We start from the raw sequence: 115343 nt of genomic DNA, 5'->3' as shown, positions 1-115343 counted from the left end.
GGAAAAAGCCGGGGAGTGTGCGGCGCCGGAGCAGCGCGACACCATTCCCCGCATTTACATAGGCATGGCTACCTGTGGCCTGGCTGCAGGAGCCGCTGAAACCAAGGCCGCCTTTGAAGAGGTTCTGGCCGAACAGCACATCGAGGCGGATATCATCCCGGTAGGATGCCTCGGCCATTGCTATGCCGAACCGCTTGTGGTCATCGAGAACCCGGGCTTTCCCGCCATCGCTTACCACCAGGTGACGCCTGGTAAAGCCAAGGTTCTGGTTAAATCGTTCCTGGTCGAAGGGGACCCGCTGTTTGAATATGTTCTGGCGGCCATGGAAGAAAACGATCTGATTCCGACAGTTGCCGACTTCCCCCGATTCAACCTGGAACAGAGAATTGTTATGCGGCACTGCGGGGTTATTGATCCAACCGATATCAATCAGTACCTGGTCAAGGGAGGTTATGCAAGCCTGGCACGGGCTCTCAGCCTGCCGCCCGAGGAAATCATCCGCATGGTTGCCGAAGCGGGCCTCAGAGGACGGGGAGGAGCCGGGTTCCCCACCGGCCGCAAATGGGAACTGGCAAAGGCCGATCCAGGCACTGAGAAGACGGTGATCTGCAATGCCGACGAGGGCGATCCCGGAGCCTACATGGACCGGACTCTTTTGGAGAGTGACCCGCACCAGTTGCTTGAGGGCCTGGCGATCTGCGCTTACTGCGTGGGCGCTGCAAAAGCAGTTGTTTACGTCAGGGCGGAATACCCGCTCGCAGTCGAAACCATCACAACCGCCATTGACCAGGCGCGAGACGCCAATCTTTTGGGGCGGAGCATCCTGGGGACATCGTTTGACCTGGAGGTGACCGTTTTCCAGGGATCCGGGGCTTTTGTGTGCGGCGAAGAAACCGCACTTATCCAATCCGTTGAAGGGAAACGGGGAATGCCCCAACACCGTCCTCCCTACCCGGTACAGCACGGTCTCTGGGACCAGCCCACCGTGATCAATAACGTCAAGACCCTCTCCACAATTCCCACCATCATTGAACACGGATCCCAATGGTTCCGTTCCGTCGGCGCCCAAACCAGCCCGGGCACAGCAATCTTCTCGGTAGTGGGAAAGGTGATTCATCCGGGGCTGGTGGAAATCCCCATGGGGACGACACTCGGTACGCTCATTTTTAACATCTGCGGAGGGGTACCCAAACAAAAACAGTTCAAGGCCGTGCAGATCGGCGGCCCCTCTGGAGGATGCCTGCCCGAAAGTTTTCTTGACACCCCGGTTGATTTTGACTCCCTCACCCAGGCCGGCGCCATGATGGGCTCAGGCGGTATGGTGGTGATGGATGAAGAGAGCTGCATGGTCAATGTGGCCAGATATTTTCTCGAGTTTACCCAGAACGAATCGTGCGGCAAGTGCACCTTCTGCCGCTTAGGCACACGTCATCTCCTGAACATTCTGGATCGAATCACTAAGGGCCAGGGCAAGGAATCGGATCTCGATGTGCTCGACAGTCTGGCACGCGACATCCAACGGGGATCGCTGTGCGGACTCGGCAAGACAGCTCCAAATCCGGTTCTCACTTCACTGAATTACTTTAGATCAGAGTACCAGGCCCATATTAGCGAAAAACGTTGTCCCGCCATGATGTGTCGGACGCTGACCGCCTTCTATATCGACCCGGACAAGTGTGCACGCGGCTGCGAAGTCTGTGTCGGCTGCTGTCCGGTAGAGGCCATCTTCACTGCAAAGGGGCGCAAGAAGGCGATTGATCAGAGCTTATGCGTCAAATGTGGAGAGTGCATGGTGAGCTGCCCGCCCGAATATGATGCGGTCAAAAAGGTGTCCCCCGCTGAGTTGGCGCCAATCGTGGAACGTCCGGAAAGCTGAGTGGACTGGTTCCCCCAATGAGATCTGGCTGTTTGATTTTGTCTGTCCATAGGAATGAGGGCATGATTCAATTGACCATAGATGGAACTAAAATAGTGGCTCAACCGGGAAAAAACCTGCTCCAGGTTTGCCTCGAAAACGACGTCTACGTTCCGCACCTTTGCCACATGGAGGGTATGGAAGATCCTCCGGCATCCTGCAGACTCTGCCTGGTGGAAATTGAAGGGGTCAACGGAACCGTTGCCTCATGCCGCATAGCACCTCGCGACGGCATGGTTGTCACCACGCAGAGCCAAGCCGTCAGACAGCTGCAACGATCCGCCCTGCAACTGCTGCTTTCCGCCCATCGGGTGGACTGCCGCAACTGTGCCTCCAACAAGCGCTGCGCATTGCAGCAGATGGCAAAGTTTCTCAAGGTGCCTTTGAAGGTGAAACATCTGGACCATCTGCTTGATGAAACAGACTACCAGTTGAACCACCCCGTGCTCGAATATGATCCCGGCAAATGCGTTTTATGCGGCAAGTGCATCTATGTTTGCACCCGGCAACAGGCGCATCCCGTTCTCACCTTTGCCCGCAGGGGCTTCGAGACGGTGATCGGCTTCATGGGAAGCACGCCGCCCTCTGAGCTTCCCTGCCTTGACTGCCTCGCCTGCAGCGCCATTTGCCCGGTAAGCGCAATCTATCCTAAAAAGCCAGAGGCAGCGTCATCTCATTCACCCGGACCGGCCGATCAGCGCCTGAATGGCGTCGGCAAACAGTGACAGTGCCATGCCGATCATGAGCAGGCCCGAGAGGAATTCCGAGTAGATTCTGTAACGCCGGGTCATTTTGGAGGCAACCGTTCCTACCAGGGCCAACCCGGGGACGGTACCAAGGCCGAATGCGAGGCACAAAAAGCCCGCGCCGGCCGGATCCGCCAACGGCAACACACGGGCAAACGCCGCATAGGACAACCCGCACGGCAGCAGTCCCAGCATCAGCCCAACGACATACAGCGCAAAGCGACTGTTCGCTCTTTGGGCTGCTCTCAGGGCGGCGGTAAAACCCGGTATCCTTACGGGCGTGGCCAGGGACAGCCAGGCCGGTTCATGCAGGACATCTATCTGCATGAGCCCGAAGGTCAGCAGGAAGACGGCAGCCACCACCGAAAAGCCGACCTGAAGTGCAGCCATCCAGGCCAGGTAGCCGGACCCTGCCGCTATCATCCTGAACCCGGCTCCCAGTGCTCCGAGGATCCCACCCATCACAACATAGGTTGTCAGGCGGCCCAGATGATAGAGAAAATGCGCGGCAAACCCGCCGCAGCGTGCCGGGAACGCGATCACAAGAGGCCCGCACATACCGATGCAGTGACCGGTACCGAGCAGCCCGAGAGCCAGCATGGAAAACATATCGGCAGTGCTCATCATGGGTTCTTACTCAACCATCGCGCCAGCATCGTTTCCTCCAGGGAGACTATCCTTTTGACCGTTGCCATGAGTAATCGTTCCTATATATTATAAGTTTTAAAGATAATGTTTTTGGTATAGAAAGTTGGGCTGAACCACGCGTTGCGCGTGACGAAACCCAACGCCTATTTTGCTGGGTTTCGTAGCTCAGCAAATCAGCTCCATGCCGAGGTAGGCGCAAATGATCGATCATTCTTCCGCAAAGGTTTTAGTCCTTATCTGGCTCATCCTGTGGTCGGCAGCCCTTTTCCTGAGCGGGATTGCAAAAGTGCCGCCGGTTTTGGCCGGGCAACCCGATGCCTCCCGGGAACGCTCCAGCGGTCCTCAGCCTGGCGTGCAAGGCCTGGACGCGACCGGCTGCATGCAGATCAACGATGCCGACAGGTGCCCCGTATGCGCCATGAAGGTAGCCAATTATCCCAACTTTTCAAGCGCCCTGCAGCTTACTGATGGGCGCACTTACTACTTCTGCGGCAGCGGGTGCATGATTCGCGCCTGGCTCCATCCGGATACATTTCTCGCGGCTCCTCGTGAGGATATCAAACGTGCTGTGGTCAGAGATTATTTCAGCGGGGAACAATTCGATGCCCTCGCCGCCACCTGGGTTGCCGGTTCAGATGTGATCGGCCCCATGGGACCGGCAATGGTGCCGCTCAAAGACGCAAAGCTGGTCGAAGTCTTCAAGAGACGTCATGGCGGCAGGGCCACCTTTCTCCTGCAGCAAATGACCGATGAGAAGTGGCAGCAACTCACCGGAAAGCGAGCAACTCCCTGAGTGGTAACGCCTGGCAAGAGGGAACCGTGATGCAACCTGACAAACTGACAGCCGCCAGCCGAATCGTGCGTGCCATTGTGATCTTATTCGTGCTTGCAGCGGCAGGGATTCTATTGGCCTCTTTTGCCGGCTCTCCTCAGCAGCGCATCAGGCTGTTTGCCCGCAGCTTGAACCTCACCAGCCCTGCCTTCATAGCGGCCGGACACGCATTGCGCCATCCGGAATTTTTGCATCCCGCGGTTGATCTGTGCTTCTCCCCACTGCTCGGCAACCCGCCGCCAGATCCTCACGCACTTCTTTTTGAACCACGAGCACCCCTTGTGAGTGAAGGGCTGCGATGAAGCATCCGATCATCAGCCCACTCTGGATATGGGCCGCCAGGGACCTGATGCGCCACCCATACGAAGCGCTTCTGCTTGTGCTGTCGCTCACCTCCCTCATTGCCATCATGGGGGCTGCATTGCTCCTGGTTGAAGCTGTGTCCCATGAGGCAACCGACTTGCTGAAAGCGGGACCGTCGCTGGTGGTGAGGCGAATCAGCGGGGGCGGATGGGTTCCCCTGCCGAAACGGGAATCCCTGCAGTTGGCCAAATCAGTACCCGGCGTGGTCCATGCCCGAACCAGATTGTGGGGAACTGTGCTCGGTCCCGAAGGCCCGGTCACCCTCTTCGGGGTGGACCAGCTTGAAGGCGACCTGCTGCTCGCCCACCAGCTCTCGCGCCGGCCTGCTGCCGGGGAGGCGGTGATAGGCCATGGGGTACTCTCACAGCTGAACCAGACAGTTATTACCCTCACCGGTCAGGAAACATTGAATTTTAAAATAATCCAGATACTCGAACCGCATACGAGCGTGGCAACCCACGACATTGTTCTGCTCGATGCGACCGATGCCGGGAAATTGCTTGGTGTTCCAGATGGATTTGCCAGCGATCTCGCCATCGAGGTCTTCCATGAAGAAGAGGAGCAGGCGATTGTGCCTGATCTGGCCGCTGCATTTCCATGGCCGGTGCGAATAACCACTCGTAGGGAGGCGATCGGCAGCTATTCGGCGGGGTGGGCACGGCTCGGCGGAATGACGGGTTTTATTCTGTTACCGGCATTGACCGCACTGGCGTTGATCGTTGCAGGAACCATCAGGGACCGCCTCGGCCGCAGGTATGAAGTCGGATTGCTGAAGGCATTGGGCTGGACCTCCACCGACCTGATCAGACTGCAAATGTATCGAGCCATACTACTGGCGATGGCTGCGGCGGCCTGCGGTATGCTCTCTGCCTGCCTCCTGGTTTTCTGGCCGGGATCCCCCTGGGCCGGCTTTTTTTTGAGCGGCTGGCAGACTCACCCCGCCGCCTTGCATATCAACGCTTCCGGGGCTTTTTGGGTGTTGGTCCAGATCAGCGCTATCATCATTCTGCCGTTCCTAACAGCGACCCTGTGGCCGGCTCTCAAAGGCGTAGCGGCTGATCCGCAGGATTTGCTTCAAGGTCATGAAAGATAACGTCATCGACCGTGGACTCGAGTGCCGCGGCGTCACCCTGATCCATGAGGGTGCGGGCAGCCATGCGCAGACTGTACTGCAGAATGTTTCCGCCCGTTTTCACGCCGGATGCATAGCCCTCATAACCGGGGTTACGGGAGCCGGTAAGAGCAGCCTGCTACACATTTTGGCGGGCCTTCTCAGACCATCCTCCGGCACCGTATACGCCGCCGGGCAGCCGGTTTCCAGGTGGATCAGCGCATACCGGGACCTGTGGCGTCGCAAAGTGGGCATGCTTTTTCAGAACCCCCACTTTCTCTATGACCTCACCGCCCTCGAAAACATCATGCTGCCATTGGCTCCCCGTGGCTTTGACGGCGCCACTGTACGGAAACGCGCTCTGACACTGCTCGATCAACTGGAACTCTCCCAACTTGCCGGACGAAACGTTGCCACCCTATCGGGTGGACAGAAGCAGCGACTTTCAATGGCCCGGGCGCTCATGGGGGAACCGCTGTTTCTCCTGGCCGACGAGCCGACCGCCCACCAGGACGAGCGTGGCTGCCGCGTCATGCTGCAACTGCTGCAGGCAGCCGGAGAGAACGAGGCAACCGTTGTGATTGCCGCCCACGATGCTCGCTGCATCCAGGCCAACATCGCCGATGACCGCTGGCTGCTGGCAAACGGGCAATTGAAGAGAATAGAATGATCTGGCATCCCCTCCTGCTGGCCGTCCTTATCCTGGATTCCCTCAGTTTTTTCATGGTCTCCGCTGCCGCTGTGACTGCCTTGCGCATAGTCATAAGCTGGTCGCCCCAAAGTGCAGAGCAGCATCAAATCCGCCTGGAGGTCAAAGCCGAAGTCGCTTCTGTTCAGGTGCGCGGCGCAGGGCTCCTGTTTGTGGCGTCAAGCGTGCTGTTCATTGTTGCCGTCAGCAACGTACTGCCGGCCCTGGTGCCTGGAGCCATGTGCGGCACCGGTGTTCTGCAGGCCTGCAGAGGACTCGGTCAGCGCGCGCTGGCGTTTCGCCTGCTGACCATTGTCATCGTGTACGTGTGGTGCAGCGTGGATCGGCTGAATCGAGCGCACCCGGACGCCCCCCTGACAACGGTGAGCGGCCGGGGATGCCTGCTGCTTGTCCCTGTTCTCTTCCTGGCCTATCTGGACAGCGTGCGCGCCGTCATGGCCCTTGACACTCATCAGCCGGTGGATTGCTGTGCGGTCGTCTACGACCAGGTCCGTTCCCTTGCCCCGGCAACGGGTAACCTCCTCAGTCTACCCGATGCATGGATGGTGGCAGTATTCCTGGCAGCCGGCATACTGCTCATTGTCCTCGGCCTGAGAGTCTGGCGGGCAAAATCCCCGCCGAGTTCACCGCTGAGTTTTGCACTCACCGGGCTTTCACTCCTCTGGGTTCCGCTGGCTTACCTGGCATTGATTCGGGTTTTGGCGGCGTATCATTATCAAGTGTTGTATCACCACTGCCCATGGTGCCTGTTCTTAGCCGACCATCATCTGGTCGGGTATCCCCTGTTCGGAGCGCTGGCAGTGACCTGCCTGGAAGGATGTGTCCTCTGGGTGGGGCTTAAAGTTGCGCGGGACTTCCCGCAGGTTGCAATCCCTGCGTACAACCGCTCGCAACTGGCTGGACTTAGCATTGCCAGCGCCACACTGCTGTTCGTTGTGCTGGCCGCGGGACCGGCCATGTTATGGAGGCTCCGCTTTGGTGTTTGGATGTAACGAGGCTGGCGAGGGGAAGCCGGCGGCGCGCCGACGCCGGCCTCCAAACCTCCTCCAAACAACAATGTTGCAGGCGATGATTTTTTCTAAGTTCAATGGTACTCGTGGGTGCCCAAGATCACCGAAAGGCCGGTTTTATTCTCCAGTATCTTGGCAAAATCTTCGGCACTGGCATAAGGGCAACCGGGTTTGGCGTTCACCATGCAAGAGCTCAAATAGATGGCATCCGGCTTGATTTCCGACAGCTTGGCTGCCATTCCCACATTGGGAGCCAGGCTGCGACCGGGGCATTCGCACTTGACGAAGGAAACCACCTGAGCAGGCTCGTCGAACTTGCCCTCACCCATAGCAGCCGCCTTGAGGCACCTCCACTCTCCAGGGCAACCGTAGCCGCTCTCCATATAAGCGCCGCACCCAACGATAGCCACCTTCTTCATAATCTTCCTCCTTTGTTCTCTTTAATTTACAATGGTCCGGGTCAAATATTTCAGATTGTGCAACATTTGTGCCCCTGAAAATCGCGCGCGGCCAGACGATGGGCTGCGGGTGAGGTCATCTGTTCGGCTGCCTGAGGTCGCCCGGGCGCCGCGATTGGCGGGAAAGTGGCAAGGTGCACTTTGTTCCCTAAATTGCATGCAGCGGTCGCCACACCCTCTCGTTTTCTTAAAGAGCTCTGAATGTTGACTATCTGTGCCACTTGGCACATTCTTTGGTAGAAGACAATCTGGAACTGTTCATTTGGCAACAGAGCAGCCCGCATCTCGGCAGGTCGCAACGCGCGCCTGGATCAAAAGGAAGTGGCACGGGATTCCAGGATCGGTTCAGCCGGTCGCAGGAGCCAAGAGCTATGCGGGGTAATTTTTCGTCCGGTATCTGCAACTACTTTAGGAGTGAAGCGAATGAGTAACTGTTCAGTGAATCAAGATCATCAATCAAGCGGACCAACCGAAGATGATAAGAAATTGCGCGACCACTTGAAACGTATTCAAAACAAACTGCTGATCATGAGTGGCAAGGGCGGAGTGGGAAAGAGCAGCGTGGCTGCGTACCTTTCCCTCGGCCTTGCCGGGCACGGCTACAAAGTGGGACTGCTGGATGTGGACTTGCATGGTCCCAGCATCCCCGGCATTCTTGGGGTGACCGGAATGTTTGCGATGGATGAGGAAAGCAAGTGCATGGTTCCACGGGCTTACAACGATCATCTGGGGGTTGTCTCGATCCAATGTTTGCTCGAGGATCGGGATTCGGCCGTGATATGGCGTGGCCCGGTGAAGCACGGAGTGATCAAACAGTTCATTGCCGATGTGGCCTGGGGGGAATTGGATTTTCTGGTGATCGATTCACCGCCGGGGACCGGCGACGAACCCCTGAGCGTGGCGCAGACCATCCCCGATGCGCACGCAGTCATTGTCACAACACCCCAGGAGGTCGCTCTGGCCGATGTGAGAAAATCGATCAACTTCTGTCGCAAGGTCAACATGCCCATTCTTGGATTGGTCGAAAATATGAGCGGCCTGATCTGCCCCCACTGCAATAAAGAGATCGCTTTGTTCAGCAAGGGAGGAGGCGTCAAAACCGCCACTAAAATGAGCGTTCATTTCCTCGGCAGCCTGCCCTTTGAACCGCGCGTAGTTGAAGCGGGTGACCAGGGAAAATCTGTTCTGGAGCTGGGCGCCGAAGGTCCCTTTGCCAATTCCCTAAATAAGTTTGTCAAAGAAGTAGTGGAGCGGTGCGGGATGAGCCACATCAGGCCGGCAGGTCAGGCGGCCATATCCTGAGGGCATGTCGCTAAACCCGGGGATGTTTTTTCTCGCGGGCCGCAGCGCAGCCTGACCCATGCCCCGTGGATGGTGCAACTGCAACGCGGGCGGGCGTTACAACCCGCCCGCCTGCGTTTGCAGGAAACCCACGGATCTGCTCGATGGCTCGGGAAAGGGACTAAATTCACCTGCCTTGGTTGCAGGAAGGTTCAGATCGCCCCTTATCCCCCCGGCACACCTTCTGGATTACTCCTTTCCGCTGTTTTCAAACTCACTCCCCCTTTGTCTACCTTGTGCAACGTTCCTAAAAATCCCCGAGGCTCGCCCGAGAACGGCTTCACGCACGTTTCAGCCATTCCGGCCGACCGCGGAAGCGGGCAGCGGTGGATATCGCCCGATTGCGACCGGCACCGGCCAAGAGTTGAAGCCAGGATACTCGAACAGCCCTCCAGCGCTCTCAATGAGTACCCAAACAGCGCCGCCCAGTAGCGCCATCTTCACCGCTGTCAGCCTCAATAGCTGTTATAGCTGTTTTGGCATTCAATTTGCCCTATAGTCGAGAGGGACCGAATAGAGGAGCCGAGCTTGTCTCTGCTAAGTTTTCTGACTACTCAAAATTCTGCACAGGGAGGATGAAGATTAATGGCAAGTAAGTTGGATGAATTCGTTAATCAGTGTCAACGGCAAATTTTTGCGGAAACCAAGGAAGTCTATGGCTCAGGCGTGTTTAAAAGATGGCTCCAACCCAGGTTTTTCGGCAAACTGCCCAATGCCACTGGTGCGGCTCGAGTAACCGGTCCATGTGGCGAATCCATGGAAATCTACCTGAGAATCGAAATGCGATCGATAAAGGAATCGAGCTTCTATACCGACGGCTGCGGAGCCAGCATTGCGTGCGGCTCAGTCGCTGCAGAACTGGCGCTCAACAAGACCCTGGATGAGGCCGTGACAATCGGGGCGGATGCCATTTTTGCAGTGTTGGGAGAACTTCCCGAAGAACACGAACATTGTGCTGTGCTGGCTGCGGAAACATTGCAGGCGGCCATCCACAATCATATGCAATCACAAGCCGAACATTAGACAGGATTTTCCATGCTTGCCATCCCCATTTTCAGATCACGGGTGGCTCCGGCTCTCAACTGGTGCTCGAGGGTTCTGCTTTTTCCCAAGGACCACCTGGACGGCACTGTGTGCCAGGAGGAACTCTTCACCGATGTGGCCAACCCTTTCGAACGTCTCAGAATCTTGCGCAACAGGGGAGTCACAACGCTGATCTGTGGGGCGTTGAGCCCGGACCTGCTGAGGTATGCCGGCCATCTCAATCTTCAGATAATCTGTGGAGTAGCGGGAAATATTCCGGAGGTGCTGAAGGCCTATCAGCTGCATCAGCTGGAAGATTCTTACTTCCGTCTGCCAGGCTGCAGACAGAAACATTGTCATCGTAAAATGCTTGATCAAACCCGCCAAAGAAGGAGAGAAATGATGCCAAAAAGTCAAGGAAAAGAATCCGGCAGGGGCCAGGGAAAAGGGCAAGGGAGAGGGGCCGGGCAAGGCCAGGGAAGAGGACCGGGAGGCCGAATGGGCGGACGCGGAGGCGGCCCCGGAGGAAACTGCATCTGCCCTGCGTGTGGCGCGACCGCCCCGCATGCTCAGGGCACTCCCTGCACCCAGATGAAGTGTCCCGAATGCGGACGGGCCATGACACGACAATAAAAAATTCTGCCCCCACGCGAGGAGCGCAATGCTGTCATGCCTTGAATTTGCACACGAGTATTGCTAGAATTTCATGCGAGACAGTTCACGTGCGACCCAAACGGCTGATGAAGATCGGACGGTGAATCCGACTCCGTGGCTCCTCTCACGGCTCGTTCCAACGAGATCTCCTGCTGATTTTGCCATCGGCACAAGGCATCGCAGGTTGCCCTTTGACGTGACGCAAGCGTTGCTGTGCCTCATTCCTCATTGTTCAGGCGACACGCTGCAGTGCTCCGGCGGTCATTATAGGTCGCGGCTGCTTTCCCCAAACAACTGATCGTCCGCTCCAGAACATCCGAAAAGTTCCGTATATTAGTTTTGAACTCCTATTTGAACCGCGCGCCTTACCGGTAGCAGACCGAAGCGCTCCACGGCTGTCACGCTGAAACCCGTTGCCCCGGTGAATGAAAGGCGTTGCAGGGAAGGACGGATCAAAGTCTTTACCGGCATATCGGGAACGATTCAAGGGGTCGTCGATGCCTACCAATCGGGCAGGTACACAACTACGGATATACCGCTCAAGAGCCAAGGATCCAGCATCGCGATCCAACATGGGCACGAGCAACGATAGCCAAAAACAATGAAGGAGGACGACGATGAAGCTCAATGTCATGGAAGTACTGAGGCAACTGCCAAAAACCAATTGCAGAGAGTGCGCAGAGCCCACGTGCCTGGCCTTTGCCACAAAGTTATTGAAAAACGAGCGAAAACTGGAAGAATGTAAACCGTTATTCAGCGGAGAATTTACCGAAAGTCGCCGGAAACTGGAGACCATTTTACAGGCTGCATGAAGCACGTTAAAACCGAGACCTTTTTGGCCGCCGCCCTTCTGTAGGAGACCCCTTGAAAATTGTGCCGCGCCAGGCCCGGCATTCACCTCCCTCCCCCCCCTCACCCCGACCCTCTCCTCCCGCGGGGGGAGAGGGAGCGTGCCCCGCGTGCTGCGGGGCCATGTGCGGGTAACCGGCGGGATTGCGGGGAAGAGGAATTCGAAGGCACACGTCGATATTGTTGAAACCACCATCGATTCCACACTACACAAGATCACAACGACTATGAACCCAGCAAAACCATCACCCGATCAAGTGATTCTCGCATCGGCTCCATGGCCTTTATTCAATTATCCCTCAATCCAGCTGGGAACTCTGAAGGCTTACCTGAAAAAACACTTACCCGACGTGACCGTAGCAGCCCACCATCTCTACTTGAAGGTAGCGGCAGCCGTTGGCTACGAAGTTTACCGGGAGATTTCCAAGAGAAGCTGGCTTGCAGAAAGCATTTACGCAAGTCTCCTCTACCCCCAGCAGATGCAAAGCATCCAACGCGTTTTCAACGCCGAAACCAGATCCAGCCCTCTTTTGCAAACAATTGGTCTGGAAAATCTGAGCCGCAGGGTCGAGCAGGCATCTCACGCTTGCCTTGCCGAAATCGACTGGCAGAAGGCAGTCCTTTTGGGCTTTTCGGTTTGCCTCTGTCAGTTCACCTCCAGCATCTTTTTCCTCCAGCGGATCAAGCAGCGGATCCCCAGTATACCCATCGTCATCGGCGGTTCAAATTTCACCGCACAATCAGCCGGACAAATGCTGACCGTTTTCCCTCAGGTGGACTTTATCATCGTCGGCGAAGGCGAACTCCCCCTGACAGAACTTGTTCAGCATCACAGGGAGAAACCTCGACCCCCTGAAAAGATACCTTCCATCGATGGGGTGGTTTCGCGTCAAACAACGACCGACAGCACCCTCACCGCTTGTCGGCAGGTGCAAGACCTCAGTGCTCTCCCCATCCCCGACTTTGATGACTATTTCAAACTCCTGAAACGCCTGGGTTCCAACGGCACCTTCTTCCCTACGCTTCCGTTTGAGATTTCCCGCGGCTGCTGGTGGAAGCAAAGTCGTGGATCGGACAACCCGTCCGGTTGTGCCTTCTGCAACTTGAATGTGCAATGGCAGGGCTACCGCTCAAAACACCCACAACAAGTGGCGGCGCAGGTCGATCAGCTGAGCAGCCGACACAAGACTTTTTCAGTGGCTTTTACGGACAATGTGCTGCCCACCCAGACAAGCACCAAGATCTTCACCGATTTGAGTAAGATCCCCAAGGACTTGCGTTTGTTCGCCGAAATCCGTGCCGCCACCTCAAGAGAAAGGCTGCAGATCATGAGAGCCGCTGGGATTGAGGAGCTCCAGGTGGGGATAGAGGCGCTCAGCACGCGCCTGTTAGCGAAAATGAACAAAGGAACCACGGCCATCCAGAATTTACAGACCATGAAATATTGCGAGGAACTGGGTATCAGAAGCAATTCCAACCTGATCCTCTGTTTTCCCGGCAGCGACGAAGCCGATGTGCAGGAAACGCTGCGCGTTTTGCAGTTCGCTCTTTGTTTTAGACCACTTAAGGCGGTGCAGTTCTGGCTTGGGCTTGGGAGTCCCGTCTGGCTGTCCCCGGGTGCTTTCGGAATCAGCGCGAGGTTTAATCATCCCAATTACCGAGCGCTGCTCCCAGCCGAAATGGTAGGCGCAGTGGACTTCATGATCCAGGGTTATCGAGGAAACCTGAATCATCAGAAGAAAATCTGGAAACCGGTGCAAAAGCAGCTGAAAACCTGGAAGGCGATCTATGCCGGCCTGCATAAAGACCCTGGTGCCGGACCGGCTCTCAGCTTTCGAACGGCCCCGGAATTCATGATCATAACCCAAAGGCAGCACCAGTCCCCTGCACTTGCCCACAGGCTCGAGGGAAGATCCAGGGAAATCTATCTCTACTGTGCAGCGCATCGATCACTCGGGCAGATCAGGCGACATTTCCCCAGCCTTGGCGAAGAACGGCTGCTGAAGTTTCTGCAAATGATGGTGGACAAAAGGCTCATGTTTGCAGAAAACGGCAGATACCTGAGTCTGGCCTGTGCGGTACATCCCGGGAACCTGTCCGGGAATTGAGTCGGCAGGCTTTCCAGTCATTCCGCCCAAGGCCGCAATCCAACACCCATGGGCTTCCCCGGATTCCTGCAGCGGCGGCGGTAATACGTCCCCATGACGGACTCGACGCGCGCTCGGACAGGCTCCTTCAACCGCCACCTCCCGGCGCTTGGTGTCCGGCCGCTGGAAGCAGCCGCCGGCCGCGCCCGACCCATTATCATTGATTTTCCATTTCCTGAATGCGCTGCTGGATCTTGACCAGCTCGTTGGCAAGCACTTCAGCCTGTACCTTGAGCAATGCTATCTCATCTCTGGAACTGTCGCTCTTTTGCAGGATCTTTCTGAACTTGTCGCCCGCCCGCCAGGACGCTTCACCTTGATTTATACCCAGTCCGCCAAGTTTGGCACGGCCCATACCACCGCCCTGCCCTGCTCCACGGCCCATTCCCATGCCTCCGGTCGGCCCCGAGGAGCTCTTCAGATCGCCGGATTGGTAGGCTTGCATGACATCTCGAAGACCACCGCTCACTCCCGTAAACACCTGAATGCCGGACTCGGAAAGCACCCTGTAGCCATTGGGACCAATGTTGCCGGTTATCAACACTTGTGCGCCTCTGTTGACAACAAACTGAGCGGTGCTGATGCCGGCCCCGCTGGCAGCTCCCTGGTTGGGGTTCTCCTCCACTTCATACCGCAGGGTGTCAGGTTCGATGAAAATGAAATATCGACACCTGCCGAATCGGGGATCTATCTCTCCATCCATGTTGGGACGGTTCGCTGCTAGAGCAATCTTCATTCGCCACCTCTGGTTCCATGCCCCTGTCATCTGAACACCATTCAAACAAATCCGGAGGTCGCCGGCAAGCGGCCTCCGGAGCATCACTGCAGCTAAGTTGCCGCCGGTTACCGGGCTTCTTGCTCCTTTTCCAGATCCGCCATGCGCGCCTTGATGTTGGCGAGTTCTTCTTCAAGCCCCGCCGCATAGTTTTTCAGGCTGTTCAGTTCATCCTCGCCGGCGGCCGCACCCCGAAAGGGAGACGCTCCCCCCCATGGACCGCCCCAGCCTGACCAGGCCCAGCCCGGCATTCCAGTAGCGTAATAGCGGTTCCTCCAGCCCCTTCCCCGGCCCCAGCCAAACGTGTCGAACCTTCCATACCCCCGGTAGGAGCCTGCGCCGACTCGACCACACCATCCCAAACCTCTTCCGGTCATGGGCCCAAATCCCATCGGGCCAGTTCTGTCTCTTCCTGGCATGATTGTACCTCCTTGTCTGTGTAGTGACTGAAGCAAATGCCCATCTAAGATGACCTTCAAGGGCGTTGCCACTTATCAGCTGGATTGGCAAAAGACATGCCATGTATTGCATAATCTGAAGATAACAAAGAACGGCCGGTTGCCGACCGGCAATGGGCGACAATTTGCACCCTTTTGTTCGGGCCCAAGGGAACAAGCTACCCTCGATTTCCCCTTCGTGGCGCGACGCCGTCGGTTTCGAGCGGGAAACCCTCTGCACAAAATTTTCCAGAAATTTTCCAGAAATCATTTGACATCATCAAAACATTTTTCTATAAAAGGCAACAGACCGACCGGTCTGTCTGTTGCGTGCAGAGAAAGGGCACCATGGAACTGAGAGATAAAATCGTCTACGAATCGCTGCGGCTGTTCTCCCTGAAAGGTTTCCTGAGCACCTCCATCCAGGATATCCTCGCCGCCGCAAACACCTCCAAAGGAGGACTGTACAACCACTTTAAGAGCAAAGAGGAGCTCTTTTTCGCCGTACTGGACGAGGCACGTAAAATCTGGCGGGAAAAGAACCTGGCCGGTCTCGACCAGATTTCCAAGCCGGTCGCCAAGGTGAAAAAGTTGCTGGAAAATTATCGGGACCTGTACCTTAAAGACACCACCTGCCTGCCGGGCGGCTGTATTTTTGTAACCTTCTCGGTCGAACTGGATGATCAAAGGCCCAGGTTGGCCCAGGCGGTCAATGAGGGGTTCGTTGGCCTGAAGTCGTTGATTCAGCGGCTGCTTGAACAGGGCAAACAATCGGGCGAACTGCGCGAAGAAACGGACACCAGGGCGGTGACCGAAATGATTTTTGCCGGCATGCTGGGGGCCACCATCATTTACGGCATGGAGAAGTCTCCCGCCAATCTGGACAAAACCATCAATGCTCTGCTTGACTATCTGCGCCGCTTGAGTCCTTGAACCGGCCACAGCCGGTTGGCGCAGGGACCTGCAGAAGCTTCACAGAGGGTAGCAAAGGAAATATTTTTTTTGCCGGGATTGAATCGCGAACTCTACAACAGGAAAGGATCAAAGCAATGGCTCTTATGACTCCGGAACAGTTTGAAGACAGCCTGAAAGCACTCAAGCCCCGAGTGTTCATGAATGGTAAGAAAGTGGAGAGCATACTGGAAAACAGAAATACCCGAACCGTGGTTGAAGCCAATAAGGCCAGCTATGAATGGGCCCTCGATCCCCGTTACAAGGATATCATGTCCTGCTATTCACCGCTCATCGACGACGTGGTGAACCGTTACACCCACGTCAGCACCAATACCGACGACCTGGTCAAGAAAGCGGAAGCCGGAACCTTCACTGCGGAAATGCTCGGAACCTGCATCTATCGCTGTGTCGGATACGATGCGTTTCACTCGCTGGCCAGCACCTGCTGGGAAATGGACAGGGATCTGGGCACCGAGTACCACCCCAGGTTCCTGGAATACCTCAAAATGATACAGCGCAAAGACCTCTCCGTAGCCGGAGCACTGACGGAACCACGCGGCAAGCGCAGCCAGAGGACGTTGGACTGGCCGGATCCCTTTCTGTCCCTGAAGGTTGTAGACAAGAACGCCGACGGCATTGTGGTGCGGGGTGCAAAGATCAATATCAGCGGTGCGTTCGCCAGCCATGAATTGGTCGTACTGCCTCAGTCGGCGCATGGGCCGGGAGAAGAAGACTACGCCATCGCCTTTGCGATTCCGACAGATGCTGAAGGGATCACCTATGTGTGCCAGTACTCCCCGTACTCCGCAGAAAGAGACAATGCCGATGAGTTGGATGAACTCGGCAATCCGAGGTTCGGCCAGAGAGAGACCTCCATGGTGATCTTTGACAACGTGTTTGTGCCATGGGATCGCGTGTTCCATTGCGGGGAAACCAAATACTCCGTCAAGTTTGTCACGCGCTTTGCCAAGACCCACCGAATGACCTGCGGAGGCACTTGCAAGGTCGGTTTCATGAACCAGATCATCGGGGCCTGCAAGCTGATTCAGGAATATAAGGGGCTCGATAAAGTCACCCATATCAACGACCAGCTGACTGAAATGGTGGTTTTGCGGGAGACGGGCCGCGCCTGTGGCCTGGCAGCCGCCAACAAGGGCCAGGAGGAGCCTCCCGGATCGGGCGTCTACCTGCCGGATGAATTGATGGGCAATGTGGCCAAACTGAATATCTGCAATTCCTTTTGGCGGGCCATGGCGCTGGCCGGCGACATCGGCGGGGGCTTGATTGTGACCATGCCGTCCCTCAAGGAGCTCAAGAATCCGGAAACCAAAGATTATGTAACCGAATTCTTCAGCTTCGGCTCGGATGAGCCGACGGAGAACATACTAAAAGTGCACAAGCTCCTGCAACACTGGACAGCTGGCCAGCACGGCGTGGCAACCTGGCACGGCGCGGGTCCGGTGGCGGCACAAAAGATCATGTTGCAGCGGGTGGTCGACTTCGAGCACGACAAGAGCATCGTCAAGCAGACATTGAATCTGAAGGAAAAAGAGAAAAAGAAAAATTAAGCACAGAGTAAAACATAACCAATAAGACCGGATCAACAGGATCTCTTGGATATGCCCGGCTTCCATTGTCCTGTTGATCCTGGCAATGCCAGCCCTCCCTGCACCCTCACATACCCCCCCTCCTCGCCAGCGTCTTCGGCCCCCTTGCGAACAAGTCCTGGAGCTTGCCCGAGTAGTGAATTTGCAGGCTTTTCAGTTATTGCGGTGAACGCCGCAATCCAGTATCCGTGAGCATTTTTGAATTCCTGCGCGGATGGCGGCGGTCCGGCAGCGGAACGACATAGAACCGGGCGCCTCGGACCAACTCCTGAGGCCCTGTGAAAAGAATGATTGCACACATCTTGGATAGCGCTTAAGATTCTAAGAAACTAGAGGCGAGAGCTCCAGTCAACGTAATAAGAAGGGGATAGGGGTCATGCCGAGAGAAAAACTCGTTGTAATCGGTGGAGATGCCGCAGGGATGAGTGCTGCTTCGGTAGCTCGACGTCGCAAACCGGAACTGGAAATCGTCGCTTTCGAACGTACGCGTTACACGTCTTACGCCGCATGAGGCATTCCCTATTATGTCGGCAAGGTTGTCGACGATGTTGCATCGCTTATTGCAAGGACTCCTGAGGAGTTTCAGGAAAAACACGATATCCAGGTCAAGACGCTGCACGAGGTGATCGAGTTGGACATCCGCCGTCAGCAGGTGAGAGTCCGCGACCTTCAATCCACAAGAGAGTGGCTGGAACCTTACGATCAGCTGCTCATTGCGACCGGCGCATCCGCTCTCAAGCCCAACATCCCCGGCATTGACGCCCATGGCGTGCTGTCGATCAATTCGCTGCAGAGCGGAATCGAAGCGCGCCGCCTTGTCGATGATAGAGAGCCCAGGCGGGCAGTAATTGTCGGCGGAGGCTACATAGGACTGGAAATGGCCGAGGCACTCCTGCTGCGGGGCATCGAAGTGGCTCTGGTTGAGCGGTCGCCGCAGGTCATGGGAACTTTGGATCTGGACATGGGTGCACTGGTCTCCGCGGCTCTGCGCAGGCAGGGAGCAACACTTTACCTGGAGGAAGCAGTCGCAGGGTTTGACCAGAAAAACGGCTGGGTCCAGGCGGTAGTGACAAACCAGCGTACGATTCCTGCCGATGTGGTGATCCTTGGTATGGGTGTGGCTCCCAACTCGGCGCTTGCCGACGAGGCGGGGATGACTCTGGGACAGAAAAAGGCCATAAAAGTCAGCAAGAGGATGCAAACGGAAATAGAAAATGTTTGGGCGGCGGGGGATTGTGCCGAGTCCTTTCATCTGGTCACCGGCAAACCCTTCTATGTGGCCCTTGGAACGGTTGCCAACAAACACGGCCGGGTAGCCGGTGAAAACATCGCGGGAGGCAACGCCGAGTTTGCAGGAGTGGTGGGAACGGCGGTGACCAAGGTGTGCAGCGTCGAAGTGGCGCGCACAGGACTTCAGATAAAGGAGATTACCGAGCAACACATCGAGTTTGCCGACGCCGTGATAGAGAGCACCACCCGTGCCGGCTACTACCCGGAAAGCGGACCGATCACCGTCAAGCTCTTGGCTGAAAAGGGCAGTGGCCGTCTGCTGGGTGGGCAAATTGTCGGATGTGAGGGGGCGGCCAAGCGCATCGATATCATTGCAACGGCACTGCACGCCGGCTTCACGGCTGAGCAGGTCAGCGGGCTGGACCTCAGCTATGCGCCGCCCTACTCGCCCCTGTGGGACCCCGTGCTGATAGCCGCCCGGCAGCTGGCGAAGAAATTGTAGACCCTGCAGATCCTTCGGCATCCCACCTGGGTCTCATCGGTCGGCGTGGAATTGCCGAAGAATGCATGATCCATGCCATTCTCCTGTGACGCCCCCGAGGTGGAAGGGCACAGGATTTGCTTAAACATTTTTCTTGACACAGGTATCATCGGCACGGATTTGACGCGTTAAGCCATATCTTCAGCCAATCTCCTTGCTGCAGCGAGCAGGCATCCGCATCGGCACAACCCGCTTTCAAGGAGTGACAGGGCCATGATCCTTCGCAAGTATTACGTCACCTGTCTATCTTTTGGTTTCCTGGCGGCCGTTTCGATCTGTCTGCCGGTTCAATTACCGGCAGCACCTCCTGCACAACCCATAAACTATGTCGGCTCCCAGGCGTGCCAGCAGTGCCACGAAAAGGAATACCGCGCTTTCACCTCCCATGCCAAGAAGAGCTCTTCCTATCAAAGCATCGTCAGGCTTCGGAAAGAGCTCACAGAGGAAGAAATTCGCGGCTGCTATGTTTGCCATACGACCGGTTACGGCAAACCGGGCGGCTTTGTGAGTGAGCAATCGACTCCGCATCTGAAGAATGCCGGCTGTGAAGTGTGCCACGGTCCCGGTGCAGTGCACGTCACATCCCAGGCCAGTGCCGACATTAACGGGCATCCAACTGAACAGGACTGCGAAGCCTGCCACATTTCAGAAAGGGTGAGAGCTTTCAGATACAAACCGCTCATCCGCGGAGGAGCTCATTAATGGGAGTGGAAGTGTAAGGAGGAGCAAGCGATGGTGGGGATCCTCAAAAAGCGTCTTGCCAACAAAATTCTCATTGCCATAATTGCCGCCATCATTCTGATCATGGGAGCAGAAATCGCGGTTCGAATTTATTTCGGCACAAAAGACCGCATTGAATTGATCAACATTGCCGCCTGGGAATTGGCCGCTTCAACCTATGCCGGCATAAAGCACCCGATGGCCGTTGGAGACGCCCAGGCCATTGTGCAACAAATGGCCGACATCAAAGAAACAGCCAAAGATGTGCAGGTACACATCTGCGATTTTGAACAGGAAATCATTTATTCTACCGACCGCGATAAGCTCAACACCAAGCTGGCCAACCACATCAACAACCCGTCCGCCGCCCAGACTCTGAAGCAGATACTGCAATCCGGGGTGAGCCCAAACAAACTCTTTGAAGACACGGTCTCAGGTGAAAGGCGCATTCTTTATTTCTACCCGATTCTGAACCAACCCGATTGCTATCACTGCCACGGCACCTCGAGAAAAGTTCTTGGCAGCATGGCCATCTCCATGAGCGTCGAGAGAGCCTACGAAACGGTGGCGGCTCAAAGAAATCGCACTCTCTGGTTGACCATATTTGGAGTATCATTTGTTATTCTAATGACCTACATTACTGTCAACAGGTTCATCAGGCGCCCCGTAGAGGAACTGGCGGAGAAAGCGAAACGGTTTGCCGAAGGCGATATGTCGGTGAAAGCGGAAGTCAAGACAGAGGACGAGATTGGCGTTTTGAGCCGCACCTTCAACTACATGGTCGACTGCATTTCCTCGGCCAGAGACACCCTGGAGAAGGAAGTGGCGCGCAAAACTGATCTTCTGGAAGAGAGAACCAGACTCATAACGCTGCTTGAAAAGGCAAACCGCGAGCTGAGAAATTTAGACCAGCTGAAATCGACTTTTCTTGCTAACATGTCGCATGAACTCCGCACTCCAATGAACTCGATCATTGGCTACACTGATCTGCTGTTGGACGGGGTCGATGGTCCCATCAATGCGGAACAGGAACGCAGTCTGCATAAAATAGCGTCCAATTCCCGCTACCTGCTGCAGCTGATCAACGACATCCTGGACATCTCCAAAATCGAGTCCGGCAAGACGCAGCTGAACCCGAAGGAATTGGACATCGTCTGGTTGATTCAAACGGTCACCGAGACCATTGAGCCTCTCTTGAAGCAAAAGCAGCTCGATTTCAAGCAGGACTTGGATGAAAGGATTCCCATGGTGTACGGCGATGAGGACGCCGTGAGGCAGATCCTGATGAATCTTTTGTCCAATGCCGTGAAATTCACCGAGTCAGGCGAGATAAGGATCACCGTCAAACCGTCCCAACGGGGAGTTGAACCGGGACAGCCTCCAATTTTTGCCGAAGTTTGTGTGGAGGACACAGGTATAGGCATTAAGGAACAGGACCTGGGCACCATTTTCGACAAATTCGTCCAGGTGGATCTGACGACGGTGCGCCAACCGGAAGGCACCGGTCTCGGTCTCAGTATCGCCCGAGGACTGGTTGCGCTGCACAAGGGGATGATCTGGGCGACGAGCGATTATGGCAAAGGCAGCCGGTTTTGTTTCACCATACCGCTGTCGCGGGAAATTCTGGAGGGCTCGCGCGAACCGATCATCGAACCGAGAATGGCTGGAGCCCTGGCGGATTACTTCGGAACGCCGACGGCTAAGTTTTTGATGGAACCCGAATACGCCGGAAGAAAAATCCGCTGCTGGCATTACGTGCGCTGTGGACAGCCGAGCTGCCCGGCGTACGGAAGTGAAGAAAGCCGCTGCTGGCTGATTCTGGGGACTCATTGCGCCGGATTGAAAATTGCCAGTTATCCGGAAAAAGTGGATTTTTGCAAAGGTTGCGAGCTGATAGAAAGCATCATGTTGAAATTGGATGAGCCGTCGGTTTCTGCAAAGGACAGAGACGAGAGCCTCCAAAAGTCCGCCCAAAAGGTTGTGCTGGCCATCGATGACAATCCCGACGGGATCGATATCATTAGAAAATATCTGGGGCAGGAATATACAGTCATCGGACTGCTCTCTGGTGAGGAGGCCGTGGATAAAGCCATGACCCTCAATCCCATCGCCATCACTCTGGATATCATGATGCCGGAAAAAGACGGGTGGCAGGTACTGCAGGAGCTCAAAAAGACGCCCGAGACCCGGGACATTCCGGTGATCATCGTTTCCATTCTGGACGATAAGCGCCTGGGATTCAGTCTGGGCGCAACGGAATACATGGTGAAGCCCATCGCCAGGGATGTACTGTTGAAAAAGCTGCACAGCCTGGAAGTGGAAACACCCATCACGCGCATCCTGGTGGCGGACAATGACGTTGAAAACGTGAGGCAGGTGGCAAAATTTCTCAAGGATGCAAAATACGAAGTGCTGACCAGCTATAATAGTGAGGATGCCGTCAAACTCATCAAGGATTTCAGACCGCAGCTTGTGGTTTTGAGCCTCATGATGCCTCACGTGAGCGGGTTGGATGTCATAGAATTTCTGCAAACCGATAGGCAAGCCAAGGAACTGCCGTTGATCATTCTCACTTCCGAGGAACTCACGGAACCGCAAAGGGATGCTCTGGACGGCAGAATCAAGGCCATACTTAACAAAGGGGTGCTCAGTGAAGAGGAGCTGGTGGACAGCCTGAGAAAGACCATTACCAAAATGAGAGAAGGCATGAAGGAGCGGGAGAAAATCGATGGACGGGGAGACCAGCAAGAAGATCCTGATAGTGGATGACAACAAGGACAGCCGTGACCTTACGGTAAAGGTCCTCAAACGGTTAGGCTATCAGATCATTGAGGCGGTGGACGGTGAAGAGGCTTTGACCAGAGCTTTTCAGGACAAGCCGGATTTGATCCTGATGGATCGCTCGTTGCCAAAAATAGACGGACTGGAAGTTACACGAAGGCTGAAAACAAATGCGGCTACCCAACACATCATCATTCTTGCTCTGACCGCGCATGCCATGCGCGGGGACAAGGAAAAGGCTATTGCCGCGGGCTGCCAGGGATATATCGTTAAACCAATCGATGTTCGCAAACTGCCGGACGAAGTCAAGGCTCACCTGGAGGGAGAGCGCGGGAGCGTTCACGGTGGAGAAAAAGATTAGGGTCCTGATTGCAGACGACGCTTTGGATACAGTTGAGCTACTCAAGAAAAGGCTGCGCTTTGAGGGCTATGAAACCCTGGAGGCCTATGATGGGGAGCAGTGTCTGGAGCAGGCATCCAAACACAACCCGGACATCATCATCCTGGACATCATGATGCCCAAGCTGGATGGCTATGAAGTATGCCGCCGGCTCAAGGCAAACAGAAGCACTGCTTACATCCCGATTCTTATGCTCACCGCCAAGGGTGATGTCGAAGACAAGATCAAGGGGCTCGATGTCGGAGCCCATGATTATATGCCCAAGCCTTTTGACTACAAAGAACTTTCCGCCAGGGTCAAGTCGCTTCTGACCATCAAATCGGCCCGAGAGAAGCTGGTGCAGGAAGAAAAATCCGAGGCGCTCGACCATATGATGGATGAGCTGGCCCATGAACTGAGAAATCCGCTCACTTCCATCGGCGGCTTCTCCAGGCGGGTGTATGATAACCTGCCGGAAGGTGACCCCAACAGAGCATACGTCGGAATAATACTCAAGGAGGTTTCAAGGCTGGAAAAAATGGTGAAACATCTGGTTGAACTCAAGACCACTGCCATAACCTACAAGGAACCGAACAATATCAATAGACTGATCGCAGAGGTCCTGGATGAGTTCCAGCAGGAGTTTTCCACTCGGGGTATCGAAACCGGCATCGAGTTGGCAGACGGTCTGCCGCTTCTGCCCGTAGACGATGAACATTTCAAACTGGCCATCAAAAATATTATAGAGAATTCCGTAGAGGCGCTGCAGAAAGCACCACAGAAGAGTATCCGCGTTTGTAGTAAGGTCGAACAGGATTGGGTTGAAATTCACATATTGGACAGCGGCAAAGGAATACCCAAAGACAAGATAAAGAACATTTTCGATCCGTTCTTCACCTCCAAGACGTCGGGACCGGGGTTGGGACTGACCATCGCCCTCAAGATCATCCAGGAACATCAGGGAACCATCTCGGTCACCAGCGAACCGGGTGAAGGCTCCTTTTTCGTCATTAAGCTACCCATACGACGACCGCAGGATCCATCGGCCTCCACCTGAAAACTCAGTACAGCGCCACACAATTACCTGGCCGAATTCCCCAGGTCGGACACTTTGATTGCAGGCATTACTTCAAACGGAAATGTCTTTTTTGATCGAGGCTGGCCCGCTTTTTGAAAATCCCTGTGGATATTTCTTGAGCTTTGATACGGGAAACTCGAACCTGGCAAACACGATGGAAAAAGAATGGGTAACTATCTTTCCTGCTGCGTTCAATGCGACTGCGGCTAACCGCAGGGTGGCGCCATGTTTCCCTCGACCCTTTGAATGCGTTGGGAGTTACCATGGATAAGCCTGCATCCAGGTTGGCAATACCGGTATTGCGTTCACGCGTGGCACCGGTGTTCAACTGGTGTTCTAAATTGCAAATCTTTCTGCAAGACCCACACGACCTGAAACCGTGTCATGAAATAATCGTGCATAATATCAACGCGTTCGACCGATTCAAGATACTCAAGCAGGAAGAGGTGCACACTTTGATTTGCGGCGCGCTGAGTCCAGAGCTTTTGACTTATGGCGAACTTTTGGGAATAATCATCATCGACCATGTTTCCGGGGAAGTTTGCGATGTTTTGCAGGCCTATCGCTCGCAGGAACTGAGTGACCCCCGTTTCCGTCTGCCGGGCTGCCCCAGACGTTACCGGAACCGCAAAAGAGAGATCAAGAGAGGTTGAGCTTTATGGGTCAGTCAATGGATGACTTCATGGGTGCAATTTATCGACGCATCGGCAAGACTCATGGGACAAGTACCGCACAGGCTTTTCACTCCCTGCCCGGTCAGGGGCTGATGAAAACCATGGCGGATGCCGACTGCTCTGCAAAAATCCGCGGCAGCTGCGGCGAAAGTATGGAAATATATCTCAAAGTCGATGAGGAGCTCATCACCGATGCAGGCTTTGTTGCCGATGGATGCCTGTTCAGCATCATCTGCGGTTACCTGGCCACTCAACTGGCAAAGGGCATGACCATCGATGAAGCGGCACAGATTGAAGGGGATACCATCCTGGCAGTATTCAAGGAAGTGCCGGAAGGCGAGTCCCACTGCGCCTATCTGGCCGCGGAAACATTGCATGCCGCCATTCACAATTGGATGCTGAAGTGAATGGAATTTCCGGGAAGTAGCGCTGCATCATGCAGAATGCGAGGTCCTTTCAGGCAATGCCTTTTCATGTTACGGGACCATGGTCCCTCTCCGGCAGCCATCACGCCCTCATACAAATGTACAACTCACGTTGACGATATGGGATAGACTTGCTTTAATTAGGTGTTATCTGCATCCAAGCGATTTCGCCCGTATTCCTCGTCATGCCCACGAGATTCCGCCCGGGCGGTAGACGTCCAGCGGGTAGCGCCGGGTTGCTGGAGAGCGGTGTTCACCGACCTGACGAGCGAGGTGCTGTTATAAAATTGCCAAGAAATGAGTGGCTAATCATCTGTTGAGCGCATACGTAACGCATGGGATAGCCCAGGCGAATAGAAAGCTCCGCAAGCGAAGGGTGACAATTTTAGGAACGATGCCAGGAACTCATGAAAATCGAAACGTCCGCTTGAGAGACGATTCTGCCGACCTTGTCGGCAAGCGGCCGGGGCTGTCGCCGCAAACAGAAATCATCCTGAACAGCGTCGCCGACGGGGTTTTCACCGTTGATCTGGAGTGGCGCGTTACCTCGTTCAACACGGCGGCCGAAGAGATCACCGGCGTGCCGGCGGCGGAAGCGCTTGGACGGCAGTGCTGCGAGGTCTTCCGCGCCAACGTATGCGAGACCACCTGTGTGCTGAGGCACACCCTGGAAACCGGAAAGCCGGTCATCAACCGACCCATAGCGATTCTGCGAGCCGACGGCAAGGAAATTCCCATCAGCGTCAGCACGGCGCTGCTGAGAGACGAATCCGGGGAGATCATCGGAGGGGTGGAAACCTTTCGAGATCTCAGCCTGGTGGAGACCCTGCGCAAGGAAATCGACCGGCAGTATCGCTTCGGCGACATTATTTCCAAATCTCCGGCCATGCAGAAGTTGCTTTCCATTCTTCCTGAGGTGGCGCAAAGCGAGAGCACGGTACTCATTCAGGGCGAAAGCGGAACAGGCAAGGAGTTGATCAGCCGCGCTTTACACAATCTCAGCGGGCGTAGCAAAGGCCCCTTTGTGGCGGTGAACTGCGGGGCACTGCCCGACACCTTGCTGGAATCGGAACTTTTTGGGCATGTGGCCGGGGCCTTCACGGATGCCAAGAAAAATCGGAGCGGGCGCTTCGCCCTGGCGGAAGGGGGGACCCTTTTTCTGGATGAGATTGGAGACATCTCGCCCGCCCTGCAGGTTCGATTGCTGCGCGTACTCGAGGAGCGATGTTACGAGCCGCTGGGATCGTCCAAGACGGTCAAGGCGGATGTGCGAATAGTTACGGCCAGCAACAAAGACCTGGCGCAACTGGTGGATGAAGGCAGCTTCAGGAAGGATCTCTATTACCGAATCAATGTCGTCAAACTGGAGCTGCCCAAGCTCCAGGACAGGAAGGAAGACATCCCGCTGCTCGCCGATCATTTCATCGCCAAGCTCAACAAGCTCAAAGACAAGAATGTGCTGGGATTGAGCCATGAAGCCTTGGCAACCTTCATGCGGCACGACTGGCCCGGCAACATCCGCGAGCTGGAAAATGCCATTGAACACGCTTTCATCCTCTGCAGGGGGGGATTGATTGAGCCCAAGTGTCTTCCCGAGCATTTCCAGGGGCATGGCTGCGCAATTCCCGATTTTCAGGGAATGACCCTGCAGGACATTGAACGGCGCGCCATCTGGGAGGCCCTGGAAAGGAATCAGTGGCGGCGCATGGCGACCGCACGAGAACTCGGCATTGACAAGAATACCCTAAGGCGCAAGATAAAACGGTTGAATATTCAGCCCGCTGAATAACGGCGGCGACCCAGCGCCCGCAATTGTTCCATCAGTTCCTTCGCTCTTTGGACAGCGCGCCGTTCCGATTCATCTTCGGGTTCTGCCCAGGGCTGCGTCACCCGCCAGACAATTTTTCCTCCAAGGGCCGGCTGCGGATAGGCTCCCGGATCGTGTAACGCATAGCCCATGAATTCCACAGGGGTTTGCCCCTGGCATGCGGTCACCGCCTGATGGATGAGTGCGACATCCCCCTGGAATTGCAGATCTACGAGGGAAACCTGCCGGAGGAAACGCTCGATGTATTCCCGTGGCAGATTGAGCAGCAGCGGAGTGGGCGCATCTGTGCCGATGATACGCCTGCTTTGGTCGATGCCGTTCAGGATGAAACGGCGCAGCGCATCCCCCACCCGATGCCCTTCGGATTCCGGACCGGCCAGAACAACATAGCGGATGTTCGGGTTGGCCACGATGTTGCATACGATTTTCTCGATGCCGATGTTTTCCGTTTGCACCGTTCCCGCAAGCGCCGCTCCGCCCTCCCTGGCTGCATGCACAAGCCGCTGCAGCTGCACGGGGATGGCTTCGGCACGCGCATTCAAAACAACCGCCACAGCAACGCACGATTCATCGTTCCCTCGAAGATACCTGCCTTCCTCGGGAGGATAGTCCGGATGAGGCTTCACCTTGAGCATGAAATTCTCCCGCTTGTATACTTGTATTCTAGTCGATGGTTCCCGCTTTGCGCCATTGTCGTCTTTCCGAATGACCGTGCCCCACCCATCAAAGTCGGAAGAAAGCACTTGCGTTGTACTCTTCATATCTCATATTCAAGAGGAGAAACCAATCCGCACATAAGCGAATTGTTGGATCTCCCGATTGCATGGGAAACTGCAATTGGAATCAACGAATTTCACAATTCATGAAACACGAAAAACGACTTCACGGCTGCGCATGGACCCTATGGAAACAAATCAAACTGGAAGGTTGCGTTCATCTGTGTTTATCTGCGGTCGGTGTTGAACATGAAAGATGGTCACCTTAACCAACGCACAAAACAGAAGGTGTCTGTTGCGAAGCCAATCCTCCCAGAGCAATCCCAACTGTCAAAACCTGTGCCGTCTGCGCACAACCGCTGGCTGGCATTGACGGGGGTCGGACTGGGGGTTTTGATGTCCACCATCGATTTCAGCATTGTGAACATCGCTCTGCCAACCCTGGTGAAGGAGCTCAACACGGATCTGGCCACCGTGCAGTGGGTGATCCTCAGCTACGCGCTGGTGGTGACCTCACTCATGATGGGCGTGGCTCGCCTGGGCGATCTGTTTGGCAGAAAGCGCATCTACGTTGTCGGGCTTTGGATATTCTCGCTGGGTTCCCTGCTGTGCGGCATGTCTCCGACGGTGGGCTGGCTGATTGGATTCAGATCGTTTCAAGGATTGGGTGCGGTGATGATGCAGGCCCTGGGAGCAGCCATTGTCACAGAAATTTTCCCGTCCTCTGAGCGAGGCAAAGCCCTTGGCATCATCGGCGGAATCGTTTCCTTCGGGTTGGCTGTCGGACCGGCTCTGGGGGGAGTCCTCATCGGCTGGGCCGGCTGGGAATCGATCTTCCTGATCAATATTCCCATCGGATTGATTGCCTTCGTGGTCGTTGCCTTTGCGGTCCCTCCTTCCAAGCGTGTACAGCGGGGCGAACGCTTTGATCTGGGCGGCGCATTCATCCTCCTGGTCACTTTGGCATGCTATTCCCTGGGTATGACACTGGGGCAGCGGAGCGGCTTCGACAACGCCGACGTATTGACACTCTTGAGCTTTTCCGTAGCGGGCTTCCTGGTTTTTCTGCTGGTCGAATGGCGACTCAAACAACCCATGATTGATCCGCGCATGTTCGGCAACATCTTGCTCAGTCTCAATGTGCTGATGGGATTGATGGTGTTTATCACATTGGCCGGAATAGTGGTTCTGCCTTTTTTTCTGGAAAATGTTCAGGGCTATTCCACCCAGACGACCGGGTTTCTGATGATGACCATTCCGTTGAGCATGGGCCTGGTGGCCCCATGGGCGGGAGCACTGTCGGATCGTTACGGGCCGCGCGGTATCAGTCTCATTGGTCTATGCATCATGTTCAGCGGATCTCTGACCATCAGTACGCTCAGCGAAAACGTCGGCATCCTCGGCTACATTCTCCGCATTGCACCGTTTGGAATCGGCCTGGGATTCTTTCAGTCACCCAATAACAGCGCGGTCATGGGAGCTGTTCCCGGGGAGCGCCTGGGAGTTGCATCCGGCCTCCTCTCCTTGTCGCGCAACCTGGGGATGGCCTCTGGAGTGCCCCTTCTGAGCTCGTTGTTTACCACTCAATTGATGGCAGCATCCCCTCTCCCCAAGGCACAGGTGGATGTGGCCACGGCTTTGCCCGGCGCCCTGGTAGCCGGTATCGAACTGACTTATCGGGTGGCCGCCGGCATCATCCTGCTGACGGCCATGGTGGCCGCTGTCGCCTATTTCATTGACCGGCGCAAATCGGAACGGATCAGCGTGGGATACCGCTGAGAGCTTGCCCGGGGAGGGCAGCAGAGAAAAAGTGTGAGGCGCCGCTAGCGCATTCTCACTCTTCGCCCAATGCGGCGCTGCTTTTGATAGGGCTCGCTGCTGCCCAACGGCAACAGTACTGCGGATCGTGACAGGATTGCAACGCCAGGCAGACCCGTGTACCATTGAGGGCCGGGGGACAACAGCATCATGCAACCAGGAGGAGTCAATGGATGCTTACAGGGATGAGATCTGCTGGGAAAGTGATGAGTATCGAGCCCACAGAACTCTACAGGCGTTGTCAAATTTCTGTATCACCGTCAGCCATGCAATCATCTCGGGCAGAATCACACTGGGCAGTTTGTACGAGCTCTACAAGCGCATGGAGCCCTGCATCCATACCTATTGCAATGAGGAGCGCAGAGTCGATGTGAACGTTTTGATGTGCGCCCTGCAGCGACTGCCCTACGAGATTTCCCGGGCCCAATACTTCCATGTGCAGAAATCACCCGAAAATCTGACGGCAGTAGCCGGCGTCAGTCTTCGCGAAAGCGGGGTAAAGGGGGCAAGAGTCAGGACCATTTACGAAATGGGAGAAGGGTATTTCAAGTGCATCGCCCTGGAAGGAAAGACCGATATATTTGATATGATCACATCCTTTATCATGTACGGCATTGAATCGGGCAAGATTAAAGCACTGCTCACAGGAACCCGATTGCTCGAGGATATCGGCAAGCTGGACAGCAAGCACGAATCGCCCGAAAGGAATCAAGTCCTGTGCAAGATTGCCAGCAAGTTCAGTGTGAGCTACGAGGAACTGACGGGCCTGGATGCTTTCCTGCGACACGGCCTGTTCGACCTCCTCAAGAATATCATGCAAAACGATCTGGATCAGCTGGAGATCGAGTTTGCCAGTGAATTTGCCGAAACCAATTACTCCATTAAGGCGCGCCTGTGGCGAGAGAACCTCGAGAAGTGCGGGCAACTGCACGAAGTACGACCGGTCATCATCATATCCAGTGATTTGCACAATGTTGTCGGCTGCCTGACCGACTTTGCCCGCATCAATAAAGATCGAATCAGAACCATGGCGATGGAGCACAGCGAGCTCAGCGATCTGGACCTGGAACAACCGGGCAACCTGCACTACGCTCTTTCCAAATTGTGCGAGACCCGTCCGGACCTGTCTACCGAGAAGCTCGAATATGAAGAGAGTTTCGGTATCCGGTTCATTCCGGATATCCACAATACCGGCATCGATCTGCAGGTGATCGACACCTTCCGGCTTGATCCGGACAAAATTGATGAGCGCATCCGGATAGAAGACTGGTCATCGATCAAGGAGCGGGCTCCCTGCATCATCAACATCCACTACGCGTTCGGACTGCAGGCCACGGAAATCATGCGCGAATTGACGGAGGCTTTTGCCACCAGGATTGAAAGCATTTCGATCATTGGCAAGGCCGGGATCGTTTGCGGAGATCGTTTTGACATAATGCTTCCCACTTATCTCATTCCCCAGGAACTGGAAGGCGGCGTTCACGATTTTCCAAACGGCAACCAACTGACCAAGACAGATTTTGAAGAGCTTGTTGACTGCCGTGTGCACACCGGTGGACCGATGCTGACGGTGCCCGGCATCGCCATTCAGAATGAAATCGTGCTGCGCTACCTGATGCGCAAATACCACATCGAGGGACTGGAAATGGAAGGCGTGCCTTATCTGCGTGCCATTCGCAGGGCGGAAAAGATTGGCCTGTTGCGCCAGGATATCCTGTTTTGCATAGGTTACTGGGGAAGTGACAATCCCCTCCACTCAGATCAGCTCATCGCCAAGAGTCACATGGCAAGCGGAGCCAGTCCAGCCAGCGCCCTGGCAGTGGCGGTGCTGGCCAAGACCTTGAACAGCGGCAAAGCATACTCTGAGGGAGGATACCGTGGTTATCCCCGCAAGAAGGGTGTCAGCGGAGCTGAGGTGGCGATGGACACCGCCCGGTAATAGAAACTCCGAGCAGCGCCCTATGGCGGGTCCGGGGTTGACCGCGGCAGCTTGACGATGACGTGAGTTCCCTCACCTTCGCTGGTGGTGAAAGTGATGTCCCCCTTGTGGGCGCACACCACCAGGCGGGCACTGTGGGTGCCGAGCCCGGTTCCGCTCTCCTTGCCGCAGGTCACGTAGGGATCAAAAAACCTGCTGCGGATTTCCTTGGGAATGACCCCGTGATTGTGAATGTCGATGGTGCAAAAATCGCCGTCGGATTCCAGGCTGACCCTCACCTGTACGTTATCGGGAGAGGCCTCGATGGCGTTCTTAATGAGATTTTCCAAGGCAATTTCGAGCAACGACTCATCGCCTGATACGACATAGTTCCTTTCGGACACGTTGCCGGGATCCATGGCCTGGTTGAAATGGAAAAAGGACAAGTGGACCGACTTCTTGTGGGCATAGGTCTCAAATAGCCTTTGCAGCCGATCAAAGATGGCACAGAGGTTTACCGGTGCGGGCCTGAGTTGATAGGTCCCCTGCTCCATTTTGAATAAATCCATCGAGCGGTTTATGGAGCAATACATGCGTTCGCTCAACTGGCGAATCATCTCCACCCACTTCACCTGTTTTTCGTTCAGGCTGTCTGCCTTGAGCAGCAGTCCCGCAAGTCCTGCTATGCCGACTAAAGGAGATTTGAGGTCGTGCCGCACAATGCGTTGCACATCCTCTCGAATGCGCTCAATTCTCTTACGTTCGGTAATGTCGCGAATGATCGCGCCAAAACGCCGGCCACGCTGGGTGACCCAAGTGGACAGCGACAGCTCGACGGGAAAGATATTACCGTTCTTGTGCAGGCCGTCGAGCTCCACTCTGCCGCCGATGAGGTGACTTTCTCCGGACTTGAGAAACCGGTCGAATCCAGCCTTGTGAGCCTCCCTCAGGGGTTCGGGAATGATCGTGGTGATCGGCTGTCCTATCACTTCCAAGCCACGGCCGAATATTTGAGTTGATCCCCGGTTCCAGCTGACGATTGTACCCGCATCATCTGCAGTGATCACGGCATCAATGGACGTTTCCGTCACCGAGCGGTATTGCTCCTCACTTTCCTCAAGCTTACGCTCGATGAGCAGCGCCGCCTCCGTCAACGCCTCAAACTCCAGCTTGGTTTGGCGGAGTTCGGCCAGTTCCTTTTCCATCTCCTCGAGTGACACACCGATCCCTTTTCCCACTCTTAATCCCCACTCCTGATCCTTAATCCTTGATCCTCACAAAGGGCTCGATGGCAAATTCCAGCGCCTCGGATATCAACTGGATCTCATGGAAAGTCATATCTTCCCGCAAATGTGGCGCTATGTCTATCAGATCTTTGGCATTGTGCTGCGGAATCAACACCTCTCGAATGCCGGCTCGACGGGCCGCCAGGACCTTTTCTTTGATGCCGCCCACGGGCAGGATGTCGCCGCGCAGAGTTATCTCTCCGGTCATGGCCACATCACGTCGAATAGGCCGGTTGCTCATGAGCGACGCCAGCGCCGTTACCAGAGGGACTCCGGCGGAAGGGCCGTCTTTGGGAATGCCGCCGGCGGGCACGTGCACGTGAATGTCGCTCTGTTCGAAGCTTTCCTCGGCTATGCCCAAGTCTGCAGCGTGGGCTCGGATATAGGTGAGTGCGGCGGTCGCCGATTCCTTCATGACGTCGCCCAGATGGCCCGTGAGGATCAACTTGCCGCTACCGTGTGTGCGCAGCGCTTCGATGAAAATAAGATCGCCCCCGCTCGGTGTCCATGCCAGGCCCGTGGCAATGCCCGGACCCCACGAACGGGTCGACAATTCGGGCAGAAACCTGGCGGGCCCCAGAATGGTTGCCACCTCACTGGGTTCGATAACAACCTGTTCGTTCCTGCCTTCTGCGACTTCCCGCGCAATGGCGCGGCAGATTCCGGCCAGGTTGCGCTCCAGGTTGCGCACCCCCGCTTCCCGCGTATGTGATCGAATGATTTCCAGAATCGCCGCATCCGTTATGCTGACTTGCTCGGTGGTCAAACCGTGATTGCTGATCTGCGGCAAAAGCAGATGATCACGTGCGATCTGCAGTTTTTCTTCCTCGGTGTAGCCGGGAATTTCGATCACTTCCATGCGGTCCTTGAGGGCGGGCGGTATCGGATCCAGCACATTGGCGGTAGCGATGAAGATCACTGAGGAAAGATCAAAGGGAACTCCCAGGTAGTGGTCGGAGAACGCGAAGTTCTGTTCGGGATCCAGCACTTCGAGAAGAGCCGATGACGGATCGCCGCGAAAATCCATACCCAGTTTGTCAATCTCATCCAGCATAAAGACGGGATTTTTCACACCGACGCGGCGCAGACCCTGGATGATCCGTCCGGGCAGAGCACCAACATAGGTACGGCGATGTCCTCGGATTTCCGCCTCATCGCGCAAACCACCCAGGGAAATTCGCAGAAACTTGCGCCCCAGGCTGCGGGCAATGGACTGGCCCAGAGAAGTCTTTCCGACTCCGGGGGGACCCACAAAACAGAGAATCGGGCCCTTGATGTCTCTTTTCAACTGCAAAACGGCCAGATACTCGAGGATACGCCGTTTGACCTTTTCCAGGTCAAAGTGGTCCTTATCCAGTATTTCCGATGCCATGCGCACATCCAGACTGTCCTCGGTGAAATTGCTCCACGGCATTTCCAGCAGCCAATCCAGATAATTGCGCGATACGTTGTATTCTGCCGAGGCCGGTGACATACGGGCGAGTCGCTCGATCTCTTTTTCTGCCGCCTGGCGGGCCTCCTGAGGCATATCCAGATCGTCCAGCTTGATCGACAATTCCACGATTTCCGGATTCCTCTCTTCCCCTTCCCCCAGTTCCCGCTGGATGGCGCGCATTTGTTCGCGCAAGAAATATTCGCGCTGGCGTTTGTCCATGCCTGCCTTGATTTTGTTCTGGATCTGCTGGCCCAGCTCCATTCTCTCAAGCTGCCTGGTCAGATAAAACGTGACCCGCTCGAGGACGGTCTGGTTATCTGCAATTTCAAGCAGGGACTGGCGTTCCGCCACATTCAGCGTTAGATTGGCGGCGACCACATACACCAGATGTCGCGGATGCTCGACATTCAAAGCTAAAGTGGAGAGTTCTTCGGGCAGGCTCAACAATTGCACCAACCTCTGAAACTGAGTGCGCAGGTTCATGGCCATGGCCTCGATTTCCGCACTGCTTTCGTAATCTTCCGCCAGCACATCAAAAGCCGCGGTCCAATAATCGCCGCTTTTTTGAAAATCCCGCAAACGCCCCTTATGGGCGGCGCGAACAAGAATTTGGTAGGAACCGTCGGGTTGTTTGTTGACCTGCAACACACTGCCCAGGGCGCCCACATCATACAAATCCTGGGGCTGCGGCTTTTCGATTCTTTTGTCTTTTTGCGCCACCACCAATATCCACTGCTTGGCGGCATGGACGTCATCCACCAGTTTCTTTGAATTTTCCCTCTCCACATTGAGGGGTACGGTCAACTCCGGGTACAATACCGTGTTGCGCAAAGGCATGATGGGAAGCCTTTCCGGAAGTTCCTCGGGCAGCATGGCTGCTTGCGCGCTGACACTGGTCATCATCGGCATCTCCTAATATATTCAAGACTAAGGCGCCTGGTATGGTATTTTCGTACCAGGCGGTGTGTGTCATAAATAATGGGACGTATCATCTGCTTTGCTGTGCGGAAAACATGACAAACCTGCTTGCCCGCAATCTGCAATACACTGTTCGCGCTGTCCTGCGGCAACGCAGTGAACGAGCAACTTTTTCGCTTTAAGCATAATTACCGGCTCCACCCTTGTCTAGGAGGCTGGCCGCAAATGGGCTCATGGAGCTTCGGGATGACCCAAGGCCGTCCTTTTCCAACAAACCTTCAGGAGCGGAACCGGACACAAAAACAATGGCTTTGAATCAGGGATTTGATTACACGGAAAAGATCGGCCCGGCGGCAGCGGGGCTGACGGTTCTGGATTATCTGAGTCGACGCTATCGCCACTCCTCTGAGGACGAATGGCGCCAAAGGTTGAATTGCGGGCTGGTGCTCCTGGACGGATCAGCGACAACAGTCGGGACTGTGCTGCGGTCAGGCCAGCGGTTGATGTGGTGCCGCCCTCCGTGGCATGAACCGGATGTTCCCCTGTGCTATGCCGTTTTGCACCTGGACCGGGCTGTTCTGGCGGTAGCCAAGCCGAAGGGATTGCCGACTCTGCCCGCCGGGGGCTTTCTCGCGCACACCCTATTGACTCGCGTACAAATCGATTTTCCCGAAGCTACCCCTGTACATCGTCTCGGCAGGGGGACTTCCGGGGTAGTGCTGTTTGCCCGCAGCGCAAGAGCCCGCAAGGAACTCCACGCGGCGTTTCGCAACCATGAGGTCGTGAAGATTTATCGGGCGCTGGTCGTGGGTCACCCGAAAATCGACGTTTTCACGGTGGATGTGCCCATTGGACCGGTTCCCCACGATCGCCTGGGCATGGTGCATGCCGCCTGTGCAGCGGGCCGAAAAGCGCGTAGCCACGTAAGGGTGGTGCAACAGCGAATGGGTTCCTCCCTGCTTGACGTCAGCATCACCACGGGCAGGTCGCATCAAATCCGAATTCATCTGGCTGCGGCGGGACATCCCCTGGTCGCAGATCCGCTGTACACATCCGGGGGAGTCTTCAGGGATGGCAGCACCTCGCTACCCGGTGACATCGGCTATCATCTGCACGCACACACACTCCGTTTCACGCACCCGGACACCGGGAAACCAGTGGAGATCTTCTGCCATCTTCCACCGGAACTGCGCACCGTCCCGGGTGCACGCGGGTAAGATACGGGTTTCATTCTAGCTTCTGGGTTGCCCCTGGTGTATTCTTGGATAGACCGTAGCCGACAGAAAATGGAGGACTATATGGAGAAGGGTGTCTTTCAGATCCAGGAAGTCTGCGAAGAAGAGCTCAAATACATTTGCCGGAGACGCAGGAAGGAAGGCGGCGAAACCGAACCGAGTGCCGAGGAGATCAGAAAGCGCACCATCGGCCTGGCCTTGTCGGGCGGCGGCATCCGATCCGCCACAACCAACCTGGGCATCCTGCAGGGACTGTCGAAAATGGGCGTCCTGCCGATGGTCGACTATCTCTCGACCGTTTCCGGCGGCGGCTACATCGGAAGCTGCCTTTCTTCGCTGCTGTCACTGAGCAAGGCGGGCATTGGGCCGAACTGCCAGAGCACCAGCGCCCGCTCAAGAAAAGACAGCGCCTTCACCACCGAGTGGCGCAACTTCCCCTTCTGCGCAGATCAGAACCAGGGTTGTGCACAAGCTCTGGCCCAGATCAAACATTTGCGGACTCACGGGAATTTCCTGATTGCACGACTGGGAATGTTCACCCGCGAGACCATGCGCAGTATCGGCAACGTGCTGACGGGAATCGTCTACCACATCTTTATAGCGCTCCTCTTTCTGTTCACCTGCAGTGCCTTGTACCTGTGGACAGCTGAACGGATGGTCCCGGCAATGGATGCCATCCTCAACACGCAGGCGCCGGAAACAACCGTTGCGACCAGGACCCAAATCGTAACCGAAGAAGCCCAGGCCACGCAGAGCAGAATCGAAACGCGGACTCAATTGGGCCGGCCCGGCCTGCTCGATCACCTGCGGCACAAAGGAGCCCTTCTGGGCAAGGCCGTGCATGACCTTGCAACGAGTTCTGATAAGGCTTCAATTCTGATATTGACGCTTGTTGGCGCGGGGGTGATTACGGTTTTCCCGGTTTTTCTTTTGGTGAGGCACGCCGCCGGCAACGCCTGCCCGTGGCGCGCCAGAGTCACGCCCATCGTCGGCGAATCCGACGAAGAAGCCTTTGAACGCCGGCTGCTTTACGGCTTATATGGCGTTTTTCTCATTGTCGCGTTGGTGTCCGTGCCGGCGGCCTGCTGGCTGTTTCATCGCGTGCAGACCCCACACACGGCAATTGCCGCACTCTTTTTCCCCTTCCTTTTCTTTTTGGGCGCCAGGATCACAACCTTTGTCGCACACCTCTACGCGAGTTGCAGCGGCATGCGCTGGACGCGGCAGTTGCGCTCCCTGTGGGGTGCCCTGCAAGCATTCACCAGCTACGGTCTACTGATTTCTCTGCTGGCGGCTGTTTTTCCGCTTCTTGTCTATGCGCTGGTGGACTATGGTCTGGCGGCAGCCGCCGGTGCCGTCATGTCGCTCCTCTCCATGCGTTTTCTTGTATCGTTCCTGTTTTCGCCGGGAAAGAAAACAAGAAAACTTTCCGGCGGGTTGATCAAGTTTGCTCTGGGTCTCGCGGTTGGACTGTTTCTGCTGCTGATCGTCCTGGTGTTCTGCGTACTGATAGTCAAGTGGAACCTGCCTCCACTGACAAGCTTTGGAGTCGCCGGGCTGAGCTTTTTGTTCCTCGGTTTCTTTGTTAATCTGAACAAGCTCAGTCCGCACTACTTTTATCGAGATCGATTGATCGAAACCTATCTTCGTACCGAACAGGATCGAGGAGACGGAATCATGCAGACAATCCGCGACCATATGGAAATGCGTTTGAGCGATCTCCATGGACCAGGCCTGTTCGGATGTACCGCCCCCTATCAGTTGATCAGTGCGGCCATCAACCTGACCGGCAGCAAGGACCTGACCCGCAAGGACCGCAAGTCCGGATATTTTCTCCTATCCAAGCTGTTTTGCGGATCTGATCAAACCGGCTACCGCAAGACCGAAGTATATCGCAACAATGCAACCAGGCTGGCGCGGGCGCTGACCATTTCCGGGGCGGCGGTTTCTTCGGCAATGGGTTTTCACACCTTTTTCGGCCAGAGCTTTGCCATGTCTCTGTTCAATATCCGTTTGGGCTACTGGCTGGAGAATCCAAGATTGGAGAGGAGTGTCGAGTGCCAGGAAAACCGTGTCTTTTGGCCGTGGTACTTGCTGCGGGAGATGTTTTCCTCGACTACCGCAACGGATTGGCTGGTGAATCTTTCGGACGGCGGGCACACCGGCGACAACGTCGGCATCTACCCGCTGCTGAAGCGCCGCTGCAAGATCATCATCGCGTGCGACGCCGAATGCGACAAAGATCTCACATTCGGCTCCTTCACCGAAGCTCTGCGGCACGCCTACATTGACGATGGAATCGACGTGGACATCGATTTGACAATGATTCGTCCCGACCCGCTAACGGGTCACAGCCGGAATCACTGTGCGGTGGGACGTATTCGCTATCCGGACGAGGATCGTGCGGACCAGAAGAGCTGGCTCATCTACCTGAAGAATTCACTGACCGGCGACGAACCCGAACCGGTGCTCAACTATAAGCTGGATAATCCTTCGTTCCCCCATCAGACCACCGCCGACCAGTTTTTCGATGACGCACAATTTGAAGCATATCGGGCACTCGGAGTACACATTGCGGAACAGACGTTTGGCACGTGGGTCAATTCACCCGGGTTCAGGGCGGTGCAGAGCCAGTACAGTCCGTTTTCGGCACCGACTGCCCGGCAGCCGGCAGTGGTCGAAAATGAAGATGATGTTTGGACCTGCCTGCAGATTTGCCACTCGACCCACTACGCCACCGATGCCGATGCGTTTCAGGCCCTTGACGACAAGCTGATACGACTTCAGCAGATGTTCCTGACAGCGCCTCATCTTGGCAAATATTACCAGGAGTGTTATTTGGACGGGAACACACTGCAGCCCCTGGAGCTGAACGAACACGTGACGCAGGTCTGTATGGTGCAGGCACGATTGATGGAAGAGCTGTTTTACGCCAGAAAACTTCACCGCTACGGTAATGCCCCCGCTAATCATGGATGGATGAACCTGTTTCGCCAATGGGGCCGCTGTGCAACTTTCTGCAGTCAGTTTCGCCTGATCAAGCACCTGTTCAGTCCCAAGTTCGTACAATTTTATGAAAATCACATCCAGGGCAAGCCGCCGATTTTCGAAATGCTCATTCCCCATCCCTGGGACCAGGCGGAAAGGACGGGCATATTCCTGGACCCCGGACGCAGGGAAGCGGAACCCTGAGAGTATTACGGAAGCGAGGTGTTCGGCATTAGATGTCCATGTATATCGATTATTTTGGCCTCAATGAGAATCCCTTTTCGATCGCCCCCGATCCCCGCTACATGTATTTGAGCGACCAGCATCGCGAGGCCCTCGCCCATCTGCTCTACGGCATAGCAAGCGAGGGCGGCTTTGTCATGCTCACGGGTGAAGTGGGAACCGGCAAAACCACCATCTGCCGGTGCCTGCTCGAACAGATCCCGGAAAACTGTGATGTGGCATTCATATTCAATCCTAAACTCACCGTCGAAGAACTGCTGTCCACCATCTGTGATGAATTCCGCGTTGCTTATCCTGCGGGGACCATCAGCATCAAGGTCTTTGTGGATCTCATCAATAACTACCTGCTGCAGGTGCACGCCAACAATCGCAAAGCGGTGCTCATTATCGATGAGGCCCAGAATCTCAACAGCGATGTGCTGGAACAAATCCGTCTGCTCACCAACCTGGAAACCAATCAGCGCAAGCTCCTGCAGATCATCCTGCTGGGTCAACCGGAACTGCGCGACAAACTAGCCCGCCCGGAACTGCGCCAGCTCTCCCAACGCATTGTCGCCCGCCATCATTTGGGACCGCTCGGCCGCGCTGAAGTAGCAGCTTATGTAAACCATCGGCTGACGGTTGCCGGTGCGCGCCGCCCTATTTTTCCGGCTGCCGTCCTCAACCAGCTGTATCGCCTCAGCAAAGGAATCCCCCGACTGATCAACGTATTGAGTGATCGCGCCCTGCTCGGCTGCTATGTGGAAGGAAAAGAAAAGGTCGATCAGGCCACCCTGAAGAAAGCGGCCCGGGAAGTCTTCGGGACAGCGCCGAAAATGAGTGGGGCCGGGCGACATGCGGCGATTTCTTTTTGGGCACTGATTACTGGGGTTATTGTGCTGGGGGGCACTTTACTGGGATTCGGATACTATCATTTTGCCCCGCGTGACGGGCAGAAGGAAAAGTTCTCGACCAGCCAATCCGAGTCATCCTCACCGGTTCAGTCGGGTACCTCCGTGAAAAAGGAAATTGCCGTCAAACATAACGCTCAATCAACAGACCGGGAGAATGAAGCTGCCGGTGCGGCAGACGCCCCTGCAACAGCGATCGTCACAGGCGACCTTGCCACCGCACAGGATGGACCCGGGACGAGCAGTGCTCTCAAAGACTCGCCGGAACCTGCCCGGACTATTCCTCCCAATGAACCCGAACCAATGTTTGAGCCTCAGCGGGAGGCAACGGCCAAGGAACAGCAGAACCGCACCGCCGAATCGGCCCAAACCGACGATTCCGGAGCTAACCTCACGTGGCCCGCCGACCCGCCCATGGCCGCCAGTGAAGGGCTTGCCTACAGGGACCTGTTCAACAGTTGGGGAGCCGTTTTCGCACCCGATGAGAGCCTGTCGCCATGCCGTCAGGCTGAAGCGCAAGGCTTGCAATGTCTTGCAGGCAAGGGCGGCCTTGACGATCTGCGCAAATTCAATCGCCCTGCCATTTTGCAGCTCTTTGATGGACAGGGGCGTGAGTTTTACGCTACTTTAACTGCACTTAGCGGGGAACGGGCTGAATTCCTGGTGGCTTCCAAGAAGCTCACCGTTGCGATCAAGGCCGTCGCCCTGCACTGGCTGGGCGACTATACCCTGCTTTGGCGAACCCCGCCCGGTTATCAAGGTCTCCTCAAGATGGGGGATCAAGGACCTGCGGTTGCATGGCTGCGTCAACAGCTCGCCCATTGGCAGGGAATGGATGACCCGGGCGACAGTAGCGACATATTTGACGCAACACTGCAAGCCGCCGTCAAACAGTTTCAGCTGAGTAGCGGCCTGCAGCCCGACGGGATCGCTGGTCCGCAGACCTTGATCCTGTTAAATAACGCGGCGGGGTCGCATGCCCCCCTGCTGAATCGTGACCACAAGGGCTGACAGCCATGTCGTACATTCTGGATGCGCTCAAGAAATCGGATCAGGAACGCAACCGCGGTGCCGCTCCTGGATTGCAGACCGTTCATGCCACCCCGCAACCTGCGTCCAGCAGGCGACCGTGGTGGATTGGTCTGCTGTTGTTTGCCCTGCTTTTGAATGCGGGATTGATTCTTTACTGGCTGCGGCCCTGGTCGGCAGCCACCCCGGACCTGCGCGCGGCCCGACAGGAAAAAGCCGGGGAAAACCGTAAAGAGACTTTGGCCAAAGTCATTCCGGCCGATGAGAACGGCGTGCCCGCAGCGGCAGTGTCGAAACCGCACGTGACACCGCAGTCTTCGCCCGGGACAGCGATGGAAACCCATTCCCCCCGGGTGGAGCCCGACCGCACGGACATTGCCCCGGCCGCTGAAAGGCGAGATCCTCGGCCTGCTCAAAGCAAAGTCGCAAAGAAACCTGTGACCGCAAAGACCGTCGATGCGCCGATGCCAACCCAGCCGGCCAAACCACTGGAGCAGGCCAAATCTGCCCATGCCCCCAGTACAGAGAAGCGTGCGGCCGGCAATGCAATGTCCGTTGAGAAGCTCGCCGAGCTCAATTCGCAAATGATCGAGAAGGCTTTGATGATAAGAGACGGAACAGCCGAACGCGGCAGCGCTCAGCCCAAAGCGGCACCCGCCCTGGAAAAGCCTCAGGTGCCGGGCTTGAAGGATCTGCCGAGGGCAATCCAAAAGGAAATGCCGAAATTGGAGCTCTCTTTTCTGGTCTTTTCCCAGCAGCCGAAAGATCGGATGGTCAGCATCAACGGCCAAATGACCCGGGAAGGACAAGAAGTAGCGCCCGGATTGAAACTGGAAGAAATCACGCCGGACGGGGCGATCTTCAGCTACAAGGAGCATCGCTTCAAAAAGGGGGTTTTCTGACTTAATTATTTGAAGCTACGATTCATCCTGGCGGCTTCGAAACCGCAAAAAGTTTGGGTCACGGCGCTTAATCCCTAATCCCTGCACCAGCGGCGGTACTTGCTGATCAAAGCATTGGTCGAGCTGTCATGGGCAAGCTGTGGGGTCTCTTTCGCATCGAGCTCCGGCACGATGCGCCTGGCAAGCACCTTGCCCAACTCGACACCCCATTGATCGAAAGAATTGACATTCCAAACAGCTCCCTGGACAAACACCTTGTGCTCATAGAGAGCCACCAGTTCTCCCAGGAGCCGGGGGGTAAGCTTCACGGCCAGCAGCGAATTGCTGGGGTGGTTGCCGTCCATGACCCGGTGAGGCACCTGGAAGTCGGGTACCCCTTCAGATTCCACTTCCTCCCGGGTTTTGCCGAAGGCAAGCGCCTCTGTCTGGGCGAAAAAATTGGACATGAGCAGGTTATGGTGGTTCCCCAGCGGGTTGTTGGACTGCGCAAACCCTATGAAGTCACAGGGGATGAGCTTGGTTCCCTGGTGAATGAGCTGATAAAAGGCGTGTTGCCCGTTGGTTCCAGGCTGCCCCCAAATGATTGGACCGGTCTGATAGGCCCCGATACGATTCCCGTTTCGGTCCACCGACTTGCCGTTGCTTTCCATATCCAATTGCTGCAGATAAGCCGGCAGAAGTGCCAGATACTCATTGTAGGGCAGCACCGCATGCGTCTGGGCCCCATAAAAATTATTATACCAGATTCCGATCAAGGCCAGCAAAACGGGAATATTCTGCTCGAAGGGTGCCGTCCTGAAGTGCTCGTCCATGGAGCGGAAACCCGCCAGCATTTCATCGAAACGGTCTGCGCCGACGGCAATCATGAGCGCCAGTCCTATGGCGGAATCGTAGGAATAGCGACCTCCCACCCAATCCCAAAATTCGAACATGTTGTCCCGGTCAATTCCAAATTTTTCAACTTCCCGATCGTTCGTCGATACGGCAACGAAATGCCTGCGTACCGCTGCTTTGTCACCCACAGCATCGAGCAGCCAGCGGCGCGCAGAGTGGGCGTTGGTCAGAGTCTCGAGGGTGGTGAAGGTCTTGGAGCATATGACGAACAATGTCTCCTCGGGATTGCAGTCGGACACAGCTTCCACAAAATCAGTGGCATCGATGTTCGACACAAACCGACAGTGGATGTGCTTGTGTCTGTAGGACTTGAGCGCCTCATAAGCCATGGCCGGCCCCAGATCCGAACCGCCGATGCCCACGTTGATGACATTTGTTATCCTCTTGCCCGTAAAGCCTTTCCACTCGCCCGACCGAACGCGGCTGGAAAACGTGCGCATTTTTTCAAGAACCCTGTGTACCTCGGGCACAACATTGACCCCGTCCACTTCAATCCGCTCGCTCCCGGGCGCACGTAAAGCGGTGTGCAGAACCGCCCGACCCTCGGTGATGTTGATTTTCTTACCGGTAAACATGTCTTCCGTCTGCTGTCGCAGGTTCACGGCCTCGGCCAGTTTGATCAGCAGTTTGAGCGTTGCTTCGCTCATGCGGTTCTTGGAGTAGTCCAGGTAGAGATCGCACGCTTCCACAGCCATCTTTTCACCACGCCGCGGATCTGCGGCAAAGTAATCCCTGAGATGAACGTTTCTCGTCTCCTCATAATGCTTCTGCAGAGCTTTCCATTCGTCTCTTTGGGTGAGAGGTTTCTGATCAGTCATATGTCGGCTCCTTTGCAAGTGACCGGGTTGTTCCCATGAGAATACCCAATCGGGGAGTCAGAAGCCAGAATAAAGTCCCCCGCGGTCCAGGCCTGCACGCACGAGCAGTCAAAATCACACCGCGAGGGGCAAACCTGATTTGCCTTTTGTTAACAGACGGCAGCATATGATATGTCTTGTAAAAGGGAGAAACCGGGTGACCTTCTTGCTTTTTACAAATTGTGATGCAGGAAGCTAAGGGAGGATTCGACGATGAAAAAATCTCGGGTTTTCTGGGGTTGGCTGGCGGTTGCCATGATTTTGAACTGTACGGCTCGACACGCCATGGGCGAAACCTTCAACGTGTCAACGGTTCAGCAGTTAAGAACGGCACTCAACGAAGCTGCGGCCAATGATGAGGATGACCTCATCAATATCTCCACAGGGACGTACCATGTGGACGTCACACTCACCTACCATTCCGGCGGGGTTCATTCCCTGACCATTGTCGGGGCCGGCATCGGCAGCACCAGGCTGGATGGCGGAAGCGCCCGGCAAATACTCACCCTGGCCACATCACAATCAGGCGCTCAACTTCTACTGCGCGGCATCACCTTTCAAAACGGCACGACCGCACTCAGTGGAGGTGCCCTGCAAGCTGCCACCAGCGCCGCTTCCATCACCATTGAAAATTGCGAGTTCAACGACAATGCCGCCACCGCCAACGACAGCATCGGCGGCGGCGTAAATCTCGGCTCCGACAGCGGCCCCATATGGGTCACTTCCTGTGCGTTTCGGCGCAACGCTTGCAACGGCAATGTCGGGGGGCTCTACGTCGGAACCGTCACCGGCGGCATCCATCTGACCCGCTCCCTGTTTCAACAAAATCAGGTGGTCAACTCCGGGGGCTACGATTACTACGGCGACGGCGGCGGAGCAATGCTCTATGGCCATGCAACCTGTCACATCACGGTGCGGCACAACACCTTCGAAAGCAATACCGCGTCCGGTGGCAGCAATCCGGACGGCGGAGGAATCATGACCTATCAGATGGGGGCGGCTTGCGAGGTGACCATGGAGGACAACACCTTCACCAATAATCAGGCAGGGCTGGGCGGGGGCGGCTGCATTGTGCGGATCAACAACAGCGGCTCTGCGGCCTTCCACAGAAATAGTTTTTCCGGCAACTCCACCCTGGTGGGCAGCGGCGCAGGCAGCCTGATCTACATCGACAGCGGGACGCTCAATTGTACCGAAAACAGCTACGGCAACAACCATTCCGCTGAGGATGGAGGGGGAGCGTCGCTCACCTTGCTCGTCGGAACGGCCGTCATCTCGGGCAACAACTACCGAGCCAATGAGGCGGCGAACAACGGAGGGGGGCTGATGGTCATGACGGAGTCAGCAAGCACAAGTTTCACCAGAAATACCTTTTCCGTCAACACCGCTGGAAATGTGGGGGGAGGTCTTTCCTACGCCACGACCAACGGCACACTGCTCTGTACCAACAATACCCACTATGCCAACTCGGCATCGACAGACGGGGGCGGGATGTATCTCTATTTCGACCAAAGCACCGCTCAGACAACCCTCAAAAACAATATCCTGTGGCACGACCAGCCAAACGAGCTCAATTATTCTTACGGATCGGGCGCTGGCCCTCTTGCCATGACCTACTCGGATGCCGAAGGCGGTTCCGCCGAGCCGTGGTTCGGAACGGGCTGCATAGCGGTCGATCCGCGCTTTGCCAATCCGGCCGCCGGTGATTTCAATCTGTCCTGGCCCAATTATCCAATCGCCGATGCCGGCAAATCACCCTGCATCGACAGCGGTGATCCGGCATCCCCCAGGGACCCGGACGGCACACGCGTCGACATGGGAGCCCGCTATTTCAGACAAGCCAATCCCGCCGATCTTGACCCGTCGTCCATCATGATGTTGCTGCTGCTGTGACAAAGGAAACGGCCAGAGCAGTGCAACCATGGTCTCCAGAAGCCGGCCGGGCAGCGCAATCGACATGCCCTCAAACGGTAAGAGATCGCAGCAACTGTCCTTCTCCAGAGCGTAGAGCGCAGGTTGGGGTAATCGTGCACCGCAAAGACGCGGAGGGCACAGAGACACGCAAAGAATCCTCCCTAAGGGGCGCAACCTTTGCGAACCTTGGCGTTCTTTGCGCCTTCGTGGTTCATAAAAAGCTGTATGGTGAACGGTTACAGGTTGGGTAGAGCGCAGCAAAACCCGACAACCACCCCAGTCCGGCCAGCCCATATTGGATTTCGTCACGCGCTATGCGTGACTCCACGCAACCTGCGGAATGCGGCCACTTGATTGTGTGGGACTGTATCAAGCGAAGTGCAAGATGAGGCCAAGAAGGAGCTCAAAAGCTGTTCATGCCGTCAAACAGCGAGGGGGGAAAGGATGATACGCGGCAGTGTTCGCACCGGCATCGCTCTTGTCAATGCTGGCTCCTGTCCAGTGTTTCTCTCACCTTAGCCGCCAAATCCTTTTTCAGAAACGGCTTCTGGATGAAATGCACACCCTCTTCCAGTACCCCTCTGTGGGCGATGGTACTGGCACTGTAGCCGGACATGAACAAGATCTTGACACTGGGATAAATGGCATGAAGCCGTTCGGCCAGCACACGACCGTTCATTTCGGGCATCACCAGGTCGGTCACCAGCAGATGAATTTCGCCCTGGCAGTCGTCGGCCAGGCGCAGGGCCGCGCTGGGAGTGTTGGCCGTCAGCACGGTGTAGCCAAGCTGTTCAAGCATTTTCCTCGCCATTGTCAGAATCGACCGTTCGTCCTCCACCAACAGAACAGTTTCGCTTCCCCGCGCATAGGAGTCCGCCGCGTCTTCCGTGGTCATCTGTTCCATTGCGGCCTTATGCCGGGGCAAGTAAATCTTGAATGTCGACCCTTGCCCCGGCTCGCTGTAAACATTGACGAAGCCATTGTTCTGTTTGACGATGCCGTAGACCGTGGCAAGTCCAAGTCCGGTGCCCTCTCCCACTCCTTTAGTGGTGAAAAAGGGCTCAAAAAGGTGTTCCTGCGTCTCCTCGTCCATGCCGCAACCGTCGTCGCTGACGGTCAGCAGCACATAGTCACCCGGAACACAATCGGCGTAGTCGGCGCAATAGTCCTGGTCAAAATGTCTGGTGCCCGTTTCAATGATGATTTTACCTGCGCTTTTGATGGCATCCCGGGCATTCACACAGAGGTTGGCGAGGATCTGATCGATCTGTGACGGGTCGACATTGATCGGCCACAGATCCCGACCCGGCATCCAGGCGAGATCGATATCCTCGCCTATGAGGCGCCGCAGCATCTTCAGGCTGCCTTCCACGACGTCGTTTAAATCGAGCACTCTTGGGGCAATCGTCTGCTTGCGGGCAAAGGCCAGCAGTTGCCGGGTGAGATCGGCCGAGCGCCTGCTGGCCGTGTAGATCTCCTTGAGGTATTCGCGCAGGGGATCATTGGAGTCCATCCTGGCCAGGGCCATTTCGGTATATCCCATGATGACACTGAGCATGTTGTTGAAGTCGTGGGCCACCCCTCCGGCCAGGCGGCCCACGGATTCCATCTTCTGCGCCTGGTGCAGTTGGGCTTCGAGGGATTGGCGCTTCCTTTCCGATTCACTGTGGGCGGATTCCATTTTCAGAGAATAGAGAGCGTGAGCCAGGTGTTGCGCCATTTCGGCAAAAAGACTGCGTACCTCCTCCTCCACACTCAAACAATGGTCCGGGGCGGCAACAAAATGACCCAGGACGGTTCTCTCGTGGATCAGCTCAACGCAGAGGGACCTCGTATCAGCGCAGTTCACTGCAATGGGACAAGTGCGGCAAAGACCTTGCCGGTCATCAATCAGCAGCACCTCCCCGTTGCACTCGGCACTGAAACAGGGCGGCAGCTCACCACCTCCAAGCAAGGCCTTCAACGACTCCGAGGTCGAGGCAATTCCCGACGCAGCCCAGGACAGGGGCAGACCGCTTTCGTCCGTCAGCACGATGAGGGCGGAATCATAGCCCCGATTGTCCACCAGCAGTCGGCAGCATTCCCGCATCAAGACGGCCGGGTCGCGCTCACGCACGATCAACTGATCCACATCGCGGATTGATCGCAGAATACGGTTCAGATGCTCGATGCGCTGTTCGGCCCGCTTGCGCTCGCTGAGATCACGCACAATCATGCTGGTTCTTCGCTGTCCGTCCTCCACGGTAAATACCGTGGAGGTAATTTCAGCGGGGAATCTACTCTGATCCGCACGGATCATGGTGATCTCCGCGTGGGCTTTGCCGGTCCGCGCCCGTTCTTCCAGTACCCTGACTAAACGCGGGTCGGTGACATCCACCAGACCACTACGACCAATCCTTCGTATTTCTTCGGCACTCCATCCAAACATTTTGCAGGCCGCCGGGTTGGCCTCAAGGATTGAGCCATCCGGCACGGTCAGAAAAATGGCATCCAGCGAGTTGTCGAACTTACATTCCGCAGTTGTGCCGGTGATGAATGGGTAATTATGAACTGCGCCAGCCATGTTACCTCTGAAGGGCGTCATCGTTATCCTGTCGATATATGAGAGCGAGCCGGTTGAGTGAAAATGGTGCTGGTCACCCCCAGTGCCAGAAGGTACTTCTCCTGGACGTGTGAAAGACGTCCGTTGAGAGTCCTTTGGCGTCGAATCTTTATGACGCGAATGTTGTCGAACTTTGTTGTCATCATGAAGGTGGTTGGCCGTTCTGTGGGTTTGTTGTCCCAGCCGGGGATGGTCGTCTGTTGTTTTTCCAGATGGGTGCGCATGTTGAACTCTATGAGGCGCCAGAGCAGGAGGGAGATCACGAGGATCAGCCCCAGGGCTTCGATGCGCTCGGGTTTTTTGAGGAAGACCGAGTTGATGACTACGGGATCTTTGAGGAAACTGAAGTTGTGCTCGATGCCATTCTGATCCTTGTAGGCCTGAAGGATCTTTTTGCCATCGTAAAGGATGTCGCTGTTGGGTGGTCCCTCGACCGGGACGTTGGTAATCAGGACAAAACATCCAGCCTGTTCGCGTATCGTGTTGACGGCCTCAGGCTTTTGCGTAACGGTACCAGTGATGGCATAGCGCATTTGTTTTACGGTTCGTGTGCCATCGGCCTTTGGCCTTCCTCTGGCATAGAGAGGCTTCTCTTCCATGGCGAACTGGAGGTCGTGAAGACGAAGGTTTTCCGTTTGAAGTCTGGCCATTGCTGCCTGGGCGTCCGCCATGCAGAAATAGAAGGTCTTTTCGATCTGTGCGAGTTTTTTAGACCATGCGGAATACTCTGCCTTGACCTCACGATTCAGTCGTTTTTGTCTGCGTCGGTCATGAGCGCTGGAATGTACGACGACGGCTCGGTAAGTTTGCCCGTAGAGGGTCGCGCTGGTCTCAAAACCCCGGTAATGGACGCCGGGACGGTTTCGGGTGGGCGCGGTTGCGGCAAGAATGCCGTAATCCTGCCAGGACTGGCTCTCAACGGCGTGCTCGATCAAGCGTTGATGTTCGCCGAAGGTGGCCGGTAGACGAGAGATAAAATGGGTTTTATCTCCCATCAGGCGCAGGTTTTCTTCAGTAACGAGAGCGCTATCGGCAATGTAGATGGAAGCAGCCGGGTCAATACCTACGTCGGCCAGTTTCTTGGAGATTTCGGTGAGCAAGCCATTGTTGAGCTTCTTGTCTGAAGCGTTGCCGTCTTCGAGCTTGGAGAAAATGGGAACATTACCGCCCGTGCAAAGCAATGAAACCACAAACTGGTTGAGATCCGGCCGGTGATCCTTGCTGTGTCCCTTAGTGATCTTGATGGTACTGGGCACGTCCGGAGTCATTGAGTTGTATTGCCCGAAGACATTCACACTGGTGGTGTCGAAGTGAATGTGTTGCGAGGGAACATCGAAGGAGCGCAAAGCATTTATCACAATCGCTGAAAAGAGACGGGATGTGTTGGCCTTGTACAGTTGATCCAGACCTCGGCCGAAATTGTCGTCTGTGAGCTTTTCAATATCAACAGAGCGACCTAGAAGCAGCTCAATATCCTTGTTCCGGTAGAAGCTGTCTATGCGGTAAAGCGGGTGTCGGCCCGAGACGGCATCCAGCACCATGGCCAATACCAGGGTTCCCGGATCGATATTCATTTTGGTTGGCACCAGCCGGTTGATCGTGCTCACCAGGTCGATCCGATCGGCATAGGCTTTGATGATAGGAAGGTGGTAAACGTCATAGACTTCGATCTCCCGGGGTTCGATCATCCTGTCTCCTCTGCGGTTGAATAGTCGAATGCAGACTTCCAATCGCATTCATACAGGAGTGATCCCTGAATGTCCAGGGGTCTATGCACAACAAATTCATCTATTTAATGAGTGGTAACTGCGGAATGTAAGGTCGAAGATGGAACGGTACTGGATTTCACTCTTGCGCAGGGACTCCTGCGCCAGCTTACGTTCGGTAATGTCGCGTGCCAGGCAGACAAATTTTTGATCCGAAGCAATCCAGGTGGCGGACATTTCCAAGTCAAACAGACTGCCGTCCCTGCGTTGGTGACGTGTTTCGAAACGGTCTGCCCCATCAGTCTGAATGCGCGTGATGCGGCGAGCGACGTCAGCTGGAGTTTCATCCGCGTCCAGGTCGGAGATCGCAAGCTGCAAAATTTCTTCCCTGCTATAGCCCGACATGCGACAGTATGCCTCATTGACATCGGTCAACTTCCCCTCGGCATCGAGCTCCAGGAAGCCGTCCTGCATGGTCGCGAGCATGGCGCTCAGATAGCGCTCCCGTTGGCGCAGTTCAACTTCGATCCGTCGTTGCTCGCTGATGTCGCGAATGACTCCTTGTATCGCTACAGCGGTTCCCTTTTCATCCCGCACGAAGGATACATTGATGGCCACCCAAACAAGGCTGCCATCTGCCCGGTGCTGTTGCACCTGGATCAATCGCGAACGGCTCTTGTGGCAGTCCGGCTCCCGTTCCTTTTCCAGTTCCTCGGCCAGAACCTCGCGAATGGACCTCAGGGAATCGCCGGGAAACCTTTCCTCCAGTGTCCTCTGAAGATGCGCCTCCGCAGGTTCTCCCAACAAACGTTCGACGGATGGGCTGACGTAGATTGTCTTCAGGTCGAGGTCGGCAATCCAGACTACGTCCGAAATGTTTTCGGTGATCCTGCGATACTTTTCTTCACTTGCTCGAAGCGCTTTTTCCACGGCCAGGCGCGTCTGGATTTCCTGTTCCGCCTGAAACATTTTTTGTTCCAGCTTCCTCACCAATCGCTCGTTGTACAGCTTGAGCATCTCCTCCTGCTGCAACGGTTCGCCAAATGCATGAGCGCTGTTCGGCATGGCGGCGGTCATCACCTCCTCGACCACCGCCATGAAGACATCAGGCTCACAGGGCTTCAGAAGAAACCGGTCGGCACCGAGTTTCAGAGCGAACGCTTCATCCTTTGGACTGGTGTAGGTGGCCGTGTAAATAATGAACGGAATGGCGCGCAGGCTGTCGTCGCCTTTGACCCTGCGGCACAGCTGAAACCCGTCCATGACCGGCATGAGGATGTCGCTGACGATCAGATCGATCCCGCCTGCCTGCAGTATTTCGAGGGCGTCGGCCCCGTTGGCCGCCGCCTGCACCTGGTGACCATTGCCCATCAGAAGGGCTTCAAGCAGGTAGAGATTTTCCGGCTTGTCATCGACGATCAGAACTCTCATCTCCGTTCCTCCGGTTATTCTTGGGGGCCTGTGTGAAAATTGGCGGATCACCTCGGTTGCACATGCCGGCCAGCCACTGCCGAGGCGGCAGACGTCCAGCGGGCACGCGCTGTTCTGCATGCCGCCTTGCCTCGCAATGACGATGCGATACCTTCGCACACAGACGCATGATTCTGAACTGTCAGGCTCGGTCAATCTCCCGGCTATCGAAATTCTGAAAAGTTCTTCCATTATATTGATCGCTCAAAGAAAAACATAGAAAAAGCTGCAGGTGACAATGATATCGAGGATTGATTCCTGAGCAATTGGTATTAGGTTGATGTCGGTAGAAAATTCATTGGAGCCCATTTTCTTCAGCGCAATGATTCAAAAATGGGCGTGAGCGTGCGGTCATTCACACTGAGGAGCAAACACGATGGCAAAACCAGAAGACATGTACCAGTGTCAGACGACCAACTGCGGCTGTTTGTATGATCCCGATCGGGGCGATCGCAGAGGCAAGGTAGCGAAGGGTACCCATTTTGCAGATCTGCCCGAGGATTGGAAATGTCCCGTATGTGGGGCCGGCAAGAAAATGTTTCGTCCGGTTCGCGGTCCCGGTTCGGCGGTCGAGGATTGAAATCGGCGGTTGGTTGGAAAGGAATCACTCATGGCAAGAGAACACATCGAAGCCGGCACGGAAGTCAAGGCGGGTGTATACCGTTGTAATGCCTGCGCCAACCAGCACGAATGTTGCCGGGAAGGAGAAAAGCTGCCCCGCTGTCAGGTATGTGACAGCATCTCGTGGAGAACCCTGCGACTCGCCAGACAATCCGGCAAGGAAGCAGAATAAAACTGTCTTCAGCGGCATGCAAAAGAGGCGGGGCCATTGGGCTTTCCTGCCTCATTTCACCCAGCGACGGACTTGCACTTCCCTTGAATTTAATGCAATAGTGCTCCATGTGCGTTGGCACAAGACTTGAGTAAACGTACTTTGAGGCAAAACAGTGGAGCAGCAGTGCAGAACCAGGAAGGGAGAGACAGTGAAATTCGCCACACAGCACCCATATAAGATTCGACGCATCGCCATCGTTATGCTGCTGGTATTGATCAGCACCTTCACGAGTGCTCGGGCCATCGCCGACGACGCCAGGGAAGCGGCGCAGTTGGTCCAGAGAGCGCGCATGACCCTGGCAAACTTCATGGCATCACCCGATATGGAGGCCTTTCGGCAGCTCATGAAAAGCGCCCGAGGAATTTACATTTCGCCGCAGGTTTTGAAGGGGGCTTTCCTGATCGGAGTGTCGGGGGGCAGTGGAGTATTCCTGGCATTCGATTCGAAAACCGGACAGTGGAGCGAACCGGCCTTTTACACCATGGGCGAACTGAGCCTGGGCCTCCAGGCCGGGGGCATAGCCTCAGAGATCATTTTGCTGGCAATGACCGACCGGGGTGTGAAAGCCTTTCTTTCTAACAACCTGAAACTGGGTGTGGATGCCGGTATTGCCGCAGGGCCTGTGGGCATCGGAGCGGAGGCCGCAACCGCCAATCTGAGCGCCGACATCATCAGCTATTCCCGCTCCAAGGGACTGTTCGCCGGCATTTCCCTGGAAGGTGCCGTCATTGCGACGCGCAACAGTTGGAATCACGCATACTATGGGAAGCCCGCGACCGCGACCGACATCCTTATCATACACAATGTTTCCAATTCCATGTCGGACGATCTGGTCAACGATGTCCGCCAGGCATCTCTCGGCCGGCAGCCCCAGCAGTGAAATTCGAAACGATCGCGCTAACAGTCTCTTATCCATTCCGCCGTCAATCTTCGCTTCGGTGGTGCCAGGATTCCACAACTTTGGAGAAATCCGCTACCGTCGATCGAGCATTGTATTGCCGATCCAGGCTTTCTTGATCGCAGGCTTTATACACGCGCATCCGTTGTCATACCCCAAGATACTCGCGGAGCACTTCCGGGTGGGCGGCCAACTCATGAGAACCCCCACTCCACACTACCCTGCCCTTCTCCACGATATAATGTCTGTCGGCAATCCGCATCAACACTTCGACACTCTTGTCGATGATCAGAATGGATAAGCCCGACTCCTTAAGACAGTTGAGGCAGCGCCAGATTTCCCGCCGCACCAGGGGCGCCAGCCCTTCGGTGGCTTCATCCAGGATCAGCAGTCGCGGGTTGGTCATGAGCGCGCGGCCGATGGCAACCATTTGTTGCTCGCCACCGGACAACTGCGAACCCAGATGATTCTGCCTGTGGCGAAGAATGGGGAATAATTCCATTACCCGATCGATGGTCCATGCATCATGGGCGGCACCGTGGTGGTTGCGGGCGGCTGTAGCAACGAGGTTTTCGCGCACCGTCAGCGTGGGAAAAACCTGGCGATCTTCGGGCGCAAGACTTACCCCTGACTGGGCAATACGAAACGGCGGAGCCCGTGTGATATCAATACCATCCAGGTATACGGCACCGGCTCGAGCTGGGGTTAGTCCCATGATAGAGCGTACCGTAGTCGTTTTTCCCATGCCGTTGCGCCCCAGTAGACTCACCATTTCGCCGGCGTGCACTGCGAAGTTCATGCCGAAAAGAATCTGGCTGCCGCCGTAAAAGGTTTGTATCTCCCGTACCTCAAGCATAGTTCAGCGCGCTCCCCTCGTCACCGAGATAAGCCTTGCGAACTGCCGCATCCGAACGAATTTGATCTACACTGCCGGTAGCGATCACGCGGCCGTAGACCAGTACCGTCACGCGATCTGCAAGAGTGAAAACCGCATCCATGTCATGCTCTACCAAGAGCACCGTGTTTTCTCCCTTGAGGCCGCGCAGTGTGGCAATCATCCTTTCCGACTCCTCGGCTCCCATCCCCGCCATCGGCTCATCCAGCAGCAGCAGTTTGGGCCTGGTGGCAAGTGCCATGGCGATCTCCAACTGCCGCTGCTCGCCGTGGGAAAGATGGCCTGCCCTCACCTGGGCCCGCTGCTCCAGGCCCACCCGCTGCAGCACTTTCCAGGCCGCCTCGCGTACAGCGGAATACCCTCGGGCATCCCGCCAGAAGCGGAAACTGTGACCATTACCGGCTTGAACAGCCAATGCGACGTTGTCCACAGCCGAAAACCCGGGAAAGATACTGGTAATCTGGTAAGACCTGGCAATCCCCAGCCGGGACCGCTTGTGAACCGGAAGCAGGCTGATGTCTTGTCCCATGAATTCAATGAGGCCCGCATCCGGTTTCAGCTCTCCGGCAAGTTGGGCAAGCAGAGTGGTCTTACCGGCACCGTTGGGACCGATGACGGCATGAATTTCTCCACGTACGATGGACAGGTCGATCTGAGTGCTGACCATCATGGCGCCGAAAGATTTATTCAACCGTCGTACTTCAAGAAGCGTTTCAGCCACTTTGTTTTGTTCCCGCAAGCAAACCGTAAATGCCATGCCGGGCAAACAGCACCACCACAATCAGCAGAGGCCCCAAGACAATCATCCAGTGTTCCGTGTAACCGGAGAGGACCTCTTCGGTCAGCAGCAGGCAAAGAGCCCCAAGCATAGGCCCGACCAAGCTTCCCATGCCGCCCAGGATGACCATGATCAAGATGTCTCCGGAACGTGTCCAGTGCAGAAAGGAGGGGCTGACGTAAAGGGTCTGATTGGCGATCAAAGCCCCGGCCAGTCCGGCAACGGCAGCGGAAATTATGAAGCACACCAACTTGTAGCGGTAGGTGGCAAAACCCAGAGAACGCATGCGCCGCTCGTTGTCCCGAATGCCCTGAATGACCATACCAAAGCGCGACTGCATCAGGCGCAAGGCGACAAACAGGATGAGCACCATGATGCCGAACACCAGATAGTAAAAGGTGGTGTGCCGGTTGATATCGATCAACCCGGCAAAAGTGTTGCGCGCCACCATGGGCATCCCATCGCTCCCGCCATAGACGTCCAGGCTGAAGAAAAAGTAATAGAGCATCTGCGCGAAGGCGAGAGTGATCATGATAAAATAGACTCCGCCGGTTCGCAAGCTGACAGCGCCGATGACCGCCGCCAGCAGCACACTCACCAGGATCGCCGCAGGCCAGGCAAGGAAAGCGCTCGCCACCCCGAACCGCGCGAGAATGCCCACGGTGTAGGCGCCCAATCCGAAAAAAGCGGCATGGCCGAAGCTGACCATCCCTCCGTAACCAAGAATAATGTCGAGGCTCAACGCCACCATGGCATAGATCATGATACGGGTGAAAAGCCTCAGGTAAAACAAGTCGCCGAATAAGGGGACAAACGCCAGGAGGACCACAACACTGAGCAGGATGAGTTGTTGCAGGCGAGGAAACTTGAGCTTAGCCATAAGCCGGAAACAAACCCTGAGGACGCCAGCACAGCACCCCTGCCATGAGGACATAGATGACCATTGATGCCAGAGCCGGGGGTAGCAGCACCCGGCCGAAGGTATCGGCCAGTCCGACCAGCATCGACGCAATCAAAGCGCCGCGAATGGAGCCGATCCCGCCGATTACGATGACCACAAAGGTGAGAATGATGATGGACTCCCCCATCCCGACTTCTACCGACAGGATCGGTCCGGCCATGATTCCGGCAAGTCCCGCCAAAGCCGCCCCCAGTCCGAAAACGACCGTATACAGCAGTTGGATGTTAACGCCCAGAGCACCGACCATCTCACGGTTGGTGGCTCCCGCCCGAATCAACATACCCAGCCGCGTGCGGGAGACGATCAGATAGAGCAGCAGGGCCACCGCCAGCCCGACCCCGATGATGACCAGTCTAAAGATGGGGTAGCTCACTCCGGGCAGGATGGAGAAATACCCTGAAAACAGCTCAGGGACCGCCATGAAGTAGGCTTGCGGCCCCCAAACGATGCGCACCAGCTCGTTGAAAAACAAAATGAGGGCAAAGGTGGCGAGCACCTGGTCGAGATGATCCCGTTTGTAGAGTCTGCGCAGGGCCGTCACTTCGACCAGCATGCCCAGCATGGTCGTCAGGGGAATGGCCAGGAGTACGGCGAGCAGAAAAGAACCCGTACGCTGCTGAACGGTGGCAGCCAGATAAGCGCCCATCATATACAGGGAACCGTGGGCCAGGTTGATCAAATTCATCACCCCGAACACCAGCGTCAATCCGGCAGCCATCAAGAAAAGCATGACACCCAGCTGCAGGCCGTTGAGGCCCTGGATGAAAATCAACAGAGGATCCACACAAGCTCCGCTATTTCATTGGGCACTGCGCGGCATACGCGTCCGCATGGTCTTCGAATGCGACTCCGAGAAGCTTGTTGGTTAGAACCCCATCCTCGTTTTCGACCACTTCACGAATGTAAAAATCTTGAATGGGAAAGTGGTTGTGGTTGAACTTGAACTCGCCGCGCACCGATTGAAAATCGGCCTTCCTGAAGGCCTCACGCAGTTTGTCCTGATCCTTCAGGTCGCCATTGACGGCGCGCACGGCACTGTCGATGAGCAGCGCCGCATCATACCCCTGCGCTGCAAAAAGGGATGGAATACGCTGGTAGGTTGCTTTGAAATCGGCCACAAACTTCTCGTTGGCCGGGTTCTTCAGGTCCGGGCTCCAAAAGCTCGAATTCTTGAGACCCAAAGCAGCATCGCCCATCGCCTGCAAAACCGACTGGTCCAGGGTGAATGCCGTGGTGTACAGGGGAATTTCCTCTTTCAACCCGGATTGAGCATACTGCTTGACGAAATTGATGCCCATGCCGCCCGGATAGAAGACAAAAACCGCTTCCGGCTTGGCCGCACGCAATTGCGTCAACTCCGCCGCATAATCCGGCTGGTTGATCTTGGTGTACACTTCGCCCACTATTTCGCCCTTGAAATAGCGCTTGACACCCGCCAGGCCATCTTTCCCCGCCTGGTAGTTGGGAGCCATCAGATACAGGGTTTTCACCCCCTGATCCTGAAGGTATTTGCCCATGGCTTCGTGGGTCTGATCATTTTGCCAGGAAACGGCAAAAAAATTGGGTAGACATCCTTCGCCGGCGAGCGGAGACGGACCGGCGTTGCCGCTGATGAGAAACAGCCCCGCATCCGTGATGGGTCCAGCCACCGCCATCATGACGTTGGAAAACACAATTCCGGTGACAATATCGACTTTGTCCTTTTCCATCATGCGGCTGGCGACCTGGACTCCGACATCCGGCTTGAGCTGATCGTCCCCCACCACCAACTCGACCGGCAGGCCGCCCAACTGGTCGCCGCAATGCTTGATGCCCAGCTTGAACCCGTCGAGAATATCCGTGCCAAGACTCGCCGCGGGACCCGACATGGTGGCGATATACCCGACTTTGAGCTGCTCGGCCCCATGCGCCGAAGCTCCCCATCCCAACAACAAAACAGCCGCCAATACAACAAAACGTCTTCGCATCGTCTCAACCCTCCAGAGGTTAATTGTCACTTGGGCCCGTGAAAACTCGCTGAATTCGTCATCCCGGCGTAATACCGCCAAAAGGAAAGGGGACCCGAAAGTCCTGAAAAATCTGCTTGCCGGTCGCCCCGCCGACTTTCCCCGGGGATGACCCTGCAAAGCTTCTGCAAACGGCTCGCCCGCCGCTGGAACCCGCTACCTTATATCGGCAATGAATTCGCCGACCGCCTCGATGCCCTGTTGCTCCATAACGCGAATAGTCTGGGTCCCGATCACGGCGATATCCGCCTTGCCCCGCAGGAAGTCAATATCCGCCTTCCCCTGGACACCGAAGCCGAGAGCCAGCGGCAGAGCGGTGGCCTTCCGGCAGCGATCCATGTAGCCCTTCAGTTGATCGGAAAAACTCGTATCGGCACCCGTCACCCCTTTTCTTGCCACACAATAGACAAATCCTCTGGCAAAGTTTGCCAGATAGCTCATGCGCTCATCCGCGGTGGTGGGAGAAAAAATGAAAATGGGTGCAAGTCCGTGCTCCTCCATGGAGCGAAGATATTCCTCGCCTTCTTCCGGCGGAAGATCGGGCACGATGGCTCCCTGCAAACCTTGTTGGGCCATATCGGCAGCGAATCGATGCACTCCGTACTTATAGAGAATGTTGAAGTAGGTCATGAACAGGAAGGGAATATCGAAGTCCCGAGCCACTTTTCCGCCGAAATCGAAACACTTTTGCACCGTGGCTCCTGACGCCAGCGCCCTCTGGTTGGCATGCAGGATCACCGGTCCGTCGGCGATGGGCTCGGAAAAGGGGATCTGCAGCTCCATGAGATCCACCCCCGCTGCCACCATCGCCTCCACCATCCGGTAAGAATCTTCAAATGAGGGATACCCCAAAACAATATGGGTCATGAGAAGAATATCTCGTTCTTTCAGCCGCTTGCGCAGGTATGATTCAAGCACGGTATTTCTCCGCTTTCTGTTTGATAAACTCTTGCCACTTGGGATCGGCGAATGCATCGGCGACGGTGAAAATGTCCTTGTCCCCTCTCCCCGATTGATTGATGATGAGGATGTCGTCCCTGGACAGGTACGGCGCCTCTTTGAAGGCTTGCACGAAGGCGTGAGCCGATTCCAGCGCGGGTATCAATCCCTCCTTGCGGATGGTCAGGGCAAGGGCATCAACCACTTCCCGGTCCGTTGCCGCTTCAAACCGTACGCGCCCATTTTCCTTGAGGTGGGAAAGGATAGGTGATACGCCCACATAGTCCAGCCCTGCCGCCACGCTGTGAGTTTCGCGCATCTGCCCGTCGGAGTCCTGGAGAAAATAGGTTTTATAGCCTTGGGCAACCCCCACACTGGCGTCTTTGGAGCAAAGCCTGGAGGCGTGTTGGCCCGAATCGAGACCTTTGCCGCCGGCTTCAACGCCGACCAGTTCCACCGGATCGTTCATGAATCCGCTGAACATGCCCATGGCGTTCGATCCGCCCCCCACACAGGCATAGACGCGCGCCGGCAGCTTTCCCGCACGTTCCAGGATCTGACTGCGGGCCTCTTTGCCGATGATGGACTGAAAATAGGAGACCATCTCCGGAAACGGGTGCGGCCCGCAGGCAGTGCCCAATACATAGTGAGTGCTGTCCATGTTGGACACCCAGTCACGGAAGGCTTCGTTGATGGCATCCTTCAGGATTCTGGTGCCTTCCCGCACCGGCACCACCTCCGCCCCCAGCCGTTCCATCCAGAACACATTGGGGCGCTGCCGTTCCACGTCAACCTCTCCCATGTAGATGGTACAGTCAAAACCGAACTTGGCCGCCATCGTAGCGGTTGCCACGCCATGCTGGCCGGCGCCCGTTTCAGCAATGACACGCGTCTTCCCCATGCGTTTGACCAGGAGCCCCTGCCCCATCACGTTGTTGGCCTTATGCGCCCCGGTATGGTTCAGGTCTTCCCGCTTGACGTAGATACGCGCACCACCAAAGTGCTGCGTGAGATTCTCCGCGAAGGTCAACGGAGTCGGCCTGCATGAGTAAGTGGACATGACCTCGACGTATTGTTGCCAGAAGACGGGGTCGTTTTTGGCCTGGTAGAAGGTCTCGACCAGTTCGTCAAAAGTGGCTACCAGGATCTCGGGTAGATAAGCACCTCCAAATCCGGCGTAATAGCCTCGATTAATCATCGGCAATTCCTCTGATGGTTTGGGAAAACACAAATTGGTCGGTTCTGCAGTACAGCTCTGAAAACACGGCATTTTTCGCCTGATTGAAGTGCAGGAAACGCTTTACCAGCAAGATGGGGGTGGCGGCTGTGACGGCCAGTTGCTCCGCCTCTTTCCCGTCCAGGTAGCCGATTCTGAAATTTTGCTTGCCGCCGGTGGGTCGCAGGTAATAGCGCTCCTCTACGACTCTCGAGAGCGACAGACCGGTGAGATCGATGTCATCAATTCCAGCAAAAACAACCGGGTGCAGGTAGATGACTTCGAGCAGCACCGGCTTTCCACCGACGCGGCTCAGTCGCGAAAGAAAGTAAGCTTCGTCCCCCGAAAAAGGGTTTTCCGGATCATGATCGATCTTTTTCAGTTGGGTTTGGCGAAGGATGTGCGTATCGAGGGATATGCCCCTCTTATGAAACGAGGAAATGGTGCCGGCCAAGGAGAACAGATCCACTTCGTTCTCCTCGGCCCGCACAAATGTTCCCGCACCCCTCTTTCGGACCAGGATACGTTTGCGCACCAACAGGTCCGTCGCCTGCCGGGCGGTCGGCCGCCCAATGTTGTATGTTTCGGCCAGCTTATGTTCAGACGGAATGCGGCAACCGACGGGGTATTCTCCCGTTCGAATCTTGCCGAGCAGCACATCCGCCAGCTGGTGATAGAGGGGCAGCGGTGAATCGGGGTTGAGCACGGTTGTTGTTTTTGCATTTGCCATAGTGGAAGCCACGGTAAACGGTGATTGGTTAAGTTGTCAAGACAAATTTTCCGGGAGCCCCAAAGATGCGCAAAAGAATTTGACAAAGGGTCACAAAAGTGTATATGCACATATATGAAAGCCACAACCGGCGAATCGATTGTGAGGATTCCGATGCCACCCGACAGCCCGTCTACCCTGGATAAACACCGATGTATGGAAATCGGGCGTACATGCGCCTGCTACAATTTGCGTAAGGCGGCGCGTGCCATCACCAAATTCTACGATGATTTTCTGCGGCCGTCCGGACTCAGGACCACTCAATTTTCCCTGCTCATGACCGCCAAAATTCGCGGCCCCATCACCGTCACCCAGTTAGCCGATCTGGCCATTCTGGACCGCACCACCATGAGCCGCAATCTGACAATTCTTGAAAAGAACGGGCTGGTGATCATCGAGACCGGACAGGACAGACGCGAGAGGTGGGTGAGCCTCACCGAACGAGGTGAAGCCAAAGTGGCGCAGGTCATACCCCTTTGGGAAAGGGCTCAGAAACGAGTCATGCAGGGACTGGGAGAAGAGCGCATGAGAGACTTGTTGAAAGCTGCATCGGAGCTGGTTTTTCTGGCGCGGTCGCAATGATGTTTTTGTCACAGCGCACACCATAAAATCTAACCCTTTCGGACTGGGAGGACACAGCATGAGTGCAACGAATTTCAAGGAAGCGGCAGAGTTCATTCACAATGATTTGCGCTTGAAGACCTTTCCGGTGGCGGCAAAATTTTTGAAAAGCGCAGCCGATTTTCCGGAAAAGACGCGCCAGCCCTCGAAGGTACTGGGCAAGAAGGTCGCTTTGTGCCAGGCGGTCACCATGGCGCGCAATTACGGCTGGACGGTAGGCCTCACCCGCGAGGATGTGATCTGTGTTCCGGCCGCCGTCATGTTCGGACTGAGCGATTCCGAAAACCCGCCGGAAACCCTTACCCGCTTGTTTTGTGAGGTCAATTTTTCGCGCGACGAAGAGGCTGCAAAGCGCGAAACGCAATCCATGAACTGGCTGCAAAAGGGAGAATTCCCGGCCCTGGTTGTGAGCCCTCTGCAACGGGCATCCTTTGAGCCGGATACCGTTGTTGTTTATGGCAACGCCGCACAGATCATGCGTTTGACCCAAGCCTGGTCGTATATGACGGGCGAGCGGGTCTCCGGCCATTTCGGCGGCAAGGTGGAGTGTGATGAATACTTGATCGGACCCTTTAGGAAGCAAGCTCCCTGCGTGGTCAATCCCGGCAATGGGGAACGCATCTTTGCCGGTACGCAGGATGACGAGATGGTCTTTGCATTACCCGGCAAAGCCGTGCCCGGTTTGATTCAGGGGCTGCAAGAAGTCGGCAAAGCCATGGGGGTTCGCTACCCGGTTACGCCCTATCTGAATTTTCAACCCGATTTTCCCAAGGCCCATAAAGCCTTGGGAAAGGAAGTGGGGATCGCTTAGCCTGTTTCCGCACCGGCGGGTCGCCTGCCGCCCGCAAGACGCGGTGCGGCAGGATCCCGCCGCAGGTCTTCGATCAACTCACGCTGCTCCGCTTCCACACACCGGCGCCGTTTCACCTCTCCCTTCAGTTCTTCATTCAGGGGCCGTTCTTCCCTGAAGGAAAAGTACTCTTTGCGTTGAGCACGGGAATACCTGATCAGATATTAGGCAAGGCGGGACGGGAAAGGCCCGGCAGCCGTGATGATTCCGCCTCGAAAATTTACATGCTCTCCTCTTGACTTTGAAGACGGTTGATAGGAGCCTGTTTGAGATGCCCGAGGGGCGACGGTTCATCCGGGTAAGGTATACCGGAGCAACTTTGGTTTTTCCTGGCACATTTTATGCTTTGCTAGTGGCTATGATTTGGAACTTTTCCACCATTAAGGTTCTTAACTCATCAATATATTGGCCCACATTGTTTAGGAACCTGAATACTTTTGCCCGAAAGACCTTGTATTTTGGCTCATAGGTATTTTTGACCAACTTTTCTTTGGCAAATCCCCAGAAGCGCTCGATCAAGTTTAGATTTGGAGCATAAGGAGGCAAGAACACAACGTGAAGCCGCAGATTCTGTTTCAACCAATCGGTGACGATTTGTGCTTTGAAATACTTAGCGTTGTCAAGGAAAAGGATAATTTTTGGGGCCTGCTTGTATGCTCTTGTGATCATCTCAAAGTATTCAATCACGCGGTTCGCGTCGCAGTTTTGTTCTCCCGTTATATGATCGAATTCATGGCTGTCGGGATTGTAAGCTCCAAGAATATTAAGCCGTTGTCGCCCGGTGTTGGTCTTAAAAATGGGCCGTGCTTTGGGATCAGCCCAACATAGCCGGGGTATATTTTGGTGAACTAGATGCATCCCATCTCCAAAAAGAAAGACCGTTCCAGGCTCACTATTGGACTTCATGTCGAAGTACTCGGCAATTTTTTTTCCTGTTCTTCTTCGCTCGGAGGATTGCCGGGTATCACCTTCGGGCGAATCAGCTTTATGCCGTGTTTGTGCAGAAGCTTCCTGATGGCCTCCGTCGTGTACTTGATCGCAAATTGTTCGATGATGTGGGCTCTGATTTGTTTTAGGTGAATCGGATTTGTAGACCGAACCCAGTTGAGTAACTGCTGTATTTGTTCGTCGCTCAGATAGGGCTGCTTAGGTTTGTATTGGAATGAATTAAGGCAGTCGATTCCTTTGCTGAGATATTGATGATGCCAATTCTCGATCGTTTTCATCGCCACTCCGGTTATCGCGGCGACATCCTTCAGCGCAATGCCTTTGGCAAGCATAAGCAGGGCAATGAAGCGCATTTTGAGACGAGCATCTTGCTGTGTGTCTCGGTATTGTTCCAAGCGAATTACTTCTTCCTCGCTGAATTGGTAACTCGATACATCCATGCTGACCTCACTGTTGTTAGGGTTAGTCGTCTGTAGCATGGGTGTACCATCAAAAAGATAATTTGTCCAGAGTGTGTAATATTTTAATTTTTCTATGTTTTTTCTTTATATTGCCAGATCGGCCATTTTTTTGCTCAGAAAAACCAAAGTTGTTTGAGTATAGAAAGCAAGCGTATGACGGGGAGAATTTATGCTTGGTAGAGGGAAGCGACTCTGGAGCAGGTCGAAACGGCTCAAGTCCAGCTACGATGCGGTCATCATCGGCGGCGGCCTGCACGGGCTTGCAACCGCCTACTTTCTCGCCACCCGCCACGGCATGAACCACGTTGCCGTTGTCGAGAAGCGCTACATCGGCTTTGGCGGTGCCGGCCGCAACACAGCAATTGTGCGAGCCAACCAGCGGACTCAGGAGAACCTGCCCCTGTACAAAGAAGCCCTGGAGTTATGGCCGGTTTTAACCCAAGAGCTCGATTTCAACTTGATGTTTTACAATTGCGGCAACTTGAACCTGGCTCACAGCGAAGCGGCCCTCAAGGCCATGCGCCTGCAGGTGGCGTCGGCTCAGTTCCACGGAATCGACAGTCGCCTGATCGACCCCAAAGAATGCAAGGAACTGGTGCCGGCTCTGGACGTTTCGGATCGACTCCGCTACCCCATATACGGCGGCATGTATCACCCGCCCGGCGGCATCGTGCGGCACGACGCGGTGGTATGGGGTCTGGCAAGCGGAGCGTCGCAAAAGGGCGTCGACATCATTCAGGGGGTCGCGGTCACCGGCATCGGGGTGCAGGGCGGGAGAATCACAAGTGTCGAAACGGACCACGGCACAATCACCACACCGCGCGTGCTCAATGCCGCCGGTGCCTATGCCGCCGCCATATCCTGTGAAATGCTCGGCATGCGCCTGCCCATCAGTGTGCTGACCATTCAGGCCATGGTGACGCAGCCGCTCAAACCGATCCTGCATCATGTGATTTCTTCCGGCACGTACCACTGTTACGCCAATCAGACCCTCAAGGGCGAAGTCGCCACCGGCGCGCACATGGACCCGTGGCCCAACTACACCACCCAGTGCACGGCCCACTACATCAAGCACCAGGCCGAAGCGCTGACGCAACTGCTGCCGTGCCTGAAAGGCGTCAAATTCATGCGGGCGTGGGCCGGACTGGCCGACATGACCCCCGACATGGCACCCATCATCGACGGCAACGATCCCGTCCGCGGTTACTACCTGGATTGCGGCTGGGGCTACTTCGGATTCAAGTCGTGCGTGGTCACCGGCAAGTACCTGGCCGATTTCATGGCTTCGGGCGTCTGTCCGCAGATCCTGCGGCCGTTCACCGGGCGGCGCTTCGAGCAGCACCGGCTGATGGGGGAAACACCGGCTCTGGTGCACTACAGCCCGGACAATTGAGCTGACTTTTCTCACAGCGCACCCAGAGAGCGCAGAGACGACTGAGAATTGACACAAACTTAGGACTCCGTGTCCTCTGCGCGCTCTGCGAACAATTTGGCAGCGCTGAATTCAGCGAAGGAGACGGCATGGCACTCACCATCACATGCCCCATCTGTGGCAAGAGAAGCGGCTATGAATTTCGCTTCGGCGGTGAAGACAAGGGTCCCCCGCCGCAGGCAGCGGGCTTGACGCCTGCGGCGTGGTGCGATTACGTCCACAGGAACAACTGCGTGGCCGGGGTACAGAAGGAATGGTGGTGTCACCGGCAGGGATGCGGCACATGGTTCAGCATCTACCGCGATACCACCAAAAACCTTGAAGTGGCGGGACCTCAATCGGAGGATGTTTGAATGAAACGGCTAGCGGGTTTGCCCACGCTGCGGGTCAATTCTGCCAGGGCAGTGAGCATTGAATATGACGGCAAACGGTTCCATGGAGTGGAGGGAGATACGGTCGCCACGTTGCTCTATGCCAACGGCACCCGGATCTTTTCGCGCAGTTTGAAGTACCACCGGCCGCGCGGGCTTTACAGCCTGGACGGACAATCGAGCAACACCTACGTGGATGTCGACGACATTCCCAACGTGTGCGCCGAGAATACTTTCGTCGGGAACGGCATGCGGGTGGAGCCCCAAAATGTGCTGGGGACTCCGGAACACGACTGGATGGCGTTCATGGACAAACTCAGTTGGGCCATGCCGGCCGGCTTTTACTATACCATCTTTCACAAGCCCGCCCGATTGTGGCCCATCGCCGTCAGGCACATTCGCAAGACGGCGGGTTTGGGATCACTGTCACCGGATGTGGAGTTGCGCGGCCGATTTGATCAAATCTATCCAGCGGCCGACGTATGCATCATCGGCGCAGGCCCCGCCGGCATGAGTGCGGCGCTCGCAGCGGCGGCACAGAAGCTGCGCGTCATCCTGCTGGAATCCCGGCCGTGGCTGGGAGGATATTTCGATTACCGGACGCGCAACCACAAACCGGGCATGCCGCTCTATCTGAGGGGCAGGCAATTGGCCGATCAACTGGAACAGGCACCCAACATTCGCATTTTCAAACACACTGCAGTCATCGGCTGCTACAGCAACAATCTGATCACGGCATTCCAAAGAGGCTCGGAAGCAGACTGCTTCGCTGAGCGCTATGTGCAGATTCGGGCAGAAAGCGTGGTTGTGGCCACGGGCTGCATCGAGCGGCCGCTGCTGTTTGAAAACAACGACCGTCCGGGCATCATGCAAATCGGCTGCGCTCACAGGCTGGCGCGCACCTGGGGTGTGCTTGCGGGCGAACAAGCGGTGTTCAGTATCGGTCATGATCTGGGAATCGAGGCGGCCATCGATCTCCACGATTTGGGTTTGTCCATTGCGTGCGTCGCGGATGTTCGGGAGGACGGGTGCGATCCCGCCCTGCCGCCCCAGCTCGAGGCACGCAACATTCCCTTCTACCCCGGCTGGGTCGCCGCAAAAGCCCACGGCAGGAAGGTATTGAAGAAGGTCACCTTGACCAACCTTTCCGGCGTCTGTAAACAGCAATTTGACTGCGATACGCTGGTCGCTTCTGCCGGCCTGACTCCTGTTACCGGGCCGCTTGCTCTGGCCGGCGCAAGGCTTGAATACGATGCGCACACGGGCTATTTTCTACCGACCGGCATACCGCAAAAGATGCACGCCGCAGGCAGGATGCTCGGCCTGGAAGATCCGACGGCCATCGAACTGAGCGGACGGCTCGCCGGACTGCGCGCCGTCGCCGATTGCGGGATGGCCGTCGGAGCAACGATCAGCGGTGTGGAAGAAGAGCTGGCAAAGCTTCCCGGACCGGCCCGCGGTTCCAAGTTTGTCGTCGCGCCGGTCGAGGGCAAAAAGACATTTGTGTGCTTCGATGAGGACGTCACCATCCAGAACATCGATCAAGCCATGCGGCTGGGCTTCGATGTCACTGAACTGATCAAGCGTTTCACCTCAGCCGGCACCGGCCCCGGACAGGGCGGCATTGCGGGGCATAACCTGCCACTCTATGTAGCGCTGACCCATCGCTCTCCTGATCTTCATCCGCGCCCCACCACCGTGCGCCCTCCGTTGGTGCCCACCCTCCTGGCGACCTACGCAGGGACCAACCATCCCATGAGCAAACGTACCCCCGTGCATGCTTCGCAGGTGGCGGCGGGCGGCGTGATGGAGCGCCTCCAACCGTGGCAGCGCGCCCGCCGATTCTGCGCCGACACAACGGCACGCGCGGAAATCGAAAATGTGCGCACCAACGTCGGCATGCTGGATGCTTCCACCCTGGGTAAATTCAGGATCTTCGGCCCGGATGCCTTGAAAGCGCTGCAGCGGGTTTACGTAAGCGACATGGCCCGGGTGAGCACTGGTCGAATGTACTATTCGGCCATGTGCAATGAAGACGGCTGTGTGATTGACGACGGCGTGGCGACACAAATCGCCGAAAACGACTATTATTTCACCACCTCGACCGGGCGTGCGGGAGAAACCAGCGAATGGATTCGCTACCACACCCGCTACGACCGTTGGGATTTCCATATCATCAACCTGACCGACGCCTATGGAGTCATCAACCTGGCCGGCCCCAATGCCAGAAAAGTCCTGGAGAAAGTGGTCGATGGCGCTGTTTCCAACGAGGCCTTTCCCTTTCTGGGATTCCGCGAGTTCATGGTGCACGGTGCGATTCCAGTCCGAGCCATGCGCCTCGGTTTTGTGGGAGAGCTCTCGTTCGAGCTCCACGTGCCCTCTTCCTACATGCAGTCCCTGTGGGACATTCTGGAAGAAGCCGGGGAGGAGTTCGCTATTTGGAATTTCGGGCTGGAAGCCCAAAATACCCTGCGCCTGGAAAAAGGCCATGTGATCCTTGGATCGGAATCCGAACAGCGCACCACCCTGCACGATATCGGATTGGGGTTTTTCTGGCACCGCGACAAACTCGAAGCGCAAACCGTCGGCGCAGTCGCCCTCAAACAGACGGAAAACGATACCAGCCGCCTCAAGCTGGTCGGTTTCAAGATGGAAGAGCCGGCTGCGCGCGCTCCTCGAGACGGTTCACCCATTGTTGCCGAGAGAATTCGCGGATACGTCTGTACCGCCCGCTACAGCTATGCTCTCAAGGAACCCGTGGGAATGGCACTGGTGGAAGGCTATCTGGCGAAAAACGCAACACGGCTGACGATTTTTGAAGACGACTGTAAAGGTGAACTGATGAAGGCAAAAGTAGTTCCAATGCCGTTTTACGACCCGACAGGCAAACGCATGAGGATGTGAGAGGAGATCTTTATGGCCACCATCGAACGCCGATCTCCTGTTGCTTTTCCGGTGCGGGCGGTGCGCAGCACAAAGATCGGCCATTGGACCGTGGTGCAGCAATACACAAACGAGGGCGAAGGCCCCTGGCTCATCGACCTCAGCCACCACCCCAGGTGGGATCTACAAGACGCTGATATCAGAAGGTGTAAACCTTTCCCCGTGAACGTGCCGGTTGATCCGGGAACATGCACACTGGACCGGGGCCTTCTGGTGAACCGCATGAACCGGACGCAGTGCTCCATCTGGCATCTTCTCGGCGATACACCGCAACCGCCCGCCGATCCCGTCTGCACCGAAACAACCGATGCCACCGCTTTGATGGCTCTGGCCGGAGGCAAGGTCTTTGCCATCACGGAAAAACTGACCAACCTGGATCTCACCGATCCCGGGCCGAAGCCCCCTTTTCTGCTGCAGGGACCGTTTTGCCATGTCGCCTGTCAACTGGTCATCGCCCAGCGCCGCGACCTGGATGGAACCTTGCTGCTTGCCTGTTCACGCGGATACGGTCAGGACATGGCGCACGCCATCCTGCAAGCGGGCGAGGAATTTGACTTGCGGCCTGCCGGGGAGGACCAGTGGCGTAACCTGTTAAAACAGATTCAGAATGAACGTTCAGAACGTTTTTGAAGGCTTGACTTACGGCATGGTGGTCTAATTGGACAAGACCGACGTCGTCAAGACCAACTCGGTCCTTAAAAACCGAGTTGGTCTGAATCGTCCGGTGGGGAAACACAAGATTTGCGCACGAAGCACCATGCTTTCATGGAGCGTTTGCCAGGAAGATGGCGCGCCGGGGAGCCGGCAGACCTTCGACGGTGAGCAGCGAATTGTGCGGGTCCAGATAGTCCGCCAGCGACTCGAAGGTCATCCAGTCGGTGCGGCGCTGTTCCTCGGGGGTGGTTGCGCTCACATCGATGAGCCGCACGTTGCGCCAGCTGCAGCGTTCCAGCCAGGCCTGCAAAGCCGCACAGGACGGGATAAACCACACGTTGCGCATTTTTGCGTAGCGGCCTTGCGGCACCAGCACCTGCCCGGCATCCCCGTCGATCACCAGGGTCTCCAGGATGAGTTCACCACCGCTGCGCAGGCAGGAGCGCAGCTGCAGCAGATGATCAAAGGGAGAACGCTGATGATGCAGGACCCCCATGGAAAAAACCGTGTCGAAGGCCTGCAGATTAGGGGGCATCACCTGAATGCTCAAGGGCAGCACATGCACCGGAAAGGTGGGCAGGTAATGCTTGATCGCCCGGAACTGCCAGACATACAGCAGGTAGGGATCGATCCCGATCACCAGCCGCGCCCCTGCCCCCAGCATGCGCCAGCAATGGTAGCCGTTGCCGCAGCCCACATCGAGCACCAGTCGCCCTTCAAGGGATTGGATGTGGTTGCACAGGCGGTCCCATTTCCAATCCGAGCGCCATTCCGCATCAATGGTAATGCCGTAGACGGAGTACGGCCCCTTGCGCCAGGGATGAAAGCGGCGCAGCAGTTCTTCCAGCCTGCGCCGCACCGTGCCATGGCAATCCTGCGGTGCGCCCACACGCACCGCCGCCGAACGTAAATCCACCGAGGAAGGCCGCACTGCAGGCAGCTCTTCCAGCAGCGCCCGCCACTTTTCCATGTCCCCGTGGCGCTCCGCACGGCAAGCCTCATCCAGCCGTGCCGCCAGCAATTCCGACAATGGTTCCGGAACAGTCCCTGACAGATCGTTGAATAATGGGCTGAAATCGATCATTTCAGCGCCAGTATGGACATGAAGTTGAGACATTGAAACCATACATCGCAGCTGGAAAATCCCACCGCCCGAAGGCGCTCGAGATGCGTTTCGATGGTTTCCGGATAGAGCACTCTCTCCAGGGCCGTGCGTTTCTGGCTTATCTCCAGGTCACTGTAGCCCTCGGCCCCCTTGAAGGCGTGATGCAGGTGAGTGAAGCGCTCCGTCTGACGGGGATCGGCAAAGGTGATCTTTTCCGATAAGATGAGCGCCCCGCCGGGAACAAGTCCCTGGTGGATGTTTGCGAGCAACTCGATGCGACGCGTGCAATCAATGAACTGCAGGGTAAAATTGAGCACCACCACCGACGCCCGCTCGATGTTCACCTGCAGCACATCGGCGCACATCAGATCCACCGGGGCCCTGGGGCGGGATTGCCCAAGAATCTCCCGACAGCGTTGCAGCATGGCTGAGGAATTGTCTACACCGACAATCCGGCAGCCGGGCTGCTGGATATGCCGGGCCATGGACAGACTGGCCGCTCCCAGGGAGCAGCCCAGATCGTAGCACAGGGTGTGCGGCTGCACATGCCTTGCAGCCAGAATCCCGAGGAGAGCGACGATCACGGGATAGCCCGGAACCGATCGACGAATCATGTCGGGAAAGACCCGGGCCACATCGGCGTCGAACTGAAAATCGCCAACCGGCTGCCGGGGTTCGAGGTACAAAGAGTCATGGTCAGAAAGCTGCTTCATGGCGGGTCCAGTCATGCACATATGCTGGTTTCGCTGTGCAACTGCTGAGACAATGCGCGAGCCGTTGCCGAATTTTCCGTCTGATTGAGCAATTCGAAGGGCGTTCCGGCTGCCACCACGCGACCGCCCTGGTCACCGCCGCCCGGCCCCAGATCAATCACGTAGTCGCTCGCCCGGATAAAATCCAGATTATGTTCGATCACCAGGGCCGTATGCCCATGTTCAATTAAATGGCGCAGCACGTCAATCAGCCGCTTCACGTCCGCGCGATGCAGTCCCGTGGTCGGTTCGTCCAGCAGGTACACGGTGTGCCCGTGATGGTTCCCCAGTTCGCTTGCCAGTTTAATACGCTGCGCCTCCCCCCCCGAAAGGGTGGGACTGGGCTGCCCGAGAGTCAAATAGCCCAATCCCAGACCCACCAGAACACGAAGCGGTCGGGCGATCCCGGGCACCGCATCGAACAGCTGTGCCGCTTCTTCGATGGTCATGGCGAGCACATCGGCAATGCTCCTTTCCCGGTAGCGGATGACCAGAGTTTCCCTGTTGAAACGGCTGCCGCCGCACGTTTCGCAGGGTACGTAGACATCGGGCAAAAAGTTCATCTTCACCTTGACCTGCCCCTGCCCTTTGCACTCTTCACAGCGACCGCCGGCCACATTGAAGGAAAATCGTCCCGGCAGAAACCCGCGCATTTTGGCTTCAGGCAGCGCCGCAAACAGTTTGCGCACGTCATCCCACACTCCCACGTAAGTCGCCGGGATGGAACGTGGCGTGCGTCCGATGGGATTGTGATCCACCTGCAACACTCGGCAAACGCTTTCCTGGCCGCGCATGCGGTGGAAGCTCGAATCGCCGGCGCCGTAGATCCTGCCCAGGTGCTCCAGCAGCCCCCGGTAGATCACTTGGTGCAGCAGGGTGCTCTTGCCGGCCCCTGAAACCCCGGTCACGCAAGTCAGCGTCCCCAGCGGGATGCGCACCTCGATATCGCGCAAATTGCGCGCCCTGGCTCCCTCCACGTGCAACCATTGAACCTCGCTGTCATTGTCTACCGACGGTTTGCCGGCGGCATGGCACATAACCGCTTCCAGCGGTTTGCCAAACCACCGCCCGGTCAGGGTATCCGGCTGCCTGCACAGGTCCCTGAAGCGCCCCTGGGCCACCACGTGCCCCCCTTCGCGGCCGGCCCCGGGCCCCAGTTCGATCAGGGAATCGGCCCGTTTCATGGTTTCCGCATCGTGTTCCACCACGACGATGGTGTTTCCCTTTGTTTTGAGTCGCCGCAGGCTGCGCAGCAGCCGCTCGTTGTCGGCCGGGTGCAAACCGATGGTCGGCTCATCCAGGATGTAGCAGACCCCTCGGAGGTTTGAACCGAGCTGAGCCGCCAGCCTGATGCGCTGCGTCTCGCCGCCCGACAGAGTATCGCCGGATCGATTCAGGGCAAGATAATCGAGTCCCACCTCCTTTAAAAACACCAGCCGCTCGTGGATCTCTTTGGAAATTGGCGCGGCAATGGAGCGTTCGCCATCGTTGAAACGCAGCCGCCCATAGATCTTGCGAAACTCTGAGACGCTCAAGGCGACCAGATCTCCGATGGATTTCCCCTTTACCAGAACCGAGCGTGCCTGAGGATTCAAGCGCTGCCCTGCGCATGCGGGGCACGGCACCTGATCATGGAACGGCTCGAGCGCGTACCAGGCTCCGTCCTCTTCCTTCACATCCGCCACCAGATCGAGCAAACCCGGGAATTTGCCCCTGTTGCCATGCAACATGGCCTGGCGGACGTCCTCCGGCAGCTGGTAAAAAGACTTTTCCGGGTCAATCCCCAGGTCTTCCAGCCAAAACCGCTCCAGGCGTTTTTTCACGCGCCCCCGCGGGCGGATCATGAAGGCGGCGGCCAGCTTTTTTGCCTCCAGGAAGGGCAGCAGGCCATCTTTCAGCGGAACGTCGGGTGCACCCAGCAGCCGTTCCAGGTTGAAGCGCTGCGTTGTGCCGACTCCGCTGCATTGGGGGCAAGCCCCCTGCCGACTGTTGAAGGAAAACAGCCTGGGATCGAGCGGCGCGAGCCCCTGCTGACAGTGAGAGCAATACAGGTGCTGGCTTAAAACCGCCCACCCCTGCCCTTCCAGGTGCAACGAACCGCCCCCCATGGCCAGGGCCTGTCTGAGTCTTTCCCTGAATGCGTTGGACCACAGGGACGCTTGATCCAGCTCGGGAATCAGCACCTCGATGTCGTGCTCGCGATAGCGGTCCAGCCTGGGTATGGGATCGAGCGGCATCCATCGGCCGTCCACACGCACCGTCTGGTATCCCATTTTGAAAAGTCGCGTAAAGAGGTCGCGATAGATTCCCTTGCGACCTCGAATGAGCGGCGCAAGCACCTGCACCCCGCCGTTGGAAAGCTTTTGCTGCAGGATCGAAAGGATGCGGTCGAAGCTCAGGGCTTCCAACGCTTGGCCGCAGTGGGGGCAGTGCTGCCGCCCCAGTTTGGCAAAAAGCAGCCGCAAGAAATGATAAATTTCCGTTATGGTGCCCACGGTGGACCTGCGCGTGAGCTGACTGGTGCGCTGTTCGATGGCCACCGTCGGAGGCAGACCGAGTATCTGGTTGACCTCGGGTTTTTCCAAAATTTTGAAATACTGGCGCACATAGGTCGACAAACACTCGAGGTAGCGGCGCTGTCCTTCGGCAAACAGTACGTCAAAGGCGAGGGTGGATTTGCCGGAACCGCTGAGCCCGGTCAAGACCATCATTTCATTGCGATTCAAACGGATTTCATCCAATTGCAGATTGTGTTCCCGGGCACCGCGCACCACGATGCTCGAGTCATCCTGCGATGGTCCTGGCGAAGCGGCCTGGTTCGCCCATTCCTGCCTCGCCGTGGCAGGTATGGAATGCTCTGCTTCGCAGGGCATTTTGCCGACCCCCGCCATTCTTTCCTTCAGGCAGTGCCCGGTGTGGCTCTGGGCATGAGAGCTCACCACTTCCGGCGGACCTTCCACCACCAGGCCGCCCCCCTGTTCACCTCCTTCAGGACCGAGATCGATGAGCCAATCGCAGGCTTGCAACAGGTCCAGGTTGTGTTCGATGACCAGCACGGTGTGGCCGTTGTCGACAATTTGCTGCAGCACCCCCAAAAGCTTTTGCAAATCGTGCGGGTGCAATCCGGTGGTCGGTTCGTCCAGCAGCAGCAGTGTGCGCCGTCCAACGCTGCGGGCATTGTTCTGCCCCTTTGGCCGGGCGAGATAACGGACCAGTTTAAGCCTTTGGGCCTCGCCGCCGGAAAGGCTGCTGAGGGGTTGCCCCAGACGCAGATAGTCCAGGCCGATGGCCAATACGGGATGGAGCGCCTTCGCCAGGGGCTCCAGGTCGGGAAAAACCGCCAGCAGCTCCTGCGCGGTGCACTCCAGCATGTCACCAATGGAAAGACCGTGCGAGCGGATTTCCAGAATTTCTTCCTTGAAGCGCCTGCCGCCGCATTGCGGGCAGCGGATGTACACATCGGCCAGAAACTGCATCTCGACGTGTTCGAATCCTTCGCCTTTGCACAATTCGCAGCGGCCGCCGGGAACATTGAACGAAAAATGCCCGGCCGAGTATCCCCGGGCTTGCGCTTCGGGAGTCTGAGCCAGCATCTTCCTGAGGGGGTCCAACGCTTTGGTGTAGGTCAAAAGATTGGCTCGCGGGGTTCGCCCCACCGGCTGCTGGTCGACCAGAATCATGTTATCGATCAGTTCGAGCCCCTCGATGGCGTCGCACAACCCCGGTTGATCGGCGGGTCTGCCGACGCTGCGCAGCCAGTTGGCGTAGAGTGTCTTTTCAATCAGGGTGCTCTTACCCGAACCGGAAACCCCGCTGACTCCGATCAGAAGCCCGAGCGGGAAGCGCACGGTAAGGTTCTTTAAATTATTCTCACGTGCCCCCGTAAGCACCAGTTGCCGGGTTTGATCCGGCAGGCGCCGCCTTGCTGGGGAGGTAACCTGCAGACGGCCGCTCAGGTATCCGCCCGTAACACTCTGCTCACACTCCGCCAGGCCCTGGGGCGTCCCCTGGTAGACGATTTCCCCTCCCCTTTCGCCGCCCTTTGGACCCATGTCCACCACTTCGTCACAAAAACGGATCATGTCGGGATCGTGTTCGACCACCACCACCGTGTTTCCGAGGTCGGCCAAGCGTCGCAGCTGGCTCATCAGCCGCCTTTGATCACGGGCATGCAACCCCACGCTGGGTTCGTCCAGCACGTACAGCACGTTGACCAGCGCCGAACCGAGAGCGCGCGTCAGATGCACCCGTTGTACCTCACCCCCGGAAAGGGTGCGCGACTGACGGTCCAGGGAAAGATAGTCGAGCCCCACCGCCTTGAGAAACTGCAGCCGGCTGCGAATCTCGTCAACCAGCAGTGCAGCCGCCGCATCCCGTGCCAGCTGCGGCCACGGCTGGTCGAAAAAGTTGAGGCAGCGCCCGATGGACCAGGCACTCAACTCATCGATGGGCACATGGCGCAATCGGTAGAGTCGAGTCATCGGCTGATAGCGGCTGCCTCCGCACGCCGCACACGGCACATAAGCGCGGAAGCGCGACAGGAAGACACGCACGTGCATTTTGTAAGTCTTGGTTTCCAGCCACTCGAAAAAGCCATGGATCCCGTAATATCCTTTGGTACCGTTGATGATCTTGTCTTTGGCCGAAGCGGGCAGCGCTACAAAGGGAACATCGGTTGGAATGCCCTGTTTTCGGCAAAACTCCATCAGATCGTCAAATTCCATCCGATCAATGCCCCACGGCTTGATCGCCCCCTGCTCCAGGGAAAGGGTCGGATCGGGAATGACCAGATCCACATCCACTCCGATGCTGCGGCCGAATCCGCGGCATTCCGGGCAGGCTCCAAGCGGCGAGTTGAAGGAGAACAGGTTGGGTGTCGGCGCGGCGATGGGTTCGGCGTCCGGACAGCCGGCGCAGCGCAGCTCAGCACTGAACCGGCGCACCTGGTCGGGGAAAATAACCACGGCGCTGCGGCCGCCTCCCATGCGCATGGCCGTCTCCAGGGAATCCAGCACGCGCTCAGGGGGAATTCTGCCCCAGGGGATGCGATCGACCACCACCAGGATTTCCCTGTCAGCAAGGTCTCTGATGGCACCGGGATCGAGGCTTTCCAGGTCAACCACCCGGGCATTGACAAAAATGCGTAAAAAACCTTGAGAAATCAGGTAGCGCACCCATTCCTGCCGGGGCTTCGGTTGATAGGGAAAAGTGACCAGAACCCGGCTGTCCGCCGGAAGATCGTTCAATTTCTGCAGAATGCTTTGCGGATTATCCTGCTCGACGGGCTTTTCACAGTGCGGGCAATGGGGCACTGCCAGGCGGGCGTAGAGGATTTTCAGGTGATCGTTGATTTCTGTAATGGTACCGACGGTCGAACGTGAACTGCGCACGGCGGTGCCCGATTCAATGGCGATGGCGGGGGGGATGCCGTCGATGGATTCGACCCGGGGCGGATCCATGCGCTCCAGAAACTGGCGCACATAGGGCGAAAAGGTCTCCACGTACCTGCGTTGGCCTTCGGCATACAGGGTGTGGAGTGCCAGGCTCGATTTGCCCGAACCGCTCACGCCGCTGACGGCGATCAATCGATTCAACGGCAGATCCAGGTCCAGGTTTTTCAGGTTGTGTTGGCACACACCCCGCAAGCGAATCACATTGTCGCCGGACAAGAGAATATTCCTTTCTGATCACAAATCTAGCCACAAACAAATTTCAGCAGAGATCGCTGCACGATAAAACGCAAAGATTGTAACCGATCATGAGCCAAAAGAAACTTGGAGAAATGTCGGGCGGTGGCCTCGCCGGACAAGCTCCGGCGCGGGATTGCACGGGCATGACGGGGCCCATGAAGGGGCGTCTGTCGGGCAAAGGCTGGTCTCTCGGGGGATTGCTCGCAGCAGAGCACAGCGAGGTGGGGAACTCTTGCCGGCGGCGGGCAGGCCGCCGGCAAGCCGCCGGATTGGCAAATTCTAGTACATGTCTTCCATGCCACCGCCGGGCATGGGAGGAGCAGGTTCCTTTTTCTTCGGTTTTTCGGCAATCATCGCCTCGGTGGTTATGAGCAGCGAAGCGACACTGGCGGCGTTCTGCAGAGCAAACCGCACCACCTTGGTGGGATCGATGACGCCGGCCGCCGTGAGATCCTCATACGCTTCCGTCTCGGCGTTGAAGCCGAAGGACCCCGTTTCCCGCTTGACGCGCTCCACCACAACCGAGCCTTCGTGGCCGGCATTGCTGGCAATCTGCCGAACCGGTTCTTCCAGTGCACGTTTCACGATGTTGACGCCAAAAGCGTCTTCGCCGGAAACCTCCAGCTTCTCCAAGGCAGCAACACAACGCAGCAGGGCTACGCCGCCGCCGGGAACAATCCCTTCCTCGACAGCCGCACGGGTCGCGTTCAACGCATCCTCGACGCGCGCCTTCTTTTCTTTCATTTCCGTTTCAGTCGCCGCCCCCACCTGGATGACCGCCACTCCGCCGACCAATTTGGCGAGCCGTTCCTGCAGCTTCTCGCGATCATAATCGGAGGTGGTTTCTTCAATCTGTGCGCGGATTTGTTTCACTCGGCCTTCAATGGCTTCGCGCGACCCACCGCCATCCACGATGGTGGTGTTGTCCTTGTCCACTTTGATGGTTTTGGCGGTACCAAGATCATTCAGGGCTACGTTCTCGAGCTTGATGCCGAGGTCTTCTGAAATGACCTGGCCTCCCGTCAGGATGGCTATGTCTTGCAGCATCGCCTTGCGCCGATCGCCGAAACCGGGCGCCTTGACCGCACACACCTTGAGAGTGCCGCGCAGCTTGTTGACAACCAGGGTGGCCAACGCCTCCCCTTCCACATCTTCGGCGATGATCAGGAGCGGTTTGCCCATCTTGGCAATTTGTTCGAGGATCGGCAGCAAGTCCTTCATGTTGCTGATCTTTTTTTCGTTGAGCAGCAGGTAGGGCTCCTCCAGGGTGATGTCCATGCGCTCGGGATCGGTCACAAAATAGGGCGAAATGTAGCCTCGGTCAAACTGCATCCCCTCGACCACTTCCAAAGTGGTGTCCATACTCTTGGCCTCTTCCACCGTAATGACGCCTTCTTTGCCCACCTTGTTCATGGCTTCGGCAATGATGCCGCCAATGGTGGCATCATTGTTGGCGCTGATGGTGCCCACCTGGGCGATCTCCTTCTGGTCCTTAGTGGGCTTGCTCAGCTTCTTGAGCTCCTCGATGGAGGCGGCTACGGCCTTTTCGATGCCGCGTTTGAGCGCCATGGGATTATGCCCGGCGGCCACCAGTTTGGAACCTTCACGGTAGATAGCCTGCGCCAGAATGGTCGCGGTGGTGGTACCATCCCCTGCTACATCGGAGGTCTTGCTGGCCACTTCCTTGACCATCTGGGCACCCATGTTCTGAAACTTGTCTTCCAGATCGATTTCTTTGGCAACGGTGACCCCGTCCTTGGTGATGGTCGGAGATCCCCACGATTTCTCCAGAACCACATTGCGGCCCTTGGGTCCCAGGGTGACCTTGACCGCATTCGCCAGGGTATCGACACCCTTCATGATTTTCTCCCTGGCTTCGCCATAGTATTTTATTTCTTTTGCAGCCATAGAATTGTTCCTCCTTCGTTGTCACACCGTTTGTGTCGCTACTGCACGATCGCCAGGATATCGTCTTCTCGCATGATCAAGTGCTCTTCGCCCTCTATCTTAACTTCGGTGCCGGCATACTTGCTGAACAGAACACGGTCCCCCGCCTTCACCGTCATCGGGCTGACACTGCCGTTTTCCATAATCTTGCCATGGCCGACCGCGATCACCTTTCCCTGCTGGGGCTTTTCCTTGGCGGTGTCGGGAATGATGATGCCTCCCGCGGTCTTTTCCTCTTCGTCAGTTCGTTTGATGATGACTCGATCTTGTAACGGCCGCAAATTCATATCAGGGCTCCTCCTTATTACGCATATGTTTGGTCACTTCCTGCTGCCTGCCGGCAGCGCCTCAGCGGCTATTAGCACTCTACTATATCGAGTGCTAATAGCCGCTATTTCATTCGCTCATTTGACGCAAAAAGTCAAACCCAAAAATGCATTTTGCGCGCATCTTCGAATAAATTTTTACAGCCTTTTTGAAATTGCCCGTCAGGCCCGCCGCTGTGCCCCGTGCGGTTTATCTCCAGTTGCAGGAACGAGACGGGTCCCCGCCAAATTCTTTATGGCCTGCACCGGCACTTAAGGCTATAATGGTTTTTTTAAGAGCAATAGAGTGCTGCTCAATCCTTTTTCAGGAGATCCCGCAATTGAAAACATGGCTGGTATTTTTGGTGGATTGCAATCGTCAGACCAACAAGGGGCGCAACTGGGACATTACCCAATCGTTTCTGGCCCTGGCGCTCAAGAACCTATCCAGAGAAGAGCTTTCGGCAGTGAGGAGCGTGTTTTTCGCAATGTGAGCAACCCGCCGCTGGATCCTGGCTGAAAACGCGGCAATGACGACCGGGGGCGGCAAGCCAATTTCCGCACAGCCTGCCAAGTCGGCATTTTCTATTACTGCGCAGGGTGCTGCAGAACGGAGGATGGTAGGAGCGCCAATCCATGCCGGAAACTGAACGAGACCCAGTGGTTGTGGAATTTCAGCAGCGCAGAAAAACCATGCTGCAAAATTTCCTCCTCGCCCTGATCCTGTTTGCTCTCGGGCTTGCGGCAAAACAATTTTCCGAGGCAATAGACGGATTCCTGGGGATTGGCCGGGCGGGCTGGACAGCGGCCGCAATCGCTCAGCTGATAGCCGGTGTGGTGTTTGCTCTGCGGGGATTCTGGCAGTACCGATGCCCGGTCTGCAACGAAATCGTTCGCGCTCACGATCGATACTATCTGGGAACCGCCATCAACCCGACGCGTTGCCCCAGGTGTGGAGCGCGCCTGCGCTGAGCAGGTTCGGGCAGACCATGGAAGCACGAGATTGAGAACCGGTCCGCTCCATGCAGGAATGAACTCGAGCAAGAGCCTTGCGACGGCGAGCAGACGGGCTCGATCCGGTCCGATCGAAACACCCGGAGGACATGGCCCATGCGCTGGAAGTTTTTGCCCAATTTGAACATACGACAGAAAGTCATTGTCGGGTTCGCTCTTTGCATGCTGGTGATCGGGCTGGTTGGCGGAATCTCTTACCACTACCTGGTGGAAATCGAGCGCAAGCAGCATTTTGTCGAGGTGGCAGACGACCTCAGCAACATCATTCTGGAAGTTCGGCGCTATGAAAAGAACTACCTGCTCTATGGCTCCAGGGAGGATCTCATTGAGAATCGCCGCTACCTGGATCAGGGCATGGAACTGTTGCAGAAAATCTCACCCGAAATGGAATCCCTCAAGGGTGCCCCGCTGTTGAACTCCATTGCACAAGAATTTCTTGCCTATCACGACGTGATCACGCAGCTGGCAGCGGATGAACACCCCAACACCGTCGACGCCGCATTGGTGAATGAACAGCTGCGTGAACGGGGCAAAGCACTGGTGGATTTCTCACAGGACCTGGTCTCCTTCGAACGGAAAAGGATCTTGAACATCATCCGCACTTTGAAGGCTCAGCTACTGTTATCCCTATCGGCCTTCCTGGTACTCGGAGGATTTCTCATCACTATTGTGGCGCAGAAGATCATTCGACCTCTGCGAGTCATCGAGAAAACCACCGTGCGCATTGCCTCAGGCGATTTCAGGCCGATTCCGGTGCTCGAAACCCACGACGAAACCCAGACGGTGGTGGAAGCCTTCAACCGCATGGTAGCCGAACTGATCAAAAGGCAGGATCAACTGCTGCAGACGAAAAAACTCGCCTCTTTGGGAACCCTCACCTCCGGGGTGGCACATCAGCTCAACAACCCGCTCAACAATATTTCCACCTCCTGTCAAATCCTGCTGGAAGAACTTGCTCTCGAGGAAGGGGACCTGGCCCGCCGGATGCTCATGAACATCGAGCAGGAGGTGCACCGTGCGCGGGATATTGTACGGGGACTTCTGGAGTTTTCGCGCGTGCGGGAGTTCTGCCTGGCACCGACCTCGCTGGCGCAGATTGTAGACCGTTCGGTGGCCTTGATGTCCAGTCAAATTCCTCCAGGAATCGAGATCATCAAAGAGATCCCTCAAAATCTCTCTCTAAATCTCGATGCGCAGCGTATGCAGCAGGTCTTCCTGAACCTCATCGAAAATGCCGTCCATGCCATCGCACCCCCCGGGCAGATCAAGATCACGGCGCGCCAGGCATTGGACACCAACGAAGTGATCATCACCGTTCAGGACACCGGCGTCGGCATTGCGCAGCATGAAATAGGCCGCATTTTTGATCCATTTTTTACCAGCAAGGAGGTGGGCATCGGCACCGGCCTGGGACTCTCCATCGCTTACGGCATCATCCAAAAGCATCACGGCTCCATTTCCGTGCAGAGTGAGGAAGGAAAGGGCACCCAGTTCATCATCCGTTTTCCCCATGAAGCAGTTTGCCGGGGAGCGTAAGACCGGATGAGTGAAGCTCGGATTCTGATCGTGGACGACGAACCCATCGCCCGGGAAAACCTTGAGCATATATTGCGCAGGGAGGGCTACATCACGGTTTGTGCGGAAAACGGAGAAGCGGCGATCCGACAACTGGAACGGCGCGAATTCGATCTGGTCATGACCGACCTGCGCATGCAGCCGGTGGATGGACTTGCCGTGCTGCGCGCTGTCAAGCAGCTTTATCCCGCCACCGAGGTCATCATTCTGACCGGCTATGCCACCGTGAATAGCGCCGTCGAAGCCATGCAGCTGGGGGCTTATCACTACGTTCCCAAACCCTACAATATCGAGGAAGTGCGCACTCTGGTCCGCCAGGCCATGGAAAAGAGGCTGTTGCGCCTGGAAGTCGGTGAATTGCGGCGGCGGCTCGAAGAGCGCCAGGACGTCCCCCTGATGATCGGCAACAGCCGGGAAATGGAGACCCTCAAGAAAACCATCGAACAAATCGCTCCCACCGATTGCAGCGTGCTCATCCAGGGGGAAACTGGAACCGGCAAAGAGCTGGTGGCAAAAACCATACACCGCCTCAGCCCCAGGTCCGCCAATCGTTTTCTGGCCTTCAACTGCGCGGCGCTGAGCGGCGACTTGCTGGCCAACGAGCTGTTCGGACATGAAAAGGAGGCCTTCACCGGAGCGCGCGGCATCAAACAAGGTCTGCTCGAGGCGGCCCATGGAGGAACGATTCTGCTCGATGAAATAGGCGATATGCCCCCGGCCATGCAGGTGAAACTGTTGCGGGTATTGCAGGAACGGAACCTCATGCGGGTGGGTGGGACCGAGGAAATTCCCATCGACATCCGGGTGCTGGCTGCCACCAACAAGGACCTCAAGGAAGAGGTCAAGCAGGGCAATTTCCGCCAGGACCTCTATTATCGGTTGAATGTGATTCACCTGATTGTACCGCGCCTGGCGGATCGCAGGGAGGATATTTTGCTGCTCAGCCTTCACTTTCTGCGCAAGATTGCAGAGGCGCAGGGCAAACAGGTAGAGGCCATCGCAGACGATGTTCTGGATATTCTGTTATCTTACCCCTTTCCGGGCAATGTGCGCGAGTTGGAAAACATCATGGAGCGCGCCGTAGCCCTGGCTCAAGGAAAAACCATCGAAGTGCATCACCTGCCGCCCGACCTGCAGCGGATGGCTCATAAACTCCAGCGCCCCAGGCGCGAATTCAAGACCCTGGAGGAAAACGAACAGGAGCACATTGCCTGGGTTCTCGAACAGGTCGACGGCAACAAGACCAGGGCCGCCGAAATTTTGGGCATCGACCGCGTATCCCTGTGGCGCAAACTCAAACGTTATCACATGGATTAGTTCACACCAGCACTAAATCCAGCAGTTGCGGCACCTCATCGGCGAGGACAACCTTTACGTCCTGTTTCACATCTTCTTCCAGATTGTCCACATCCACCTTATTGCGCAGGGGAAAGACCGCGGTCTTGACTCCCGCCCGCTGGGCAGCAAGGATCTTTTCGCGTATGCCGCTCACAGGTAGAATATTGCCGCTTAGAGTAATTTCCCCGCTGAGGGCCACGGCCCTGCGGGCCGGTCGATTGGTGAGCAGTGAAAGCAGGGCCAGAGTTATGGTCAGACCGGCTGAGGGGCCGTCCTTAGGTATGGCACCGGCAGGAATATGGATATGGATATCACGGTCGTCAAAAAAGCCCGCATCAAGAGCAAAGCGGGAGGCGTTGCTGCGAATGTAGCTCAAAGCCGTTTGCGCCGATTCCTGCAGCACGTTGCCCAGGGAGCCGGTGAGGATCAGCTGCTGGCTGCCTTTCATCATGGTGGCCTCCACCGCGATGATTTCCCCGCCGAATTCCGTCCAAACCAAACCCGTGGTCACCCCCAGGCGGTCTTTACCGGCGGCAATTTCATGAGTGAATCTGGGCACACCGAGCAACTTTTCAGCCATATCCTCATCGACATTGAGCTGTTGCGCCTGGCCTTCGGATTGGAGCAGAAGCCGGGCCAGTTTGCGGCAAACGGTTGCAATCTGCCGTTCCAAATTGCGCAATCCCGCCTCCAGTGTATAATCTCGGATGATCTTCACGACCGCTTCATCGCTGAATCCGATCCCTGCATGGCTCAGACCGTGCTCGCGCAACTGGCGGGGAATGAGATACTTCCTGGCGATGTTCTTCTTCTCTTTTTCCGTGTAGCCCGGGAACGGGATCACCTCAAGGCGATCGAGCAAAGGGGCGGGAAGCCTTTCCACCACGTTGGCCGTCGCGATGAACATGACACTGGACAGATCGAAGGGCAAATCCAGGTAATGATCGATAAAATGGCTGTTTTGTTCCGGATCGAGGATTTCCAGCAGCACGGAGGCGGGATCGCCCCTGAAATCCTGGCCGATCTTGTCGATCTCGTCCAGCATAAAAATCGGATTTCTAACCCCCAGGCGTTTGATCTCATTCAATATCCTTCCCGGCATGGCACCCACATAGGTCCTCCGATGTCCTCGCAAATCCGCTTCGTCCCGCAGCGCCGCCAAGGAAATGCGCACAAATTTACGTTCGAGGGCCTCGGCAATGGATCGCCCTATGGAGGTCTTGCCCGTTCCCGGCGGGCCACTGAAGCACAGAATCGGGCTGCGCGTCATCTGCATGTAACGTTTCTTCTCATGCAGCTGCCGCACAGTCGAACGTAATTCCTCCAGATCGATGGGTTTGGGCAGATAGTGAGCCGCCCCCTTTTTCAGGGCCGCCACCGCCGAACTGACCGTAGCAAAACCGGTTATCAACACGACCTGAGTGTGCGGTGCAATGTGCTTGGCCGACTCGAGCAGCTGGATCCCGTCCATCTTCTCCATCTTCAGGTCAGTGAGGATCAGATCGAACTCGCGTTGTTTCATCTCGGCCAATGCCTCGAGTCCGTTAGCCGCCGCTCGAACCAGGTATCCTTCCTTCTGCAGAACGTACTGCATGTTGGTCCGGGCGATCTCTTCGTCGTCTACCACCAGGATGTGGTACTCCCCGGTGCTGCAAAGAGTGCGCACAGCCAGATACTCCAGCATCCGTTCTTTGACGTGGCGAATGCCGTAATGCTGGGTTTCCATGATGTCCTCAGCCCTGTGCAAATCGAGGTTGTCCTCGGTGAAGGCATGCCACGGCAGTGCCAGCAGAAAATCGAGGTAGTTCAGCCCGATGGCATACTCAGGGATGGAAACGTCCATCTTTTCAAGCCGCTCGAATTCCCTGTCGGCAACCGTTCTTGCCTGTTCGGGCAGGTGAGCCTTGTCGATTGCCGCACGCAACTCTGCCAGATCCTCGGTCACGGCCGGAGACGACGATTCGGTTGGAACAGATTTACGGAAGAGAGCCATGTTTTTATCCCGGCTGAATGTTGCACATTGTAACGGTGCAACAGCTGTCAGCAAAAAATCAAATTACTGAGTTAAATCAAGCGATTAAAAAACAATCTGAAAACCGATGTGAGGGAGAGATATTGCATTATGCAACACACACCATACACCGCCTCAGCCTCATTACAATGTTTTTTATAGAGCCAAATCAACCTGTTAGATGTTTTACGCAGAAATGGCACACGCCTTGTAATGGTCAGTAGCTATGGCACCGGCTGTTGAGTTCAACTCCCGAAAGGAGGTGCAGGATAGCATGAACGATAACAAGAGGGAAACGGCTTCTTTCCAGGAACGGAGAAAAATCCTGGTCGTTGCGACGCGGCAGTTTTTCTCGCCCGACTCAATGGACTATTCCATCCATTTGGCCGAACGGCTGGATTATGACCTGCTGGCAATGAATGTCTGTCCCGAGGGATCAGGGAAGACGGGCAGCCGCAAGTCCAAAAAGTTTGTTCAACAGTTCCGCCGCAAGGCATCGCGCCGCGGCATCGGTTTTAGTCACGCGGTGAAGTTTGGCGACCTCGGTGCAGCGGTCGAGGAGCTCAACCATGAGGTGAAGCGGATCGAATTTGTGGTGGCGGACTCCGGGGTCTACACGGAAGCCGTCGCCAGGGAAGTCACCATACCGATGTTCAGTGTTGTTTCAAATTCATTCAAGGAAAAGGGAGGAAAAGACATGGCAACAGAACAAATTTTGACAAAGAAGAAGCCGGTCGGGCAAACCATCGGCTACGGGTTGCTGACCGTTGGGATGTACGCGGCGGTGTTTCTCAATGCCGACAGCGTCATGACCTACTTCACCAAAGGGGGATGGTACGGCGCCCTGCCGGTTGCGACAGTGTTTCTGTTTTCATTTGCACACGGAGCCTTTGCCAGCAATCTGTGGTCGCTTCTGGGAATCGAGGCCATGAAGAAAGATGCTTTACGGCAGACGGAAAAGAAAGTTGTGGAAAAACGCAAGAAGGCAGCCAAAAAGCCGCGCGCATACGCTTACGTCAACCCCTTTCACAGACTTTAGTCGCGGCGCTTGAAATCGAGGCCCCGGCCCGATCACCGGTTCGGCGCCTCGCAGGCGGCATTTGATTGAATTGAAGACGCGCCGACCTGGTTGTTCGCATAACTTGAACCAAGTCACTGAATCAACAGAGGAGTCCTACCATGCACGAAGTATCTCAGGAAATAATCCAGTTTATTGATTTGAATGTGCTATCCATCGGTTTCTTATTCCTGGTTGGGTTTATCGGAGGGCTGGTCAGTGGTTTCATTGGATCGGGAGGAGCATTCGTATTGACACCCGGCATGATGAGCCTTGGCGTGCCCGGCACGGTGGCGGTGGCCAGCAATATGTGTCATAAGTTCCCCAAAGCGCTGGTTGGGGCCTTCAAGCGGTACAAATACGGTCAGGTGGACATCAAACTGGGGCTCGTCATGGCGGCGTCAGCGGGGGTGGGTGTTCAGATAGGCATCAAGATCCAGCAGTGGATTCTGGCAAAATGGGGACAGGCGGGGTCGGACCTTTACGTCAGCCTCTCTTTTGTGGTGATCCTGGTCGTTGTCGGTGGCTACGTGTTTCTGGATGCCATGAGGAGCTCCAAGTCCGGTGGGAACGAGAAAGTTTCGGCCCTTGCCAGAAAGTTGCAGTCCATCAATCTGCCGCCGATGATCCATTTCAAGCGGGCCAATCTGAAAATATCCTTGTGGTTCACCATTCCGGTAGGATTTGCTACCGGCATGCTGGCGGCCACCATCGCCGTAGGCGGCTTTATCGGCGTTCCGGGCATGATCTACGTGGTGGGGGCATCGAGCCTGGTGGCTTCCGCAACTGAGCTGGTGATCGCTTTTGTGATGGGCTTTGGCGGTTCGATCAACTGGGCGATGCACGGTATGGTCGATATTCGCCTGACCCTGATCATCCTTGCCGGCTCACTGCTCGGCGTTCAGCTGGGAGCCATCGGTACCACGTACGTCAAAGAGAACATGATCAAAATCGTCATGGCGACCATCATGCTGATCGTAGCGGTGAGCCGCGGGCTGGCTGTACCAAGGTACCTCAACCAGCTCGGCATCATAAACGTCAGTGCGGCAACGATTGACATCCTAGCAAAAGTGAGCTTTATATCCATGTGTATCGCACTGCTCGTGGGGGCCACGATTATTCTGGGCAGCATGTGGAAGGCGAGTCGAGCCAGCAGGGAGGAGTATCGGCTGGAAGAGGGCTATGCGAAAACTTAGGAGAATCTTGACCGCAGTGGATGGTTCCCCGGCAAGCCTGCATGCCTTGAAGGAATCCATCCGGCTTGCCCAGTGGGCCAGAAGCGGGGTCACGGTCATCACCGTGGCCCCTTCTTATGAGGGTGACCTGAACCTCGTGGGGGTCAGGAATATCAAAGCCGTGCTGCATGGCCAGTGCGAAGAGATCCTCAACGCGGCCATGGAAGTCGCAGAAGAACAGGGCACCGCGATTGGCATCGTCTGCGAAGAAGGGCACGTTGATGAAAAGATAGTCGAGCATTCAGAAAAGGAGGACGCGGATATCATTGTGCTGGGAAATTCCGGCCGCTGCCTCCTTCACGAGCTCCTCACCGGCGGAGTGATTTCACGCATCAGTCGATCCAGCCGGCGCGACATCCTGGTGATTCCTCACAACAAAGAATTAGCCTGGAACAGAATTTTGCTCGTCCTTGACCGGACGGACGGAGAAGACATAGCCGAACGGGCCGTGACCCTGACAGGCACCATCGGCGGGGAATTGACCGTACTTTTCAGGCAACCGGGCTTTTTCGGCAGCCAACGAATGGTATCGAATCAATCTGATTCCAGCATTGCAGGGGGACACGCAGTACTTGAGCACGCGCGGAAGGTCGCGGCAATGCATGGCATAAAGCTTGATGGTTTGGTCCGCAAAGGTCCAATGGCACGGACCATTGACCGGGTAGCGAGGGAGCGCAGGGCAGACCTGATTGTGCTCGCGCCCAGGGCTGAAACATGGCTCCAGCAGATGACCGGCCCAACGCCTGCCGAAAGAGTTGCCCGCCGTTCGCAATGCTCGCTGCTTATCCTGAAAGGTCGCGACCGGCACGGCTTGACTCGCATTTCAGCCGAACCCTCCGAAGGATCTATTCAGCTTACCTGAGAGCCCATTCCAAGCCAAGTGATACAGGCTCACATCTGTACTGTAGAATCCTCTGATAATGGCCAACGCCCCCCTGTGCACCCTTTTATTCGGCCGGCCGGATCGATCTGCGCGCCGCATTCTGTGCCATTCGTTGGAGGGGCCGGACGGCTCTTCAACCAGGCATTTCCGACTTGACCGTTTGTCTGCACCAGTATGTGCCGGTTTGCCTTAGAGCAAAAATGCTGTATATAATGACTCAATTGCTGGCGCCATGGAATGGGTATTTGCAAATTGCTTTAAGGAAGAACGTGAACAATGAATTTTAAAGGTTTCAGGAAGCATTCCGAATGTTTTGGAAACCCTACCAGAGAGTTCCTGACAAAAATGCGAACAAGAAATATTCCGGCCATAATCCTACTGACATTGACCCTATTTCCTCTACATGCCCCGGCAGCGGGTGACGCGACCAAAGAAAAAGAGCGCGTTATCGCGCAAGCTCGCAAGCTGATTGACAAGGAATCAGCCGGCCCTTCCGACCTGCAGCAGGCGGCGGCGCTCCTGGAAGGCATTCGAGCCCGCTTCCCCGAGGACGTCAGAATACCGATTTACCTGGCAAAGGCCCATTATCTGATGGCCGACCCCGAACAGGATATCGATCAGGAATACCCTTACTACGAAAAGGTGGGTCGGTATGCTGCGGAGGCAATAGCAATCAATCCTCATCGCGCAGAAGGCCATTACTGGCACGGATTGTTTCTGTTGAAGAAGGCACAAAAGGTGGGAGGATTACAGGCATTCTTCATTGTCAAAGAGGGAATCCGGGAACTGCAAACCGTCCGCAACATCATGCCGGGATACGACCACGGCGGAGCTTCCAGGGTGTTGGGGCTGCTTTACTGCAGAGCGCCCGAATGGACCCCTTTTGGCAATATTGACAAGTGCATCCAACTTGCCGAAGAATCCATCCGTATCGCTCCCGACCATCCCCTGAACCGCCTCTACCTTGCCGACGCCTATAAGAAGCGGGGCGACAAAGAGGCCGCCATTCGAGAATATCTGGCGATTCTTCCCAAGACCGGCATCCTGCCCGAGGAACAACGCTGGGATTATGTGCAGGGAATCACCGGCAAGCTGCAATCGCTTAACCAGCCTGCCGCTGAAAGCAAGTAGACAGAGACATCGACCGGGGCCGCTGAACCCTCACCCGTGCAGGGGGGATCAGCCCGGCTCTGTTTCCGTCATCGAAGGCCGCCTGCCGGGCCTGTTGGTGTAATACACCCCTGCAATCACCAGGCATGCACCGATCAAAAGAGACCCATCGAGCGCCTCTTGCAGGACGAGGTGAGCGAGAAGAATGGCGCTGACCGGAACAAGGTTGATGAAGACCCCGGCCTGCGATGCACCAAGCTCCCTGATGCCCTGATAGTACCAGAAAAAACCGAGGGCCGAGCCAAAGAAGCCCAGATACAGGATCCCCACCCAAACTGCCAGGGAATAACCGGCCAGCTGCTGCCATAAGCCTTGCATGGAAGCCGGCAGCAGGAGACATGCTGCCCCTATGATGCAGGAATAGGTGACTGCCGCCAGCGGGGTGAGCCTGTTCATGGCAAATTTACCTATCAAGGAGTACAAAACCCAGCTCAGCACGCATCCGAAAATGTACAGCTCTCCCCAGCCTGCTCCGCCGTGCAGCAGGGCCAGAGGGTTGCCGCGGGATATGACGACAACGGCTCCCCCCATGGAAAGCACAATGCCGAGCGCCTTCGTTATGCCGAGGCGCTCGCGCAGCAGCCAGCACGAAAAGAGTGCAATGAAGGCAGGATTGCTCGCGATGATGAGCGAAGCACGACCGGCGGCAACGGTTTTAAGACCCGAGAAAAACAGCACGTTGTAGGTGAAAACTCCCGTCAACCCGAGCAGAAAGACCAGCACAAAGTCATGCTTTGTGAGTTTTGGAATCTCACCGTAAGAGCGCCAAACAAAAGCGCCCAGGAAACAGGAAGCAATGGCAAAACGCAAAAACGCGGCGGCAAAAGGATCGATCTGGCCGGCGATGCTGCGGCCGGCCACAAAGGTTCCCCCCCAGAAAATTGCGGTCAAGACCAATTTGGCATACAGCCAGACTTTCTCGGTTGGACCTTCCTCCGCTCTCTCCAGCGATGCTGCCACTTTCACTCGAAACCCTTTGCCATTTGATAAGCGCACGTCAATAATTTTAAAGCAACCACCGTCCGTTCTTGGGCCTTCACGTGCACTGGAATTTACCCGAAAACCGTTACGATTGGAAGAAGAGAGAAAGGGGTCATTCTTGTCAAGAACCGGCGATGGAGTGCGCGGCCGGATGATCACCAGGAGGGCTTTGAGCTGATGCAAAAACAATTCTACATCGGGGCCGATATCGGCGGCACCCACATGAGGACGGCCCTGGTGGATCGCCAGGGGAACATTATTGAAGCGCAAAAGGTTGCCACCGACATTTCGCTCGGCGCTCAACAGGCCGGCAGACGGTTGGCCGAGCAGTGCCGACGACTCGTTGCCAGGAGCATCGAACTCTCGGGCCGCGTTGCTTCCATTGGTCTTGGGGTTGCAGGAAAAATTGACGCAGGAAAAGGACGTGTGATTTTTTCACCGAATTTGCCGCCAATGAATAACTACCCCCTTGCTGCTGAACTGCAGGATCAAATCCAGCTTCCGGTTTTCATGGAAAATGATGCCAACGTTTTCGGTCTGGGCGAACAGTGGCTTGGGGCCGCCGGCGCGATGCAAAATTGGATAGGGATCACTTTAGGAACCGGGGTGGGGGGCTGTTTATTTTTGGGAAACCGATTGTGGAACGGTGATGGGCTCGGCTTTTCCGGGGAAATCGGCCATATGATCATCGATGCCAACGGGCCGGTTTGTGCCTGCGGCATGAGGGGTTGTCTGGAAACTCATGCATCGGGCCGGGCACTGACAGAAGGAGCCAGACAAAGTGTAACCGGCGGCACGCGGGCAGGCAGCCGCCTCGCCGAACTGTGCAGCACCCGCACTCTTACGGCAAAGGATGTCTACCTGGAGGCCGTCAGAGGAGACTCCACAGCGATCAAGCTATTCGAGCGGATGGGGTGGGCATTGGGGCTGACCATAGGCAATCTCTTCACTTTCCTGGGTATTCGCCATGCCATCATTGGAGGAGGCGTCAGTGACGCTTGGGACCTGTTCATCGAGCCTCTGCGCAAGAGCCTGGCAGATCATTGCTGCATGTTGCAGGAAAGTGCGATGATCATCCTGCCCAGTCGGCTCGGGGACAATGCCGCACTGCTGGGGGCTGCGCGCTTTGCCATGGAATCAATGGTGCGCGGGAAGCGTGCCCCTGGAAATTAGCTGCCCGGCGCTATCCCCCTATGGCCACCATGGGACGACCGATACATTTGCGAAATACTTCGCTTTCCAGGGTGTGGCGCTCGGGCTTTCGATCGATGGCGCGACGTATGACGGCGACAATATCCTCATCCGCAGCACGACGTCGCAACAGGTCGCGCAGATCGGTTTCCTCGCGGGAGAAAAGGCAGGTGCGCAGCTTGCCGTCGGCGGTGACACGAAGACGGTTGCAGGTGGGGCAGAAATGATGGCTGATGGGGCTGATGAGGCCGATCTTTCCCACGGCCCCGGGGAATTTGTAGTGGCGGGCGGGACCATTGCCGTTATTGACTTTAGCCGGCACGAGGGGCGCCATTTTAACGAGGCGCTGCAGCACATCATCCGAAGACAGGTATTTTGACGCCTGATCCACCGAGCTGAAGGGCATGAATTCTATGAAGCGGACATGGAACGGATACCTGTAGGTCAACCTGGCAAGATCCTCAATCTCATCATCATTCCAGCCTTTCATGACCACCACATTCAACTTGACCGGCTGAAAGCCCAACGCAAGAGCCCGCTCAAGGCCGTGCCATACCTTGTGGTAACAGTCCCGGCGGGTGATGCGCGCATATTTCTCAGGCTTGAGCGTGTCGAGGCTCACATTAATCCTCTTGATACCCGCCGCCAGCAGACCTTCGGCATAATCCGCCAGCAACAAACCGTTGGTGGTGATGCTGAGGCTCTTGACGCTCTCGAATTCCGCTATTTTTCGACAGAGATAAAGCACCCCTTTGCGCACCAGAGGCTCGCCACCCGTAACCCTGATCTTGCTGATGCCCATCTGCGTGGCCAACTCAACCAAGCGCAGCATTTCTTCATAGGTCATGATTTCATCGTGGCTCAATTTAGGCATCCCGTCCTCAGGCATGCAGTAAATACAACGCAGATTGCACCGGTCGGTAATCGAGAGCCTCAAGTAATCAATGCGGCGGTGGTGATTATCCACGAGGCACGAGGGCATGAAAACATCCTTCCTTGCGAGGATCGCGCGCAATACACCCGTTCCCACGTTCTGACGACGTTGTTGGGCCGGGCAGGATAGAGCGTCTGTGAGAATTTGGAGGAACCGTCAATCACCCTGCCAAGAAAACAGCAACGCACTTGCTCCATGTAACTCCAAAGTCCCGCTATGTCAATATGGGGAGAGCGGGTAATTCATTGTGGTGATTGAGAGCCGCCCGGATTCGTGATATGTGTTGCCTGGTCCGAATAGGTACGGCAGAAAGCCGCATTGTGTTTTGTTGGGATGGCTCCGGCACAACCGCAAGCCGGGCACCGGAATGGATAATCATGCTGATTCTGGGAATTGAGACTTCGTGTGATGAAACGGCGGCTGCAGTCGTCGAAGACGGCAAGCATATTTTGTCCGATGTGATCTCCAGCCAAATTGCTGTCCACATGCCGTATGGCGGTGTGGTTCCCGAACTGGCTTCCCGAAAGCATGTCGAAATGATTTTGCCGGTCATTGACGAGGCATTGACCAAGGCCGACGTCACCCGGGACCAACTGGACGCCATCGCCGTGACTCAGGGTCCGGGACTGGTGGGGGCACTGCTGGTGGGGTTGTGTGCAGCAAAGGCTATGGCTTTCGCACTGGACAAGCCATTGATCGCTGTAAACCATCTGGAAGGCCACATGCACGCCGCCTTTCTGGGCAGCCAGGCGCCCGCAGGTCCTTTTGTGTGCCTGGTGGTGTCGGGCGGCCATACTGCCCTCTATCGCATCGATCCTGGGGGCCGGACAAAGTTTCTGGGGAGCACGCGCGACGATGCGGCGGGTGAGGCCTTCGACAAGGTGGCCAAGCTGCTCAACCTGGGCTATCCCGGCGGCACGGTGATAGACAAATTGGCCGCCGAGGGCAACCCCAATACGTTTCAATTCCCCAAAGCCTATCTCGAGAAGGACTCACTGGATTTCAGCTTCAGCGGAATCAAAACGGCAGTGGCAAATTTTTTGCGCCACTATGGACCTCCGGCAAGCGAATCCCACGCGGTATCCTACCGCCTGGAAGATCTCGCCGCCAGTTTTCAGGAAGCCATTGTCGACGTTCTGGTGAACAAAACGATCATGGCGGCACACCTCTGTGGTGTTCAGGACATCGCCGTGGTCGGCGGCGTGTCGGCAAACCAGCGGCTGCGACGACGATTGCAGGAAGAGGCCGGCTACCGGGGGCTGACTCTGCACTTGCCCGCTCTTCGCTACTGTACCGACAATGCCGTTATGATTGCCGCCGCTGCCTACACCGTGTGGAAAAGAACCGGATTCACCCGCGACATGATGGACCTGGATGCCGTCTCACGATGGTTCTAGTGATTCTTTGAGGGCCTGCGTGCGTGTCGCCATGGAGTGATTTGATGGTCATGAACCCATTCCTTACGCCGCGCCAATACTACCAGCTGCACGGCATGAGGCCGCGCAAGAGGTTCGGGCAGCATTTTTTGACCCAGGCCGCAACGGCCAGGCGCATCATCGAAAGTGCCCAAATCGAAGAAACGGACGTTGTGATCGAGGTCGGACCGGGCCTGGGCGCGTTGACCCAGTTTCTCCTGTCCAAAGTGCGCTCCCTTCACCTGGTGGAGCTGGATCGGGATTTGGCCGATCACCTTGCGAGGGTAACCCACCCGCTGCGGGAGACGGTCCGGGTGCATCAGCAGGATATCTTAACGTTTGAACTGCGCTCCCTCAGCGTACGTGAAGGAAGTCGTTTGGTGCTCCTGGGCAATCTTCCCTACAACATCACATCGCCTCTGATTTTTTTTCTGCTGGAATCTTTGGATGTTGTCAAACGAGCCGTATTCTTGGTGCAAAAAGAAGTTGGCGAGCGTTTGACTGCGCGCCCGGGCACCAAAAGCTACGGCGTTCTGTCCGTCCTACTGGGGGTCTACACGCAAGCCTATGATCTCTTTTCTGTCGGACCACAGCAGTTTTATCCTCCTCCCAAGGTGGACTCACTGGTTGTTCGAATTGATTTCCCTGAGCTGCAGTCAATGGGCGAACCGTCGTTTGAACGCTTTCGCACCATGGTCAATCTGGCCTTTCAACAGCGGCGCAAAACCCTTCGAAACAGCCTCAAGTCGTTGGGTTCAGAAAGCATGGAGCGGGCCTTTCAAGCGAGCGCCATCGATCCCCAAAGACGCCCTGAGACGCTCACACCCGAAGAATTTTGGCGTTTGGCTGTATCCTATTGGCGCATCAAAGAACACTACGGCAGTGCGCAGCAAACACCTGAATAGCAGACCGGCACCGTTCCCATCGACAAGGCGCTCGAACGGAAACCGATAGAGTGCCCGCGGATAGTGACCATGCCCAAATACAAAGCCGCCCCGGCTGACAGTCATGCCTTCGCCCGGGCCCGACCTAATCCCATGTTTCCCTTTCTCATGGTTCTCACCATGAGCTCCACCATCGGCATGCGGGCGTGGACCACTCTTTCCAACCACTTCGCCGTCGAGACGGCTAACTTGAAGGGGGATCAGATCGGCATGATCCAGTCGGTGCGGGAAATTCCCGGGCGACTGACCCTGCTTGCCGTCTTCTTGATCAGGGTGATTGACGAGCACCGCCTTTCGGTCTTATCCATCCTGCTTCTCGGTTTCGGCATCAGTGTGACCGGTCTCTTCCCCTCCTACGCCGGCCTGCTGGCAACCACACTCATCATGAGCTTCGCCTTTCACTATTATGAAACCACCAACCAATCGCTGACGCTGCAGTATTTTGACATCAAGGTGGCGCCCTGGGTCTTCGGCAAACTGCGCAGTCTGGCGGCCGCCTCGAACATCGCCATCGGGGCGTTTATCTACGGAATCACGTATTTTCTCACTATCGGGAAATCTGTCTCGTTGTGGGCGGCTTCATCGTAGCAATCGCAGTTTGGGGCTTCACACGCGACCCGCGGGATCGAAACCTGGTTTCCCGGTGGAAAAAGATGGTTCTGCGCAAAAAGTACTCATCAACCACATCGCCGCAGTGGTCCTCCCGGTCCTTGGCGGCCTGGCCCGGGTTATCGACTATCGCATCCCGTTCTTTGTGGGCGCCGGCATGGCCTGCATATCCCTGGTCGCGGTGCAGGCCATTCGCGTGTCGTCTCAGGTCGGCATCAAACTGGCATAAGAACACGCTATTCACCCAGGAAATTCAGCCAGTCCGTCGCCTGCAGCAGTTCTTCATCGCTGTTGTAGAAATGGGGCGCCACCCTCAAATAGCCGCCGCGGGCAGAACAGACCACCCCCTTTTCTTCCAGTTTCCGGGCGATGATGGAGGGGTCGTGCCGGCACATCAGAGAGAGTATTCCCGAGCGATTTTCCAGCGGAAACACAACGGGAGTAAAACGATCTCTATTGACATGTGCCAGCATGATATTCTGCAGACGAAACACTTCGGCGCTAATGTTTTCCAAACCGTAGCGCAGCGGGATATCCTCGATACAAGCGCGCAACGCCGCCGCCAGGGTGATCGGTGAAGTGCTGTACTCGAAGCGTCGGGCGCTGTGATGCGGCTGCCAGGTATGATCGAGGTAGTCGGTTCCCTGCAGCATGAGCTCGGCGCCCACCATCACATGATCGATTTTTCTTCTAAACTCTGCAGAGGTATAGAGGAGCCCGGTTCCTACCGGCCCCATGAGCCACTTCCAACCGGATGAGGCGACCGCTGAGATATGGCACTTTTCCGGGTACAAAGGCAGGCAGCCAAGACTTTGGGCGGCGTCTACAATCAGATCGATCCCGCGACTCTTGCAGAACCTGCCAAGCTTCTCCAGATCAGCCGCAAAGCCGCTGGTGAACTGCACATGACTGATGGCAACGATTTTGGTCCTGCCCGTCACCCGCTCCTCAAGGTCCGCCATAGACCAGCTGCAGGGCAAACCACGGGCAGCCTGGCCGGGATGTTCGCAGTTGGGCAGCAGCACCAGTTCGACACCGCGCTTTTCCTGCAACTTCCAGGGGTAGTGGTTGGCGGGATATTCATGGACATAACCGACGACCTGATCTCCTTCCTCGAACGGATAGCCGTTGGCAATGAGGCCCATGGCTTCCGAGGTATTCTTGACGAGCGCGAGGTTCTCAAACGACGTATCAAGGAGTCGCGCCGCTGCTGCCCGCAGATCATTCAGAAAGCTCTCGTAGTGACTGAAGGCGCTCACCCCTGATTCCATGTGTTCTTTCGCCAGCTTTTTTTCCTGCAGATACCCCCGGCTGTAGAAGGGTGCAATGCTGCAGTGGGAAAGATAGATGCGGCTCTTCTTGACCGGAAACAGTTCAGTGCTCTTGTTGAACATGATCCCCTTCTTGTTGCCGTTTGTATGCGGGCACGGAATTTACCACTCTCCGGCAGATTTCCGGGTTCACGGCCAGTGGTCTATTGTCGGTCGTGAACGGTTTGCAAAAGGGCGGTGAAATGAAAGGTACTGCCCTGCCCTGCGTCGCTTTCCACCCACACCCTGCCGCCCACTCGTTTCACCAGTCTCTCGGTCAAGGCAAGGCCGACGCCGGAGCCCCCGTGTTTGCGGGTCGTTGAGCCATCCATCTGGGTAAAAGGTTGGAAAATGAGCTCATGGTTCGACGGTGGAATTCCAACGCCAGTGTCTCTGATGGAAAAACGAAGAACCGTCCTGTTCTGCTCCTCAGCCTCTTTTTCCACGGCAACCAGGATTTCCCCCTCATCGGTAAATTTCACCGCGTTATCCAACAGTTTGGCCAGAATTCGGCCCAAACAGTTCACATCTCCGACGAAGGCATTGGGCACGTCCGCTGCCACGCGGTACGAAAACCTGAGGCCCTTTGCTGCGGCTTTTTCTGCGTAGACGTCTGCGACTCCCCGCAGAAAACTCTCCAGTTCGAACTCCACTCCTGATTCCAATTCCACTTCCGACTCTGTTTTGGCCAGTTCAAGAAGATCCATCAGCAGTGTCAGCAACGAATTTGAAGAGCTTCGGATGATTTCCAGGCCTTCCTTTTGCTCGTCGTCCAATGGAGTATCCAACAACAAATCCGTCATACCCAGGATGCCGTTCATTGGGGTGCGAATTTCATGGCTCATGTTGGCGAGGAACTGACTTCTGGCGATATTTGCAGCTTCGGCTTTGACTATAGCCCGGTGCAATTCATCGGTTCTCTTTTTCAGTTGACTGATGAGGTCCCTTGCCAGGGCCATGGATTCCCGCGTCAGGTTTCTCAACTGCTCCGCCGTCCTCGCAGTCAGGGATATGTAGATGTTGGCAAGATAGATGGAACAGCACTTGGTGATCTCCATCGGCCAGCTCAATTCCCGCTGCTCGAAGTGAGCCAGATAAATCAACAGGACCACATAGGAGAGCAGGGAGAAGTGGCTGAAAAACAGCACGCGCCTGAAACTTGTATTGGCTTGATCGGCAACCCGGATGATCATCAGGAAAAACAAAAAACTATTTTCGCCTCCCGAATAATAAACCGCCAATGTGAAAATGATGATGTCCGTCGTGAGGAAAAAGAAGCCGAGGTCAAATGACCTGAATCCGGGGTAGAACAGATACAGTAGGGCCCATGACCCGAATGTGTAGGCCGTCAAAATCGCGGCAAACTTTAACAACGGCGGCCATGCAAGAATAGCGAGACATGCGTTGTTGAGCACCACCAGGAAGAATAGCGCCAGAACGCCAATGAGTCGAAGAATGGGGATTTGCACCACATTGAGACGCAAGCGTTTGAGCATCTGCTGTTGCTCCGCCTCAACGGGATCAAGAATCAAACTTTGCTTCATCGAGTTTACGGGGGAGTCCGAGCTATGGCTATTTTCTCTCTCCATACCCACAGGGTCCTATTCACAGGGTCGTCCGGTCAACATGGCGGGATTGCTGTTAAAATGGGCGCCTCTGTGATCCCTTTCCGGGCTCTGCCACAACATGCTGAGTGAATTCCCCGCCGGCATTGTCACCTGAAGGCCTGATTCTCGACGGCCTTCTTCCCGCCATGGCCTGATAAAATACAGGACGTGCCCTTGGAAGTTTGCCTCACTGACTTATGCGATATTTTGAATGAAAAAACACGACGATTCAAGCAAATTGCACAGCAGGTTACGCACGGCCAAGAAGATGTTGATTTATGCGGTTCCAGCAACTTATAATGGAAAGGTGACGGCATTTTGTGACACTTGTGCGGTCATCGACTACCCTCAACAAACCCAGGCGAAAAGAGGAACAATTGGCTCGTATCGACGATTATAAGGAATCCTTCAGGCTTGCTGCAGAACAACTCAAAAATGCCAATTTACACCGGCTGGCAAAACTGAGCGGCGCAAAGATCGATCTCAATGGCGCCAAGGTGGAATTGCGCCTGCCTTTTTTTGGGGTCCCTCACGTTGTAGAAGTTGGCGAGCCGGTGGATGTCAGAAGGGAGGCGCCGGAAAGTGAGGTTCCGCTGCCCGAAAAGATAGTGATCAGCCATTATCTGCTCCACGCCTCAAACAAACCCGCCTCGGGAGAGCTCATCACCTTTCGACAGATTGCCGACGGCCACTTTTACTTCGACGCTTTCCAGAGGAGGGCCAGAGACCCTTTTTTGGCAACCTTTGGCCATGATCCGGAGCTTTTTCGAACCTGTGGAGAGATGCTCGGGGCAAAATCCGTCGAGGCAGGTGACGTGGGTATGGTTTTCCAGGTGCTGCCGCGCATTGACATTCAATTGGTTCTCTGGCAAGGAGACGATGAGTTTCCGCCAGAAGCCAGCATTTTGTTTGATGCGAGCATACAAAACCGGCTTCCGGTAGAAGATGTTGCGGTGGTCAGCGGAATGTTGGTTTATCGCTTGATGGGCCTTGCTCGAAATCAGCAGACATAGGTACCAGATGAAAAAACAGAGCAGAGCTGCGGCAAGCGTCGATGGTGCCTTCCGCATCACCATGGATGGCCGCCTGGTTTGAATGCTTCAAATTCCATTCTGATTATGATCCTCTGGAGGAAAATACTTTGAAAATTGCTGTCAGTGGCAAGGGAGGAGTCGGTAAGACGACTCTTTCCGCGTTTCTCGTCAAGTGGTTTGCCGAACAGGGCAAGAATGTGCTTGCAGTTGATGCCGACCCGGACGCCAATCTCGCCAACGGACTGGGCATACGAAACACCGGTGAGATTGTACCCATTGCCAAGATGAAGGAGCTGGTGGCTGAACGAACCGAATCGGTGCCAGGGAGTTTCGGAGGGTTTTTCAGGATGAACCCTAAGGTGGACGACCTGCCTGAAAAGCTCGCCATCAGGAGCGGCGACCGAATCCGTCTGATGGTGATGGGCGGAGTGAAAAAAGGCGGTATGGGCTGCGTCTGCCCGGAAAGCATATTGCTTAAAAATCTGGTGCAGCACCTCATACTGAGGCGTGACGACGTGGTCATTATGGATATGGAGGCCGGCATCGAACATCTCGGCCGTGGCACGTCTCAGTCCGTGGACTGCCTGCTGGTTGTGGTGGAACCGGGCCGGCGCAGCCTTGAGACCGCTGCAAAGATCAAGGAACTGGCCGCTGACATTGGTTTGTCGCGAATTGCCTTGGTGGGCAACAAGGTCAGAGGAGAAAAGGACCGACAGTTCCTGCTGGATAACATGGCGGAGTACCGCTTTCTCGGCTTCATTCCATACGACGAGCAAATCATCGAAGCAGATCTCAAGGGCGAATTCGCCGAAAATATGACTGCCGAAACCAGGAAAGCTCTCGAAGAGATCGGCAACAACGTGAGCGGCATGTCTGCGGCCGGCCCTCCGAGCAGTCTGTAGAGTCGAGTACGGCAATGATTGATGTACAAAACCAAATCGATCATCGTAATATCAATGTGGACAAGGTAGGCGTCAAAGACATTCGTTACCCGATCACCGTCATGGACAAAACCAACCGCTTTCAGCATACGGTGGCGTCCATCAACATGTACGTCAACCTGCCAAGGGAATTCAAGGGCACCCACATGAGCCGGTTCATCGAGATCCTGAACGAATTCCACGGCGACCTGGACATACGCGAGTTCTCTACTATCCTCGAGGCCATGCAGCGAAGGCTTCAGGCACAATCCGCACACATTGAAATCTGCTTCCCCTATTTCATGAAAAAACTCTCCCCGGTAACTGAGAGCGCCGGTCTCATGGAATATGTCTGCAGGGTTTCGGGCTCGCTGGATTCCAAGACCGGCTACGACTTGATTCTGGAAGTGAACGTTCCCATCACAACCGTTTGCCCCTGCTCGAAAGAAATCAGTATGCAGGGGGCGCACAATCAGCGAGGCACGGTGAGCCTTGCGGTGCGCTTCAAAAGGTTCATATGGATTGAAGATTTGGTGCGACTGGTGGAATGTTCCGCCTCATGCGAGGTCTACTCGGTTTTGAAACGCCCGGACGAAAAGTATGTTACCGAAAAGGCTTACGCCAATCCAAAATTTGTCGAGGACGTTGTGCGCGATATCGCTCAACAGCTGAAGAGCGACCCCAATGTTTTGTGGTTCAAAGTCGATGTGGAAAATTTCGAATCCATCCACAATCACAGCGCCTATGCCTGTATCCAGCGGCATAAGTGACACCGACCTGACGCTCCAGGAACAGCACCCATGCCTATTGAAAATTTTGAACAAGTTTGCCAGGCGATGGCAGATCCTGATTTTTATCCTCATCCGGTTGTCGAGCTGCGGCGCATTGACACCCATATTTCGGCGGTGTTTTTGACCGGCCGGTGGGTTTACAAGCTGAAAAAACCGGTCAATTTCGAATTCCTTAACTTCGAGACCCTTGCAGCGCGTCGACGTTACTGCCGGCAGGAAGTCACGTTAAATCAGCGGCTCAGCCATGATATCTATGAAGGGATAGTGGCAATACGCAGATCAGAAGATGGCCGGTTGTCGCTCGAAGGACCCGGTGAAGCGGTCGAATACGCCGTCAAAATGGTGCAGCTGCCGGATGAGGACAGCATGAAATCCCTCCTGGAGCGCAAGCAAATCGAAACGGCGCAATTGAAGAAGTTGGGCCGTTATCTCGCTGCCTTTTACGAACGCAGCGAGCGCAGCTCGGAGATCGACCATTATGGCGATCCCGAAGTGATCGCCTACAATATGGAGGAAAACTTTCGCCAGATGGAACCCTTTGTCGGGGAGTGGGTGCCTGCGGAAAAATGGGAATTCGTACGTCAGGTGAGCCGCGCCTTTTTCCGCAACTGGCAGCATCTCTTCCGCCGACGCATTGCAACGCAGCGCATACGCGACGGCCACGGCGACCTGCGCTGCGAACACATCTACTTTTTCAACGGCATTCAAATCATTGACTGCATCGAGTTCAACGACCGCTTCCGTTACGGCGACGTAGTGAGCGACCTGGCCTTTCTGCACATGGATCTCGAGCACCTGGGCCATGCAGACCTGAGTCGCACCGTACTGCGGGCTTATGTCGAACAGGCTGACGACCCGGAATTATACAGTTTACTCGACTTCTACGCGGCTTATCGCGCCGTGGTCAAATTGAAGGTCGCCTGTCTGCGGGCTGCCGAAGCGGCCGGCGCCAACGCCGTGCCACAGCGCCAAGAAGCCGATAAATACATGCAGCAGGCTTATCGTTATGCGCTGCAGTTCAGCCGACCCACTTTGTGGGTCTTTGCCGGCCTGCCGGCAACCGGAAAATCGGCGCTCTCAAAGCAACTGGCGGAGGATTTATCCCTGGTCCGCCTGGAATCCGACGAGGTCAGAACGGCCGGGAACGGCTGTCCCATGTCTGCCGGGGTGGTAGCCTACGGGGAAGGACCTTACCGATTGGAAATGCGTCACAGGGTCTACGCACAAATGTTCGCCAGGGCTCAGGACCAGCTCAAGAGCGGCCGGTCGGCAGTATTGGATGCCTCCTTTTCGCGGGCCAAATGGCGCCAGGATGCGCACCAGCTTGCCCTCGACCTGGACGCCAACTTTATCGTGGTGGAATGCGCATGTCGTGAAGAAACCATCCGTAAACGGTTGTTGCGGCGCGACGATGACTCGGGATTGTCGCACGCTCGGGTGCACCATTTGCCGCACATGAAGAAAGCATTTGAACCGATCACCGAGTTCCCCCCTGAAATTTATCTGCGCGTCGACACGGACCTGCCTTTCCTGGAAGTGCTGGACGAAATCCTAACCCGGGGATACGCCTGCAAATGTGCTCAGATCAGGGCGCTCCTATGATCAGCTTTCTCCCTTGCTGTAGCTTCCCAGCACCTTGAGGAACTCCGTTTTCTTTTTGAGCTCGGTGAGCAGATCACGGTATTTTAGATCCTCGATGTCTGCTTCGATATCCGCATAAAACAGGTATTCCCAGGGCTTGCTGTGAATGGGACGGGACTCCAGCTTGACCAGGTTGATGCGACGTTCTGCAAATACCTTCAAGGTCTCGTAAAGACTGCCCGGAGTATCACTCACCGAATAGATCAAGGAGGACTTGTCCTTGGGGCCCTCCAGGAATTGATCGCGCGAAACAACGACAAAGCGGGTGAAGTTGCGTGGGTTGGTTTCGATCCCTTCCTGCAGAATGCTCATGTGAAACAATTCGGCGGCTTCCTTGCTGGCGATGGCGACTTCCGAAGAGTCGTTGTTTTCTTTCACCCGGCGCACCGCAGTGGCCGTGTCCTTGCACGCAACCAGATCCCAATCCGGGTGATTTTCCAGGAACTCGCGACACTGCTGAAACACCTGGGGATGCGAATAGACCCGCTTGATAGCATCCACGGAACCGTTCGGGTGACTGATCAGATTATGTTGAATCCTCAGAGTGATCTCTCCAACGATTTTAAGATCGTACTCGAGCAGCAGGTCATAGTTCTCATGGATGCTACCCGTCAGGGAGTTCTCCACGGGCAGGATGCCGAGACTGGCTGCTCCGCTCTGGACCGTTTCGAACACTTCTCGGAAAGACGGGCGGTTCTGGTGAGGCGGCTCCGAACCGAAGAACTGCAGGCAGGCCTTATGGCTGAAGGAACCGGGAACTCCCGGATAGACCACGTGCGCTTGGAGCGCTCCGGCGACGGCGGGCCGCTTCATGATTTTGGCTTTATCCAGGTAGGCGAAGTCGAGCTGCTTTCCAACCACCGGCGCGATCACATAAAGGTCCCGCATGAGCTGTTTGAACTGTTCGGGATAAAGACTTTGGGGACCGTCGGATAAGGCCTTGTCGGGCTCCGTGTGCACCTCGACGATCACTCCGTCGGCCCCGGCTGCGATGGCGGCACGGGCCATGGGGCTCACTTTTTCCCGCAGTCCCGTGGCATGGCTCGGATCGATAATGATGGGCAGGTGGGTCAGTTTCTTGATCACCGGAATCGCGGTCAAGTCCAGTGTATTTCGTGTGTAGCGCTCGAACGTGCGAATTCCGCGCTCGCACAGAATGACCTGCCCGTTGCCCTCGGACAGGATGTATTCCGCCGACATCAACCATTCTTCAATGGTTCCGGCGAGACCTCTTTTGAGCAATACCGGTTTGCCGATACGACCCACACACTTGAGCAGTTCGAAATTTTGCATGTTGCGGGCGCCTATCTGCACGATGTCAACGTATTTAACCATGAGATCCGCTTGACTGGGAGAAGTCATTTCCGTCACTACCCCCATTCCGGTCTCTTCCCGCACTTCAGCCAGAATCCTCAAACCCTCTTCTCCCAGCCCCTGGAAGGAATAGGGGGAAGTGCGCGGCTTGAACGCTCCGCCGCGAAACAACACCGCACCACATTGGCGCACCACGTGCGCTATCTCCAATGTGCGTTTGCGATCCTCCACGGCACAGGGTCCGGCAATCACCACCAGGCGGTCGCCGCCGATGGAGACGTCTCCCACCCGGATAATCGACGGGCCGGGATGGAGCTCTCTACTCACCAGCTTATAGGGCTTGGATATGGGAATGACCTTGGCCACACCGGGCAGTGTTTCGAAATGGCGAGAATCCTTGCGAATGGTGCCAACCACGCCGAGGATGGTTTCTTCGACCCCCTGGATCTCCTTGATCATGTAGTTTTCCGTCCGCAATTGATCTTTCAACTGCTCCGTCTCCTCCTGACTGATGCCTTTTTTCAATACCAGTATCATGGGTCTCTCCTGTCGGCACACTGGGCAGGCACATGCCGCTCATTGAAAATAAAAAACCCCAAGGAGCGTTCCTCGGGGCTGTAGTTTGTCGCACAAACCCCGGGAGGATCATGAATCCACCCGGGGCATCCTATCAAATTCGTTCACCCAGGCGGATTCATCAGAAAAAAACCGCCCAAAAAGCAGCTAAACCATCCGAAGCGGGGTGCCGAAACAAAACCTCTCTCTGTCGGTGAAACCTGCATTTATTTCCCTCGAACATTAAGTGTTATTCATCCATATTTGTGTTTGTAGTCTTTGTCAACATGATTTATTGAGTTAGTGTTGATGAACGGCAGCCATAACCGCGCACAAACCATGAGCCGGCGGCAAGAATCCACGCTGCGTGGCCGTTTGCAAGCAACAGAGGATGGAGCTGAAATGAGGACCATTATTCCCCCAGATTTGCCGGGAATCAACGTCGAATCGGCACTGGCCAGGCTCCGCAATGATGAAGAACTGCTGGCCGACATAATCGTGAGCTTCAGACAGGACAACGCCTCCACTCTGGCAGACATTCGCGATGCTTTGGGAACTGAGGATTATGACCTGGCAAGGCGGTTGGTGCACACCTTGAAGGGCGTCTCAGGCAACATAGGGGCCGACGCATTGTTCAACGTCTCAGTGAAGCTCGAAACAGCCCTAAAAGAATCCGACGAATCGGCAATTGAGAGTTCGCTGCAAGCCGTCGAGAAGCAAATGAATGATGTTTTTCGTGCCGCTAACCTGCTCGCCACCCGAAGGAGGTATGATGCACCCCCGGCGAGTGAAACGTCTCCTGACGGACAAGAGCTTTCTCGACTTCTCAACAATCTGCGCGATATGCTTCTGGTGAATAACCTTCAGGCATTGCAGGTGTATAGCGATGTGAAGAAACTGCTGCCCGGATCATCAGAGGAGAGCCGGCTCCTGGGTCGGTGTTTGAAGAATCTTGATTTCCGGGGAGCACTGGAGCATCTGCAGGCATTGGCAGCGAAGCATGACGTAACCTTGTGATCCGGTTCAGGTAACGCAGGAGTTGTGCATCCCGTCCGGCTCGATCCCTTGAACCCCTAGACTGTGCTTTGCATAGGTTTGTTTATGCAATCAGGCAAAAACAAGATTCTCATTGTGGACGACGTACCTCCGAACATTGAGATCCTCAATTCGATGTTGCATGACGATTACGAAATCTACTTTGCCACAAACGGTCAGGATGCACTCGCAATAGCAGCTGCAGTAATGCCCCAATTGGTATTACTGGACATCATGATGCCGGAAATGGATGGCTATGAGGTGTGCCGTTCGCTAAAGAATGATCCTTCGTTGCAGGACATTCCAATCATTTTCATAACCGCCATGGATCGGGTGGAAAACGAAACGCAAGGTCTCGAACTGGGAGCCGTCGACTACATCACCAAGCCCTTTAATCCCGCCATCGTCAAGCTCAGGGTGAGAAATCAGCTGGAACTGAAACGACAGCGGGACGTTCTCGACGCCAAGAGCATTCAGCTTCACCTGGCAAACGAAGCATTGCGGCAGGCGAACGTAACCCTGGAAGAGCAGAAGCTCCAATTGGAAAACGCCAATCGTTTACTTGAAAAAATGGCCATAGAAGATGCTCTTACGGGACTGGCCAACCGCAGGCATTTTAACGAGGTGCTCAACGCGGAAATACAGCGGGGACACCGCCACACTGATGACCTGTCGCTGATCATGTGCGATGTCGATTATTTCAAGCGGTATAACGATCACTACGGCCACATGGCGGGCGATCAATGTTTGCATGTGATCGGCCGGCTGCTTCCTCAAGTCTTCAAACGGTCCGGAGAGTTGAGCGCCCGCTATGGCGGCGAAGAATTTGCCGTGATCCTCCCGCGCACCCCGGCCGAAAGAGCCCGCAACCTTGCCGAGGTGCTTCGCCTGGAGGTGTTCGGATTGGGAATCGAGCACCGGTTTTCAGACGTTGCCCATTGTATAACAATTAGTGTCGGAGTGGTCAGTACCGCCAATTTCGAAGGGCGGGACATGGAATGGTTCATCAAGGCGGCGGATGCTGCTCTCTACCAGTCGAAGGAGAGGGGGCGGAACCGTGTGACCCTGTATGCGCACAGCTGACGATTGCCGGCAGTGACGATTCCCGTTGGAGATACCTGTCATGTCATCCACACAGCTTCAGCATGAAGGATTCATCCCATTTCGGGGGTATAAGGTTTGGTATAAGATGGTGGGCGCGGAGCAATCTTTGAAGCGGCTCCCATTGATCTGCCTGCACGGAGGTCCCGGAGCGACCCACGACTACCTCGAACCGCTTGAAGACCTGGCCCAGGCGGGGCGCCCAATCATATTGTACGATCAGTTGGGAAACGGCAATTCCGACCAGCCGCACGACCCGTCCCTGTGGAGCATCAACCTGTTCGTCGAGGAGCTGCAAACCATTTGCCGGACCCTGAAACTGGATCGTTTTCACCTGTTGGGCCAGTCCTGGGGGGGCATGCTGGCCATGGAATTCGTCACCGGGAAGCCGCCCCGGAGTCCCATCAGTCTGGTGTTGGCCAACTCTCTTTCCAACACGGCGCAATGGGTGGAGGAAGCCAGGCGGCTGCGCGCAGGATTGCCGGAAGAGCTGCGGCGCGTGCTTGAAGCGCGTGAGAAATGCGCGACTTGCGGAGACGCCGCCCTGTATGAAAAAGCAATGACGTTTTTTTATCGGCGTCACCTGTGTCGCACCGATCCCTGGCCGCAATGCCTGTTGCGAACTTTCCGCAAAATGGCACAAAACTCGGAGGTGTACAATGTGTTGTGGGGTTCCAGTGAATTCCACGTTACCGGCAAACTGAGGGATTGGGACATCAGGGATCGTCTGCACGCAATTGAGCTGCCGACCCTGATCATGAGCGGTCACCATGATGAAGCGACCCCCGCCATAGCGCAAGTGTTGCACGATGGAATACGCGGATCCCAATGGGTCATTTTCGAACACAGCTCGCACATGCCTCACCTGGAAGAGACCGACCGGTTCCTAGAAGTACTCGATAATTTCCTGTGCGCGACCGAGTCGTCGAGGCCGTGAAGGCTTCTCGATGCAAGACGGAACGGACACTGAACGAAGACCGGAGGACCTCATTAAGGCAATTATTATAAAAAACATAGTGGATAGTCTGCCGGTGGGGATCCTGGTGATCAATCCCAGGGGCCAGATTTCGGTAGCCAATCGTTCTGCCGCAATTATTCTCGGATACACAAAAGATCAGTTGCTTGGCAAGGGCTGGGCCGAGCTGTTTCTGGAAATCGAAGAAAACACCGACTTCAATCAAGTCATATTGGATGTCATCCAGGAAGAGAGGCTCAACCTGCATCGAACCGTTCAATACAAGCGCACGACCGGAGAGATGCTGTACCTCTCCATGACCACATCGTTTCTCAAGGCGCAAGAAGGTCTTGAGGGAATCGTAGTGCTGCTCGACGATGTCACCACATTGCATCAACTGCAGGAACGTGAAAAGACAATTCTCGAGGAGCGCCATCGCATTCAAAGGGAAAAAGCCGAGAGCCTCAATCGGCTGGCCGCTGCAGTGGCACACCAGTTGCGCAACCCTCTCACTTCCATTGGCGGTTTGGCCGTGTTGATGAAAAAAAAGATCGGGCGCGAGGAACCGTACGACACATATTTTGAAAACATACTGAGCGACGTGAGACGATTGGAACGAATCGTGAAAAGCGTTGAAGAATATACCGCTGCTCCCGCGCTCATTCCGGTTAAAGTTGATATCGCGGCAGTTCTGGAGGAGCTCCGTCAGGAAGGAGACGCCATGGCCGCCGGCATCTCCAGGAAAATCGAGTGGCGGATTCATTCCCAGCCGATACAGGCGACCGTTGATCCCAAATCGTTTAAGGACGCTCTGGGCGAGATTGTCAGGAACGCCATTGAATTTCTTGGTCGGCCCGACGGATTGATTGAAATCGTTGCACGTCGGGAAAGCGACGGCCGGGTCGTAATCGAGATTGCCGACAACGGCAGCGGCATCTCCACCGAAAACAAGCCCTTCATATTCGACCCCTTTTTCACCACCAAGGCGGTGGGGATTGGCATGGGGTTATGCAAAGTGCAACGGATCATGGCCGATCACAACGGAAAAATCTTCATCGAGAGCCAACCGGGAATCGGAACCAGAGTCAAACTGGAATTTCCCAATGTATAACCGGCGCCCCCGGGAGACTGCTGCTCCTCCTTGGGCAGGGAGAAATCACGAGGCCTTCGGAGGGGAACCGGCTGGGTGGAAAAGCGGCAGATCGTCCGGAGAAATTTCCTTCAAGGAAGGATACGCCGCGTCCTTCGGCGAAAGAACCGGATCGCGCACCGGCCATTCAATGGCCAGAGTCTCGTCGTTCCACACGAGACCGCGCTCATCCGCCGGGGCATAGTAGTCGGTGCACTTGTACAGCACCCTGGCAGTCTCGCTGAGCACACAAAAGCCATGAGCAAAGCCCTGAGGAATAAAAACCTGCCGATAATCGTCCGAGGAGAGCACCACTCCGAACCATTTCCCAAAATTTGGTGAGCCAAGGCGGATATCAACAGCCACATCGAATATCCGGCCGTCCAGTACCATGACCAGCTTTGCCTGGGGCTGCCTCAGCTGATAGTGCAGACCCCTCAATACATCCTTCGCGGAAAAAGAAAGGTTGTCCTGCACAAAGTGGTCTGTAATGCTTTGCGCTACATAACGTTGATTCTGATAAATCTCCAGAAAATGCCCTCTGGCATCGGCAAATATCTGCGGCTCAATGACGAGTACTCCCGCCAGTTTCGTTCCTTTGACGACCATGCTCCCCCACTTGTTACAGCTGTTACGTTACGCCGGTTCCCCGATCCCCCAGGCAGCGCTTCAGTGCCGCTGCCAGGTCTTCCTGCCTGATTGGCTTGGACACGTAATCATCCATGCCCGCTTCCATACATTTTTCCCTGTCTCCCTCCATGGCATGAGCCGTCATGGCAATGATCGGCGTCTGATGGCCGGGCGCCTCGCGCAATCGAAGCTGCCGGGTCGCCTCGAAGCCGTCCATTTCCGGCATCTGGATATCCATCAGAATGGCATCATAGCGCTTGTTCTTTGTGACTTCCAGCACTTCCCTGCCGTCGCCGACGGCCTCTGCCGAATAACCCAGTTTGTCGAGCAAACGCAGCGCTATTTTTTGGTTGATCGCGTTGTCCTCGACTACCAAAACCCGCATAGGCTCACTCCCCCGTGGTATTGATTCCCCCATGGATTTCCGCGAAGCTCCGGAGAATTTGTCGTCGCTCTGCGCAATCTGCATTTTCATGGAGTCATCGACACCAGAAACTTTCACCGTTGCGCGCAAGTGTTCCGAGCTGTTCTCACCAGGTTCCTCAGCAAAAGTTCTCCTGGTCAACTTCACCGTGAACCAGAACTCAGATCCCCTGCCCTCCTCGCTGGTGAAGCCAATCTCGCCCTGCATCAGCTGCACAATCCTTTTTGATATTGCCAAGCCTAAACCGGTTCCGCCATATTTTCGGGTGGTTGATCCATCCAGCTGAGAAAAAGGCTGAAACAACATCTCCCTGGCTGCATCCGAGATGCCGATCCCGGTGTCCCGCACGCTCAATCGAAGAGTGGTATGCTGATCGGTTTCGCTTTGCGTGGCCGCCTGCACGATCACTTTTCCCTGAGGCGTAAATTTGATGGCATTGTCGACCAGATTGGTCAAGGTCTGTCCGATTCTCACCGCATCACCTCGCACTGGGCGAGGGACACTGGCAGCAATGACAAGACCGAGCTCCAAATTTTTTACCCGAGCCCTCTCGGCAAGATTGTCAACAACTTCCTCAAGGGCAGCGTGCAGATCGAAATCCATCTCCTCGATCTCCAGCCGGCCGCTCTCAATCCCGGAGAGATCCAGAATGTCATCGATCAATGCCATAAGCGCCCCGGCACTGCTTTGAACCGTTGCGGCAAATTCCCGCTGCTCCTCGTCCAGCTCGGTTTCGAGCAGCAAGTCGGTCATGCCGATGATGGCGTTCATGGGGGTACGTATTTCATGGCTCACATTGGCGAGGAATTCGGATTTCAGCCGAGAAGCTTCCAGAGCCTCGTCACGAGCCTTCTGAAGTGCTGCCTCAATTTCCTTCTTTACGGTGATGTCTCTTACAATTCCCGTGTACATGCGTTTGCCTGCCACACACATTTCACTCACCGCCAGGTATACGGGAAACACCGTGCCATCTTTGCGCAGCGCTCCCCAAAGTTCCTGGCCCACCCCAATAAGCTTGGAACGGCCCGTTGCGAGATAGTCGCACAAATGAGCAGCGTGCTGCGAGCGATACGGTTCACCCATGAAAATGCCGACGTCACGACCCACCACTTCATTGGGATCGTAGCCGAATATGGCCGCAGCAGCCGGATTAACGGATTCGATCATGCCCTGTTGGTCAATGGTGATGATGCCGTCGACCGCTGTATTGACAACCGCCTGCAGCCTCTCTTCACTATCGCGCAGCTGTTGCTCGGCCATGCGGCGTCGCACATCATTCCGGTATGAGACAATTATGTTGGCACAGGCGAGGGAAAAAGGCTCCAGATACTGTATCAGTTCGTGACTGTACCCCTCGGCTCGATTTGCCAGGCCCGCCATTCCCATAAGTCTGTCGCCGCTGTAGAAGGGAACCCCCATGAATGATTTGAGGGCCGGGCGCCCTTCGGGAACCCCTCCGCGGCGAAAATCTTGATCAGGAGCATTGGAAATTACGGGTTTTCCCGTGGTCATGACCTCCCCAAAAAGACTCTTATAATTGTGAAATTTTAAGCCTGCTTTACGGCCCGCCGCATATCTCCGGTGAGTTTCCACGTTCCATGCAATGTTGGTGACGGCGTAGGTATTCAGGTAGGGGCGTCCATCATCACCGTCAAGAATTTCTCCGATAAAGCCGCATTCACTTTCGGTCAGCTCAAGAATCACGGCCAGGAGTTCATCAAACAGCGAGTGCGGGTCTGTGTCGAGCAGGTACTTGGATTGGGAGAGGGTCACGGCGCGCAGCAGGCGGATATTACGTTCCAGCGCCTCATCCGTCCGCTGAGTCAGATAGCGCAGAGCCTCCAGTTCCCTGATACGGCGGCGCAACAAGTCAAGTTCGATGTGCCTGGACTTGCCGTTTTGGTTGGTCCCTTTCATGATCGAACAACCCCATCCTTGGAATGTCTGTTTAGACCGGACCTGCACCAAAGGGCCACAACGACTGCCTGGGTCCGTTTCCTATCCCGGCAACCACTCCCATGCAGCGGGTGTTGTGACGACGCTCAGTGCTGCTTTTCCACATTATCCTCCAGCCGCCGTTTGCGCAATCTTCAAAATGGAATCTCGGAAAGTCTTGCAATGATTCGCCGCCAAAAGGAGGGCCAATAACTCTGTGCCGTTGATCGGCACCCTCTCACAGTTCACTGGGGAACGGTTCTACTTGCAACTGCCGCAGCAGATGATTAGAAAACATAACAATCGCTCTTAACGAAAGGAGAAATGACCGTGACAACCTGTACAATGCTCCATAAACAAATGTTCACCAATTCGATTGATGTCAATGTCGACTCACGCCTGGACTATGACCAAGCCAGGGAAATTGCCGACCGCAAAGCCTCCGAGGCGGTGCATGACCCGATGCTGATGGCCTGGTACGAAAAGCGCACGGGCAGATTTTCTCCGCAGGTGGAATGCTGCAGCGAAGAAAAACCGGGCTGGCTGGTTTACGCTGAGTCACGCGGCGGCGACATCGTTGTGGACATAAACAATCAGGAATATGTTTTCGTATACCGTGGGAATTGATTTTTGAGTCGGCTCTCTGGTGGAAAACGGTACAAAATTGTGCCTTTTTCCCACCCGGCGGCCATCGATTATACAATCTTGTCCACGGGGCAGGATTCCCTTCAGCCTTCCCTTCCTTAAAAATAGTTTAGTTATTTTAATATATTAATAAGTCAGTTTGGATGCTGCAGCACATCTGGCACGTCTCTTGGTATTTTCCTTCGGCTGAATTCGGTTACGAGCAAGCGTTGAACAAACAGCGACCGGTTTTCGTCCTTGAGCGGCATTCTCGAGCCGAACCGCATGAGGGTTGTGCGGTGCAAATTTCCGGCAATTGCAGCGGAGCACCCGACAGAGTGTCGCCTTGGGCTGGAAGCCATCCAAAGAATGGAGGCAAATCATTCATGGTGAAAATTGAAGCGATCGTCAAGCCTTTCCGTCTTACAGAAATTCAAGAAGCGCTGTCAGCCCTGGGAATCCAGGGAATGACCGTCACCGAGGTGAAGGGATTCGGACGTCAGAAGGGACACATTGAATTTTACCGGGGTGCAGAATACCAGGTAAACTTTGTTCCCAAAATTTTACTCACTCTTGTGGTTGCCGAGGAGCGCGTGGATGAGGTGGTGAACGCCATCCAACAGGCTGCTTATACGGGGAAAATCGGCGATGGCAAGATCTTCATTTCGCATATTGATGAAGTCATGCGCATCCGTACCCGCGAAACCGGCCCGGAAGCCATCTGATGATGCCTGAGCATGCGTCATGGTAAACACTTTTAAGGTTATTTGTCGGAGCCATTGCTCTCCGTGGAATGAAGGAGAATCGTATGCTGTTGCTGCCTCGAATCGACTTTTGCCAACCTGCTTTGCGCAAGAATAAACGGCTTTTAACATTTTTAGCCACCCTATGGGGCACCTTTTTCACCATGCTTATGGCGAACAGCCTGACCTTTGCCCAGGAAAGCGCCGAATCGGCAACCGGCCCTGCGTTGGATACGGGAGATACTGCCTGGGTGTTGACGTCGACGGCCCTGGTCATGCTGATGACTCCCGGGCTGGCCCTGTTTTATGGGGGAATGGTGCGAAAAAAGAACGTTTTGAGCTCCATTATGCATTCCTTTGTGGCCCTGGCGGTCATCGGCATTCAGTGGATGATTCTCGGTTACTCGCTATCCTTTGGCACGGGCAATACGTTTATAGGAGACTTCAGTCATTTCTTCCTGGCCGGGGTCACCCCGGATACTCTCAGCGGCACGATTCCTACCTATGTCTTCATTTGGTTTCAGGGGATGTTCGCCATCATCACTCCGGCGTTGATCAGCGGGACCATCGCAGAACGGGTCAAATTCAGCACTTATGTGGTATTTTTGCTGATCTGGGCCACCATCGTGTATGATCCCATTGCCCATTGGGTCTGGGGCGGCGGCTGGATTCAGCAGATGGGAGCGCTGGATTTTGCCGGCGGAACCGTGGTTCACCTGTCATCGGGAGCTTCGGCTCTGGCTTTGGCACATCTCATCGGAAAGCGTCTGGGCTACCCCGGTGAAATGTTTGTGCCGCACAATCTGACCATGACCGTTTTGGGCGCGGCGCTGCTGTGGTTCGGCTGGTTCGGCTTCAATGCGGGCAGCGCACTGGCGGCTAACGGCATTGCCTGCCTGGCTTTCACAACCACCATGATCGCCTCGGCCGCAGCGGCCTTTTCGTGGATGATGATGGAATGGGTTTTTCATCGAAAACCGAGCGCTCTTGGTATCGCCTCGGGCTGCGTGGCGGGTCTGGTTGCCATCACTCCGGCAGCCGGTTTTGTGATGCCCGGCCCGGCCTTGATCATTGGACTGTCGGCGGGCGTTATCTGTTATTACGGCGTGAGAATAAAGGGACTGCTGGGCTTTGATGATTCCCTTGATGTGGTTGGCATACACGGTGTGGGCGGCAGTTGGGGGGCCATTGTCACCGGTGTGTTTGCCACGGTGGGCGGTGCCGGGCTCATGGCCGGAAACGCCAAACAGGTCTGGATTCAGTTTGTGAGCGTGGCCCTGGTGGCCATGTACGCCTATGTATTGACCTATGCCATCGGCTTTGTGCTGGATAAGATCATGGGCTTCCGCGTGGAGGAAGACACCGAAGTCGTCGGCCTCGACCGTGAACTGCACGGCGAAGTCGGCTATACGCTGTAGTGCTGCCCGGATTGCAGAAAGCGAGAATTATCCGCGGCTTACCGTAACATCCAGACGTTCCTTTGCCAGGGGGTGGCAGCACTCCCTGGCAAGACCTGGGGAGCTCGCTCCCTTCGCCCCTGCCCTGCATGACAATGAGCCTTTGGATCGCTCATCTGACACCGGCCGACAAAAAAAGCAGTCGAAAGCCTTTGACCTGCCCGTGACTCGAGATCAAGACCAGATTTTGCTGCCTGAATTCATTCACAACTATCGCTGCCTTATTGTCATCGCGCCGGGGTCGCTACTATGCCCGCCCGCACCAGATTGAGCACCGCATGGTGGTCCGCGACGAATCCAATGTTTCAACAGGCGGCGCCGTCGATATGTGCCGACCATGTGATTTGGG

The 115343-nt window shown here is 55.9% G+C and carries 96 protein-coding genes (1 of these 96 running past the window's edge); 62 read left to right on the top strand and 34 right to left on the bottom strand.

Annotated features, from left to right (window positions below):
- Both K1V27_RS18030 and K1V27_RS18025 read left to right on the top strand, forming a co-directional pair.
- On the top strand, positions 1–1876 hold the 3' portion of the coding sequence (locus K1V27_RS18030) for an NADH-ubiquinone oxidoreductase-F iron-sulfur binding region domain-containing protein (protein WP_258931452.1). The gene continues 50 nt to the left of window position 1, outside the view; 1876 of the gene's 1926 nt are visible here — the last part of the coding sequence; its start codon lies beyond the left edge, outside the window; its stop codon occupies positions 1874–1876.
- 62 nt (positions 1877–1938) lie between these two features.
- Positions 1939–2640, top strand: a complete 702-nt coding sequence (locus tag K1V27_RS18025; RefSeq protein ID WP_258931451.1) for a 2Fe-2S iron-sulfur cluster-binding protein — start codon at positions 1939–1941, stop codon at positions 2638–2640.
- Here K1V27_RS18025 and K1V27_RS18020 read toward each other — a convergent pair.
- A complete protein-coding gene (locus K1V27_RS18020) occupies positions 2593–3288 on the bottom strand; it encodes a sulfite exporter TauE/SafE family protein (RefSeq protein ID WP_258931450.1) in 696 nt (231 codons plus the stop codon). The two genes, K1V27_RS18025 and K1V27_RS18020, sit on opposite strands and share 48 nt — an antisense overlap.
- Before the next feature lie 220 nt (positions 3289–3508).
- On the opposite strand from K1V27_RS18020, the gene K1V27_RS18015 reads away from it, so the two are divergent.
- From K1V27_RS18015 to K1V27_RS17995, 5 genes are read left to right on the top strand one after another with little or no spacing between them, the layout of a single operon-like run.
- Positions 3509–4102: a nitrous oxide reductase accessory protein NosL gene (locus tag K1V27_RS18015; protein WP_258931449.1), complete on the top strand. Its 594-nt coding sequence runs from the start codon at positions 3509–3511 to the stop codon at positions 4100–4102.
- 29 nt (positions 4103–4131) lie between these two features.
- The gene (locus tag K1V27_RS18010; RefSeq protein ID WP_258931448.1) at positions 4132–4443 is read left to right on the top strand and encodes a hypothetical protein; all 312 of its coding nucleotides are present in this window, start codon (positions 4132–4134) and stop codon (positions 4441–4443) included.
- Entirely contained in the window at positions 4440–5597 is a 1158-nt protein-coding gene (locus K1V27_RS18005) for an ABC transporter permease family protein (protein WP_258931447.1), read from the top strand. Before K1V27_RS18010 ends, K1V27_RS18005 begins: the two co-directional genes overlap by 4 nt.
- Positions 5587–6285: an ABC transporter ATP-binding protein gene (locus K1V27_RS18000; protein ID WP_258931446.1), complete on the top strand. Its 699-nt coding sequence runs from the start codon at positions 5587–5589 to the stop codon at positions 6283–6285. The genes K1V27_RS18005 and K1V27_RS18000 overlap by 11 nt, the downstream gene beginning before the upstream one ends.
- Positions 6282–7316, top strand: a complete 1035-nt coding sequence (locus tag K1V27_RS17995) for a hypothetical protein (RefSeq protein WP_258931445.1) — start codon at positions 6282–6284, stop codon at positions 7314–7316. The genes K1V27_RS18000 and K1V27_RS17995 overlap by 4 nt, the downstream gene beginning before the upstream one ends.
- A 92-nt stretch (positions 7317–7408) precedes the next feature.
- Here K1V27_RS17995 and K1V27_RS17990 read toward each other — a convergent pair whose 3' ends face one another.
- Entirely contained in the window at positions 7409–7753 is a 345-nt protein-coding gene (locus K1V27_RS17990) for a CGGC domain-containing protein (protein ID WP_258931444.1), read from the bottom strand.
- 462 nt (positions 7754–8215) lie between these two features.
- Here K1V27_RS17990 and K1V27_RS17985 point away from each other — a divergent pair, with 462 nt between their 5' ends.
- The 5 genes from K1V27_RS17985 to K1V27_RS17965 all read left to right on the top strand — a co-directional run bounded on the left by K1V27_RS17985 (position 8216) and on the right by K1V27_RS17965 (position 13767).
- On the top strand, positions 8216–9094 hold the full coding sequence (locus K1V27_RS17985; RefSeq protein ID WP_258931443.1) for an Mrp/NBP35 family ATP-binding protein: 879 nt from the start codon (positions 8216–8218) through the stop codon (positions 9092–9094).
- Positions 9095–9718: 624 nt separating this feature from the next.
- Positions 9719–10156, top strand: a complete 438-nt coding sequence (locus K1V27_RS17980; protein ID WP_258931442.1) for an iron-sulfur cluster assembly scaffold protein — start codon at positions 9719–9721, stop codon at positions 10154–10156.
- A gap of 12 nt (positions 10157–10168) precedes the next feature.
- Entirely contained in the window at positions 10169–10789 is a 621-nt protein-coding gene (locus K1V27_RS17975) for a NifB/NifX family molybdenum-iron cluster-binding protein (protein WP_258931441.1), read from the top strand.
- 638 nt (positions 10790–11427) lie between these two features.
- Entirely contained in the window at positions 11428–11622 is a 195-nt protein-coding gene (locus tag K1V27_RS17970) for a (Fe-S)-binding protein (RefSeq protein ID WP_258931440.1), read from the top strand.
- A 138-nt stretch (positions 11623–11760) separates the two neighbouring features.
- Positions 11761–13767: a RiPP maturation radical SAM C-methyltransferase gene (locus K1V27_RS17965; RefSeq protein ID WP_258931439.1), complete on the top strand. Its 2007-nt coding sequence runs from the start codon at positions 11761–11763 to the stop codon at positions 13765–13767.
- 196 nt (positions 13768–13963) lie between these two features.
- Here the strand turns inward: K1V27_RS17965 and K1V27_RS17960 are convergent, their stop codons facing one another.
- Together K1V27_RS17960 and K1V27_RS17955 are read right to left on the bottom strand one after the other, a co-directional pair.
- Positions 13964–14542 (bottom strand): NifB/NifX family molybdenum-iron cluster-binding protein, encoded by a 579-nt coding sequence (locus K1V27_RS17960; protein ID WP_258931438.1) that lies wholly within the window; start codon positions 14540–14542, stop codon positions 13964–13966.
- Between the two features lie 107 nt (positions 14543–14649).
- A complete protein-coding gene (locus tag K1V27_RS17955; protein ID WP_258931437.1) occupies positions 14650–15000 on the bottom strand; it encodes a DUF5320 domain-containing protein in 351 nt (116 codons plus the stop codon).
- A gap of 366 nt (positions 15001–15366) precedes the next feature.
- Between K1V27_RS17955 and K1V27_RS17950 the strand changes: the two genes are divergently transcribed.
- From K1V27_RS17950 to K1V27_RS17900, 10 genes are all read left to right on the top strand, one after another.
- On the top strand, positions 15367–15951 hold the full coding sequence (locus K1V27_RS17950; RefSeq protein ID WP_258931436.1) for a TetR/AcrR family transcriptional regulator: 585 nt from the start codon (positions 15367–15369) through the stop codon (positions 15949–15951).
- Between the two features lie 116 nt (positions 15952–16067).
- Positions 16068–17540, top strand: a complete 1473-nt coding sequence (locus K1V27_RS17945; protein WP_258931435.1) for a 4-hydroxyphenylacetate 3-hydroxylase N-terminal domain-containing protein — start codon at positions 16068–16070, stop codon at positions 17538–17540.
- Between the two features lie 415 nt (positions 17541–17955).
- A complete protein-coding gene (locus K1V27_RS17935; protein WP_353740613.1) occupies positions 17956–19311 on the top strand; it encodes an FAD-dependent oxidoreductase in 1356 nt (451 codons plus the stop codon).
- Between the two features lie 252 nt (positions 19312–19563).
- Positions 19564–20052, top strand: a complete 489-nt coding sequence (locus K1V27_RS17930; protein ID WP_258931433.1) for a cytochrome c family protein — start codon at positions 19564–19566, stop codon at positions 20050–20052.
- Positions 20053–20082: 30 nt separating this feature from the next.
- On the top strand, positions 20083–22839 hold the full coding sequence (locus K1V27_RS17925) for a response regulator (protein ID WP_258931432.1): 2757 nt from the start codon (positions 20083–20085) through the stop codon (positions 22837–22839).
- A complete protein-coding gene (locus K1V27_RS17920) occupies positions 22799–23212 on the top strand; it encodes a response regulator (RefSeq protein ID WP_258931431.1) in 414 nt (137 codons plus the stop codon). The genes K1V27_RS17925 and K1V27_RS17920 overlap by 41 nt, the downstream gene beginning before the upstream one ends.
- Positions 23196–24287 carry a response regulator gene (locus K1V27_RS17915; protein WP_258931430.1) on the top strand — a complete coding sequence of 364 codons (1092 nt, stop codon included), beginning with the start codon at positions 23196–23198 and terminating at the stop codon, positions 24285–24287. Before K1V27_RS17920 ends, K1V27_RS17915 begins: the two co-directional genes overlap by 17 nt.
- 416 nt (positions 24288–24703) lie before the next feature.
- Positions 24704–24961, top strand: a complete 258-nt coding sequence (locus tag K1V27_RS17910) for a hypothetical protein (protein WP_258931429.1) — start codon at positions 24704–24706, stop codon at positions 24959–24961.
- A 29-nt stretch (positions 24962–24990) separates the two neighbouring features.
- Positions 24991–25389 (top strand): iron-sulfur cluster assembly scaffold protein, encoded by a 399-nt coding sequence (locus K1V27_RS17905; protein ID WP_258931428.1) that lies wholly within the window; start codon positions 24991–24993, stop codon positions 25387–25389.
- A 445-nt stretch (positions 25390–25834) separates the two neighbouring features.
- Positions 25835–27196 (top strand): sigma-54 interaction domain-containing protein, encoded by a 1362-nt coding sequence (locus K1V27_RS17900; RefSeq protein ID WP_258931427.1) that lies wholly within the window; start codon positions 25835–25837, stop codon positions 27194–27196.
- Here K1V27_RS17900 and K1V27_RS17895 read toward each other — a convergent pair.
- Positions 27181–27870, bottom strand: a complete 690-nt coding sequence (locus K1V27_RS17895) for a tetrahydromethanopterin S-methyltransferase subunit A (protein ID WP_258931426.1) — start codon at positions 27868–27870, stop codon at positions 27181–27183. The two genes, K1V27_RS17900 and K1V27_RS17895, sit on opposite strands and share 16 nt — an antisense overlap.
- A 369-nt stretch (positions 27871–28239) precedes the next feature.
- Here K1V27_RS17895 and K1V27_RS17890 point away from each other — a divergent pair, with 369 nt between their 5' ends.
- Together K1V27_RS17890 and K1V27_RS17885 are read left to right on the top strand one after the other, a co-directional pair.
- Positions 28240–29730: an MFS transporter gene (locus K1V27_RS17890; protein WP_353740617.1), complete on the top strand. Its 1491-nt coding sequence runs from the start codon at positions 28240–28242 to the stop codon at positions 29728–29730.
- A gap of 208 nt (positions 29731–29938) precedes the next feature.
- Positions 29939–31708, top strand: a complete 1770-nt coding sequence (locus tag K1V27_RS17885) for a DUF6909 family protein (protein ID WP_258931424.1) — start codon at positions 29939–29941, stop codon at positions 31706–31708.
- Between the two features lie 20 nt (positions 31709–31728).
- Here K1V27_RS17885 and K1V27_RS17880 read toward each other — a convergent pair whose 3' ends face one another.
- Together K1V27_RS17880 and lon (K1V27_RS17875) are read right to left on the bottom strand one after the other, a co-directional pair.
- On the bottom strand, positions 31729–32925 hold the full coding sequence (locus K1V27_RS17880) for a two-component system sensor histidine kinase NtrB (protein ID WP_258931423.1): 1197 nt from the start codon (positions 32923–32925) through the stop codon (positions 31729–31731).
- Between the two features lie 22 nt (positions 32926–32947).
- On the bottom strand, positions 32948–35311 hold the full coding sequence (gene lon, locus K1V27_RS17875; RefSeq protein WP_258931422.1) for an endopeptidase La: 2364 nt from the start codon (positions 35309–35311) through the stop codon (positions 32948–32950).
- Positions 35312–35631: 320 nt separating this feature from the next.
- Here lon (K1V27_RS17875) and K1V27_RS17870 point away from each other — a divergent pair, with 320 nt between their 5' ends.
- The 4 genes from K1V27_RS17870 (at position 35632) to K1V27_RS17855 (ending at position 42613) form a co-directional block, all read left to right on the top strand.
- On the top strand, positions 35632–36543 hold the full coding sequence (locus tag K1V27_RS17870; RefSeq protein ID WP_258931421.1) for an RluA family pseudouridine synthase: 912 nt from the start codon (positions 35632–35634) through the stop codon (positions 36541–36543).
- An 81-nt stretch (positions 36544–36624) separates the two neighbouring features.
- The gene (locus K1V27_RS17865; protein ID WP_258931420.1) at positions 36625–39753 is read left to right on the top strand and encodes a patatin-like phospholipase domain-containing protein; all 3129 of its coding nucleotides are present in this window, start codon (positions 36625–36627) and stop codon (positions 39751–39753) included.
- Positions 39754–39785: 32 nt separating this feature from the next.
- The gene (locus K1V27_RS17860) at positions 39786–41693 is read left to right on the top strand and encodes an ExeA family protein (RefSeq protein ID WP_258931419.1); all 1908 of its coding nucleotides are present in this window, start codon (positions 39786–39788) and stop codon (positions 41691–41693) included.
- A 5-nt stretch (positions 41694–41698) separates the two neighbouring features.
- The gene (locus tag K1V27_RS17855; RefSeq protein ID WP_258931418.1) at positions 41699–42613 is read left to right on the top strand and encodes a general secretion pathway protein GspB; all 915 of its coding nucleotides are present in this window, start codon (positions 41699–41701) and stop codon (positions 42611–42613) included.
- Positions 42614–42687: 74 nt separating this feature from the next.
- Here the strand turns inward: K1V27_RS17855 and pgi are convergent, their stop codons facing one another.
- The gene (pgi, locus tag K1V27_RS17850; RefSeq protein WP_258931417.1) at positions 42688–44325 is read right to left on the bottom strand and encodes a glucose-6-phosphate isomerase; all 1638 of its coding nucleotides are present in this window, start codon (positions 44323–44325) and stop codon (positions 42688–42690) included.
- Between the two features lie 252 nt (positions 44326–44577).
- Between pgi and K1V27_RS17845 the strand changes: the two genes are divergently transcribed.
- On the top strand, positions 44578–46257 hold the full coding sequence (locus K1V27_RS17845; RefSeq protein ID WP_258931416.1) for a right-handed parallel beta-helix repeat-containing protein: 1680 nt from the start codon (positions 44578–44580) through the stop codon (positions 46255–46257).
- 502 nt (positions 46258–46759) lie between these two features.
- On the opposite strand, the gene K1V27_RS17840 is transcribed toward K1V27_RS17845, so the two are convergent.
- The 3 genes from K1V27_RS17840 to K1V27_RS17830 all read right to left on the bottom strand — a co-directional run bounded on the left by K1V27_RS17840 (position 46760) and on the right by K1V27_RS17830 (position 52017).
- Positions 46760–48841 (bottom strand): ATP-binding protein, encoded by a 2082-nt coding sequence (locus K1V27_RS17840; RefSeq protein ID WP_258931415.1) that lies wholly within the window; start codon positions 48839–48841, stop codon positions 46760–46762.
- 23 nt (positions 48842–48864) lie between these two features.
- Positions 48865–50568 (bottom strand): IS1634 family transposase, encoded by a 1704-nt coding sequence (locus K1V27_RS17835; protein WP_258931414.1) that lies wholly within the window; start codon positions 50566–50568, stop codon positions 48865–48867.
- Between the two features lie 96 nt (positions 50569–50664).
- Positions 50665–52017 carry a response regulator gene (locus K1V27_RS17830; protein WP_258931413.1) on the bottom strand — a complete coding sequence of 451 codons (1353 nt, stop codon included), beginning with the start codon at positions 52015–52017 and terminating at the stop codon, positions 50665–50667.
- A 415-nt stretch (positions 52018–52432) separates the two neighbouring features.
- Here K1V27_RS17830 and K1V27_RS17825 point away from each other — a divergent pair, with 415 nt between their 5' ends.
- From K1V27_RS17825 to K1V27_RS17815, 3 genes are all read left to right on the top strand, one after another.
- A complete protein-coding gene (locus K1V27_RS17825; protein ID WP_309574025.1) occupies positions 52433–52636 on the top strand; it encodes a rubredoxin in 204 nt (67 codons plus the stop codon).
- Between the two features lie 30 nt (positions 52637–52666).
- Positions 52667–52849 (top strand): hypothetical protein, encoded by a 183-nt coding sequence (locus K1V27_RS17820; RefSeq protein ID WP_258931412.1) that lies wholly within the window; start codon positions 52667–52669, stop codon positions 52847–52849.
- A 190-nt stretch (positions 52850–53039) separates the two neighbouring features.
- The gene (locus tag K1V27_RS17815) at positions 53040–53771 is read left to right on the top strand and encodes a lipid-binding SYLF domain-containing protein (protein WP_258931411.1); all 732 of its coding nucleotides are present in this window, start codon (positions 53040–53042) and stop codon (positions 53769–53771) included.
- Positions 53772–53937: 166 nt separating this feature from the next.
- On the opposite strand, the gene K1V27_RS17810 is transcribed toward K1V27_RS17815, so the two are convergent.
- The 8 genes from K1V27_RS17810 to K1V27_RS17775 form a co-directional block, all read right to left on the bottom strand.
- A complete protein-coding gene (locus K1V27_RS17810) occupies positions 53938–54645 on the bottom strand; it encodes an ABC transporter ATP-binding protein (protein WP_258931410.1) in 708 nt (235 codons plus the stop codon).
- Positions 54638–55405: an ABC transporter ATP-binding protein gene (locus K1V27_RS17805; protein WP_258931409.1), complete on the bottom strand. Its 768-nt coding sequence runs from the start codon at positions 55403–55405 to the stop codon at positions 54638–54640. The genes K1V27_RS17810 and K1V27_RS17805 overlap by 8 nt, the downstream gene beginning before the upstream one ends.
- On the bottom strand, positions 55398–56342 hold the full coding sequence (locus K1V27_RS17800) for a branched-chain amino acid ABC transporter permease (RefSeq protein WP_258931408.1): 945 nt from the start codon (positions 56340–56342) through the stop codon (positions 55398–55400). The genes K1V27_RS17805 and K1V27_RS17800 overlap by 8 nt, the downstream gene beginning before the upstream one ends.
- On the bottom strand, positions 56335–57207 hold the full coding sequence (locus K1V27_RS17795; protein WP_258931407.1) for a branched-chain amino acid ABC transporter permease: 873 nt from the start codon (positions 57205–57207) through the stop codon (positions 56335–56337). Before K1V27_RS17795 ends, K1V27_RS17800 begins: the two co-directional genes overlap by 8 nt.
- Before the next feature lie 10 nt (positions 57208–57217).
- Positions 57218–58390 carry an ABC transporter substrate-binding protein gene (locus K1V27_RS17790; protein ID WP_258931406.1) on the bottom strand — a complete coding sequence of 391 codons (1173 nt, stop codon included), beginning with the start codon at positions 58388–58390 and terminating at the stop codon, positions 57218–57220.
- A 195-nt stretch (positions 58391–58585) separates the two neighbouring features.
- A complete protein-coding gene (trpA, locus tag K1V27_RS17785; protein WP_258931405.1) occupies positions 58586–59347 on the bottom strand; it encodes a tryptophan synthase subunit alpha in 762 nt (253 codons plus the stop codon).
- A complete protein-coding gene (trpB, locus tag K1V27_RS17780; protein WP_258931404.1) occupies positions 59340–60566 on the bottom strand; it encodes a tryptophan synthase subunit beta in 1227 nt (408 codons plus the stop codon). The genes trpA and trpB overlap by 8 nt, the downstream gene beginning before the upstream one ends.
- A complete protein-coding gene (locus K1V27_RS17775; RefSeq protein WP_258931403.1) occupies positions 60559–61314 on the bottom strand; it encodes a GntR family transcriptional regulator in 756 nt (251 codons plus the stop codon). The genes trpB and K1V27_RS17775 overlap by 8 nt, the downstream gene beginning before the upstream one ends.
- Positions 61315–61467: 153 nt before the next feature.
- On the opposite strand from K1V27_RS17775, the gene K1V27_RS17770 reads away from it, so the two are divergent.
- Together K1V27_RS17770 and K1V27_RS17765 are read left to right on the top strand one after the other, a co-directional pair.
- The gene (locus K1V27_RS17770) at positions 61468–61935 is read left to right on the top strand and encodes a MarR family winged helix-turn-helix transcriptional regulator (protein WP_258931402.1); all 468 of its coding nucleotides are present in this window, start codon (positions 61468–61470) and stop codon (positions 61933–61935) included.
- 58 nt (positions 61936–61993) lie between these two features.
- Positions 61994–62785 (top strand): DUF169 domain-containing protein, encoded by a 792-nt coding sequence (locus K1V27_RS17765; RefSeq protein WP_258931401.1) that lies wholly within the window; start codon positions 61994–61996, stop codon positions 62783–62785.
- A gap of 378 nt (positions 62786–63163) precedes the next feature.
- Here the strand turns inward: K1V27_RS17765 and K1V27_RS17760 are convergent, their stop codons facing one another.
- Both K1V27_RS17760 and K1V27_RS17755 read right to left on the bottom strand, forming a co-directional pair.
- Positions 63164–63730 carry an IS630 family transposase gene (locus tag K1V27_RS17760; RefSeq protein ID WP_258931400.1) on the bottom strand — a complete coding sequence of 189 codons (567 nt, stop codon included), beginning with the start codon at positions 63728–63730 and terminating at the stop codon, positions 63164–63166.
- The gene (locus K1V27_RS17755; protein WP_258931399.1) at positions 63727–64251 is read right to left on the bottom strand and encodes a helix-turn-helix domain-containing protein; all 525 of its coding nucleotides are present in this window, start codon (positions 64249–64251) and stop codon (positions 63727–63729) included. Before K1V27_RS17755 ends, K1V27_RS17760 begins: the two co-directional genes overlap by 4 nt.
- Positions 64252–64402: 151 nt before the next feature.
- On the opposite strand from K1V27_RS17755, the gene K1V27_RS17750 reads away from it, so the two are divergent.
- The 4 genes from K1V27_RS17750 to K1V27_RS17735 all read left to right on the top strand — a co-directional run bounded on the left by K1V27_RS17750 (position 64403) and on the right by K1V27_RS17735 (position 69609).
- Positions 64403–65626: an FAD-binding oxidoreductase gene (locus K1V27_RS17750; protein ID WP_258931398.1), complete on the top strand. Its 1224-nt coding sequence runs from the start codon at positions 64403–64405 to the stop codon at positions 65624–65626.
- Between the two features lie 128 nt (positions 65627–65754).
- Positions 65755–66018, top strand: a complete 264-nt coding sequence (locus K1V27_RS17745) for a sarcosine oxidase subunit delta (RefSeq protein WP_258931397.1) — start codon at positions 65755–65757, stop codon at positions 66016–66018.
- Entirely contained in the window at positions 66019–68940 is a 2922-nt protein-coding gene (locus K1V27_RS17740; RefSeq protein ID WP_258931396.1) for a 2Fe-2S iron-sulfur cluster-binding protein, read from the top strand. It begins immediately after the preceding gene.
- A 12-nt stretch (positions 68941–68952) separates the two neighbouring features.
- The gene (locus K1V27_RS17735) at positions 68953–69609 is read left to right on the top strand and encodes a hypothetical protein (protein WP_258931395.1); all 657 of its coding nucleotides are present in this window, start codon (positions 68953–68955) and stop codon (positions 69607–69609) included.
- Positions 69610–69742: 133 nt separating this feature from the next.
- Here the strand turns inward: K1V27_RS17735 and cmoB are convergent, their stop codons facing one another.
- The 5 genes from cmoB to groES form a co-directional block, all read right to left on the bottom strand.
- Positions 69743–70717, bottom strand: a complete 975-nt coding sequence (gene cmoB / locus K1V27_RS17730; protein ID WP_258931394.1) for a tRNA 5-methoxyuridine(34)/uridine 5-oxyacetic acid(34) synthase CmoB — start codon at positions 70715–70717, stop codon at positions 69743–69745.
- Entirely contained in the window at positions 70714–71451 is a 738-nt protein-coding gene (gene cmoA / locus K1V27_RS17725) for a carboxy-S-adenosyl-L-methionine synthase CmoA (RefSeq protein ID WP_258931393.1), read from the bottom strand. Before cmoA ends, cmoB begins: the two co-directional genes overlap by 4 nt.
- Before the next feature lie 11 nt (positions 71452–71462).
- The gene (gene uvrA / locus K1V27_RS17720; RefSeq protein WP_258931392.1) at positions 71463–77159 is read right to left on the bottom strand and encodes an excinuclease ABC subunit UvrA; all 5697 of its coding nucleotides are present in this window, start codon (positions 77157–77159) and stop codon (positions 71463–71465) included.
- A 300-nt stretch (positions 77160–77459) separates the two neighbouring features.
- Positions 77460–79088 carry a chaperonin GroEL gene (gene groL, locus K1V27_RS17715; protein WP_258931391.1) on the bottom strand — a complete coding sequence of 543 codons (1629 nt, stop codon included), beginning with the start codon at positions 79086–79088 and terminating at the stop codon, positions 77460–77462.
- 38 nt (positions 79089–79126) lie between these two features.
- Positions 79127–79414: a co-chaperone GroES gene (groES, locus tag K1V27_RS17710; protein ID WP_258931390.1), complete on the bottom strand. Its 288-nt coding sequence runs from the start codon at positions 79412–79414 to the stop codon at positions 79127–79129.
- Positions 79415–79773: 359 nt separating this feature from the next.
- Between groES and K1V27_RS17705 the strand changes: the two genes are divergently transcribed.
- From K1V27_RS17705 to K1V27_RS17690, 4 genes are all read left to right on the top strand, one after another.
- Positions 79774–79926, top strand: coding sequence for a hypothetical protein (locus K1V27_RS17705; protein ID WP_258931389.1), 153 nt, complete (start codon positions 79774–79776; stop codon positions 79924–79926).
- Positions 79927–80068: 142 nt separating this feature from the next.
- On the top strand, positions 80069–80404 hold the full coding sequence (locus tag K1V27_RS17700; RefSeq protein WP_258931388.1) for a hypothetical protein: 336 nt from the start codon (positions 80069–80071) through the stop codon (positions 80402–80404).
- A 138-nt stretch (positions 80405–80542) separates the two neighbouring features.
- Positions 80543–81982, top strand: a complete 1440-nt coding sequence (locus K1V27_RS17695) for an ATP-binding protein (protein ID WP_258931387.1) — start codon at positions 80543–80545, stop codon at positions 81980–81982.
- A 6-nt stretch (positions 81983–81988) separates the two neighbouring features.
- On the top strand, positions 81989–83338 hold the full coding sequence (locus tag K1V27_RS17690; protein ID WP_258931386.1) for a sigma-54-dependent transcriptional regulator: 1350 nt from the start codon (positions 81989–81991) through the stop codon (positions 83336–83338).
- Between the two features lies 1 nt (position 83339).
- Here the strand turns inward: K1V27_RS17690 and lon (K1V27_RS17685) are convergent, their stop codons facing one another.
- The gene (lon, locus tag K1V27_RS17685) at positions 83340–85352 is read right to left on the bottom strand and encodes an endopeptidase La (protein ID WP_258931385.1); all 2013 of its coding nucleotides are present in this window, start codon (positions 85350–85352) and stop codon (positions 83340–83342) included.
- A gap of 292 nt (positions 85353–85644) precedes the next feature.
- Here lon (K1V27_RS17685) and K1V27_RS17680 point away from each other — a divergent pair, with 292 nt between their 5' ends.
- The 4 genes from K1V27_RS17680 to K1V27_RS17665 all read left to right on the top strand — a co-directional run bounded on the left by K1V27_RS17680 (position 85645) and on the right by K1V27_RS17665 (position 89676).
- Positions 85645–86409, top strand: a complete 765-nt coding sequence (locus K1V27_RS17680; RefSeq protein ID WP_258931384.1) for a hypothetical protein — start codon at positions 85645–85647, stop codon at positions 86407–86409.
- A 140-nt stretch (positions 86410–86549) separates the two neighbouring features.
- A complete protein-coding gene (locus tag K1V27_RS17675) occupies positions 86550–87623 on the top strand; it encodes a sulfite exporter TauE/SafE family protein (protein WP_258931383.1) in 1074 nt (357 codons plus the stop codon).
- On the top strand, positions 87610–88524 hold the full coding sequence (locus K1V27_RS17670; RefSeq protein WP_258931382.1) for a universal stress protein: 915 nt from the start codon (positions 87610–87612) through the stop codon (positions 88522–88524). The genes K1V27_RS17675 and K1V27_RS17670 overlap by 14 nt, the downstream gene beginning before the upstream one ends.
- Positions 88525–88890: 366 nt before the next feature.
- Positions 88891–89676 carry a tetratricopeptide repeat protein gene (locus K1V27_RS17665; RefSeq protein ID WP_258931381.1) on the top strand — a complete coding sequence of 262 codons (786 nt, stop codon included), beginning with the start codon at positions 88891–88893 and terminating at the stop codon, positions 89674–89676.
- A gap of 48 nt (positions 89677–89724) precedes the next feature.
- Here the strand turns inward: K1V27_RS17665 and K1V27_RS17660 are convergent, their stop codons facing one another.
- Positions 89725–90681 carry a DMT family transporter gene (locus K1V27_RS17660; protein WP_258931380.1) on the bottom strand — a complete coding sequence of 319 codons (957 nt, stop codon included), beginning with the start codon at positions 90679–90681 and terminating at the stop codon, positions 89725–89727.
- Between the two features lie 192 nt (positions 90682–90873).
- Here K1V27_RS17660 and K1V27_RS17655 point away from each other — a divergent pair, with 192 nt between their 5' ends.
- Positions 90874–91869: an ROK family protein gene (locus tag K1V27_RS17655; RefSeq protein WP_258931379.1), complete on the top strand. Its 996-nt coding sequence runs from the start codon at positions 90874–90876 to the stop codon at positions 91867–91869.
- Positions 91870–91879: 10 nt separating this feature from the next.
- Here the strand turns inward: K1V27_RS17655 and moaA are convergent, their stop codons facing one another.
- Positions 91880–92869 carry a GTP 3',8-cyclase MoaA gene (gene moaA, locus K1V27_RS17650; RefSeq protein WP_258931378.1) on the bottom strand — a complete coding sequence of 330 codons (990 nt, stop codon included), beginning with the start codon at positions 92867–92869 and terminating at the stop codon, positions 91880–91882.
- A gap of 329 nt (positions 92870–93198) precedes the next feature.
- On the opposite strand from moaA, the gene tsaD reads away from it, so the two are divergent.
- The 4 genes from tsaD (at position 93199) to K1V27_RS17630 (ending at position 96018) form a co-directional block, all read left to right on the top strand.
- The gene (gene tsaD, locus K1V27_RS17645; protein WP_258931377.1) at positions 93199–94218 is read left to right on the top strand and encodes a tRNA (adenosine(37)-N6)-threonylcarbamoyltransferase complex transferase subunit TsaD; all 1020 of its coding nucleotides are present in this window, start codon (positions 93199–93201) and stop codon (positions 94216–94218) included.
- A 44-nt stretch (positions 94219–94262) separates the two neighbouring features.
- Entirely contained in the window at positions 94263–95141 is an 879-nt protein-coding gene (gene rsmA / locus K1V27_RS17640; RefSeq protein WP_258931376.1) for a 16S rRNA (adenine(1518)-N(6)/adenine(1519)-N(6))-dimethyltransferase RsmA, read from the top strand.
- A gap of 69 nt (positions 95142–95210) precedes the next feature.
- On the top strand, positions 95211–95768 hold the full coding sequence (locus K1V27_RS17635) for a hypothetical protein (protein WP_258931375.1): 558 nt from the start codon (positions 95211–95213) through the stop codon (positions 95766–95768).
- Between the two features lie 55 nt (positions 95769–95823).
- Entirely contained in the window at positions 95824–96018 is a 195-nt protein-coding gene (locus tag K1V27_RS17630) for a hypothetical protein (RefSeq protein WP_258931374.1), read from the top strand.
- Positions 96019–96025: 7 nt separating this feature from the next.
- On the opposite strand, the gene K1V27_RS17625 is transcribed toward K1V27_RS17630, so the two are convergent.
- Both K1V27_RS17625 and K1V27_RS17620 read right to left on the bottom strand, forming a co-directional pair.
- The gene (locus tag K1V27_RS17625) at positions 96026–97183 is read right to left on the bottom strand and encodes an aminotransferase class V-fold PLP-dependent enzyme (protein ID WP_258931373.1); all 1158 of its coding nucleotides are present in this window, start codon (positions 97181–97183) and stop codon (positions 96026–96028) included.
- An 80-nt stretch (positions 97184–97263) separates the two neighbouring features.
- The gene (locus K1V27_RS17620) at positions 97264–98643 is read right to left on the bottom strand and encodes a sensor histidine kinase (RefSeq protein ID WP_258931372.1); all 1380 of its coding nucleotides are present in this window, start codon (positions 98641–98643) and stop codon (positions 97264–97266) included.
- A gap of 383 nt (positions 98644–99026) precedes the next feature.
- Between K1V27_RS17620 and K1V27_RS17615 the strand changes: the two genes are divergently transcribed.
- The 4 genes from K1V27_RS17615 (at position 99027) to K1V27_RS17600 (ending at position 103053) form a co-directional block, all read left to right on the top strand.
- Positions 99027–99719 carry a DUF3786 domain-containing protein gene (locus tag K1V27_RS17615; protein WP_258931371.1) on the top strand — a complete coding sequence of 231 codons (693 nt, stop codon included), beginning with the start codon at positions 99027–99029 and terminating at the stop codon, positions 99717–99719.
- Positions 99720–99847: 128 nt separating this feature from the next.
- Positions 99848–100642 (top strand): ATP-binding protein, encoded by a 795-nt coding sequence (locus tag K1V27_RS17610; RefSeq protein WP_258931370.1) that lies wholly within the window; start codon positions 99848–99850, stop codon positions 100640–100642.
- A 14-nt stretch (positions 100643–100656) separates the two neighbouring features.
- Positions 100657–101430, top strand: coding sequence for a GTP cyclohydrolase FolE2 (folE2, locus tag K1V27_RS17605; protein WP_258931369.1), 774 nt, complete (start codon positions 100657–100659; stop codon positions 101428–101430).
- 30 nt (positions 101431–101460) lie between these two features.
- Entirely contained in the window at positions 101461–103053 is a 1593-nt protein-coding gene (locus tag K1V27_RS17600; RefSeq protein ID WP_258931368.1) for a bifunctional aminoglycoside phosphotransferase/ATP-binding protein, read from the top strand.
- On the opposite strand, the gene aroF is transcribed toward K1V27_RS17600, so the two are convergent.
- Positions 103054–104943: a 3-deoxy-7-phosphoheptulonate synthase gene (aroF, locus tag K1V27_RS17595; RefSeq protein ID WP_258931367.1), complete on the bottom strand. Its 1890-nt coding sequence runs from the start codon at positions 104941–104943 to the stop codon at positions 103054–103056. It lies immediately after the preceding gene.
- A gap of 420 nt (positions 104944–105363) precedes the next feature.
- Between aroF and K1V27_RS17590 the strand changes: the two genes are divergently transcribed.
- The 4 genes from K1V27_RS17590 to K1V27_RS17575 all read left to right on the top strand — a co-directional run bounded on the left by K1V27_RS17590 (position 105364) and on the right by K1V27_RS17575 (position 109163).
- Entirely contained in the window at positions 105364–105978 is a 615-nt protein-coding gene (locus K1V27_RS17590) for an Hpt domain-containing protein (protein ID WP_258931366.1), read from the top strand.
- Positions 105979–106062: 84 nt separating this feature from the next.
- Positions 106063–107079, top strand: a complete 1017-nt coding sequence (locus K1V27_RS17585) for a diguanylate cyclase (protein WP_258931365.1) — start codon at positions 106063–106065, stop codon at positions 107077–107079.
- 40 nt (positions 107080–107119) lie between these two features.
- Positions 107120–108034 (top strand): proline iminopeptidase-family hydrolase, encoded by a 915-nt coding sequence (locus K1V27_RS17580; RefSeq protein ID WP_258931364.1) that lies wholly within the window; start codon positions 107120–107122, stop codon positions 108032–108034.
- A 10-nt stretch (positions 108035–108044) separates the two neighbouring features.
- Positions 108045–109163 carry a two-component system sensor histidine kinase NtrB gene (locus K1V27_RS17575; protein ID WP_258931363.1) on the top strand — a complete coding sequence of 373 codons (1119 nt, stop codon included), beginning with the start codon at positions 108045–108047 and terminating at the stop codon, positions 109161–109163.
- A gap of 45 nt (positions 109164–109208) precedes the next feature.
- Here K1V27_RS17575 and rfbC read toward each other — a convergent pair whose 3' ends face one another.
- Together rfbC and K1V27_RS17565 are read right to left on the bottom strand one after the other, a co-directional pair.
- On the bottom strand, positions 109209–109790 hold the full coding sequence (rfbC, locus tag K1V27_RS17570) for a dTDP-4-dehydrorhamnose 3,5-epimerase (protein WP_258931362.1): 582 nt from the start codon (positions 109788–109790) through the stop codon (positions 109209–109211).
- 22 nt (positions 109791–109812) lie between these two features.
- Positions 109813–112152, bottom strand: coding sequence for a response regulator (locus K1V27_RS17565; RefSeq protein WP_258931361.1), 2340 nt, complete (start codon positions 112150–112152; stop codon positions 109813–109815).
- A gap of 348 nt (positions 112153–112500) precedes the next feature.
- Here K1V27_RS17565 and K1V27_RS17560 point away from each other — a divergent pair, with 348 nt between their 5' ends.
- The 3 genes from K1V27_RS17560 to K1V27_RS17550 all read left to right on the top strand — a co-directional run bounded on the left by K1V27_RS17560 (position 112501) and on the right by K1V27_RS17550 (position 114955).
- Complete coding sequence (locus tag K1V27_RS17560) at positions 112501–112797, top strand: AF1514 family protein (RefSeq protein ID WP_258931360.1); 297 nt, start codon at positions 112501–112503, stop codon at positions 112795–112797.
- Positions 112798–113180: 383 nt separating this feature from the next.
- Complete coding sequence (locus tag K1V27_RS17555) at positions 113181–113519, top strand: P-II family nitrogen regulator (RefSeq protein ID WP_258931359.1); 339 nt, start codon at positions 113181–113183, stop codon at positions 113517–113519.
- A 188-nt stretch (positions 113520–113707) separates the two neighbouring features.
- On the top strand, positions 113708–114955 hold the full coding sequence (locus K1V27_RS17550; protein WP_353740615.1) for an ammonium transporter: 1248 nt from the start codon (positions 113708–113710) through the stop codon (positions 114953–114955).
- Positions 114956–115343: the final 388 nt, after the last annotated feature.

The organism is Desulfoferrobacter suflitae (assembly GCF_022603395.1).
GTDB lineage: Bacteria > Desulfobacterota > Syntrophobacteria > Syntrophobacterales > Syntrophobacteraceae > Desulfoferrobacter > Desulfoferrobacter suflitae.
The sequence above is the reverse complement of the archived record's forward strand: the minus strand, read 5'-3'. Positions and strand labels throughout refer to the sequence as shown.

What these genes read in the sequence shown, in the direction of transcription:
- K1V27_RS18025 (WP_258931451.1), top strand. Translation starts at nt 1,939, where the DNA reads ATGATTCAATTGACCATAGATGGAACTAAAATAGTGGCTCAACCGGGA.
- K1V27_RS18020 (WP_258931450.1), bottom strand. Translation starts at nt 3,288, where the DNA reads ATGATGAGCACTGCCGATATGTTTTCCATGCTGGCTCTCGGGCTGCTC.
- K1V27_RS18015 (WP_258931449.1), top strand. Translation starts at nt 3,509, where the DNA reads ATGATCGATCATTCTTCCGCAAAGGTTTTAGTCCTTATCTGGCTCATC.
- K1V27_RS18010 (WP_258931448.1), top strand. Translation starts at nt 4,132, where the DNA reads ATGCAACCTGACAAACTGACAGCCGCCAGCCGAATCGTGCGTGCCATT.
- K1V27_RS18005 (WP_258931447.1), top strand. Translation starts at nt 4,440, where the DNA reads ATGAAGCATCCGATCATCAGCCCACTCTGGATATGGGCCGCCAGGGAC.
- K1V27_RS18000 (WP_258931446.1), top strand. Translation starts at nt 5,587, where the DNA reads ATGAAAGATAACGTCATCGACCGTGGACTCGAGTGCCGCGGCGTCACC.
- K1V27_RS17995 (WP_258931445.1), top strand. Translation starts at nt 6,282, where the DNA reads ATGATCTGGCATCCCCTCCTGCTGGCCGTCCTTATCCTGGATTCCCTC.
- K1V27_RS17990 (WP_258931444.1), bottom strand. Translation starts at nt 7,753, where the DNA reads ATGAAGAAGGTGGCTATCGTTGGGTGCGGCGCTTATATGGAGAGCGGC.
- K1V27_RS17985 (WP_258931443.1), top strand. Translation starts at nt 8,216, where the DNA reads ATGAGTAACTGTTCAGTGAATCAAGATCATCAATCAAGCGGACCAACC.
- K1V27_RS17980 (WP_258931442.1), top strand. Translation starts at nt 9,719, where the DNA reads ATGGCAAGTAAGTTGGATGAATTCGTTAATCAGTGTCAACGGCAAATT.
- K1V27_RS17975 (WP_258931441.1), top strand. Translation starts at nt 10,169, where the DNA reads ATGCTTGCCATCCCCATTTTCAGATCACGGGTGGCTCCGGCTCTCAAC.
- K1V27_RS17970 (WP_258931440.1), top strand. Translation starts at nt 11,428, where the DNA reads ATGAAGCTCAATGTCATGGAAGTACTGAGGCAACTGCCAAAAACCAAT.
- K1V27_RS17960 (WP_258931438.1), bottom strand. Translation starts at nt 14,542, where the DNA reads ATGAAGATTGCTCTAGCAGCGAACCGTCCCAACATGGATGGAGAGATA.
- K1V27_RS17955 (WP_258931437.1), bottom strand. Translation starts at nt 15,000, where the DNA reads ATGCCAGGAAGAGACAGAACTGGCCCGATGGGATTTGGGCCCATGACC.
- K1V27_RS17950 (WP_258931436.1), top strand. Translation starts at nt 15,367, where the DNA reads ATGGAACTGAGAGATAAAATCGTCTACGAATCGCTGCGGCTGTTCTCC.
- K1V27_RS17945 (WP_258931435.1), top strand. Translation starts at nt 16,068, where the DNA reads ATGGCTCTTATGACTCCGGAACAGTTTGAAGACAGCCTGAAAGCACTC.
- K1V27_RS17930 (WP_258931433.1), top strand. Translation starts at nt 19,564, where the DNA reads ATGATCCTTCGCAAGTATTACGTCACCTGTCTATCTTTTGGTTTCCTG.
- K1V27_RS17925 (WP_258931432.1), top strand. Translation starts at nt 20,083, where the DNA reads ATGGTGGGGATCCTCAAAAAGCGTCTTGCCAACAAAATTCTCATTGCC.
- K1V27_RS17920 (WP_258931431.1), top strand. Translation starts at nt 22,799, where the DNA reads ATGGACGGGGAGACCAGCAAGAAGATCCTGATAGTGGATGACAACAAG.
- K1V27_RS17905 (WP_258931428.1), top strand. Translation starts at nt 24,991, where the DNA reads ATGGGTGCAATTTATCGACGCATCGGCAAGACTCATGGGACAAGTACC.
- K1V27_RS17895 (WP_258931426.1), bottom strand. Translation starts at nt 27,870, where the DNA reads ATGCTCAAGGTGAAGCCTCATCCGGACTATCCTCCCGAGGAAGGCAGG.
- K1V27_RS17885 (WP_258931424.1), top strand. Translation starts at nt 29,939, where the DNA reads ATGGATGCTTACAGGGATGAGATCTGCTGGGAAAGTGATGAGTATCGA.
- lon (WP_258931422.1), bottom strand. Translation starts at nt 35,311, where the DNA reads ATGATGACCAGTGTCAGCGCGCAAGCAGCCATGCTGCCCGAGGAACTT.
- K1V27_RS17870 (WP_258931421.1), top strand. Translation starts at nt 35,632, where the DNA reads ATGGCTTTGAATCAGGGATTTGATTACACGGAAAAGATCGGCCCGGCG.
- K1V27_RS17865 (WP_258931420.1), top strand. Translation starts at nt 36,625, where the DNA reads ATGGAGAAGGGTGTCTTTCAGATCCAGGAAGTCTGCGAAGAAGAGCTC.
- K1V27_RS17860 (WP_258931419.1), top strand. Translation starts at nt 39,786, where the DNA reads ATGTCCATGTATATCGATTATTTTGGCCTCAATGAGAATCCCTTTTCG.
- K1V27_RS17855 (WP_258931418.1), top strand. Translation starts at nt 41,699, where the DNA reads ATGTCGTACATTCTGGATGCGCTCAAGAAATCGGATCAGGAACGCAAC.
- pgi (WP_258931417.1), bottom strand. Translation starts at nt 44,325, where the DNA reads ATGACTGATCAGAAACCTCTCACCCAAAGAGACGAATGGAAAGCTCTG.
- K1V27_RS17845 (WP_258931416.1), top strand. Translation starts at nt 44,578, where the DNA reads ATGAAAAAATCTCGGGTTTTCTGGGGTTGGCTGGCGGTTGCCATGATT.
- K1V27_RS17840 (WP_258931415.1), bottom strand. Translation starts at nt 48,841, where the DNA reads ATGGCTGGCGCAGTTCATAATTACCCATTCATCACCGGCACAACTGCG.
- K1V27_RS17835 (WP_258931414.1), bottom strand. Translation starts at nt 50,568, where the DNA reads ATGATCGAACCCCGGGAGATCGAAGTCTATGACGTTTACCACCTTCCT.
- K1V27_RS17830 (WP_258931413.1), bottom strand. Translation starts at nt 52,017, where the DNA reads ATGAGAGTTCTGATCGTCGATGACAAGCCGGAAAATCTCTACCTGCTT.
- K1V27_RS17825 (WP_309574025.1), top strand. Translation starts at nt 52,433, where the DNA reads ATGGCAAAACCAGAAGACATGTACCAGTGTCAGACGACCAACTGCGGC.
- K1V27_RS17820 (WP_258931412.1), top strand. Translation starts at nt 52,667, where the DNA reads ATGGCAAGAGAACACATCGAAGCCGGCACGGAAGTCAAGGCGGGTGTA.
- K1V27_RS17810 (WP_258931410.1), bottom strand. Translation starts at nt 54,645, where the DNA reads ATGCTTGAGGTACGGGAGATACAAACCTTTTACGGCGGCAGCCAGATT.
- K1V27_RS17800 (WP_258931408.1), bottom strand. Translation starts at nt 56,342, where the DNA reads ATGGCTAAGCTCAAGTTTCCTCGCCTGCAACAACTCATCCTGCTCAGT.
- K1V27_RS17790 (WP_258931406.1), bottom strand. Translation starts at nt 58,390, where the DNA reads ATGCGAAGACGTTTTGTTGTATTGGCGGCTGTTTTGTTGTTGGGATGG.
- trpB (WP_258931404.1), bottom strand. Translation starts at nt 60,566, where the DNA reads ATGATTAATCGAGGCTATTACGCCGGATTTGGAGGTGCTTATCTACCC.
- K1V27_RS17775 (WP_258931403.1), bottom strand. Translation starts at nt 61,314, where the DNA reads ATGGCAAATGCAAAAACAACAACCGTGCTCAACCCCGATTCACCGCTG.
- K1V27_RS17770 (WP_258931402.1), top strand. Translation starts at nt 61,468, where the DNA reads ATGCCACCCGACAGCCCGTCTACCCTGGATAAACACCGATGTATGGAA.
- K1V27_RS17765 (WP_258931401.1), top strand. Translation starts at nt 61,994, where the DNA reads ATGAGTGCAACGAATTTCAAGGAAGCGGCAGAGTTCATTCACAATGAT.
- K1V27_RS17760 (WP_258931400.1), bottom strand. Translation starts at nt 63,730, where the DNA reads ATGAAGTCCAATAGTGAGCCTGGAACGGTCTTTCTTTTTGGAGATGGG.
- K1V27_RS17755 (WP_258931399.1), bottom strand. Translation starts at nt 64,251, where the DNA reads ATGCTACAGACGACTAACCCTAACAACAGTGAGGTCAGCATGGATGTA.
- K1V27_RS17750 (WP_258931398.1), top strand. Translation starts at nt 64,403, where the DNA reads ATGCTTGGTAGAGGGAAGCGACTCTGGAGCAGGTCGAAACGGCTCAAG.
- K1V27_RS17745 (WP_258931397.1), top strand. Translation starts at nt 65,755, where the DNA reads ATGGCACTCACCATCACATGCCCCATCTGTGGCAAGAGAAGCGGCTAT.
- K1V27_RS17740 (WP_258931396.1), top strand. Translation starts at nt 66,019, where the DNA reads ATGAAACGGCTAGCGGGTTTGCCCACGCTGCGGGTCAATTCTGCCAGG.
- K1V27_RS17735 (WP_258931395.1), top strand. Translation starts at nt 68,953, where the DNA reads ATGGCCACCATCGAACGCCGATCTCCTGTTGCTTTTCCGGTGCGGGCG.
- cmoB (WP_258931394.1), bottom strand. Translation starts at nt 70,717, where the DNA reads ATGATCGATTTCAGCCCATTATTCAACGATCTGTCAGGGACTGTTCCG.
- cmoA (WP_258931393.1), bottom strand. Translation starts at nt 71,451, where the DNA reads ATGAAGCAGCTTTCTGACCATGACTCTTTGTACCTCGAACCCCGGCAG.
- groL (WP_258931391.1), bottom strand. Translation starts at nt 79,088, where the DNA reads ATGGCTGCAAAAGAAATAAAATACTATGGCGAAGCCAGGGAGAAAATC.
- groES (WP_258931390.1), bottom strand. Translation starts at nt 79,414, where the DNA reads ATGAATTTGCGGCCGTTACAAGATCGAGTCATCATCAAACGAACTGAC.
- K1V27_RS17700 (WP_258931388.1), top strand. Translation starts at nt 80,069, where the DNA reads ATGCCGGAAACTGAACGAGACCCAGTGGTTGTGGAATTTCAGCAGCGC.
- K1V27_RS17695 (WP_258931387.1), top strand. Translation starts at nt 80,543, where the DNA reads ATGCGCTGGAAGTTTTTGCCCAATTTGAACATACGACAGAAAGTCATT.
- K1V27_RS17690 (WP_258931386.1), top strand. Translation starts at nt 81,989, where the DNA reads ATGAGTGAAGCTCGGATTCTGATCGTGGACGACGAACCCATCGCCCGG.
- lon (WP_258931385.1), bottom strand. Translation starts at nt 85,352, where the DNA reads ATGGCTCTCTTCCGTAAATCTGTTCCAACCGAATCGTCGTCTCCGGCC.
- K1V27_RS17680 (WP_258931384.1), top strand. Translation starts at nt 85,645, where the DNA reads ATGAACGATAACAAGAGGGAAACGGCTTCTTTCCAGGAACGGAGAAAA.
- K1V27_RS17675 (WP_258931383.1), top strand. Translation starts at nt 86,550, where the DNA reads ATGCACGAAGTATCTCAGGAAATAATCCAGTTTATTGATTTGAATGTG.
- K1V27_RS17670 (WP_258931382.1), top strand. Translation starts at nt 87,610, where the DNA reads ATGCGAAAACTTAGGAGAATCTTGACCGCAGTGGATGGTTCCCCGGCA.
- K1V27_RS17665 (WP_258931381.1), top strand. Translation starts at nt 88,891, where the DNA reads ATGCGAACAAGAAATATTCCGGCCATAATCCTACTGACATTGACCCTA.
- K1V27_RS17655 (WP_258931379.1), top strand. Translation starts at nt 90,874, where the DNA reads ATGCAAAAACAATTCTACATCGGGGCCGATATCGGCGGCACCCACATG.
- moaA (WP_258931378.1), bottom strand. Translation starts at nt 92,869, where the DNA reads ATGCCCTCGTGCCTCGTGGATAATCACCACCGCCGCATTGATTACTTG.
- tsaD (WP_258931377.1), top strand. Translation starts at nt 93,199, where the DNA reads ATGCTGATTCTGGGAATTGAGACTTCGTGTGATGAAACGGCGGCTGCA.
- rsmA (WP_258931376.1), top strand. Translation starts at nt 94,263, where the DNA reads ATGGTCATGAACCCATTCCTTACGCCGCGCCAATACTACCAGCTGCAC.
- K1V27_RS17635 (WP_258931375.1), top strand. Translation starts at nt 95,211, where the DNA reads ATGCCCAAATACAAAGCCGCCCCGGCTGACAGTCATGCCTTCGCCCGG.
- K1V27_RS17625 (WP_258931373.1), bottom strand. Translation starts at nt 97,183, where the DNA reads ATGTTCAACAAGAGCACTGAACTGTTTCCGGTCAAGAAGAGCCGCATC.
- K1V27_RS17620 (WP_258931372.1), bottom strand. Translation starts at nt 98,643, where the DNA reads ATGAAGCAAAGTTTGATTCTTGATCCCGTTGAGGCGGAGCAACAGCAG.
- folE2 (WP_258931369.1), top strand. Translation starts at nt 100,657, where the DNA reads ATGATTGATGTACAAAACCAAATCGATCATCGTAATATCAATGTGGAC.
- K1V27_RS17600 (WP_258931368.1), top strand. Translation starts at nt 101,461, where the DNA reads ATGCCTATTGAAAATTTTGAACAAGTTTGCCAGGCGATGGCAGATCCT.
- aroF (WP_258931367.1), bottom strand. Translation starts at nt 104,943, where the DNA reads ATGATACTGGTATTGAAAAAAGGCATCAGTCAGGAGGAGACGGAGCAG.
- K1V27_RS17590 (WP_258931366.1), top strand. Translation starts at nt 105,364, where the DNA reads ATGAGGACCATTATTCCCCCAGATTTGCCGGGAATCAACGTCGAATCG.
- K1V27_RS17585 (WP_258931365.1), top strand. Translation starts at nt 106,063, where the DNA reads ATGCAATCAGGCAAAAACAAGATTCTCATTGTGGACGACGTACCTCCG.
- K1V27_RS17580 (WP_258931364.1), top strand. Translation starts at nt 107,120, where the DNA reads ATGTCATCCACACAGCTTCAGCATGAAGGATTCATCCCATTTCGGGGG.
- K1V27_RS17575 (WP_258931363.1), top strand. Translation starts at nt 108,045, where the DNA reads ATGCAAGACGGAACGGACACTGAACGAAGACCGGAGGACCTCATTAAG.
- rfbC (WP_258931362.1), bottom strand. Translation starts at nt 109,790, where the DNA reads ATGGTCGTCAAAGGAACGAAACTGGCGGGAGTACTCGTCATTGAGCCG.
- K1V27_RS17565 (WP_258931361.1), bottom strand. Translation starts at nt 112,152, where the DNA reads ATGAAAGGGACCAACCAAAACGGCAAGTCCAGGCACATCGAACTTGAC.
- K1V27_RS17555 (WP_258931359.1), top strand. Translation starts at nt 113,181, where the DNA reads ATGGTGAAAATTGAAGCGATCGTCAAGCCTTTCCGTCTTACAGAAATT.
- K1V27_RS17550 (WP_353740615.1), top strand. Translation starts at nt 113,708, where the DNA reads ATGGCGAACAGCCTGACCTTTGCCCAGGAAAGCGCCGAATCGGCAACC.